General features: G+C 46.2%; 112 protein-coding genes and 1 tRNA gene (2 of these 113 cut by a window edge). 47 read left to right on the top strand and 66 right to left on the bottom strand.

Going from position 1 to position 115,343, the window contains the following annotated elements:
- Nucleotides 1-127, top strand: partial view of a YdcF family protein gene (locus H8S84_RS16325; protein WP_230407222.1) — the 3' end only. It extends 599 nt beyond the left edge of the window; only the last 127 of its 726 coding nucleotides appear in the window; the start codon falls outside the window, past its left edge; its stop codon occupies nt 125-127.
- A gap of 164 nt (nt 128-291) precedes the next feature.
- Here the strand turns inward: H8S84_RS16325 and H8S84_RS16320 are convergent, their stop codons facing one another.
- Entirely contained in the window at nt 292-1,656 is a 1,365-nt protein-coding gene (locus tag H8S84_RS16320) for an NAD-dependent succinate-semialdehyde dehydrogenase (protein WP_187068446.1), read from the bottom strand.
- A 253-nt stretch (nt 1,657-1,909) separates the two neighbouring features.
- Between H8S84_RS16320 and H8S84_RS16315 the strand changes: the two genes are divergently transcribed.
- The 5 genes from H8S84_RS16315 (at nt 1,910) to H8S84_RS16295 (ending at nt 5,220) form a co-directional block, all read left to right on the top strand.
- On the top strand, nt 1,910-2,245 hold the full coding sequence (locus tag H8S84_RS16315) for an arsenosugar biosynthesis-associated peroxidase-like protein (protein WP_187068445.1): 336 nt from the start codon (nt 1,910-1,912) through the stop codon (nt 2,243-2,245).
- A gap of 3 nt (nt 2,246-2,248) precedes the next feature.
- Complete coding sequence (gene arsS, locus H8S84_RS16310) at nt 2,249-3,316, top strand: arsenosugar biosynthesis radical SAM (seleno)protein ArsS (RefSeq protein ID WP_187068444.1); 1,068 nt, start codon at nt 2,249-2,251, stop codon at nt 3,314-3,316.
- Between the two features lie 8 nt (nt 3,317-3,324).
- Nucleotides 3,325-3,837 (top strand): rhodanese-like domain-containing protein, encoded by a 513-nt coding sequence (locus H8S84_RS16305; RefSeq protein WP_187068443.1) that lies wholly within the window; start codon nt 3,325-3,327, stop codon nt 3,835-3,837.
- Nucleotides 3,830-4,441 carry a TIGR04282 family arsenosugar biosynthesis glycosyltransferase gene (locus H8S84_RS16300; RefSeq protein ID WP_187068442.1) on the top strand — a complete coding sequence of 204 codons (612 nt, stop codon included), beginning with the start codon at nt 3,830-3,832 and terminating at the stop codon, nt 4,439-4,441. The genes H8S84_RS16305 and H8S84_RS16300 overlap by 8 nt, the downstream gene beginning before the upstream one ends.
- A gap of 203 nt (nt 4,442-4,644) precedes the next feature.
- On the top strand, nt 4,645-5,220 hold the full coding sequence (locus H8S84_RS16295) for a DUF3109 family protein (protein WP_187068441.1): 576 nt from the start codon (nt 4,645-4,647) through the stop codon (nt 5,218-5,220).
- A gap of 68 nt (nt 5,221-5,288) precedes the next feature.
- On the opposite strand, the gene H8S84_RS16290 is transcribed toward H8S84_RS16295, so the two are convergent.
- From H8S84_RS16290 to H8S84_RS16245, 10 genes are all read right to left on the bottom strand, one after another.
- Entirely contained in the window at nt 5,289-6,236 is a 948-nt protein-coding gene (locus H8S84_RS16290; protein WP_187068440.1) for a DUF6340 family protein, read from the bottom strand.
- 96 nt (nt 6,237-6,332) lie between these two features.
- Nucleotides 6,333-7,679, bottom strand: coding sequence for an acetyl-CoA carboxylase biotin carboxylase subunit (gene accC, locus H8S84_RS16285; RefSeq protein WP_187068439.1), 1,347 nt, complete (start codon nt 7,677-7,679; stop codon nt 6,333-6,335).
- 100 nt (nt 7,680-7,779) lie between these two features.
- Nucleotides 7,780-8,280 (bottom strand): acetyl-CoA carboxylase biotin carboxyl carrier protein, encoded by a 501-nt coding sequence (gene accB / locus H8S84_RS16280; RefSeq protein ID WP_187068438.1) that lies wholly within the window; start codon nt 8,278-8,280, stop codon nt 7,780-7,782.
- A 4-nt stretch (nt 8,281-8,284) separates the two neighbouring features.
- The gene (gene efp / locus H8S84_RS16275) at nt 8,285-8,848 is read right to left on the bottom strand and encodes an elongation factor P (protein ID WP_187068437.1); all 564 of its coding nucleotides are present in this window, start codon (nt 8,846-8,848) and stop codon (nt 8,285-8,287) included.
- A 461-nt stretch (nt 8,849-9,309) separates the two neighbouring features.
- Nucleotides 9,310-10,308, bottom strand: a complete 999-nt coding sequence (locus H8S84_RS16270) for a beta-ketoacyl-ACP synthase III (protein ID WP_187068436.1) — start codon at nt 10,306-10,308, stop codon at nt 9,310-9,312.
- A gap of 145 nt (nt 10,309-10,453) precedes the next feature.
- On the bottom strand, nt 10,454-11,395 hold the full coding sequence (gene plsX, locus H8S84_RS16265) for a phosphate acyltransferase PlsX (protein ID WP_187068435.1): 942 nt from the start codon (nt 11,393-11,395) through the stop codon (nt 10,454-10,456).
- Between the two features lie 53 nt (nt 11,396-11,448).
- Nucleotides 11,449-11,646 carry a 50S ribosomal protein L32 gene (rpmF, locus tag H8S84_RS16260; protein ID WP_187068434.1) on the bottom strand — a complete coding sequence of 66 codons (198 nt, stop codon included), beginning with the start codon at nt 11,644-11,646 and terminating at the stop codon, nt 11,449-11,451.
- Nucleotides 11,647-11,702: 56 nt separating this feature from the next.
- On the bottom strand, nt 11,703-12,251 hold the full coding sequence (locus H8S84_RS16255) for a YceD family protein (RefSeq protein WP_187068433.1): 549 nt from the start codon (nt 12,249-12,251) through the stop codon (nt 11,703-11,705).
- A gap of 66 nt (nt 12,252-12,317) precedes the next feature.
- Nucleotides 12,318-13,340, bottom strand: coding sequence for a 4-hydroxythreonine-4-phosphate dehydrogenase PdxA (gene pdxA, locus H8S84_RS16250; protein WP_187068432.1), 1,023 nt, complete (start codon nt 13,338-13,340; stop codon nt 12,318-12,320).
- A 7-nt stretch (nt 13,341-13,347) separates the two neighbouring features.
- Complete coding sequence (locus H8S84_RS16245; RefSeq protein WP_187068431.1) at nt 13,348-14,781, bottom strand: leucyl aminopeptidase family protein; 1,434 nt, start codon at nt 14,779-14,781, stop codon at nt 13,348-13,350.
- Nucleotides 14,782-14,940: 159 nt separating this feature from the next.
- Between H8S84_RS16245 and rsmA the strand changes: the two genes are divergently transcribed.
- From rsmA to H8S84_RS16215, 6 genes are all read left to right on the top strand, one after another.
- Nucleotides 14,941-15,726: a 16S rRNA (adenine(1518)-N(6)/adenine(1519)-N(6))-dimethyltransferase RsmA gene (gene rsmA / locus H8S84_RS16240; RefSeq protein ID WP_187068430.1), complete on the top strand. Its 786-nt coding sequence runs from the start codon at nt 14,941-14,943 to the stop codon at nt 15,724-15,726.
- Nucleotide 15,727: 1 nt separating this feature from the next.
- A complete protein-coding gene (mgtE, locus tag H8S84_RS16235; RefSeq protein WP_187068429.1) occupies nt 15,728-17,083 on the top strand; it encodes a magnesium transporter in 1,356 nt (451 codons plus the stop codon).
- Nucleotides 17,084-17,163: 80 nt separating this feature from the next.
- The gene (locus H8S84_RS16230) at nt 17,164-18,123 is read left to right on the top strand and encodes an NAD(P)-dependent oxidoreductase (RefSeq protein WP_317175448.1); all 960 of its coding nucleotides are present in this window, start codon (nt 17,164-17,166) and stop codon (nt 18,121-18,123) included.
- 58 nt (nt 18,124-18,181) lie between these two features.
- Entirely contained in the window at nt 18,182-18,613 is a 432-nt protein-coding gene (locus H8S84_RS16225) for a GNAT family N-acetyltransferase (RefSeq protein ID WP_187068428.1), read from the top strand.
- A 305-nt stretch (nt 18,614-18,918) separates the two neighbouring features.
- Nucleotides 18,919-19,392: a transcription elongation factor GreA gene (greA, locus tag H8S84_RS16220; RefSeq protein WP_187068427.1), complete on the top strand. Its 474-nt coding sequence runs from the start codon at nt 18,919-18,921 to the stop codon at nt 19,390-19,392.
- Nucleotides 19,393-19,395: 3 nt separating this feature from the next.
- Nucleotides 19,396-19,794 (top strand): HIT family protein, encoded by a 399-nt coding sequence (locus H8S84_RS16215; protein ID WP_187068426.1) that lies wholly within the window; start codon nt 19,396-19,398, stop codon nt 19,792-19,794.
- Between the two features lie 174 nt (nt 19,795-19,968).
- Here the strand turns inward: H8S84_RS16215 and H8S84_RS16210 are convergent, their stop codons facing one another.
- The 4 genes from H8S84_RS16210 to ruvC all read right to left on the bottom strand — a co-directional run bounded on the left by H8S84_RS16210 (nt 19,969) and on the right by ruvC (nt 23,458).
- Nucleotides 19,969-20,994 (bottom strand): MlaD family protein, encoded by a 1,026-nt coding sequence (locus H8S84_RS16210; protein WP_187068425.1) that lies wholly within the window; start codon nt 20,992-20,994, stop codon nt 19,969-19,971.
- Nucleotides 20,995-21,774, bottom strand: coding sequence for an ABC transporter ATP-binding protein (locus tag H8S84_RS16205; protein WP_187068424.1), 780 nt, complete (start codon nt 21,772-21,774; stop codon nt 20,995-20,997).
- A 5-nt stretch (nt 21,775-21,779) separates the two neighbouring features.
- Nucleotides 21,780-22,598 (bottom strand): MlaE family ABC transporter permease, encoded by an 819-nt coding sequence (locus H8S84_RS16200; RefSeq protein ID WP_187068423.1) that lies wholly within the window; start codon nt 22,596-22,598, stop codon nt 21,780-21,782.
- A gap of 287 nt (nt 22,599-22,885) precedes the next feature.
- A complete protein-coding gene (gene ruvC / locus H8S84_RS16195) occupies nt 22,886-23,458 on the bottom strand; it encodes a crossover junction endodeoxyribonuclease RuvC (protein ID WP_187068422.1) in 573 nt (190 codons plus the stop codon).
- A 25-nt stretch (nt 23,459-23,483) separates the two neighbouring features.
- On the opposite strand from ruvC, the gene H8S84_RS16190 reads away from it, so the two are divergent.
- From H8S84_RS16190 to H8S84_RS16145, 10 genes are all read left to right on the top strand, one after another.
- Complete coding sequence (locus tag H8S84_RS16190; protein ID WP_187068421.1) at nt 23,484-24,473, top strand: lysylphosphatidylglycerol synthase domain-containing protein; 990 nt, start codon at nt 23,484-23,486, stop codon at nt 24,471-24,473.
- Complete coding sequence (locus tag H8S84_RS16185) at nt 24,386-25,600, top strand: glycosyltransferase (RefSeq protein ID WP_230407221.1); 1,215 nt, start codon at nt 24,386-24,388, stop codon at nt 25,598-25,600. Before H8S84_RS16190 ends, H8S84_RS16185 begins: the two co-directional genes overlap by 88 nt.
- On the top strand, nt 25,600-25,857 hold the full coding sequence (locus H8S84_RS16180; protein WP_187068420.1) for a hypothetical protein: 258 nt from the start codon (nt 25,600-25,602) through the stop codon (nt 25,855-25,857). The genes H8S84_RS16185 and H8S84_RS16180 overlap by 1 nt, the downstream gene beginning before the upstream one ends.
- Nucleotides 25,858-25,909: 52 nt before the next feature.
- On the top strand, nt 25,910-26,212 hold the full coding sequence (locus tag H8S84_RS16175; protein WP_187068419.1) for a hypothetical protein: 303 nt from the start codon (nt 25,910-25,912) through the stop codon (nt 26,210-26,212).
- Entirely contained in the window at nt 26,205-27,428 is a 1,224-nt protein-coding gene (locus H8S84_RS16170) for a GAF domain-containing SpoIIE family protein phosphatase (protein WP_187068418.1), read from the top strand. Before H8S84_RS16175 ends, H8S84_RS16170 begins: the two co-directional genes overlap by 8 nt.
- A 97-nt stretch (nt 27,429-27,525) precedes the next feature.
- Complete coding sequence (locus tag H8S84_RS16165; protein WP_187068417.1) at nt 27,526-28,161, top strand: polysaccharide deacetylase family protein; 636 nt, start codon at nt 27,526-27,528, stop codon at nt 28,159-28,161.
- Nucleotides 28,158-29,249 (top strand): glycosyltransferase, encoded by a 1,092-nt coding sequence (locus H8S84_RS16160; RefSeq protein ID WP_187068416.1) that lies wholly within the window; start codon nt 28,158-28,160, stop codon nt 29,247-29,249. Before H8S84_RS16165 ends, H8S84_RS16160 begins: the two co-directional genes overlap by 4 nt.
- A gap of 170 nt (nt 29,250-29,419) precedes the next feature.
- A complete protein-coding gene (locus tag H8S84_RS16155) occupies nt 29,420-30,187 on the top strand; it encodes a TatD family hydrolase (RefSeq protein WP_187068415.1) in 768 nt (255 codons plus the stop codon).
- A gap of 2 nt (nt 30,188-30,189) precedes the next feature.
- The gene (locus H8S84_RS16150) at nt 30,190-31,257 is read left to right on the top strand and encodes an asparaginase (RefSeq protein WP_187068414.1); all 1,068 of its coding nucleotides are present in this window, start codon (nt 30,190-30,192) and stop codon (nt 31,255-31,257) included.
- Between the two features lie 69 nt (nt 31,258-31,326).
- Nucleotides 31,327-31,417 (top strand) — tRNA-Ser (locus H8S84_RS16145).
- A gap of 69 nt (nt 31,418-31,486) precedes the next feature.
- Here H8S84_RS16145 and H8S84_RS16140 read toward each other — a convergent pair.
- The 14 genes from H8S84_RS16140 to H8S84_RS16075 all read right to left on the bottom strand — a co-directional run bounded on the left by H8S84_RS16140 (nt 31,487) and on the right by H8S84_RS16075 (nt 44,700).
- On the bottom strand, nt 31,487-32,119 hold the full coding sequence (locus H8S84_RS16140; RefSeq protein ID WP_187068413.1) for a TlpA family protein disulfide reductase: 633 nt from the start codon (nt 32,117-32,119) through the stop codon (nt 31,487-31,489).
- A gap of 59 nt (nt 32,120-32,178) precedes the next feature.
- The gene (locus tag H8S84_RS16135) at nt 32,179-33,072 is read right to left on the bottom strand and encodes a DsrE family protein (RefSeq protein ID WP_187068412.1); all 894 of its coding nucleotides are present in this window, start codon (nt 33,070-33,072) and stop codon (nt 32,179-32,181) included.
- 144 nt (nt 33,073-33,216) lie between these two features.
- Nucleotides 33,217-33,579 (bottom strand): hypothetical protein, encoded by a 363-nt coding sequence (locus tag H8S84_RS16130; RefSeq protein ID WP_187068411.1) that lies wholly within the window; start codon nt 33,577-33,579, stop codon nt 33,217-33,219.
- A 96-nt stretch (nt 33,580-33,675) separates the two neighbouring features.
- On the bottom strand, nt 33,676-34,941 hold the full coding sequence (locus H8S84_RS16125) for an MFS transporter (RefSeq protein WP_187068410.1): 1,266 nt from the start codon (nt 34,939-34,941) through the stop codon (nt 33,676-33,678).
- Nucleotides 34,942-35,034: 93 nt separating this feature from the next.
- Nucleotides 35,035-35,448, bottom strand: coding sequence for a YeeE/YedE family protein (locus H8S84_RS16120; protein WP_187068409.1), 414 nt, complete (start codon nt 35,446-35,448; stop codon nt 35,035-35,037).
- 138 nt (nt 35,449-35,586) lie between these two features.
- On the bottom strand, nt 35,587-36,144 hold the full coding sequence (locus H8S84_RS16115; protein WP_187068408.1) for a YeeE/YedE family protein: 558 nt from the start codon (nt 36,142-36,144) through the stop codon (nt 35,587-35,589).
- A gap of 95 nt (nt 36,145-36,239) precedes the next feature.
- Complete coding sequence (locus H8S84_RS16110) at nt 36,240-36,566, bottom strand: rhodanese-like domain-containing protein (RefSeq protein ID WP_187068407.1); 327 nt, start codon at nt 36,564-36,566, stop codon at nt 36,240-36,242.
- A gap of 254 nt (nt 36,567-36,820) precedes the next feature.
- Nucleotides 36,821-38,233, bottom strand: a complete 1,413-nt coding sequence (locus H8S84_RS16105; protein WP_187068406.1) for an MBL fold metallo-hydrolase — start codon at nt 38,231-38,233, stop codon at nt 36,821-36,823.
- Between the two features lie 124 nt (nt 38,234-38,357).
- Nucleotides 38,358-39,221, bottom strand: coding sequence for a sulfite exporter TauE/SafE family protein (locus H8S84_RS16100; RefSeq protein ID WP_187068405.1), 864 nt, complete (start codon nt 39,219-39,221; stop codon nt 38,358-38,360).
- Nucleotides 39,222-39,385: 164 nt separating this feature from the next.
- Entirely contained in the window at nt 39,386-40,033 is a 648-nt protein-coding gene (locus tag H8S84_RS16095) for a Crp/Fnr family transcriptional regulator (protein WP_187068404.1), read from the bottom strand.
- 104 nt (nt 40,034-40,137) lie between these two features.
- Nucleotides 40,138-40,581 (bottom strand): hypothetical protein, encoded by a 444-nt coding sequence (locus tag H8S84_RS16090; RefSeq protein WP_187068403.1) that lies wholly within the window; start codon nt 40,579-40,581, stop codon nt 40,138-40,140.
- A 129-nt stretch (nt 40,582-40,710) separates the two neighbouring features.
- Nucleotides 40,711-42,060 carry an MBL fold metallo-hydrolase gene (locus H8S84_RS16085; RefSeq protein WP_187068402.1) on the bottom strand — a complete coding sequence of 450 codons (1,350 nt, stop codon included), beginning with the start codon at nt 42,058-42,060 and terminating at the stop codon, nt 40,711-40,713.
- A 345-nt stretch (nt 42,061-42,405) separates the two neighbouring features.
- The gene (locus tag H8S84_RS16080; protein WP_230407220.1) at nt 42,406-43,854 is read right to left on the bottom strand and encodes a porin; all 1,449 of its coding nucleotides are present in this window, start codon (nt 43,852-43,854) and stop codon (nt 42,406-42,408) included.
- A 6-nt stretch (nt 43,855-43,860) separates the two neighbouring features.
- Nucleotides 43,861-44,700: a universal stress protein gene (locus H8S84_RS16075; RefSeq protein ID WP_187068401.1), complete on the bottom strand. Its 840-nt coding sequence runs from the start codon at nt 44,698-44,700 to the stop codon at nt 43,861-43,863.
- 349 nt (nt 44,701-45,049) lie between these two features.
- On the opposite strand from H8S84_RS16075, the gene H8S84_RS16070 reads away from it, so the two are divergent.
- Nucleotides 45,050-47,185 (top strand): elongation factor G, encoded by a 2,136-nt coding sequence (locus H8S84_RS16070; protein WP_187068400.1) that lies wholly within the window; start codon nt 45,050-45,052, stop codon nt 47,183-47,185.
- Between the two features lie 204 nt (nt 47,186-47,389).
- On the opposite strand, the gene H8S84_RS16065 is transcribed toward H8S84_RS16070, so the two are convergent.
- Nucleotides 47,390-48,652, bottom strand: a complete 1,263-nt coding sequence (locus tag H8S84_RS16065; protein ID WP_187068399.1) for a Y-family DNA polymerase — start codon at nt 48,650-48,652, stop codon at nt 47,390-47,392.
- The gene (locus tag H8S84_RS16060; protein WP_187068398.1) at nt 48,649-49,125 is read right to left on the bottom strand and encodes a LexA family protein; all 477 of its coding nucleotides are present in this window, start codon (nt 49,123-49,125) and stop codon (nt 48,649-48,651) included. Before H8S84_RS16060 ends, H8S84_RS16065 begins: the two co-directional genes overlap by 4 nt.
- A gap of 271 nt (nt 49,126-49,396) precedes the next feature.
- Between H8S84_RS16060 and H8S84_RS16055 the strand changes: the two genes are divergently transcribed.
- The gene (locus H8S84_RS16055; protein ID WP_187068397.1) at nt 49,397-49,858 is read left to right on the top strand and encodes an STAS/SEC14 domain-containing protein; all 462 of its coding nucleotides are present in this window, start codon (nt 49,397-49,399) and stop codon (nt 49,856-49,858) included.
- A gap of 71 nt (nt 49,859-49,929) precedes the next feature.
- On the opposite strand, the gene H8S84_RS16050 is transcribed toward H8S84_RS16055, so the two are convergent.
- The 5 genes from H8S84_RS16050 to H8S84_RS16030 all read right to left on the bottom strand — a co-directional run bounded on the left by H8S84_RS16050 (nt 49,930) and on the right by H8S84_RS16030 (nt 54,861).
- Nucleotides 49,930-50,196 (bottom strand): hypothetical protein, encoded by a 267-nt coding sequence (locus H8S84_RS16050; RefSeq protein ID WP_187068396.1) that lies wholly within the window; start codon nt 50,194-50,196, stop codon nt 49,930-49,932.
- Nucleotides 50,197-50,430: 234 nt separating this feature from the next.
- Nucleotides 50,431-51,513: an ABC transporter permease gene (locus tag H8S84_RS16045; protein ID WP_187068395.1), complete on the bottom strand. Its 1,083-nt coding sequence runs from the start codon at nt 51,511-51,513 to the stop codon at nt 50,431-50,433.
- Nucleotides 51,510-52,886, bottom strand: a complete 1,377-nt coding sequence (locus H8S84_RS16040; RefSeq protein WP_187068394.1) for an ABC transporter permease — start codon at nt 52,884-52,886, stop codon at nt 51,510-51,512. Before H8S84_RS16040 ends, H8S84_RS16045 begins: the two co-directional genes overlap by 4 nt.
- Nucleotides 52,887-52,895: 9 nt before the next feature.
- Nucleotides 52,896-54,578, bottom strand: coding sequence for an ABC transporter substrate-binding protein (locus tag H8S84_RS16035; RefSeq protein ID WP_230407219.1), 1,683 nt, complete (start codon nt 54,576-54,578; stop codon nt 52,896-52,898).
- A 103-nt stretch (nt 54,579-54,681) separates the two neighbouring features.
- Nucleotides 54,682-54,861: a hypothetical protein gene (locus H8S84_RS16030; RefSeq protein ID WP_187068392.1), complete on the bottom strand. Its 180-nt coding sequence runs from the start codon at nt 54,859-54,861 to the stop codon at nt 54,682-54,684.
- 337 nt (nt 54,862-55,198) lie between these two features.
- Between H8S84_RS16030 and H8S84_RS16025 the strand changes: the two genes are divergently transcribed.
- Genes H8S84_RS16025 through H8S84_RS16015 form a run of 3 tightly spaced genes read left to right on the top strand, consistent with a single transcriptional unit; the run spans nt 55,199 to nt 59,568 of the window.
- Nucleotides 55,199-56,674 (top strand): hypothetical protein, encoded by a 1,476-nt coding sequence (locus H8S84_RS16025; RefSeq protein ID WP_187068391.1) that lies wholly within the window; start codon nt 55,199-55,201, stop codon nt 56,672-56,674.
- 26 nt (nt 56,675-56,700) lie between these two features.
- Nucleotides 56,701-58,185 (top strand): hypothetical protein, encoded by a 1,485-nt coding sequence (locus H8S84_RS16020; protein ID WP_187068390.1) that lies wholly within the window; start codon nt 56,701-56,703, stop codon nt 58,183-58,185.
- Nucleotides 58,186-58,239: 54 nt separating this feature from the next.
- Nucleotides 58,240-59,568, top strand: coding sequence for an MFS transporter (locus tag H8S84_RS16015; protein WP_187068389.1), 1,329 nt, complete (start codon nt 58,240-58,242; stop codon nt 59,566-59,568).
- A 266-nt stretch (nt 59,569-59,834) separates the two neighbouring features.
- Here H8S84_RS16015 and H8S84_RS16010 read toward each other — a convergent pair whose 3' ends face one another.
- Together H8S84_RS16010 and H8S84_RS16005 are read right to left on the bottom strand one after the other, a co-directional pair.
- Nucleotides 59,835-61,496, bottom strand: a complete 1,662-nt coding sequence (locus tag H8S84_RS16010) for an amidohydrolase (RefSeq protein WP_187068388.1) — start codon at nt 61,494-61,496, stop codon at nt 59,835-59,837.
- A 20-nt stretch (nt 61,497-61,516) separates the two neighbouring features.
- Complete coding sequence (locus H8S84_RS16005) at nt 61,517-62,290, bottom strand: AMP nucleosidase (RefSeq protein WP_187068387.1); 774 nt, start codon at nt 62,288-62,290, stop codon at nt 61,517-61,519.
- 88 nt (nt 62,291-62,378) lie between these two features.
- On the opposite strand from H8S84_RS16005, the gene H8S84_RS16000 reads away from it, so the two are divergent.
- Both H8S84_RS16000 and H8S84_RS15995 read left to right on the top strand, forming a co-directional pair.
- Nucleotides 62,379-62,825: a type I restriction enzyme HsdR N-terminal domain-containing protein gene (locus tag H8S84_RS16000; RefSeq protein WP_187068386.1), complete on the top strand. Its 447-nt coding sequence runs from the start codon at nt 62,379-62,381 to the stop codon at nt 62,823-62,825.
- 105 nt (nt 62,826-62,930) lie between these two features.
- On the top strand, nt 62,931-64,112 hold the full coding sequence (locus H8S84_RS15995; RefSeq protein ID WP_187068385.1) for a THUMP domain-containing class I SAM-dependent RNA methyltransferase: 1,182 nt from the start codon (nt 62,931-62,933) through the stop codon (nt 64,110-64,112).
- Nucleotides 64,113-64,174: 62 nt separating this feature from the next.
- Here the strand turns inward: H8S84_RS15995 and H8S84_RS15990 are convergent, their stop codons facing one another.
- The 11 genes from H8S84_RS15990 to H8S84_RS15940 form a co-directional block, all read right to left on the bottom strand.
- On the bottom strand, nt 64,175-64,984 hold the full coding sequence (locus H8S84_RS15990; RefSeq protein ID WP_187068384.1) for a DUF4349 domain-containing protein: 810 nt from the start codon (nt 64,982-64,984) through the stop codon (nt 64,175-64,177).
- 180 nt (nt 64,985-65,164) lie between these two features.
- A complete protein-coding gene (locus H8S84_RS15985; RefSeq protein ID WP_187068383.1) occupies nt 65,165-66,007 on the bottom strand; it encodes a 1,4-dihydroxy-2-naphthoyl-CoA synthase in 843 nt (280 codons plus the stop codon).
- A gap of 468 nt (nt 66,008-66,475) precedes the next feature.
- Nucleotides 66,476-66,859 carry a DUF3037 domain-containing protein gene (locus H8S84_RS15980; protein WP_187068382.1) on the bottom strand — a complete coding sequence of 128 codons (384 nt, stop codon included), beginning with the start codon at nt 66,857-66,859 and terminating at the stop codon, nt 66,476-66,478.
- The gene (locus tag H8S84_RS15975; RefSeq protein ID WP_187068381.1) at nt 66,849-67,637 is read right to left on the bottom strand and encodes a HipA family kinase; all 789 of its coding nucleotides are present in this window, start codon (nt 67,635-67,637) and stop codon (nt 66,849-66,851) included. Before H8S84_RS15975 ends, H8S84_RS15980 begins: the two co-directional genes overlap by 11 nt.
- 126 nt (nt 67,638-67,763) lie before the next feature.
- Nucleotides 67,764-68,105, bottom strand: a complete 342-nt coding sequence (locus H8S84_RS15970; protein ID WP_187068380.1) for a zinc ribbon domain-containing protein YjdM — start codon at nt 68,103-68,105, stop codon at nt 67,764-67,766.
- Nucleotides 68,106-68,270: 165 nt separating this feature from the next.
- Nucleotides 68,271-69,113, bottom strand: coding sequence for a toxin-antitoxin system YwqK family antitoxin (locus H8S84_RS15965; protein WP_187068379.1), 843 nt, complete (start codon nt 69,111-69,113; stop codon nt 68,271-68,273).
- 91 nt (nt 69,114-69,204) lie between these two features.
- Nucleotides 69,205-69,891 carry a hypothetical protein gene (locus H8S84_RS15960; RefSeq protein WP_187068378.1) on the bottom strand — a complete coding sequence of 229 codons (687 nt, stop codon included), beginning with the start codon at nt 69,889-69,891 and terminating at the stop codon, nt 69,205-69,207.
- Nucleotides 69,892-69,977: 86 nt separating this feature from the next.
- The gene (locus tag H8S84_RS15955; protein ID WP_187068377.1) at nt 69,978-70,463 is read right to left on the bottom strand and encodes a hypothetical protein; all 486 of its coding nucleotides are present in this window, start codon (nt 70,461-70,463) and stop codon (nt 69,978-69,980) included.
- 183 nt (nt 70,464-70,646) lie between these two features.
- Nucleotides 70,647-71,951, bottom strand: a complete 1,305-nt coding sequence (gene murA / locus H8S84_RS15950) for a UDP-N-acetylglucosamine 1-carboxyvinyltransferase (RefSeq protein WP_187068376.1) — start codon at nt 71,949-71,951, stop codon at nt 70,647-70,649.
- Between the two features lie 5 nt (nt 71,952-71,956).
- Nucleotides 71,957-72,628, bottom strand: a complete 672-nt coding sequence (locus H8S84_RS15945) for a DUF4290 domain-containing protein (protein WP_187068375.1) — start codon at nt 72,626-72,628, stop codon at nt 71,957-71,959.
- A 171-nt stretch (nt 72,629-72,799) separates the two neighbouring features.
- Complete coding sequence (locus H8S84_RS15940) at nt 72,800-75,049, bottom strand: ATP-dependent helicase (protein ID WP_187068374.1); 2,250 nt, start codon at nt 75,047-75,049, stop codon at nt 72,800-72,802.
- A gap of 294 nt (nt 75,050-75,343) precedes the next feature.
- Between H8S84_RS15940 and H8S84_RS15935 the strand changes: the two genes are divergently transcribed.
- The 3 genes from H8S84_RS15935 (at nt 75,344) to H8S84_RS15925 (ending at nt 79,142) form a co-directional block, all read left to right on the top strand.
- Entirely contained in the window at nt 75,344-77,044 is a 1,701-nt protein-coding gene (locus H8S84_RS15935) for an ankyrin repeat domain-containing protein (RefSeq protein WP_187068373.1), read from the top strand.
- A 480-nt stretch (nt 77,045-77,524) separates the two neighbouring features.
- The gene (locus tag H8S84_RS15930; protein ID WP_187068372.1) at nt 77,525-78,415 is read left to right on the top strand and encodes a hypothetical protein; all 891 of its coding nucleotides are present in this window, start codon (nt 77,525-77,527) and stop codon (nt 78,413-78,415) included.
- Between the two features lie 37 nt (nt 78,416-78,452).
- Nucleotides 78,453-79,142, top strand: coding sequence for a DUF2461 domain-containing protein (locus H8S84_RS15925; protein ID WP_187068371.1), 690 nt, complete (start codon nt 78,453-78,455; stop codon nt 79,140-79,142).
- A 49-nt stretch (nt 79,143-79,191) separates the two neighbouring features.
- Here H8S84_RS15925 and H8S84_RS15920 read toward each other — a convergent pair whose 3' ends face one another.
- Both H8S84_RS15920 and H8S84_RS15915 read right to left on the bottom strand, forming a co-directional pair.
- Complete coding sequence (locus H8S84_RS15920; protein WP_187068370.1) at nt 79,192-79,995, bottom strand: SDR family oxidoreductase; 804 nt, start codon at nt 79,993-79,995, stop codon at nt 79,192-79,194.
- Nucleotides 79,996-80,115: 120 nt separating this feature from the next.
- A complete protein-coding gene (locus H8S84_RS15915; protein WP_187068369.1) occupies nt 80,116-80,781 on the bottom strand; it encodes a hypothetical protein in 666 nt (221 codons plus the stop codon).
- A 258-nt stretch (nt 80,782-81,039) separates the two neighbouring features.
- Here H8S84_RS15915 and H8S84_RS15910 point away from each other — a divergent pair, with 258 nt between their 5' ends.
- Complete coding sequence (locus tag H8S84_RS15910; RefSeq protein ID WP_187068368.1) at nt 81,040-81,645, top strand: CIA30 family protein; 606 nt, start codon at nt 81,040-81,042, stop codon at nt 81,643-81,645.
- Nucleotides 81,646-81,749: 104 nt separating this feature from the next.
- Here H8S84_RS15910 and H8S84_RS15905 read toward each other — a convergent pair whose 3' ends face one another.
- The 5 genes from H8S84_RS15905 to H8S84_RS15885 all read right to left on the bottom strand — a co-directional run bounded on the left by H8S84_RS15905 (nt 81,750) and on the right by H8S84_RS15885 (nt 86,918).
- Nucleotides 81,750-82,352 carry a hypothetical protein gene (locus tag H8S84_RS15905; RefSeq protein WP_187068367.1) on the bottom strand — a complete coding sequence of 201 codons (603 nt, stop codon included), beginning with the start codon at nt 82,350-82,352 and terminating at the stop codon, nt 81,750-81,752.
- Nucleotides 82,353-82,443: 91 nt separating this feature from the next.
- The gene (locus tag H8S84_RS15900) at nt 82,444-83,169 is read right to left on the bottom strand and encodes a hypothetical protein (RefSeq protein WP_187068366.1); all 726 of its coding nucleotides are present in this window, start codon (nt 83,167-83,169) and stop codon (nt 82,444-82,446) included.
- 125 nt (nt 83,170-83,294) lie between these two features.
- Nucleotides 83,295-84,626: a polyprenol phosphomannose-dependent alpha 1,6 mannosyltransferase MptB gene (mptB, locus tag H8S84_RS15895; RefSeq protein WP_187068365.1), complete on the bottom strand. Its 1,332-nt coding sequence runs from the start codon at nt 84,624-84,626 to the stop codon at nt 83,295-83,297.
- Nucleotides 84,627-84,634: 8 nt separating this feature from the next.
- Nucleotides 84,635-86,113, bottom strand: coding sequence for a cellulose synthase family protein (locus tag H8S84_RS15890; protein WP_187068364.1), 1,479 nt, complete (start codon nt 86,111-86,113; stop codon nt 84,635-84,637).
- Between the two features lie 109 nt (nt 86,114-86,222).
- Nucleotides 86,223-86,918 carry a glycosyltransferase family 2 protein gene (locus H8S84_RS15885; RefSeq protein WP_187068363.1) on the bottom strand — a complete coding sequence of 232 codons (696 nt, stop codon included), beginning with the start codon at nt 86,916-86,918 and terminating at the stop codon, nt 86,223-86,225.
- A 157-nt stretch (nt 86,919-87,075) separates the two neighbouring features.
- On the opposite strand from H8S84_RS15885, the gene H8S84_RS15880 reads away from it, so the two are divergent.
- Entirely contained in the window at nt 87,076-87,558 is a 483-nt protein-coding gene (locus H8S84_RS15880; protein ID WP_187068362.1) for a peroxiredoxin, read from the top strand.
- A 49-nt stretch (nt 87,559-87,607) separates the two neighbouring features.
- Here the strand turns inward: H8S84_RS15880 and H8S84_RS15875 are convergent, their stop codons facing one another.
- The 6 genes from H8S84_RS15875 to H8S84_RS15850 form a co-directional block, all read right to left on the bottom strand.
- Entirely contained in the window at nt 87,608-88,201 is a 594-nt protein-coding gene (locus H8S84_RS15875; protein ID WP_187068361.1) for a hypothetical protein, read from the bottom strand.
- 58 nt (nt 88,202-88,259) lie between these two features.
- On the bottom strand, nt 88,260-89,207 hold the full coding sequence (locus tag H8S84_RS15870) for an alpha/beta fold hydrolase (RefSeq protein WP_187068360.1): 948 nt from the start codon (nt 89,205-89,207) through the stop codon (nt 88,260-88,262).
- Nucleotides 89,200-90,267: a patatin-like phospholipase family protein gene (locus tag H8S84_RS15865; RefSeq protein WP_187068359.1), complete on the bottom strand. Its 1,068-nt coding sequence runs from the start codon at nt 90,265-90,267 to the stop codon at nt 89,200-89,202. The genes H8S84_RS15870 and H8S84_RS15865 overlap by 8 nt, the downstream gene beginning before the upstream one ends.
- A gap of 140 nt (nt 90,268-90,407) precedes the next feature.
- Entirely contained in the window at nt 90,408-90,629 is a 222-nt protein-coding gene (locus H8S84_RS15860) for a hypothetical protein (RefSeq protein ID WP_187068358.1), read from the bottom strand.
- A 274-nt stretch (nt 90,630-90,903) separates the two neighbouring features.
- Nucleotides 90,904-94,545, bottom strand: a complete 3,642-nt coding sequence (locus H8S84_RS15855) for a T9SS-dependent M36 family metallopeptidase (protein ID WP_187068357.1) — start codon at nt 94,543-94,545, stop codon at nt 90,904-90,906.
- A gap of 578 nt (nt 94,546-95,123) precedes the next feature.
- Nucleotides 95,124-96,464 carry a neutral/alkaline non-lysosomal ceramidase N-terminal domain-containing protein gene (locus tag H8S84_RS15850; RefSeq protein WP_230407218.1) on the bottom strand — a complete coding sequence of 447 codons (1,341 nt, stop codon included), beginning with the start codon at nt 96,462-96,464 and terminating at the stop codon, nt 95,124-95,126.
- A 230-nt stretch (nt 96,465-96,694) separates the two neighbouring features.
- Here H8S84_RS15850 and H8S84_RS15845 point away from each other — a divergent pair, with 230 nt between their 5' ends.
- A complete protein-coding gene (locus tag H8S84_RS15845; RefSeq protein WP_187068355.1) occupies nt 96,695-98,950 on the top strand; it encodes a Tex family protein in 2,256 nt (751 codons plus the stop codon).
- A gap of 516 nt (nt 98,951-99,466) precedes the next feature.
- Nucleotides 99,467-100,048 carry a hypothetical protein gene (locus H8S84_RS15840; RefSeq protein WP_187068354.1) on the top strand — a complete coding sequence of 194 codons (582 nt, stop codon included), beginning with the start codon at nt 99,467-99,469 and terminating at the stop codon, nt 100,046-100,048.
- A gap of 12 nt (nt 100,049-100,060) precedes the next feature.
- Here H8S84_RS15840 and H8S84_RS15835 read toward each other — a convergent pair whose 3' ends face one another.
- Both H8S84_RS15835 and H8S84_RS15830 read right to left on the bottom strand, forming a co-directional pair.
- Entirely contained in the window at nt 100,061-100,498 is a 438-nt protein-coding gene (locus H8S84_RS15835) for a hypothetical protein (RefSeq protein WP_187068353.1), read from the bottom strand.
- 101 nt (nt 100,499-100,599) lie between these two features.
- Entirely contained in the window at nt 100,600-102,015 is a 1,416-nt protein-coding gene (locus H8S84_RS15830) for a sodium:solute symporter family protein (RefSeq protein WP_187068352.1), read from the bottom strand.
- 205 nt (nt 102,016-102,220) lie between these two features.
- Here H8S84_RS15830 and H8S84_RS15825 point away from each other — a divergent pair, with 205 nt between their 5' ends.
- The 8 genes from H8S84_RS15825 to H8S84_RS15790 all read left to right on the top strand — a co-directional run bounded on the left by H8S84_RS15825 (nt 102,221) and on the right by H8S84_RS15790 (nt 108,655).
- Nucleotides 102,221-103,138 (top strand): M48 family metalloprotease, encoded by a 918-nt coding sequence (locus H8S84_RS15825; RefSeq protein WP_187068351.1) that lies wholly within the window; start codon nt 102,221-102,223, stop codon nt 103,136-103,138.
- A 117-nt stretch (nt 103,139-103,255) separates the two neighbouring features.
- Nucleotides 103,256-103,966, top strand: a complete 711-nt coding sequence (locus H8S84_RS15820; protein WP_187068350.1) for a head GIN domain-containing protein — start codon at nt 103,256-103,258, stop codon at nt 103,964-103,966.
- 1 nt (nt 103,967) lies between these two features.
- Nucleotides 103,968-104,540, top strand: a complete 573-nt coding sequence (locus tag H8S84_RS15815; protein WP_187068349.1) for a hypothetical protein — start codon at nt 103,968-103,970, stop codon at nt 104,538-104,540.
- Between the two features lie 167 nt (nt 104,541-104,707).
- Nucleotides 104,708-104,926: a hypothetical protein gene (locus H8S84_RS15810; protein ID WP_187068348.1), complete on the top strand. Its 219-nt coding sequence runs from the start codon at nt 104,708-104,710 to the stop codon at nt 104,924-104,926.
- A gap of 54 nt (nt 104,927-104,980) precedes the next feature.
- Nucleotides 104,981-105,889, top strand: a complete 909-nt coding sequence (locus tag H8S84_RS15805) for a M20/M25/M40 family metallo-hydrolase (RefSeq protein ID WP_187068347.1) — start codon at nt 104,981-104,983, stop codon at nt 105,887-105,889.
- Between the two features lie 289 nt (nt 105,890-106,178).
- Nucleotides 106,179-106,949, top strand: a complete 771-nt coding sequence (locus H8S84_RS15800; RefSeq protein WP_230407217.1) for a porin family protein — start codon at nt 106,179-106,181, stop codon at nt 106,947-106,949.
- Between the two features lie 84 nt (nt 106,950-107,033).
- Complete coding sequence (locus tag H8S84_RS15795) at nt 107,034-108,056, top strand: SDR family NAD(P)-dependent oxidoreductase (RefSeq protein WP_187068346.1); 1,023 nt, start codon at nt 107,034-107,036, stop codon at nt 108,054-108,056.
- Nucleotides 108,057-108,130: 74 nt separating this feature from the next.
- Nucleotides 108,131-108,655 (top strand): NUDIX domain-containing protein, encoded by a 525-nt coding sequence (locus H8S84_RS15790; protein ID WP_187068345.1) that lies wholly within the window; start codon nt 108,131-108,133, stop codon nt 108,653-108,655.
- A 229-nt stretch (nt 108,656-108,884) separates the two neighbouring features.
- On the opposite strand, the gene H8S84_RS15785 is transcribed toward H8S84_RS15790, so the two are convergent.
- Both H8S84_RS15785 and H8S84_RS15780 read right to left on the bottom strand, forming a co-directional pair.
- Nucleotides 108,885-109,592: a hypothetical protein gene (locus tag H8S84_RS15785; protein WP_187068344.1), complete on the bottom strand. Its 708-nt coding sequence runs from the start codon at nt 109,590-109,592 to the stop codon at nt 108,885-108,887.
- 72 nt (nt 109,593-109,664) lie between these two features.
- Entirely contained in the window at nt 109,665-111,512 is a 1,848-nt protein-coding gene (locus H8S84_RS15780; protein ID WP_187068343.1) for a glycoside hydrolase family 3 protein, read from the bottom strand.
- Between the two features lie 197 nt (nt 111,513-111,709).
- Between H8S84_RS15780 and H8S84_RS15775 the strand changes: the two genes are divergently transcribed.
- The 3 genes from H8S84_RS15775 to H8S84_RS15765 all read left to right on the top strand — a co-directional run.
- Complete coding sequence (locus H8S84_RS15775; RefSeq protein WP_187068342.1) at nt 111,710-112,543, top strand: rhomboid family intramembrane serine protease; 834 nt, start codon at nt 111,710-111,712, stop codon at nt 112,541-112,543.
- On the top strand, nt 112,533-113,294 hold the full coding sequence (locus H8S84_RS15770) for a TVP38/TMEM64 family protein (RefSeq protein ID WP_187068341.1): 762 nt from the start codon (nt 112,533-112,535) through the stop codon (nt 113,292-113,294). Before H8S84_RS15775 ends, H8S84_RS15770 begins: the two co-directional genes overlap by 11 nt.
- Before the next feature lie 65 nt (nt 113,295-113,359).
- A protein-coding gene (locus H8S84_RS15765; RefSeq protein ID WP_187068340.1) for a S41 family peptidase crosses the window boundary here: on the top strand, nt 113,360-115,343 show its 5' portion. It continues 1,202 nt past the right edge of the window; the window shows 1,984 of its 3,186 coding nt (coding positions 1-1,984); the start codon lies at nt 113,360-113,362; its stop codon lies off the right edge, out of view.

Raw genomic sequence — 115,343 nt, 5'->3', positions numbered from 1 at the left:
TAGTACCGAGCGCCGCTTTACTCCTGATGAACTAATCATACCCAACCCAGCTGCTTTCAACGACTGGCACTTACTTATACATGAGGTAACAGGATTTCTTGTTTACAAACTGTTAAGTTACTGCTAAGGCAAAGCGATACTTGTTCAACTGTATTTAGGTTTTCAGAATAGCCTTTTGCTGTCATTAGGAACGCCGTGAGAAACTATACTTTCTCATTTCCTCAAAGTCTTTCAGATTTTTCACAGAGTTCGTAATTTCAATTGCTACTTTAAGCATAGATAGTTGCCTTTCTATGCCACCCAGATGCTTTTCTGGTTCACAAACTCCCGTATGCCCAAGTAGGATAACTCACGTCCATAACCTGACTTTTTGACGCCACCAAAAGGCATTTCTGGTGTAGAGGCTACTAATGCATTCACAAACATGGCACCGGTTTCTACTTTGCGTGCTACGCGCAACCCTTTTTCCTTGTCCTGAGTCCAGACGGCGCCTCCCAGACCGAAGCGGGAATCGTTAGCTACTTTGATTGCTTCTGCTTCATCCTTTACCACCATCACAGCTGCTACGGGTCCAAACATTTCTTCTTCGTAGGCAGGCATACCGGGCTTCACATTCTTCAGAATCATCGGCTTAAAGTAAGCATTATCTTTTCCGTCACGGCCGCCATCCAGCACTACTTCGGCACCTTTTTCTACAGAGGCTTTAACTTGTTTCTCCAAGTCTTCGGCAAGGTCTTTACGTGCCAGCGGGCCGTAGTCTGTTTCTTCAGTAAGCGGATCTCCGGTTTTAAGTGCAGCCATTTTCTCCTTCATCTTCTCTAGGAAAGCATCGGCTATACTTTCCACCACAATAAAGCGCTTAGCCGCAATACAACTTTGGCCCGTGTTCACCATTCTAGACTTTACAGCTACTTCAGCAGCTTTATCCAGGTCAGCGTCCTCCAATACAATAAAGGCATCACTTCCCCCTAACTCCAGCACTGTTTTCTTGATCTCACGGCCTGCAATTTCGGCTACCTGTGCGCCGGCCCCTTCGCTACCAGTAAGGGTAACAGCTTTCACAACCGGGTTTTCGATCACGGCCTCTACTTCTTTAGAGCCTATCAACAGCGTCTGGAATACGTTCTCTGGGAAACCAGATTTTCTTACAATTTCTTCAATTGCCAGGGCACACTGCGGTACATTAGAGGCATGCTTCAGGAGTCCTACGTTACCAGCCATCAGGGCAGGAGCCAGGAAGCGGTATGCCTGCCAAAAGGGGAAGTTCCAGGGCATAATGGCCAGCACCACACCCAGGGGCTCAAAGGCAATCATACTTTTAGATGCCTCTGTTTCGATGATCTCGTCTTTCAGGAAGTCTGCTGCATTATCAGCGTAGTAGCGGCATGCTTTGGCACATTTTTTTACCTCGGCTATGGCGTCTTTCAATGGCTTGCCCATCTCTAGGGTGATGATTTTGCCATACTTTTCTGCTTCCTGCTCCAGTATGTCTGCCTGCTTGTGCATGTATCGTGAGCGTTCTTCGAAGCTGGTTTCTCGCCAACTCCGGAATGCTTTCTCTGCTGCTTCTATTTTGGCGGAAACATCTTCTGGGCTATCAGGTTGAAACGTTTTTACAACCTCGCCGGTAGCGGGATTTATAGTTTGTATGGCCATAGTTTTGTTTGTGCTTGCGGATTAAATATACAGCTTTGAGCTTTAATGGTTGGCTGCAATGTTAAGTTGTTTTATACTTTACAAAACAGTTTTAGCGCAATCGAGTTATAATCTGTACCATAACCTGCAGCTGTGCATACAGTACCTTTATAGCTTTGGGCGCAAACACAATTTAATAAATCCAAAAGTTGAACATTTGCCGTATTTTAACCTTCTTACTATAAATTGTATATCTACCTTAAACACTTAGACCATGGAAAAGACATATTATAACCCTGCTGATCTATCAAAATTCGGAAGTATAACAGAGTGGCAACCTGAGTTGGGCCGCAAGTTCTTCGATTACTATGGAGAGGTGTTTAAGGATGGCGCCTTAACCGAGCGTGAGAAATCGCTTATCGCTTTAGCCGTTGCCCATGCTGTGCAGTGCCCTTACTGTATTGATGCCTACAGCACCGATTGCTTGCAAAAAGGAGCCGACGAAGCCCAGATGATGGAGGCCCTGCACGTAGCCGCTGCCATAAAAGGAGGTGCTGCTTTGGTGCACGGCGTGCAGATGATGAACAAGGTAAAAGAGGTAAGCATGTAGCCTATGGGTCTTTCCACGAAATCTTTAAAAGGCCAACACCACGAGCTGGCCGACTCTCTATATCAGTTAACTGTGCTGCAGCAGCCAACCAGCCACGGCGATCAGTTTCCTGCCTTTGCGGCGCGGCTAAAGGAGCACGACCTGTATCCGCTTACTCCCACGGGTACTACCATACTTCAGATTAACGTAGGCAAAATGTGCAACCAGACCTGCAAGCATTGCCACGTAGACGCCGGCCCTGACCGAAAGGAGATCATGACGCGGGACACGATGCAGCTTTGCCTGGATGCACTGCAGCATTCGCCACAAATAACTACAGTAGACCTAACTGGCGGCGCACCGGAAATGAATCCCGACTTCAGGTGGTTTGTGGAGGAGCTCTCGAAACTGGGGCGGCAGGTAATCGTGCGCTGCAACCTTACCATTATACTTGCGAACAAAAAGTACCACGACCTGCCGGAGTTTTTCCAAAAGCACAAGGTGCACGTGGTGTCGTCGTTGCCATACTTTATGGCCTCCCGTACCGATGCCCAACGTGGCGATGGCGTGTTTGAAAAGTCAATTAAAGCGCTGCAGATGCTGAATGCGGTGAGTTACGGAAAGAAGGGAAGCGGCCTGTTGCTCGACCTGGTGTATAATCCATCCGGTGCGTTCCTGCCAAGCGGACAGAAGGCGATGGAAGCCGAGTTTAAGCGCAGGCTGAAAAGCGGGTACGGCATTGAGTTCAACAACCTTTTCTGTATCACTAACCTGCCTATTAGTCGTTTCCTGGATTACCTGGTGCAGAGCGGCAACTACGAAGGCTATATGCAAAAGCTGGTAGAATCCTTCAATCCGGTAGCAGCTTCTGGTGTAATGTGCCGCAACACTATATCGGTTGGTTGGGATGGCTACCTTTACGACTGCGATTTTAACCAGATGCTGGACTTAAAAGTAGCGAACACTGCTCAGCAGCATATCCGGGATTTTGAAGTACAGGCCCTTGACAGTCGCCACATCATACTTAACCAGCATTGCTACGGTTGCACGGCCGGCGCCGGCTCCAGCTGTGGCGGTGAAACTGTAAAATAATTGCATATATGTCCAAAAAGCTGACTGTTCTTTTTGTGTTTGCATACTTGTTTCTGCTAAAGGCTTGCGGGCAAACAAGCGACAAAGCCTATTACACAATGCTGAAAGGGCTTTATCAAAATACGATTCCGCTTATTAAACCTGCTGCATTGCATCAGAAGCTAACACAGCAGCAGCAATTTATACTTCTGGATGCCCGTTCGAAGCAGGAGTTTGCCGTAAGTCACCTTCCAAAGGCCCAGTACATCGGATACGAAGACTTTGAGCAGGGGCAGTTGCAGGGTATACCAAAAGACGCTAATGTAGTAGTATACTGCACTGTTGGCTACCGAAGTGAAAAAATAGGAGAGAAGCTGAAGCAGGCAGGCTACAAAAACGTGTACAACTTGTATGGCGGTATTTTCGAATGGATAAATAGCGGCTATGCTGTACACGATGCCAAGGGTACCACACCAAAAGTACATGTATACTCGAGGAGCTGGGGAGTGTGGCTAAAAAAAGGAGAAAAGGTTTATGAGTAGCGATAAAAACTTACTGATGCTGTTTGTGCGAAACCCTGAGTTGGGGAAGGTGAAAACACGACTTGCAGCTTCTGTTGGTCCTGAGGAGGCATTAGCCATTTACATGCACCTGTTGCAGCACACCAAACAGGTTACTATAGATTTAGCTATGGATAAGGTGGTGTATTACTCCAATGAGGTAGATCAGCATGACCTGTGGCCGAACGATAAGTATAAAAAGCAGGTGCAACCAGCCGGTGATTTAGGCGAGAAAATGAAAGCTGCTTTTGAAGCTGCTTTTGCACAGGGGTATACTTCTGTCGTGATCATCGGCAGCGACTGCCATCAGCTTACGCCTGCCATTATTGATAAAGCCTTTGAGGCACTCAAAACACATGAGGTAGTTATCGGACCTGCGCTGGATGGCGGTTATTATCTACTGGGTATGAAGCAGCTGCACCCCGAGTTATTCCAGAATAAACGCTGGAGCACTGAGCACGTTTTCCCCGACACACTTTACGATATAGAGCGCCTGCACCTGTCGCACAAAGTGCTTCCGGAGCTTTCCGATATAGATCATGTAGAAGATCTGGATGAGGACTTCTGGGAAAAGATGGAAGGCTGAGTTTGCAGTACCGGATCCAGCAATACCCCTTTATCCCTGCCTTTTCTAAGGCGGAGAGTTTGTACTTACTGCTTCAACTCCTACTAAAGTAGAATCTTCTACCTGTATCATCATAAAAGGATCTTGTGGGTGGGAGGAGTACTCGACATCGCCTGAAATAAACTTATTTCTCCGTACCTTTGTCTCCCTAGTAAATAATACCCATGATAGTTCTTCAGAATACCGTCATCAGCGACGACATACGTGACCAGTTTTTTGTTTGTAACCTAGAGAAGTGCAAAGGTGCCTGCTGTGTAGAGGGTGATCTGGGTGCTCCACTAGAGGAGGATGAATTGGCCATACTGGAGGAGAGCTACGAGCATATCAAGCCATACATGACTGGTGCTGGTAAGCAAGCTGTAGAAGATCAGGGACTGTTTATCCAGGACTTTGAAGGTGATTATTCTACACCGACTATCGACAACAGAGAGTGCGCCTACGCTATCTACGACGAAAACAACACGTTGAAATGTGCGATTGAGCAGGCATACTACGATGGCAAGATCAGCTGGAAGAAACCTATTTCCTGTCATTTATACCCGATACGCATCACCAAGTATGATGGCTTTGAAGCCTTGAACTATGACCGCTGGGGGATTTGCAGCGCTGCCTGCAGTTTTGGTCAGGACCTGGGGGTAAGAGTGTACCAGTTTCTGAAAGAGCCGCTTATCAGAAAGTATGGCGAGGCCTGGTACAGCGAACTGGAGCAGTTGATGCAGGAAGAAGAACAGAAAGCATAAATAAGTATAAAAGCAAAGGCCCGGCTACAGTATAGCCGGGCCTTTGCTTTTATACTTAGTGTGATTTATTACTGATCCCCATACTTCCCCAGTTGTGGTAGAAGTATCAAAGCCAGTTTATTTCCTTTGTCTGCAGCTTGCTTAGCCCATTGCTTAGCTCCAATTATGTCTCCTTTTGCCTCATGTACAACAGCCAGATTATAGGCTGCTTTGGCTGCATTTTTTCGGCTTCCGCTTTCTGCAATTGGAGTAAGTATACTAATGGCCTCATCCCAGTTGCTTGCGGCCATATTATGTGCAGCTGGCATAAGATCTTTGCCAGAGTAATATAGGCGCTCAAAATTTATCTGCTTGGGATTTAAGCGTCTCCAGTAGTCTTGACCGGTATGCCATGCTAATTTGTTTACAACCGGACCAGCATTGCCCATAGACGGCCCAATAGCCAGCAAGCCACTTAGTACGCCTCTGGAATTATATAGCTCTGCCCGCGATAGGACAGCCTGATCCAGCACTGTGCCCGTACTGTCGTAAAGAGTCCAACTGGTGCGGGTGTGCAGCGTGTAATGGGCAGTTTTAGTTACTGTGCCATCCGAATCTTTCTCGCGTACAGTCTCCTGCTCAAAAAAGGCATCTAGGTTATCTAGCGTCAGGATGAGGTGGTGCGGGTACTGGCGATGTATACTTTGAACCTGTTCCTTCGTTAGTCGCTGGCCAGCAGCCTGTGCAGTGTAGTCGCCAGTTGTGTCGATTGCTGCCAGACTGAACGTTGGATCTTTAAGTATTGCCTCTGTCGCACCATAAAAAGCTTCGCTGGCCCCAAGCGCAAAAACGTCTACCTTCTTTTCCCGGTTAATAGAGAGCAGCTCAGGGTTGAACCTGTTAATAGCTACCACTTTCCATTGTTCGTTAGTAATGGGTACCTCTGGAGGAAGAGTAGTGTTTATAAATAGTACAGAGGTACAACTGTGCAGCATAAGAGCAGCACAGCAAAGCAGGAGCTTAATTACATTTTGCATACTATTAAGAGCATCAAAGTATAAAGGAGGTTGCAACAAGCCACAAAAAAAACCTCAGCTATTCATAGCTGAGGTTTTTATACTTATTACTAAATACTAGTCGAGACTACTGAAGTCGTAGTTGTCCAAGTAAGAAGTTGTGAAGTTTCCTTCCTTAAAGTTAGTGTCATCCATCATCTTCAGGTGGAAAGGTATGGTGGTCTTGATACCTTCAATCACAAACTCGCTTAGGGCACGCTTCATCTTTACCAGGGCCTCTTCTCTTGTCTGCGCGCTCACGATCAGCTTCGCAATCATGGAGTCGTAGTTTGGTGGGATAGTATATCCTGAGTAAACATGAGAGTCTACGCGCACACCGTGGCCACCTGGCACGTGCAGGTTAGTAATCTTTCCAGGAGAAGGACGGAAACCGTTCTTAGGGTCCTCGGCGTTAATACGGCACTCAATTGCGTGCATTTTTGGGTAATAGTTCTTACCAGTGATCTTCTCACCGGCAGCTACTTTTATCTGCTCTTTGATCAGGTCGTAATCAATTACTTCCTCTGTGATCGGGTGCTCTACCTGTATACGCGTGTTCATCTCCATAAAGTAGAAGTCACGGTTTTTGTCTACCAGGAATTCAATAGTACCTACGCCTTCGTAATTAATGGCTTTGGCACCAGCAATGGCAGCCTGTCCCATCTTCTCACGCAGTTCATCTGTTATGATCGGAGATGGCGTTTCCTCAATAAGCTTCTGGTGTCGGCGCTGAATAGAGCAGTCACGTTCAGATAAGTGGGCAACGTTGCCGTGCTGGTCACCGATCAATTGTATCTCGATGTGGCGCGGCTCTTCTACGAATTTTTCAAGATAAATACCGTCGTTACCGAAAGCAGCCTTAGATTCTGTACGAGCATCGTTCCATGCCTTCTCAAAATCCTCCTCACGCTTAATAATGCGCATACCACGGCCACCACCACCGGCAGTTGCCTTGATAATAACCGGATACTTTATTTTTTTAGCAAGCTTGATGCCTTCTTCCAGGTTTTTCAGAAGACCCTCGGATCCTGGAATGGTTGGAACGCCTGCTTTTTTCATCGTGTCTTTCGCAGAGGCTTTGTCACCCATCTGGTTGATCATCTCTGGAGAGGCACCGATAAACTTGATATTATTTTCAGCACAGATGCGCGAAAACTCCGCGTTCTCTGATAAGAAACCATAGCCAGGATGAATTGCGTCGGCATTGGTGATCTCGGCAGCTGCAATGATATTCGGAATGTTCAGGTATGACTGTGCACTTGGCGGCGGTCCGATACAAACTGCCTCGTCGGCAAAGCGCACATGTAGGCTTTCCTTGTCGGCAGTAGAGTATACCGCTACAGTTTTCACACCCATCTCCTTACAGGTACGGATGATGCGAAGGGCAATCTCTCCGCGGTTAGCAATGAGTATTTTCTTAAACATAATATTCAATTAGAAATTAGAAATTAGAAATTAAAAAAAGCCAGGAGAGGACGTGGAGCCTTTAAATCCCAGCTTATAATTTTTAATTTTTAATTTTTAATTATGATGGGTCTACCAGGAACAATGGCTGGTCGTACTCAACTGGCGAAGAATTGTCTACCAATACCTTCACAATTTTACCAGATACTTCAGACTCGATTTCATTGAAAAGTTTCATGGCCTCGATGATACAGATAACCTGTCCTTTTTTCACTTCGTCGCCAACATTTACAAAAACAGGAGACTCAGGGCTGGAAGAGCGGTAGAAAGTACCGATCATTGGAGCTTTGATAGCGATATACTTGCTGTCGTCGGAAGCAGCAGGTGCAGGCGCGGCAGCAGGAGCTGGAGCAGCAGCGGCTGGAGCCGGAGCTGCGGCCTGTTGTACTGGAGCAGCCTGGAAAGAAGGAGCAGCAGCCTGAGCAGGCTCGCTAACGTACTTCACTTTCTGATTAGCCTCACGCTGTACAGAGATCTTAAATTCTTCTGTCTCGATGTTTACTTTATTCAAGCCGGATTTGGCGATAAAGTCGATCAGGTCCTGGATTTCTTTAGCTTTCATGTGTTTATTTAACTCTTTCTGCGTATGAATAAGTACGAGTGTCTACTTTGATTTTTTCGTCCTGGCCAATGAAAAGCGGCACCTGAATGGTTGCTCCTGTCTCTACAATGGCTGGTTTAGATGCATTGGTTGCTGTATCGCCTTTGATGCCTGGCTCTGTGTATGTAATTGTCAGCTCCACAAAAGGAGGTATCTCGCATGTTAGCGGAGTCTCTGTTTCGGCGTGGAAAAGGATGGTTACTTCCTGGCCTTCTTTCATCAAATCAGCGAATGGCACCATAGCCTCGTTTAACGTTACCTGCTCAAAGGTGTTCATGTCCATAAAGTTATAGCCCATGTCGTCTTTGTAAATAAACTGGTGAGGGCGCTGCTCTACACGTGCTGTTGTGATCTTATGACCAGCAGAGAATGTATTGTCCAATACTTTACCCGTTCTGATGTTTCTCAGCTTGGTTCTTACAAACGCAGGGCCTTTTCCTGGCTTTACGTGCTGGAAGTCGATTACCTGGTAAAGGTCGTTGTTGTATTCAATCACAACGCCGTTTTTAATATCAGCTGTGGTTGCCATAGAATGTTCTGAATCGTGTTGTACTTGTTTGAAACGATAAAAGTATAGCGCAAAACTATGTATTGCAAACAAAGTTAGCTAATATGCCGCATTTGTCCCGAAAAAGGTACGAATTTAAGTTGCTTTTCTTCCATTTATTCAAGATGTTATGCACGCATAATACTTTGCCAGATCATTTAGCGCTGAAGTTTGCCGGCAATGTTTTACTCCTATTTAAGAAGCGAAACTCAGTTGTTGCAGTTCTTTAAAGGTATAACCAGATACATCTTTAAAGTTGTTATATAATCTTAAATCAATTAAAGCTCTGATACTAGCTATATTACAATTCAGGGTGCCTATGCTACTGCTATTATAAGAATTTAGTGCAGGAGCTATGGTTTGTTTAAGTAGCAGTGGGTTAAGTTATAGACACAATAAAAAAAGCGGCCATTGGCCGCTTTTACTTTGATGTATAGTTAGATCTACTTCGGATCGTAAGCCCACTTTAGGTAAATGGCGCCCCATGTAAAGCCACCTCCAAAAGCAGCCAGTACAATGTTATCGCCTTTCTTTAGCTGGCTTTCGTACTCCCACAAACAAAGAGGAATAGTGCCGCTGGTGGTGTTGCCATACTTGTGTATGTTCAACATCACTTTCTCGTTGCTTAAGCCCATACGATTAGCTGTGGCCTCGATAATGCGCTTGTTTGCCTGGTGCGGTACCAGCCAGGCCACATCGTCTCCTGTCAGGTTGTTGCGCTCCATTACTTCTGCAGATACATCAGCCATACCTTTAACAGCAAACTTAAACACCTGCTGACCTTCCTGGTAGGCATAATGCTCTCTTGCCAGCACCGTGTCAACTGTGGCAGGCTTACGGCTACCACCGGCTTTCATGTGCAGGAACTGTGCACCTGTACCGTCAGATTTTAGAACTTCATCCAAAACACCATAGCCCTCTGTGTTTGGTTCCAGCATAACAGCGCCGCCGCCGTCACCGAAAATAATGCAGGTAGCTCTGTCTGTATAATCTATGATAGAAGACATTTTATCGGCACCTACCACTACTACTTTCTTATAGCGGCCAGATTCTATAAACTTAGAGCCTGTTGCCACTGCATAAAGAAACCCTGAGCATGCTGCCTGCAGGTCGTAGCCAAAAGCGTTTACGGCACCTATCTCTGCTGTTATAAGGTTAGCCGTTGCCGGGAACACCATATCCGGTGTGGTTGTGGCACAGATAAGTAAATCAATCTCCTCAGGCTTAGTATTTGTTTTCTTAAGTAATTCTCTAACCGCAGGTACCGCTATATGTGATGTACCCAGCCCTTCGCCTTTCAAAATACGCCTCTCTTTGATACCCGTACGAGAAGTTATCCATTCGTCGTTGGTCTCAACCAGTGTCTCCAGCTCTTTGTTCGTTAGCACGTATTCTGGTACATAGCCACTTACACCTGTTATAGCGGCGGTAATTTTACTCATGGTAAATAATTATTTCGGTTAGAATTATGTAAGCGGGGCAAGTTACTAAAAAAAAATTGGCATAACCTGCCAGATTCTGTAAAAAGAATTCCCGGATCAGATTAAGCCAATTAGATATTACACTATTGCCCCGTTGGGCAACAGATTATACGCTATACTTTTTGTGGAATCGCTCCGACAGTTTAGATGACACCATCTTCTGCGCCTGCAGCACCATGTTGCAAATAGCCTTAGGGCTTGATACACCATGGCCGATTACAGCATTGCCGTTTATACCCAGAATAGGACTACCGCCTACCGCCTCGTAGTTAAACTTATCGAAGAACGGATCGTGCATATTCTTCTCATTCAGGATGTCGTAGATATTCTCCGCCATCTTCAGAATGATGTTGCCAGTATAGCCGTCACATACAATCACATCAGCCTTGTCGTTAAAAAGGTCGCGGCCTTCTATGTTACCGATAAAGTTGATGTTGGTGTTTGCTTTCAGGCGCTGGTGGGCAGCCTGCGTTACCACAGTGCCTTTGCCTTCTTCCTCGCCCAGGTTCATCAGACCTACTTTCGGGTTCGGGATCTCCAGCACATACTTAGCATAAATAGAGCCGATCTCACCGAACTGCTCCAGTACTTCGGGCTTGCAGTCAGCGTTGGCGCCAACGTCCAGCATAATACCGAAACCACCATTCAGTTTCGGAACCAGACCTCCAATAGAGGGCCTTAGTATACCTTCTACCGCTTTTACACTAAACATAGCACCTACCAGCATAGCACCGGTATTTCCTGCGCTGCAAAAAGCATCTGCTTTCTGCATTTTAAGCAGGCCGTACCCTACAGCTATACTAGAGTCGGTTTTCTGAGAAAGCGCCTTTGTAGGGTGCTCTCCCATTTCGATAACCTGGCTAGCATGAACAATGGTAATATTGTTCCCAGCGTAATTGTATTCGTTTAGAAGCGGCTGAATAACGTCTTCTTTGCCGATAAGCAAAATAACGTCATCTTTCTCCAGCTGCTCTGCGGCTAGTATAGCACCTTTAACGACAGCCTCTGGTGCATAGTCGCCGCCCATAGCGTCTAAGGCGATCCTCATGTATGATGGATGTTGTTAATTATACAGAACTAAAACTAAAGCAGGGTTAGTGCTTACTGCGCGTTCGCTGTATAATTTTTGATAGCCAGCTTGCCTTTGTGATACAGGTCGCCATCTACCACATAAGCGTGGTGGAAAAGGTGAGGCGTATCTGTAGTAGGGCAAGTTGCGATAGCTTTCTCAGAAAGTTTATAATGAGTTCTTCTCTTATCTCTTCTGGTCTTCGAAATCTTACGTTTAGGATGTGCCATTTTTTAGTTGAAAAATTTACTTACTAGTTTATACTTTTTATACTTCTAAAACTCTTTTAGTTAAGGTTTTTGAGGGCATCCCAGCGGGGATCAGTGTCCTCGTCATCGTCGTCCTCATCTTCGCTGTTGCTCTCGCTGCGCGAAGAGTAAATCAGGATATCCTCCTCACTTTCTTCATCTTCCTCGTCCATCTCCTCTAAAAACCGCGGATGCAGCTTTTTCATGGGTAGCGACAGGCTGATGTAATCATACAGGTGCTGCGCAATGTTAACCGACTGTGTGCCGCTTGTAATCTGCCACAGATCATCAGCCAACTCCATGTTCTCATCACCATACTTGATTCTGAAAACCTCCTGCACGTCTACCGGATAATCAAACTCATCCAGGCTTCTGTCGCAGGTAAGGCGCACATGCCCCTTTATGTCAATGTTAAAGGTAAGCAACGACTCTGTTTTGTCGAGCTCCACTTTAGCAAGCAGTTGTCCTCCTGAAATTATTTCCTTCCCAAAAAGGTCAAAGAAAGAATCATCCATCTCAAACTCATAGGTATGTACCTTGTTGCTGAGTTTGGCAATGCCGATTTCATAATCTTTTAGCTTTTTCACAACCGACTTTTTATTGCAAGACGCAAAATTAGGATATAAATCTGATAAAAAAAATACCTGCCGCTATTAAACAGCCGGCATTTGTTCTTCTTTACGCATTTTTACGATGTCGCAGGCAAGGAACAAGGCTTCCCGGAAAGAGGTTTCATTTGCAATGTGCTTAGCTGCAATATCATAGGCCGTGCCGTGGTCTGGTGAGGTGCGTACGATAGGTAAACCTGCCGTATAATTCACGCCACTCTCAAAGGCCAAAGTTTTAAAAGGAATAAGCCCCTGGTCATGGTACATGGCTAGTACGGCATCTACCTGCTTGTACTGCTGCATCCCAAAAAAGCCATCGGCAGGGAAGGGGCCGAACACCAGGTGCCCGCGCTCTTTCATCTGCATAATGGCCGGGCGTATGATCTCAATTTCCTCTGAGCCCAGTAATCCTTCTTCACCGGCATGCGGGTTTAGGCCCAAGACAGCAATGCGTGGCTTCAGAATTCCAAAGTCTTTTCGCAGCGACTCCAGCAGGATGGTTATTTTGCGGATAAGCAGCTCCGGCGTTAGTTTAGAGGCTACATCCCTTACAGGCATGTGGCCGGTAACAGTGGCTACTCTCAGATCTCCGCTCACCAAAAGCATCAGGCTTTCAGGTGCATCGAAGTAGGAGGTAAGAAATTCAGTGTGGCCCGGGAAGTTAAATTCATCAGCCTGTATGTTGTCTTTATTTATAGGTGCTGTAATAAGTCCGTCCAGCTTTCCGGCTTTCAGGTCGCGGCAGGCAGCCATCAAGGAATCCAGAGAGGCTTTGCCTGATTCTGGCGTAGGGGTGCCTGGAGTAATTTCTAGATCTCCATCCCAGCACGTAACTAGGTTTATCTTGCGTGGCACCAACACATCAGCAGAATTTACCGGCTGATAAAAGAAGTGCTCGGCGCTAAGCGCTTTACGAATTCTGTTCAGTACACCCGGCGCAGCATATATTACTGGTGTGCAATAATTAAGTACACGCTGGTCGCTAAAGGTTTTCACGATCACCTCTGGGCCAATGCCGTTTGTGTCGCCGATGCTGATGCCTAATCTTACTTTATACTTTGTATCCATTTTATACTTATCGTGCCTGGGAGCTTAGGTAATTGTAAACCAAACGTACGCCTGAGCCTGTGGCTAATTTGCCGCGGTACGAGTCTTCTGCGTGCAGGTAAGCTGTACCGGCAATGTCGAAATGCACCCAAGGGTAACTTGTAAATTCTTCTAAAAACTTACCGGCTGTTATGTGTCCTGCGTCTGCGCCACCTAAGTTTTTCAGGTCTGCAATCTCAGAATCAAGCTGCTTTCTGTACTCATCCCACAGCGGAAATTCTACCGTACGCTCATGCACAATGTCACCTGCTTTTTTGAGACCTGCCATTACTTCTTCACCGGCAGTACCCATTACCACCAAGCCTTCTTTTCCTACGGCACGCATGGCAGAACCAGTTAGGGTAGCCAAATCGATTACTAGTTCCGGATCATACTTTTTGGCAAAGCTCAAGGCATCGGCAAGTATAAGGCGGCCTTCGGCGTCTGTGTTCAGTACCTCTACCGTCATGCCATTGTGCATGGTAATTACATCACCTGGGGCAACGGCTCTGCCTCCCGGGCGGTTATCTGTGGCAGGTATCAGGCCAATAATGTGCAGCGGAAGCTTGTTTTTAGCAGCAGCATATAGCACACCCGTTACGGCAGCGGCACCGGCCATATCAGACTTCATGTAATCCATGGACTGCGGCGTTGGCTTTAAGCTAAGGCCACCGGTATCGTATACTACACCTTTGCCCACCAGCACGTATGGTTTGCTGTTTTTGGCGTTTTCAGGTTTCCACTCTAATATATTAAATGTAGCTGGTTCTTCGCTGCCCTGGTTCACTGCTAACAAGCCACCCATCTTCAGCGACTGAATTCTCAGCTCATCTAATATCTCAATGTCAAAGCCGCCCTCTTTTGCCAGTTCCTCCAGCTGCTCGCTAAACTGCATTGCTGACTGGTGACTGTGCGGTTCGTTCACCAGGTCGCGTACTTTGTATACTGCCTCGAGTACATTGGCCAATTCCTGCACCTGTTCAGCGTTCACAGTTTCGTCGGCAATGGTGATAGTTTGCAGGGTGCTTGCCTTAGGGTCTTTGGTTTTATACTTCAAGTGTTGGTAATTGCTCAGGTATAAACCCTCCGCCAAGTATAACCCTGCCTGTGAGTTGGTTTTATCTAATATGGCGATCTGCTCGGCCTTGTCAGTTTTTAATTGCTTTAACAAAGCATGGCCAGCCTGGCGAAGCGCTTCCTTTTTAAGTTCTTCGTTTTTAGCCTCTGGCAATACCAGCACGTATACGCGGTGTGAGTAGCGGTTCAGGTTAATGAATTTGGCATCCTGCTCTACCTGCTGCTGCACATAGTTTTGCTCTTCCGGCTGCAGTTCCTGCACCTGGCTTACCGCATCTTTGGCGATAATAATAGCCAGATCGGTATTTTTAGCGAAGCTTGTGTCGTATTTAAGTTGTGTTGGCATTTGTCGTTCGTATCTTTGGTGCTGCAATATAGTAAGTATAATACGTAATGCGAAAAGCCCGCCGCTGTGGCTTTGGCTGCTTCGCCAGTACAATGAAGGTATAACGAGATTGAGCCGAAAAGTATACTTTTTGATACTCAGTCTCCTAAATAGTATAACGTGGGTAACGTAAGACCTAAAAAGCACCTGGGCCAGCATTTTCTGGTAGACCAGAACATCGCCAGAAAAATTGTGGAGCAGCTTACCCTGCCAGGTGGCGTGAAGGATGTGTTGGAGATCGGCCCAGGCATGGGGGTGCTCACGCAGTACCTTATCCAGCACCAGGAGTACCGAACCACTGTTGTTGATATCGACAGAGAATCCATCGCTTACCTGCAGGAGCATTTTCCTACGTTGGGTGACCGTATCATCTCTGCCGATTTTCTGAAAACTGATCTGAGTAAGCTTTTCCCGGGTCCGTTTGCCATTATCGGTAACTTCCCTTATAACATCTCAAGCCAGATTTTCTTTAAAGTGTTGGAGCAGCGCGACGTGGTGCCGGAGGTAGTATGTATGATACAAAAAGAAGTGGCTGAGCGAATTGCCGCGCCTCCGGGATCTAAAACATATGGTATACTTAGTGTGCTACTGCAGGCTTTTTATACTATAGATTACAAGTTCACCGTAGGAGAGAAGGTATTCAATCCCCCGCCAAAGGTAAAGTCGGCAGTGATAAGCCTGGTGCGGAATGAGGTGGAGAAACTGGCTTGTAACGAGAAGCTGTTTTTTCAGGTAGTTAAATTAAGTTTCGGAACAAGACGTAAAACGCTGCGTAACTCACTCCGAAGTTATAACTTGCCGCCTGAAGCAACGGCCCAGCCTGTTTTCGACAAACGCGCCGAGCAGCTTTCGGTGCAGGATTTCGTACAATTGACCCAACTGATAGAGCAGAATATACAGCCATAGTATGCAGCAACTAGAGATTACACGTGATTTTATTGAGCAGGTAGAGCAGGCCATTGAACGTAAGGATAGTGAGTTTATCCTGAGTACGATGGGTGACATGCACCCGGCCGATATTACCACGGTGCTCTACGAACTGGATGCGAACGAGTCGAAGTATGTGATGGACCTGCTGCCACCGGAGATAGGGGCAGAGATCCTGAGCGACCTGGACTACGACATACGCGAAGATTTCTTAGATTACTTCACCAGCGCCGAGATTGCCCGTTACATCAACCTGATGCACTCAGACGATGCCGTGGATATCCTGAACGAGCAGTCGGTGCAGACGCGTGAGGAAGTCATTGCCCTGATCGAGAACGAGGAAAAGGCCAAAGACATCCTGGACCTGTTGCACTACGAAGAAGACTGTGCGGGTGGTTTGATGGCGAAAGAGCTTATTAAAGTAAACCTGAACTGGCGCGTAAGGCAATGTATAGAGGAGATTCGCCGGCAGGCTGAGGATGTGTCGCGCATTTATACGGTATACGTGGTGGATAACCGCGATATTCTGGTAGGGCGTGTGAGTGTGAAAGCGCTGCTGCTCTCCCGAGACGATAAGTTGGTAAAAGATATTTACAGCGAAGATGTGATCTCGATTGAGTCGTTCAGGGATGAGAATGAAGTAGTAACCGTGATGCAGAAATATGACCTGGAAGCCATACCTGTAGTTAACATACAAGGTAGACTGCTGGGCCGCATCACCATCGACGACGTAGTAGACGTAATGCAGGAGCAGGCCGAACTGAGCCGCCAGTTGATGACGGGTATTTCGGAGAACGTGGAGGAGGATGACAGTGTGTTCCGAATTTCGCGATCGCGTTTGCCCTGGCTGATCATTGGCATGGTGGGAGGTTTACTGGCTGCTCACTTTATGGGTTTCTTCGAAAATGACATTGCCATACTTCCGGCCTTAGCGCTGTTTGTACCGCTTATTACGGCAACGGGTGGTAACGTAGGCATACAGTCTTCTTCTATCATCATCCAAACCTTATCGTCTAACGCGGTGATGTTTGAGAACTTTGCCCAGCGTATCTTTAAAATGATTCTGGTAGCCTTGCTCAACGCGTTGATCATCTCGATACTGGTTTTCTGCTTTACCTACCTGTTCCGCAATGACTTTACCTTGTCGCTTGTGGTCTCGCTGGCGCTTTTCTCTGTGGTTATGCTGGCTTCGCTAATGGGTACGGTTACACCGATGGTACTCGATAAATTCGGAATAAACCCTGCCGTAGCTGCTGGTCCGTTTATTACCACCGCCAACGACCTGCTGGGCTTAACCATTTACTTCGGTGTGGCACACCTGCTCTATAGTTTGTAGAAAATCACGTTTTCTTGAGTAAAACCAACTGTAAGTATAAAGCCTTGCCTGTAACTTCTACTACTTAACTTCCATAACTCGTGACTCAGAACTCAGAACTCAGAACTCCTCAACCCCGTGTCCTGATCATAGATGAAATCCACCCAAGTGTATTTCCGATGCTGGAAAGTATAGGAGTAGAGGCTGATTACAGGCCTAAGATCGAGCCTGCGAAAGTATGTGAAGCGCTGGCAGGCTTTGATGGGCTGATCGTGCGCAGCAAAATGCGGATCACGGCGGATACTCTAAAGTATGCTGATAACCTGAAGTTTGTTGCACGGGCCGGAGCCGGCGTAGACAATATTGATGCTGATGCACTGCAGGAGCGTGGTATAGCTTTAATCGGAGCCAACGAAGGTAACAGGCAGGCAGTAGGTGAGTTCACGTTGGGGCTACTTATCTCGCTGATGCGCAACATCGTGCGTGGTGATATGGAGGTACGTAACAAAGTATGGCTGCGCGAAGAGAATAGGGGAGAGGAAATAAGCGGTAAAACCATTGGTATTATCGGCTACGGAAATATGGGCCAAAGCTTTGCCAAAGTGCTGAGCGGTTTTGGCTGCCGCATACTTGCCTACGACCGATACGCACCTGAAAAGATAACTTCACCGGCAGAGAACGTAACGCTGGAGGAGCTACAACTGGAGGCGGATATTGTGAGTCTGCACATCCCTTATATAAAAGATAACCTTGGCTTTGCTAATGAAGAGTTTTTTAGAGGATTTAAGAAAAAGATCTGGTTCCTGAACACTTCCCGTGGTGATGTGGTGAATCAGGAGGCCCTCGTAATTAATTTAAAAGAAGGAAGTATAAAAGGTGCTGCCCTGGATGTTCTGGAAAACGAAAAACTCGACACCTTAACCGAGCAGCAACTGCAAATCTTTAATTACCTGGCCCAAGCCAATAACGTTATACTTACCCCACACATCGCCGGCTGGACACACGAGTCATATGTAAAGATCAATGAGGTGCTGGTAGAGAAAATAAAGGAACTGCTCTAGCTCCTGATTAACATAATAAATCAACCATTTATTTCTGTTTTTACTCGTAAACTAAAGTATGAATGTTAGAATCAGGAAAGCAGAGCCGGATGAGTTGAGGTGGGTAAACGAACAGTACAGTAAAATTAAGTTCAGGCCATCGGTGTACGAGCAGGAGTTTATTGCTATTGCAGAAGTAGAGGGAGCGCGCGTGGGGGTAGGCCGGCTGGTAAGTATAGATGCAAACACGCTTGAACTGGGCGGTATGTATGTAGAGGATAAGTGCAGAGGCTTTGGGCTAGCTAAGAACCTGGTTAAGTTTCTGTTACACCATGCACAGCAAAAGATAGTTTACTGCCTTCCCTTCGCGCAGCTAGAGCGGTTTTATACAGGTTTCGGTTTTGAACCAGTGGCCGAAACAGGTGAGGTGCCCGAAAAAGTGCTACAGAAATGGGAATGGTGCCAGCAAACTTATCCGCAGCCAACCCTGCTGCTGCACATAAAAGCATAACGTGCTCTGAGGCAAAAAACGATGATTAAACATCGCTGCCATACATAAAAGATATACAAAACAGCTCTTGTTTCTTGTGTGCTAAAATTTGTATATTTGCCTAAGTCGAGGCCAAAGAGAGTTGCTCCTGGCCCTGTTATAGGTTAGAAGTTGACGCTTATGCTAAAACTTTGGCGGTTGCTGTAAATATAGCTGCCGCCACACTGGAAAAGAATTAAATAAATTTACATATTTGGCAAAAAGAACGGTTATGCATGCCATAACCGTTCTTTTTGCTTTTGTGTTTTAAACGTGAGAACATAACTATGAGCAAGATTTCTTATTACACAGCTGAAGGTTTGCAGAAACTAAAAGACGAACTGGCTGAGCTCAAGACCAAAGGCCGCTCTGAAGTAGCACGCCAATTAGCTGAGGCACGCGACAAAGGTGACCTGAGCGAGAATGCTGAATACGATGCTGCAAAAGACGCGCAGGGGCACCTGGAGTTGAAGATCGCCAAAATGGAGGAGATAGTAGGCAATGCCCGTCTGATAGACGAATCGCATCTGGATGCCAGTAAAGCACTTATACTATCTAAGGTTAAAATAAAGAACCTTAAGAACAATATGGTAGTAGACTATACTTTGGTGGCGGAAGAGGAAGCAGACCTGGCAGCAGGCAAGATTTCGGTTAAGTCGCCTATTGGTAAGGGCTTGCTTGGTAAATCTGTTGGCGATGTAGCCGAGATCACCATCCCTGCCGGCAAAATACAGTTCGAGATACTAGAAATTAGCCGATAAACTATGGAACCTTCGATTTTTACTAAGATTGTGAAAGGTGAGATTCCTGCTTATAAAATAGCAGAGAATGAACGTTTCCTTGCCTTTCTGGATGTTTTCCCGACAGCCAAAGGCCATACCTTAGTAATCCCGAAGGAGCAAATAGACTACATCTTCGATCTGGATGATGAACTGTACCTGGGGCTGATGGCTTTTGCAAAAGAAGTATCGAAGGCTATTAAAAAGGCAGTTCCTTGCAACAGGATAGGAGTGGCGGTTGTAGGCTTAGAGGTGCCGCATGCACATGTTCACCTTATCCCGATAAACAGCATGCAGGACATGAACTTTGCAAATAAAAAGGAGTTCAGCAAAGAAGAGATGGAAGAAGTGGCGGAAAAGATACGTACCGAGTACCACGTTTAGTTTCCGTATGGCAATACAAAAAGAGGCGGGGCAGATAATTTTATCTGCCCCGCCTCTTTTTTATACTTGCTGCTCAAAAATCCTTTTATGCAATCATAAATGGCATCACAACTAAATTATTAGATAGAAAGACGCAACGAATTGCGTCTCTACACATCACGAATAACTAAAAAACTACTGTCGGTTTATTGTATCCTGCTGTACTTTTTGCAGGTCCTTCTGCAGTTGCTCTTCTGCCTCCCGCTTAGCCTGTTTCCTGAAAAAGCCCCGAAGCAAGAAATTGCTTTGCAGCGCCTCCATGTTCTGGTCAAACTTTTGCGTGCTGGTTTCCAAGTTTTGCATGGTGCTCTTTAGCTGCCGCGCAAACTGCTCATCAGATAGCAATACACCCACCGCATTGTTCTGGTTGTTCAGTTTCTGGCTTGTCTCCTGCAGGTTCTCCATCATACTTGCTGCTGCATCAGTGGCCTGCTTCAGTTCTGCCATCGAAGCTTTAAGCCTGCTGTACACCACGGTGTCGGTGGCGATGCTGTTCGCCAAGCCGTCGGGGTTGTTAAGCTTTGTAGTGAACCTGGAGAGTTCGTTAGAAGCAGCTACTGTTCTTCTGGAAGTCTGCTGCAGGTTGGCCACCATCGCCCTGAAATTGTCGGCCATTATTGTGTCGGTAAGTATGGCTCCCACTGTGCCTTCGCCTTGCACTAGCCTCGAAGTAATTTGTTTGAAGTCGTTTGTGATTGCTACCAGGTTCTTGTTGTTCTTCTGCAGCGTCTCCATCAGGTCATCAGTGTTTAGCGGGTTAATCGCTTTTATCACATCGCCATCCTCAACGGGAGGGGCTGCCTGCGTGCCGCCGTCTATTACAATGTTCTTATTGCCGATAAAACTTTCGGAACTGATGCGGGCTACAGAGTTTTCGCGAATGTACTGCTGTGCTTTCTCCTCGATGTTCATGGTTACTTTCACCTGCGCATCGCCATATAAACTGATGGACTTGATTGTGCCGATCTTTACACCTGAGAACCAAACGTTGTTGCCAGACTTTAAACCAGCCACATCATCAAAAATAGCGATAACGGAAATAGTGCTGATCAGGCGTTTCTGCTGGCCAGCCAGGGTAAAGATACCTGCCACCAGGATTACAATAGCCAGGAACACAAATATGCCCACTATCACGGTACGTTTATTATCTGCAGAACTCATTTAGTCAATAAAGTTGTAGTTATAAAAAGCTTGTATGCGTTCATCGGGAGCTGCAAACACTTCCTCAAACGTTCCCTGCCGCTGAAAATGTCCGTCGAGCAGCATCACCACTCTGTCTCCTACGGCACGCGCGCAGGTAAGGTCGTGGGTAATAATGATGGAGGAGGTGTTGAACCTGCGCTGAACTTCATTTATCAGCTTGTTGATTTCTATACTTGTAATCGGGTCGAGGCCGGCTGTAGGCTCGTCGTAAAGCATAATGTCGGGCCTGAGTATCAGCGTACGGGCAATACCGATGCGTTTGCGCTGGCCACCCGATAATTCGGAGGGCATCTGGTTAAGCGCCTGTGATAAGCCCACAGCATCCAGCACCACGTCTATTAACTCATTACGCTCATTTACCGACATATCTTTGGCGTGGCGCTCCAACGGAAACTCCAGGTTCTCCTTTACAGTCATACTATCATAGAGAGCACTGTTCTGAAAAGAAAAACCTATTTTAAGCCGGAGCGCATCCAGTTCCTTTGAGGTAAGTTTACTCACTTCTCGGCCCAGCACATTCACCTGCCCCTCATCAGCCTGCAGTAAACCCGAGATTATCTTGATCAGTACAGATTTACCCGTGCCGGAGCGCCCCAGCACCACCAGGTTTTCACCTTTGTACAGGTCCAGGTTCACGCCTTTCAGTACCTCAAACTCGTCGAACGCTTTCTGGAGGCCTCTGATAAAAATTACTTTTTCGTTTCTATCTATTTTGGGATTTATTTCCTTCGCCCTCATACTTGCTAAAAAGCTCTAATTGCGTTTATAACCTGCATAATCAGCAGCTCTTCGATAAAAATAAGGAACATAGCCGTTACCACCGACGAGTTGGCCGCCTTACCCACACCCTCTGTGCCTTTAGAGGAGTTATAGCCTTTGTAGCACCCTACCATACCAATGGTAAACCCGAAAATCACTGATTTAACCGAAGAAGCGATAATATCTAAAAAGGTAATGGCCTCAAAAACCTGGTAAAAGAAGGTGGTAAGTGTTGTCAGTTCGTTTTGGTGCACATTTAGGTAGCCGCCAAGCAACGACACGAATGTAGTATACATGGTAAGCGCCGGAATCATAAGTGTTGAGGCCAGCACCCTGCTTACCACCAGAAACTTGAACGGGTTAGTAGCAGATACTTCCATGGCATCGATCTGCTCTGTTACGCGCATTGAGCCTAGTTCTGCCCCGATGTTAGAGCCAACCCTGCCTGCTGCAATAAGTGCCGTTACAAGTGGTCCCATTGCCCTTACAATAGCTACAGAAATAAGAGCTGGTAGCAATGCGGTAGCGCCAAAGCCAGCCAACGACGGGCGCGACTGGTTGGTGAATACAATACCAATAATAAAGCCTGTAAGCGAGATAAGGGGAAGTGAGCGAACGCCAATTTCGTAGCACTGCCTTATAATTTCACGAAACTCGTAAGGAGGAAAAAGAACTTCTTTAAAGAAACGCGCTATAAAACGGTATACGCTGGCTAGCTCCACAAATATCTTGTCGAGCCTACGGGTAGTAACATGTCTCCGTCGGGTACGGACGTTTCCCGACTTATCTTTGTCTAAATCCATTTATGCCGTTTAGAGCCGATCGTACTTTTATCTTAACAAGGACAACGACAAAAGTACTTTTTTTTGATACAAACTAGCGACGATTTTATAGCGCCTGCCTAAGCCTTACGAAAGAAAGGTACGATTTTTTGCAAAACAGCGAAATATTTTCAGCTCCGGATACTTGTTTGCTTAACTCAGGAATTCAGTGTTTTTTGAGTGATTCTATCAGAAGTAACACACAGTGAGTGTGTTATATAGAATGATGAGGATAGTTTAGGAATTAATTAGAAAACCAGCTCAAAAAATTATTTGCCGGAAACTCTTCCCGGGTTATCTGTAAGGAAAGCTTTCCAGGATTTAGCACCTTGTTTGGCATTGTTACCTTTCTGGTAGTGGTGGCAAAGGGCCACGCTCAGGGCATCGGTAGCATCAAACATTTTAGGGTCAGGCTGTATCTTCAGGATCTGCACCAGCATGCTGGCCACTTGCTCTTTGGATGCATTACCGTTACCCGTTACCGACTGCTTTACTTTTTTTGGCGCATACTCTACATAAGGGATATCGCGCGAAAGGGCAGCAGCGATAGCCACACCTTGGGCACGTCCCAACTTGAGCATACTTTGCACGTTCACACCAAAGAATGGCGACTCGATGGCCAGCTCGTCGGGCAGGTACTCGTCGATGAGCTGTATCATGCGGTCAAAAATTTTCTTTAACTTGATGGCGTGGTTGCTGTAGCTTTTCAGGTGAATAACGCCATACTGCACCACTTGTACTTTAGAACCAGTTACTTCTATCAGGCCGTAGCCCATAACCTGTGTGCCGGGGTCTATACCAAGTATAAGTTTATTAGGAGGAAGCGCAGAAGGGTAAACCATAAGGCTACAAAATTAAGACAATATCTTGAACATTAATCCAAATAGAAGGTTCCTTTTGCTTTCCGGTAAAATACTGGTGGTGGTGCTCACGCTCTTTTTGCTGCACCAGGCCATTTTTACCACTCCGGATACCTTCCTAAGCTGGAAACAAATCTTACATACAGCCCTCGATAGTTCACTCACAGGCCTGTTTATACTTGTAGCTATCCTTATACCTTTTAACTGGGGCTTTGAGGCGAAGAAATGGCAGCTGCTAGGCAATAAGCTGGAGCCTATGTCTTTTGCACGGGCCTACCGTGCCGTAATGGTAGGGCTTACGCTTGGCTTTATCACCCCTAACCGCCTCGGCGACTACGCCGGCCGGGTGCTGGAGCTTAAGAGCCAGCAACGCCTGGAGGCTATTGGCGCCATCTTTATCGGGCGTTACTGCCAGTTGGTGGCTACGGTGCTGGTGGGCTCGCTTGGCTTGCTTTACTTTATACTTCGGTTTTACTGGGGGCAGTTTCCGGGAGTGGCACTAAGTATACTATTCCTGCTGCTGGTGCTGTGCATTGCTATGCTGGTACTGCTGTATCATGCCAAAGCTATGGTAGCGGTAGTGGCTGCCATAAAGCCGCTACGCACGCTTGTGCACTATGTGGCTATAATGGGAGAATATACTTCTGCTGAGATCTCAAGACTGTTGCTGCTCTCACTGGGCCGGTACTTTGTGTTCCTGATTCAATTTATACTATTGCTTATACTTTTTGGTGTAAGGCTGAACCCGGTAGAGTATGTAAGCGGAGTGGCTGGTACCTTCTTCCTGAAGTCGGTGGTGCCTTCGGTTAGCCTGCTCTCCGACCTGGGAGTGCGGGAGCTCTCGGCTATGTACCTGTTCGGGTTGCTAGGGGAGGGGAGGCTGCATGTGCTTAGTGCCAGCCTAAGCCTTTGGCTGCTGAACATAGCGGTGCCAAGTGCAGTGGGTTTATACTTTGTGCTGCGCCTGCGCCTGGCCCGGAAAGGAGTACCCGCATGATCTGGCTTTTGTCTCTATCGTTACTTGCTTATGCCTGGGTGGTGCTGCGCCGGTTGGTGGCCTGGGTAAAAATGGCCGCCACAACTTTGCCTGATGGGTACATCCCCAAAACCACCATTTCAGTTATCATACCTGTGCGAAACGAGGCGGCTAACATCGTGGCTTTGCTGCAGGACCTGGAGGCGCAGCAATATCCAAAGGAGCTGTTTGAGGTGCTGGTGGTGGATGATCACTCTACCGATAGTACACTTCAACTGTTACATCAATACAATTTAGGTTCCACAATGAGTATGAGAGTGTTGGATCTTGGTGATGTGGCTGGAAAAAGTATGAAAAAGGAAGCCGTGAAGTATGGCGTGGAACAGGCAACGGGAGAACTACTGGTACTAACCGACGGCGATTGCCGTGTAGGGCCAGAGTGGCTGCAGCAGTATGCGCATACGTATGAGACGAAGCAGCCATACTTTATCAGCGGTCCGGTTTGCTTCCACAATACCCATACGACATTTGAGCGCATGCAGTTGGTGGAATTTGCCAGTTTAATCGGTATTGGAGGCGCTTCGCTGGCGTTAAACAAGCCAAATATGTGCAATGGAGCAAACCTGGCCTATCCCAAATTTATTTTTGAGAAGGTAGGAGGCTTTTCGGGTAACGACGGCATTGCCAGCGGCGACGATGAGTTTCTGCTGCACAAGGTGCAACAGCAGTTTCCGGGTAAAGCTGTGTTCCTTAAAAACAATAAAGCTTTAGTTTATACAGATGCGCGTAAAAGCCTGATCTCCTTTTTGTCGCAGCGGGTTAGGTGGGCCAGCAAGTGGCGGTCTTACCAAAGTATAAATGTACAGTTGGTGGCCCTCGTTGTGTTTCTTGTAAACTTTTTACTGTTCCTGTCTATCCCTTTTTTCCTGTTCGGGCATTTACCCCTGCTGGTTTTTGTGGCTGCATATATTGCCAAGTTTGCGATAGATTTTTTATTTTTAGAACGTATACTAAGCTTCCTTAACAAAAAAGAGTACGTGTGGCACATGCTGCCTTTACAACTGGTGTATGTACCTTACGTGGTGTTTACCGGTGTTGCAGGCTTGTTTGGCAGGTACCGGTGGAAAGGAAGAACAATCAGAAACTAATGAGCGATAACGAATTTGATATACTGGACGAGTTATACTTTGTAGCCTCCTATACAGACCTGAAAAGAACGCTGTCCTTAACTGACAATGAGATATGTGCGGCCCTGCAGTCGCTGATCAAAAGAGGCTATGTAAAGATTCTTTACCCTGACCAGGACACTGAGCATGAGTATAACGAGGCTACATTTGGGCAGCACTGCCATGATTACTTTTACCTTGCCACCAAGGCCGGTTTAGTTGTGCATAACTCTAACTGATGGCCACAAAAGCTCGAGCAATGGCGAAAAAAATCTGCAGAATTTAGTGCGGATGCAAAACATTTTTAGCCTTCCGTTGTTCAATAAACCTGGTTTGCCCATCGTTATAGCTACTATCGCGTTCGCTGCGGCTATTCAGGTGTTGTTTGATTTTCTGTGGTTCGGGAGGCAACTTCCGGCACAGACGTGGGGTATGAAGGCAAACAAGGGATTTCAGCTGATAGAGGCGAAGGCTGTACTTTTTTTACTACTTTTACCAAGTATAAGCATTAGTTTGCTGGTGCTGGCCTTTAGCCGTTTCGGTTACTGCCTGCACAGTGCTTACAATTCTAAAACACCGATTTCGAATGGCTGATATAACCGTACCGAGTATACAACAGGAACTTAACCTGAAGAAGCTGGAGTTGTCGGCCTTGCTCGAAATTACGCAGGCGATCAACGACAATCTTCCGGAGCCGGCCCTCTATAAAATTTACCGCTTTACCCTGCTCGCTCAGTTACAGATCAGCCGTTTGGTGTTGTTCGTGCACGACGAAAGCTGGGAGTGCAAAGTATGCTTTGGTACCGAACAGGACTTCACGAAGCACGAGATTCCCGAATCCATACTTGGCATTAAAGAAATCATGCGTACTTCTAAGCTGGATGTAGACAAAAAGTGGCGTGCTTTTGAGATAGTGATTCCGATTTTCCACAACGGTAAAGTGCTTGCCTTTGTAATGATCGGTAAAACGCAGCCCTACCACACCAACATGGAGGCGCTAAGCTTTGTGCAGACCGTCAGTAATATTATGCTGGTGGCCATAGAGAACCACAAAATGGCCCGCCAGCGACTAGCACAGGAGTCTATTCGCCGTGAGATAGAGATTGCCCGCGAGGTGCAGGCCATGCTGTTCCCGAAGTCGCTGCCAAACGACAAAGATGTGGCCATTTACGCCAGCTACATTCCGCATTCATCTATCGGGGGCGATTATTACGATTTCATTGAGATTGATTCGGATAACTTTGTTTTTTGCGTGGCCGACGTGTCGGGCAAGGGGGTGCCGGCATCGCTGCTGATGTCGAACTTCCAGGCTGGGCTCAGAACCATTTTGCGCCAGACCTCTGATCTGAATACAGTTGTGGCCGAGCTTAACAACCTGATCTACCGCAATGCGATCGCCGAAAAGTTTATCACCATGTTCCTGGCACTCTATAACCGCAAGACTAGGGAAATGTGCTACGTAAACGCCGGCCACAATGCCCCGATCCTGCTCTACGAAGACAATACACACCGCCTGCTGAACGAAGGCTGCACCATGCTGGGTGTATTTGATGTGCTGCCGTTTATGTCGGTTACGCGTATTACAGTGCCTCAGAATGCCGTGCTGCTGTGCTACACCGATGGCCTTACAGAAGTCTTTGACGAAGAAGAGGCAGAGTTTGGGGTAGAAGGGTGTATCAAGTTCCTGCAGCGGAATCGTTTCCTGAGTTCTAAAATGCTGCACCTGCAGCTGCTCCGCGAAATAAACCTCTACAACGAAGAAGCCGCTCTCAACGATGACATCACACTGCTGTCGTGCCGGTTTAAATAAGAAAAATTGCTGACTGCTGATTGTTAAAAAGAATAAATCGTAAGTATGCTATCTTTGCAGGTATAGCAATCAACAATCAACAACCTACAGTCCAGCTTTGATCCGCCTCTACAAAACCCCTGCTTTCTTAAAAAAACTGTGGCCAAACTATACCTGGCACAGAGAGGCTACGCAGGAGAAGCTGTTATACTTAACTTTTGACGATGGACCTGTGCCGGAGGCTACTCCGTGGGTGCTTGAACAACTGCAGAAGTATGGCGCTAAAGCTACTTTCTTTTGTGTGGGTGATAATGTGCGGAAATACCCAGAAATAGCCACTAACATCCAGCAACAGGGGCATGTGCTAGCCAACCATACTTTCAACCACTTGAATGGCTGGCGTGCTGAGCTGCAACCATACCTCGACAACGTGGAGCGCTGCCAACAGGAACTGGAAAAGTATACGCTGGATAACTCTAAACTTTTGTACAGGCCGCCCTATGGCCGCATCACCCAAAATCAGGCAAGGCAGCTACAGGGCAAGTATGAGATTATTATGTGGGATGTGCTCACTAACGACTACGATAATAGCCTGTCGCCGGAAAAGTGTCTGCGTAAGTCTATTCAAAGCACCCAAAACGGCAGCATCATCGTATTCCACGACAGTCTGAAAGCAAAACGAAATATGATGTACGCCCTGCCACATTACCTGGAGCATTTCACCGGGCTCGGCTACACCTTCGAGACCCTATGATCGTATCTGTCGTCTATTTTATACTTTTCTTTACCCTTTACATGGTGCTGCTGGTGCTGCTGCTGATCAACCGGAAGCACTACCCCTCCAGGCCTGAAAATCTGCCACACATAAGTATAATCATCGCTGCCCGTAACGAGGAGCACACCATTACCCGCTGCCTTACAGCCATCGAAAACCTGGATTACCCCAAAGACAAAGTGGAAGTGCTGATTGGCAACGACGCCAGCACCGACAGAACACTGGAGGTGATAGAGGCATTCATTAAAGGCAAACCCAACTATAAGTGCATTACAATTAATCAAAGTATAAATCAGCTAAAGGGCAAGCAGAATGTGCTGGCGCAGCTGTCTAAGCTGGCAACGAGTGATTACTTTTTTTACACTGATGCAGACATTGCCGTGCCGCCTACCTGGGTTAATGCCATGCTGGGTGCTTTAAAGGATAAAATAGGCGTTGTGACAGGTATAACTACCACCCAGGAGCATGGCCTCTTTGCTAAGCTGCAGGCGCAGGATTGGCTGTATGCGCTGGGGCTGATGCAGGTGGTATCGGACCTGAACCTGCCGGTAACCACTATGGGCAATAACATGCTGCTGCGTCGCGAGGCTTACAAAGAGGTGGGAGGATTTGAAAGTATAAAGTTCTCCATTACCGAAGACATTGCCATTTTTAACAGGATCTTGCAGAGGGGCTGGGGCTTTAGAAACGTGTACAGCAAAGAGGTTCTGGCCCTGTCTACGCCGGCTGCAGATTTTAATCAGTTTATGCACCAGCGCAAACGCTGGATGAAAGGCTCTATGCACCTACCGGTTTACATGGTTATCATTCTGGTGCTGCACTCAGCTTATTACCCGGTGTTGTTACCCTTTGGGCTTTATACTTCGGCTGGCGTGGTACTGTCTATCTTTATGGCTAAGTTTAGTTTGCAGAGTTTATACTTATATGTATGCCTGCGTCGCCTGCACCGCACAGCACCTTGGTGGCTATACTTTGCGTTCGAAATTTACCTGGTAGTAACCTCCATTGTGCTGCTGGTTTTTTACTACCTGCCGGGAAAGACAATCTGGAAAGGGAGAAAGTATTAGAGAATTACATTCTCTTAAGCAACACCACTTGACCATGGCGAAAATCCTGTGGATCTATTTTAACCTGATAAATCCTGGTTCAGACGATCAACAATTAAATAATTAACTTGCAGCAGTAAACTTTGTAGTACTACATTGGCCATGGCCCGATGTTAAACCATACTTGATACATGCATTTGATTGATTCGCACGCGCATATTTATGCCGAGCAGTTTAAAGACGACAGAGCCGAGGCAGTAAGAAGGGCAGGAGACGAAGGAGTAGGCAAAATCTACATGCCTAACATAGATCATACTTCCATAGATGTAATGTTGGAAACTGAGGCCCAATTTCCGGGGCAATGTATTCCTATGATGGGCCTGCATCCCACCTCTGTTGATAAAGATTTTGAGCGTCAGCTATACTTAGTCGAAGACTGGCTGAGCAAGCGGGAATTCGCGGCAGTAGGAGAGTGCGGCATAGACCTTTACTGGGACAAAACGTTTCTGCCACAGCAGCAGGAGGCGCTAAAAGTACAGGTGGAGCTGGCTAAAAAGTATAATTTGCCCATTGTGCTGCATACCCGCGACTCCTTTAACGAGACCTATGAAATAATTTCCGCTGCCCAGGACGGCTCTCTGAAAGGTATATTTCATTGCTTTTCAGGAACAGCAGAAGAGGCGGAGAAGGTAAAAGAGCTTGGTTTTCTGATGGGCATAGGCGGTGTGGCTACTTTCAAAAACGGAGGCTTGGACAAAGTTCTTCCGCATGTTAGCATAGAACAGCTGGTACTCGAAACCGATTGCCCGTACTTGGCGCCTGTGCCGCATCGTGGCAAACGCAACGAGCCGGTATACTTGACCCTGGTAGCAAAGCGAGTGGCCGAGTTGATGGGCAGAGACCTAGAAGAGGTAGCCGAGAAAACCACAACCAACGCGCTTAACCTGTTCAAACTATAGCCATGGAGGTAGTACAGGTACACATCGATACAGCAACTCCGCTGCACCCGGAGGCGTCTATCCTGATCATTTACACCGGCGGCACAGTAGGCATGGTGTACGACAAGGCGGAACATCACCTGGTGCCGTTTAACTTTTCGCAGATACTGGACCACGTGCCCGAGCTAAGCCAGTTTAGCTATATGCTCACAGTGATGAGCATGGAACCAGCCATCGACTCTTCTAACGTAACTATAGACGACTGGCTGATGCTGGCTCGTTTAATAGAAGAGAACTATGATAAGTATGATGGCTTTGTAGTGCTGCATGGTACTGATACCATGGCCTACAGTGCCTCAGCACTTAGCTACCTGCTCGAGAACCTGCAAAAACCGGTGATCTTTACTGGTGCACAGGTGCCAATTGGTCGCATTCGCACAGATGCCCGCGAAAACCTTATTACGGCGCTGCAGATAGCCGGTACAAAACAAAACGGCAAAAGCGTAGTGCCGGAGGTTTGCATCTACTTCCGTGACCTGTTGTTGCGTGGCAACCGGGCCAAAAAAGTTGAGAGTAGCCACTTCGATGCGTTCAAGTCAGATAACTACCCACCACTGGCCGAAACCGGTATTGATATAGAATACAGCTCCGATAATATCCTTCAACACCCAAGCCAAGGTTTGCGCGTGCATAAGCAGCTGAGTGATAAAGTAGCTATACTGAAGCTCTTCCCGGGGATAACACCACTTACGGTGAAAACAGTTTTACAGGCAGAGGGTCTGAAAGGCGTGGTGCTGGAAACGTTTGGCTCTGGTAATGCTCCATCTGCACCCTGGTTTCTGGAACTGGTACATCAGGCGTTGGATGCTGGTGTGCATATTTTAAACGTGTCTCAGTGCGATGAAGGACGTGTAATACAAGGGCAGTACGAGACCAGTACGCATTTGCTAACCATGGGCGTTATTGGCGGAGCAGACATTACTACGGAGGCAGCTATAACTAAGCTAATGTTTGTACTGGGGCAGGAGCTAAGCTACGAGGAAACAAGAATGCTGCTGTGCGAGAACCTGCGTGGTGAAATAACTTTATAGGAATCTGTAAGTATAAAGCAGGTGCGTTTGCAGATGTGCGTCATTTTACCCTATCTTTGCACCAGATAAAGAGAGCTGTCCGAGTGGTCGAAGGAGCACGCCTGGAAAGTGTGTATACCCCAAAAGGGTATCAAGGGTTCGAATCCCTTGCTCTCTGCCAAAATAAACAAAAAGGCCTCTGCAATGTGTAGAGGCCTTTTTGTTTGTAAAATTTAACTCTGGGTTACTTTTACTTCACCATATTTGTTAGAAAATCCCGCACTTCTTTGGTGTTATAATCGGCCATGCCTTCTTGCTTGGCTACTATCTTACCAGCCGGCGAGATAATAAAAGTAGTTGGAATGGCATTGGAATAAAACTCCTGCGGCAATTGGCTCGCCGGCATGTACACCGGGAAAGTATAGCCCTTCTTCTTGATGAATTTCTTTACCTTCTCCATGCCGCCTTCATCCACAGAAAGCATTACAAAAGCAATCTTCTCGGAGCCTACTTTGTCATACAGCTTTTGGATATTAGGCATTTCAGCGATACATGGCGGGCACCAGGTGGCCCAGATGTTCATAAATACCACTTTCCCTTTCAGGCTCTCAAAGCTTACCTGTTTGCCATCGAGGTCTACCATCTGGAAGCCTGCCCCGGCCATTTCTGTGTTGGCCACTGCTGCTGCGTCTATCACTGCATTGGCGTCCGGGTTTTGGAGGGTTTCCGGCACATCGGCGTTTTTGATACCAGTAGCCAGCAACAGGCGCTGTACTTGTCCTATAGCTTCTGTGTGCAGACCTGTTAGGTATAACACACCGAAAATAGCCAGCATAACTGCCCAGCCTGGTATGTTCTTTATCAAAAATTTATTCTTGTTCATGAGGTTTGTCTTTCTTTAAACGTAGCTAAGATAGCCTAAACTTTTCTGATGTTATGTGACTAAAGTTCCACAGTAATAAAACCTTGCTGCTTCAGGTCGAACATATAGGTTAACCCGTTTGGAGTTATCTCAATACCCTCTACCAGGGTGGCTGGATCAATATTAAACTTCTTTAGCGACATGCCACATAGCATGTACGTAACGCCGGCTGCTCTTCCTTTTTCTATTTCAGCGGCCATTGCTCCATCTTTTTTAAAAGCCTCTACAGACTTTCCGCAGGCCATTACTACAAAGGTTTCGCGGTTATACTTACTCTCTTTTGTAATAGTCTCTGCCGTATTTACAGCGGCTTTCAGGTGGTTAGGCTGGCTGATGAGTACAGCATACTTCTTTTTAGCGGCTTGTGTGGCTGTGTCCTGCTGTGATGTACTCTGTGCAACAGAAGTTGTAGATGCACAGGAACCAAGTAGCAATAGTCCTGTTACGAGTACGGCAGCATAGTTGCCCCGCTGGATTGTGGTTACGCTCTGTCTCATTCTTTTTTTCAGTTCCATTGCTTGGTCAAGGCCATAGTGCACGGCACCATTCACGATGAAGAAGATCAGCACGCCGGTAAGTGCGACGTTCTTGAACAATGGCCCGTAGTCTCCGCTTCCCACCTGTACTGTAAGTGTGATCGGGATTAGTATGGCCAGTAAGCCGGCAGCTGCCAGTTTGGTTTTATAACCCGCCAGCAGCATAAAGCCGCCAAGCAGCAAACCAATACCAGAAAGTATAATAAGTGTTTCGGCTGGTGCCATCCAGGTAGCCAGATGTGCGAATGGAGCATTTTCAAGCCTTGCGGCTGCACCGGCAGTTTTCACAAAGTGACTAATACCTGCTACAATGAAGATAAGGCTGGCCATAATGCGCAGCACCAGGAATGATATTTTTTGCTTCGGAGTAATTTCCATAAGATCCAGTTTTCTTAAAATAACATAATAAATAGGGTGTAGCTATACTTTTACCCAACACTAGTCAGGTAGTAGGCACAGCGCAAGGGCAACAAATCAGGAACAGAATTCTGTCCTTCTGTTGCAATAAAACAAAAGGTTATTTTAAGAGAACCGCGGTGGTTCGGGGTCGTGCTCCAGGTCAGGAGAGAGGTGTTTCCGGACGAGCGGAGTTTTAAAGGCGCGTTTAGCCTGTAAATAAATTAACGGCTCGGCCTGCAGCGCACTTACAAGGGCATACACCTGTTGATTACAGTCGGTGCCTAAGTTAGCTGCGTTATTTTGGTTTTCTGAATGCGTCTGGTGCTTCAGGCACTTTCTTGCACACGTTTTTTTTACAAAACGCTTGCTGTAGCTGCATGCTTTTTTGAGTTCAGCCTGCTGTGCAAAGCTGCGCAGGCTGCTGTTCTTCGGCAGTGCGAAGAGCAGTAACAGGATGCTCAGAAATAACAACAGGTAAGTTCTCATATAAGCTTATTGCAGCACGTAAGCATGTGCAGTATTCATTTCAACAGGGCTTAAGTATAAACCGTTCCGGCCTTCAGGTTTCATAAAAGTATAAAATCAGGATGCCTTTAACAACCCGGTATCACATTCCTTGCTATGCCAGAGTACTTTTTTGGTGCAGCACATCCTGTATTCAGATAATACGCCTGCAATTACTGTAAGTATGGCTGTTCCGAGTATAACCCATTGCAACCCAAATATATCACTGAACACACCAGCAGCTATTGCTCCGGCTACATAGCCGAAGTCGCGCCAGAACCGGAAGATGCCCAGGCTCTGCGGCCTTTGGCTTGGGTGCGTATTCTCGGCCACTACCGACAAAAAGTTAGGGTATACTAAAGCTGTACCTGCACCAAGTATAATAAGCGCCGTCACCAAAATTGGGTAGGAGCCGGCAAATAAAAGTAAGCCGATTGCCACGCCCTGTATCATCATACCCATACTTAGCAATTGCTTTTTGCAAAGCACATCGCCCAGCTTGCCTGTAACCAGTTGGCCCAGGCCCCATACAACAGGGTATATACCCGCTAAAAAGCCCGTTTCAGTTAAGCTATAGCCTTTTGTACTGAGCAGTACCGGTAACAGACCCCAAAGTATACCATCGTTCAGGTTATTTACAAAGCCGTTCAGCGTTACAGATCCTAAGTTAGGATGGCGCCAAGTTGTATCTTTCCAGGTGTTGGGCAACAGCGGGAGTGTAGTTTTAGCTGTTTCCGTTTGCACGTGTGCATGTGTATCGCGCACCAGGAACTGGGTAAGCAGTAAACCGATGATAGAGAAAGCAATACCCGGAACAAAAGCCATGGTTACATCTCCGGTAGCAGAGGCTATATAACCAGCTAGGAAAGCAACCAGGCCCACAGCCAGGTAACCGGCAAATTCATTTATACCCATGGCCAGACCGCGGTTCTTTTCGCCTACCAGGTCAATCTTCATGACTACCGTAGCCGACCAAGCCAGCCCCTGGTTTATACCCAGAAGTAAGTTAGCGATGATCACCCACCACCAGCTATTGGCGTACAGCAGCAGCCAGGGCACTGGCAGGGCAAACAGCCACCCGATCAGTAATAGTTGCCGGCGGGTATACTTTGTGGCCAGCTGGCCCATAGCCAGGTTTGCCGCAGACTTTGCCAGTCCAAATGCAACTATAAAAGAAAGAAGCGCCGTGTGCCCGTTAATGCCAAAAACTGTTTCAGCAAATTCCGGAATTACAGAACGCTCTAATCCTACCATCGAACCAACAAAGCCGTTTACAAGTACCAGCAGCCAGAACTGTCCTGCATTCTTCCTTAATCCAAGCTTTGTTTCGGGTAACTGTGTCATGATTTGTTTTCTAAACCTTTTTAACATGCCTGAAAGCCACAGCATAAATGCAGGTGGCTTTCAAAACATGCCCAACTTTTAGCCAATGTCTTTTTAATGGGGCAGCTTGTCGCGGAGCACGCCATACATGTAAGTACCAGCAATGGCGCCTCCGATGGCTACAAAAATTGCCCAGTAGCTGAAGCCAATGTTCACGAACATCGGTCCCGGGCAGGCACCTGTCAGGGCCCAGCCAAGCCCGAAGATAGTACCGCCTATTATATAACGCGGAACAGACATTTCTTTAGGCGTGAACACGATCGGGTTGCCCTGAAAATCGCGCAGTTTATACTTTTTGATCAGGTACACAGCGATCGCACCCAACACTACGGCTGTTCCGATGATGCCATACATATGGAACGACTGGAAGCGGAACATCTCCTGGATACGGAACCACGAAATGGCCTCCGACTTACTCATCACGATACCGAACAGAATGCCGGCTAATATAAATTTTAATCCTTTCACGGGTTGCTATAATTAATTAGTTACTAATGATTAATGAATAATTGTGAGTGAAGAATGAATAATGGATGGTGAGTAACTTTGAAATAGACCTAATTACAAGCACATAATTATTAATCATTCGTCATTATTAATTACTCATTAAAATATAAGTGGTAGCAGGATAAAGGTGGTGATCAGGCCTCCTATAAAGAAGCCGATAACGGCGATAAGCGAAGGCAGCTGCAGGTTGGATAGACCGCTGATGGCGTGGCCTGAGGTACAGCCTCCGGCGTAACGGGAGCCGAAACCGATGGCAAAGCCGCCTAGCAGCATCACCAGAAATCCTTTTACCGTGAAGATCGCCTCCAGGCTAAACAGCTCTTCCGGCTGCAGATCGTCTGGGCCGGAAATTTCCAGCGCTTGCAGGTCCTGTATCGTTGCCTGTGATAGTTGTAGTGGCATATCGCCGGCTAGAAACTCTGCCGAAATAAAACCACCTATTACCGCACCCACCAGGAACAGCAGGTTCCAGGTTTGGGAGCGCCAGTCAAAGTCAAAGAACTTAACGTTTTTGCCGGCACCGCAGGCTGTGCAGATCGTGCGCAGGTTCGACGAAAAGCCAAACGACTTCCCAAAGAACAGCAGCAGTACCATCACAAAGGCGATCACGGCGCCCGACGTATACCACGGCCATGGCTGGCTAATGAATTCTAACATCTCTTAGTAGTTTAGTTTAGGTTTATGGTGAAAAGCAGGGAGGGAGCCAGGTCGCAGGCTCCCTCATGTTTCCTGCCAGGGTGAATATACTTATACTATCTGGGCCAGGCACCAATTCCGCCTGCCAGGTTGTGTGCTTTAAAACCTTGCTCGGCCATCATATTGCAGGCAGAGCCGCTGCGGTTGCCACTGCGGCAGAACAAGAAGTACTCTTTGTCCTTGTCCATTGTCTTCAGCGCCTGCTGGAACTGTGCAGATGTCACGTCCAGGTTTTTAGCACCTTTAATGGAGCCTCCGGCAAACTCACCGGCTGTCCTTACGTCCAGCAACTCCGCTTTAGGAGTGTTCTGGTATTTGGTTCTGAATGTAGTTCCGTCCAGATCTTCGTAGTTCTTGGGAGCGGATTTAAATATATTGAACATGGCTTATACTAGTCTTTTAACTTTTACTGTGGTTCGATTACTATACAAAGGTCGGAATTTATAGGCCCTTTGTCTGTGACTTAGGTCACGTAGCAAACTTTTATACTTTAATTAAAGCTAACGATTTACCCATCCCTGCCCCTCCGAGGAGGGGAATTTATTGTATCTGTGATTCCCCTCTTGGGAGGGGCAGTGGTGGGTTTACTATTTCTGATATAATATCAAAGGTTTATGTACTTGACCTGAAACGATTACTATTTCAGTGTGCTTGGGCAAACGTAGGCCGTTTTAGGTACACTGGTCTCAGCAATGGCCTTAAAGCCGCCTTCCACGTTTACCACATTCTCAAAGCCTCTTGCCTTAAGTATAGATGCTGCGATCATAGAGCGGTAGCCGCCTGCACAGTGCAGGTACATTTCTTCTTCCTTAGGCAACTCTGCCAGGTGCTCGTTCAGGTAGTCCAGTGGTGTATTGTTGGCGGTTTCTACATGCTCTGCCTGGTATTCACCTGGTTTGCGTACATCCACCACCTTCATGGCTTTGTTCTGCTCATAGCGTTTGGCAAACTCTTCTGCAGATATCGAGCTGATCGTATCTACTTCTTTGTTTGCATTTCTCCAGCTCTGGAAGCCGCCCTTCAGGTAGCCGATGGCAATGTCGTACCCTACGCGTGCCAGCCTGGTAACAACTTCTTCTTCCCGGCCCGCGTCCGCCACAATCAGAATGGGCTGCTGAATATCTGGTATAAGTGCACCTACCCATGGGGCAAAGTTGCCGTCGATACCAATGTTCACAGCGTTCGGAATAAAGCCATGGGCAAACTCCTCTGGCTTTCGTGTATCCAGTACTAGTGCACCTGTCTCGTTGGCTGCAGCCTCAAATGCTTCCGGAGATAATTCCTGCAGCCCCTGTGCCATTACATCATCAATATTGGCATAGCCTTCCTTGTTCATTTTCACGTTCAGCGGGAAGTAACCCGGAGGAGGTAGTAAGCCTTCTGTTACTTCTTTCACGAACTCTTCTTTGCTCATATCGGCACGCAGGGCATAGTTATTCTTCTTCTGGTTACCCAGCAGGTCAGTCGTTTCTTTACTCATATTCTTGCCGCAGGCAGATCCGGCACCGTGTGCAGGGTACACGATCACATCATCCGGCAAAGTCATTATCTTATTGCGCAGCGAGTCGTAGAGGTGTTGTGCCAGTTGCTCTTCCGTAAGGTCTGATTTTACAGCCAGGTCAGGGCGGCCCACATCACCGATAAACAGCGTGTCGCCGGAGAAAATACTGTGCTCTTTGCCGTTCTCATCGATCAGCAAATACGTGGTAGATTCCATCGTATGGCCTGGGGTGTGCAGCACTTTAATAGTCACGTTTCCTAACTTCAGTTCCTCGCCGTCTGTTGATACATGTGCTTTAAACGCAGGCTGTGCATTTGGTCCGAAAATTATAGTTGCGCCAGTTGCTTTTGCCAGATCCACGTGGCCCGACACAAAGTCTGCGTGGAAGTGTGTTTCAAGTACATACTTGATCTTGGCGCCGTCTTTATCGGCTTTCTCGATGTAAGGTTTTACCTCGCGAAGCGGGTCGATGATAGCAGCCTCGCCGTTGCTTTCGATGTAGTAGGCGCCTTGTGCCAGGCAACCGGTATAAATCTGTTCTACTTTCATGGTAGTTGATTTTTAATGTTTTATACTTTTTGTTTCTGTTTAAATTGTCACCATTTATCCTGATGACACTACAAATTTCGGAATTATATAAGCCTGAGTCTGTGACTTATATCACGCTGATAACCTAAGCGAAAAATATTTCTTTTATGATGATATAGATACCCATCACGAGCACAAACCAGCCAAATGATGTCTTCAGTTTATCTGCGTGTATCTTAGTAGAGAGGAATGTGCCGATAAAGATGCCTGCAATAGATATTACAGAGAATATGCTAAGGAACATCCAGTCTATTTCGTAGTTGTAGATGTCGCCTATAAAGCCGAACAGCGACTTTACTGCAATGATCAGGAGCGAAGTGCCCACGGCCATTTTCATGTCGAGCTTACTGAAGAGTACCAGCGCCGGGATGATCAGGAAGCCACCACCTGCACCAACCAGGCCGGTTAGCGTGCCTACTATAAGGCCTTCCGCCAGGATGCCGCCGTAGTTGAATTTTGGCTTTGGATGCCTTTCTGCCGGATCAGTGTTTTCCACGTCAAGCTCCGTATCAATGTTCTCGTCAACGGGCTCTGAAGGATCAGCTGGTACCTCTTTCTTCTTCCTAATCATGCTGATAGAGGCAAACACCATCAGTCCGGCAAAGAGCAACATCAGCAACACTCCTTTGGTAACAACAAAATCACCCACAGTGAAGAGATTTTCCGGAATGGCCGGCACCAGGTAACGGCGCGTAATGTACACGGCCACTATAGATGGCAAGCCAAACACAACTGCAGTCTTCAGGCTTACCAGTCCTTTCTGGTAAAACTTATAAGAACCCACCAAACTGGTAAGGCCCACAATAAACAGCGAATAAGCCGTAGAAATGACCGGGCTAAGCCCGATAAGGTAAACAAGTACAGGTACTGTAAGTATGGAGCCGCCGCCGCCGATCAACCCAAGTGATAATCCAATTAACATAGCAGCGATATATCCGAGTATTTCCATCTGTTTTAATGTTTTAATTTTAACTGATACAAAGGTACAGTATGCTATAGTGGAGTACAGTGACTCTTGTCACAGAGGAAGGGTAAAGGAGTAGGAGAAGTAAGTTTAGCAGTATAGAAAAAAATAAGAGACGCAAAATCTGCGTCTCTTATACTTCTCTAAACTTAAACTATCTCCAGGTCGTGCACTTCGAGGTAGTTGCGGTGCAGGGTAATGGCCCCGGTCTGCTCTAATTTTTTCAAAAGTCTGGAAATCACTTCGCGGGAACTGTTGAGTTCGTCGGCAATTTGCTGGTGCGATAACCTTACTTCCTTGCCGCTTACTTTAACGTGGCGTTTCAGGTAGAAAAGCAGTCTCTCGTCGAGCCCTTTAAAAGCAATGCTATCCAAGGTTTGCAGCAGTTCTTCGAAGCGCTGTCGGTAAGAGGCGATTACAAAGTTATGCCAGCTTTTATACTTGCCCAGCCACATTTCCGACAAATGGGAAGGTACCAATAGCACCTCTACGTCTGTTACGGCTTTTGCCATGATCTGGCTTTTCTCGTTCCGGGCCGTACACATCATAGAAAGGGCGCAGGCGTTGCCGGGCTCTAGGTAATACATCAGAAACTCGTTGCCTTCGTCATCCTCACGATATACTTTAAGCAGACCGCTGAGCAGCAGAATAGTGGATTTTATGTACTGCCCTGTGCGCATCACTTCGTCGCCTGCCTCTATTGTTTTTAGGGTACTCTGTTTCAGCAACTCGTCCATTAACGGCTGCTCCAGTTGCGGAAACTGCTTCAGTATTTCTTCTTTGTCTAAAATTTCCATGTTTATAGTTCAGATGCGTTACGGCCCATACTTGAAATTGCGGTACCGGATAATCAGGTTTATATATTGGTAATAAAATGATAACAGGTATAGCTGGAATGGCTTTAATCCCTTACCACATTCAAAACACCAGCAGGCGTTGTTGCGCCCAATACCCGGTTAAAATCACCTCGCAAAGCTTTAAGTGACACCCGCTCTTCCTCTATCTCCTTTCTGGTCCTAAAACCAAGCTTCCGAAGTATGGGAAGGGGAGGGCACCAGCCCTGCAAGCCATGCTGCAGCAGAAATGAAGTTACGATACCTGGCAAAATAAACCAACGTTTGTCTTTCGTAGCGCCCAGTATTATACCACTTAGGGCCAAGGTAGAAGCGTTTACCTCCAGCACACGTTCAATATCCCATTCCTTCTCCAGTTCTTTAAGCCTTTGGTCAATAGTATCGGGTCCATCATATCCATAGCGCTCAATGTTTTCTAACGTTTGTCTGTCAATTTTTTGGTTGGCAGTGTCTGTGGAGCTTTCTCTTACGCGGCCTTCGTACTTATTCATAGTTTGTTTCTTTTGGTTTAGCTTTATACTATACGATTTGGAATTAGCAGTGATGCGGCCAGGGCTGCTTACAAATCAATAGCCGGTGCATTGCTATATTGCACCGGCTATACTTTATTATTGATGAAATTATTTCTGACCGTTCTTGAAGTCGTTAACAGCTTCGCTCAGGTCGAGTACTGTGGTATCAGGCAGGGCCGCCTCCACAATGCTGCTGCCAGCCGCAGAACGGTAGCCACCCGCGCAGTGCACCACCACTGGCTTGTCGGATGGTATTTCTTTTGCCCTTTCGCGCAGTTCTGGCAACGGAATATTAATGGCTTTCTCGAAGAACTTGCCACCTTTTACCTCAGATGTGTTTCGGATGTCGACAATAGTATAATCCTCCTGGTGTTGCTTAAACTCCTCAACATCTATCTGAGGTGTTTTCTCATCTGCCGCCGCATCCATCACAAATGCACCTTTCATCAACAGTTCGTAACCGATCTTCGACGCCTTGTCTATTAGGTCCTTCAGCTCCTCTTCACTCTCCGCCACCAGATAGTAGCTTTCGTTTGGGCTAACTATACTTCCCAGCCAGGTTTCGAACTTACCCCCATTCTGTATGTTGATAGCGCCTTTGTAGTGGCCTTTTTTAAATGTTTTTTCGCTGCGGGCATCCACTACCACGGTACCGTCTTCCTGTTTATAGTTCTTCTCCAGTTTTTTTACACCTGTTATACTTTTTTTATAGTCTGGTGCACCCTGTTTGTTAAGTCCTACGTCGTAGCCGAAGTACTTAGGTATAAACGGCTGGTCTTCTGTCAGGATCTTCACAAAATCATCCTCGCTCATTTGCTGCAGGGCGTAGTTGCTCCTTTTCTCAGCGCCGATGGTGCTGCTGTTGGCTTCGCTCAAGCCTTTTCCGCAAAGGGTACCGGCACCGTGCGCTGGGTAAACAGTTACATCGTCGTCTAGTTTCATCAGCTTTTCGCGTGTGCTGTGATACATCTGGCGCGCCAGCTCCTCACGTTTGGCAGTAATGTTACCTGCACTCTCACGCAGGTCCGGACGGCCTACATCCCCAATGAAAAGCGTATCGCCTGTAAATACAGCCTTGTCTTTGCCTTCGTGCTCCAGCACAATGCTGATACCATCCGGCGAGTGACCCGGAGTATGCACAGACTTAAGTTTTACCTCACCGATCTGCAGTTCAGCGCCTTCGTCGAAAGCCTGGTGCGGGTAATCAGCGCCTACCATACTGTGGGCGTAGATTGTTGCGCCTGTTTCCTCGTGTATCTCCAGATGGGAGCTTACAAAGTCGGCGTGCGGGTGCGTTTCGATCACTCCTACAATTTTGGCATTGTTTTCCTCAGCATAGTCATAGTATGGCTGTGGGTTTCGTGCTGGGTCTATAAGTATGATCTCCCCAATTTGCTCGCTTAAAATAGCGTATGAATAATGGGCTAATCCCTTGTCTTCAAACTGTTTTATCTTCATGATTCAGGTTATTAGGTTTTAGTTGTGTTTTACTTTACAGGCTGCTTTCTTGTTCACAACCAGTTTTTTAAAACCGGAAGTATACTTATCAAAAAGCTTCCTGATCTGTGTTTACAAAGGTAATCTGACTTATATGCTTATACTGTGACGTTTGTCACACAAGCCATATGTCTACACGATACCTTTTAATATCAGGTTCCGGTACATCCGGAGTAGGTATGTTCTTCCAGTTTAAACAGCTCAGGTAGAAAGGGTTATACGTTTAGTTTTGTGCTAAAGCAATATAAAATGTGATGATATATGTCAGTAATTGGGTAAGTCAGACCTAAACCGGAGGAAGTAGACTTAAAAAGTAAGCTGTGTTACAAAGTTTATATTATGGAAGTTGGTGTTGTAATACATGTCCTTCAAAGGCATATCTGAGCCTGGCGATACTCTTCCGATGTACAGCAATCTGAAACTAAGGCCGTTTAGTACCGGGTTGGCTGGTTTATAGTTTAAGTCTGCCACCCATCCCAGATATGAAGTTGCGCCATACTTGTTGTAGCGATAGTCTTGTGCACCAGGTAGCCACGCTTTGGCAACAGCTGCCTCTGACGAGAACCTGCCAGACCACTGCTTTCTCACTTTGGCCACTACCATATCAGACTTTCCTGTTCCTTCCATTCGGCCCCTCGAAAGCGTTGCAAAAAACTGCTCACGGCCCCATTCTCTAGGGAAAAGAAAGCGCCCTTCTCCGGCTGTGTGCAGGTAGTTTAGAGACAGGTGCCAGTTTACAGGCTCGTAAGCCAGCATGCCGCCCGCCAACCACTGCTGCTGGTCCGGGAAGTATGCCAGTTTTGTTTCTGGATTTCCGCCGTTGCCCACCCGAAACTGGTACAGCCCTTCCACACCAACTTTAACCCGGGGCGCCACTTCCAGCACGGCATGGCCATAGCTGTTGTTGGAAACGTTTTCGATCCAGTAGTTCCAGAAGTCTGTGCTTAGGCGTGTACTTTGCTTAAACTGTAAACCTGCTACGGCTACCCCCCTGGTTTGTGTGTGGTGTGGGTACCCCGATGGATCACCGTTTGCATCAATACCCAGTGAGAAAATGCCAATGGCCTCGCCTGCCTTAAACCACTCCACTGTACTTCTGGGCGAAAAATGATCGAACCAGGCTAACGTGAGTATACCCTTTTGCTGTAGGGGTACCTGTACCTGTATACCCTGAAACGAATAAGGTTTCATGCGGGTGTCCTGCGGGTTCATAAGGGGAGAGGTAAAACTGAAACGGCCAGCTTTTGCCTTCAACCAATCAGAGCTGTACTCCAAGTATAACTCATCCAGCCGGTCCAGATCTGCTTTGTTTTCCGGGTCTTCAATATCAAACAGCTCCAGCTCCAGTTTGGGGTGTTTTTCAGAAATGGGGTCCCGTTCGTTAATGTTGGAAGAAAACAGGTTATAGGTAAACAGTCCTGCAAAACCCATCCGGAAACCATGAAATGTAGCGGTTTTATAAGCTATTTCAGCGCCAATCGCGTTGGCATAGTTATCGGAAAGGGAACGGTGGTTCCAGGTAGCCATAAAGTAGTTGCGCACATGGCCTTCTACTTCTCCTTTTGTGAATAACTCTTTTACAGTTGTTACTTTTACTGTATCGGCACTGGCTTCTGTACTGTGCTGTATATTGGTATGATGATCCTGACCGGTAGCCTCGCCACTCCATAGCAGAGCTGTAAGCGAAACTGCCAGTACAAATGTACTACGCATGTTGAGGTAAAAATTGTGGGCAGCCAGAGCCGCCCGATTCATGATCTTTTAGTTTAAATGGTAGGTCAGCAGCGGTCGTATGCAATGGTTAACCAGCGTCTCGGCTATACTTCCGTAGAAGATGTGGCTAAAGCCTTTGCGGGCATGCGTGCCAATCACGACCAGGTCCATCTCTGTTTCCTGGTTAAAGTTTCTCACACCTGCCGGCACTTTGTAATCGCGGCGGAGGTACAGTTCATAATTTTGCAGCTGTAGTTCATTGGCAAACTTTTCCATACTTTCCAGTATCCGCTGCTCCTTAAGCTTGTCTTCTTTCTCAACGATCTGCAGCAGATGCAACTTGGCCCCGAAAAGTTGCTGCAGTGTTTTGATGGTAGATATACTTTGCGCCGGTTGTTTTTCAGCCTCAAAGTCTGCCACCCAAAGTATGTTATGTACATCTGTAATGGATGCATGCTGATGAACCGTAATTACAGGTACATGTGTATGCCGCACCACATGCTGTGCCTCTGATCCGGATATTTTCTCGTACCATCCGTCTGCACCCTCAGTACCCATAATCACCAGATCTGGCTGGTTTTGGTCTGCATATTTGGCAAGCGAGGTGGTGAGGCCGCCGTACAGTATTTCGGTGGTAAAAGTAAAGTCTACGTGTTTTCTGAGTTCTGCGAATGCTTGAGTTGCCTTCTGCTCCTGTGCCTTTATCTCTTCTTTGTCTATGGTTTCTGAAGACTCGCTGGTACCTGCCCAGTCTGCGGCGTTTACCTGGATTACATGTACCAGTTGTGTGTCGATGGGTGTTTTATCCATCAGGAATCCCAGGAGTTCTATTGCTTTAAAAGATACCGGTGTAAAGTCTACGGGTACCATTACGTTTAGCTTTTTCATTTTTTTAACCTTAGTGTTGGTCTGTTTATAGTTGGTGATCTGTTTGTGGTGTAAAGATGACCAACCCCAATCTCCGGTTCAGTAACTTTTGTTACACAAGGTATTTTCTGTTTTTAAGGAAGCCTATACATGTATGCCTGTAACAGCGGTTGTCTTTAGCAAAGTATAATACTGTAAAATATTAGGACTTTAGTCATTTTTTGGATAACCTTTTCACTCTACTTTTCGCATAACTAATAATTCTACTAACTATTCCAACGTGTTGGCTCTTAATGCTATACCATTGGCTTATTCCTGTCTTTAACATACATTGATAAATAGATAAGCTAACCATCAGAATTCTGCCCATATGAGAACGTATGACGAAAAGCACATTAAAAACGTGGTGCTGATTGGCCCCGCGAAAAGCGGCAAGACCACACTTGCCGAAACTATGCTGTATGAAGCCGGCATTGTGCACCGGCGAGGTACGGTAGAGGAGAACAACACCGTGTCGGACTACCACGAAGTAGAGCATGACCGGGGAAGTTCTGTTTATGCCACCTCGCTGCACACAGAGTGGCGCGACTACAAGATCAACATCATCGATACGCCTGGTTTAGATGATTTCATCGGTGAGGTGATTACTTCTATCAGGGTATGCGATACGGCTGTACTTTTGCTGAATGCGCAGAACGGGATAGAGGTAGGTACAGAATTGCTCTGGAACTACGTGGATAAGTATAACAAGCCCACTATTCTGGCCGTGAACCAGCTGGATTCTGACAGAGCTAGTTTTAACCGTACTATAGAAGAGGCAAAATCATACTTTGGCTCAGCAGTTACCGTCATGCAGTACCCGCTTAACACGGGGTCAGGCTTTGATAGTATTATAGACCTGCTGAAGATGGTGATGTATAAGTTTCCGGAGGAAGGTGGCAAGCCGGAAAAATTACCGATACCTGACAGTGAAAGAGAAAGAGCTGATGCGCTGCATAATGAGTTGGTAGAAAAAGCGGCAGAGAACGACGAGGGGCTGATGGAGCAGTATTTTGAAAAAGGCACACTGGACGAAGACGAAATGCGGCAGGGCCTGAAAATAGGCATGATGAAGCACGAGGTGTTCCCGGTATTCTGCCTGTCGGCTAAAAAGGACATGGGCTCCGGTCGTATGATGGGCTTTATCGACAACGTGGCACCTTCTGCCATCGAAATGCCAGCCGAGGAAACTGAGGATGGTGAGGCTGTACCCTGCGATCCTAATGGGCCAACCAGGCTGTTCTTCTTTAAAACACTAGTAGAACCTGGCTTGGGAAGGTTGTCCTTCTTTAAGGTGCTGTCTGGAGAGGTGTCGGTGGGTATGGAGCTGGTAAATGAGAGAACTTCCACCGTAGAGCGCATCAGCCAGTTGTTTATAGCTGACGGTAAAAAGCGAAATGCAGTAGAAAATTTGAAAGCGGGTGACATCGGCTGCACCTTAAAGCTTAAGAATACATACACCAACCATACTTTAAACGGAAAGGGAGCAGTTGGCAACATCAGGCCTATAGACTTCCCGGATCCGAAGCTGCGTGTGGCGATCTCGGCTGTTAACAAGCAGGACGACGAAAAGCTTAGCGAGGTGCTGAATGAGATTCACATCGAAGACCCGACAGTAAGTATAGAATATAACCAGGAACTGAAGCAGCTTATACTTTCTACCCAAGGCGAGCTGCACCTGGCCGTAACGAAATGGCGCCTGGAGAACATCTATAAGCTACAGGCAGAATTCCAGAAGGTGAAGATCCCGTACCGCGAAACCATACAGGGCGCTGCCAATGCGACTTATCGCCATAAAAAGCAGTCGGGTGGTGCAGGGCAGTTTGGCGAGGTGTCTATGAAAGTAGAGGCCTATTACGAAGGCATGCCGCCTTTAAGCGAGCACCCAGTGCGCGACTCCGAAACAGTGGACCTGCCTTGGGGTGGTAAGCTGGTGTTTAACAACTGTATTGTGGGTGGTGTGATTGATGCCCGCTTCCTGCCGTCTATCATGAAAGGTGTGATGGAAAAAATGGCGCAGGGGCCGCTTACCGGTTCTTATGTGCGTGATGTGCGGGTTAGCGTGTTCGACGGTAAAATGCACCCTGTAGATAGCAACGATATCTCCTTTAAAATTGCCGGTATGATGGCCTTCAGAGAAGCCTTTTTGCAGGCCGGACCTCAGTTGCTGGAGCCTGTGTTTGAGGTAGAGGTTCTGGTGCCGTCAGAGCTGATGGGTGATGTGATGACGGAGCTGCAGATAAAGCGAGGCGTGATCATGAACATGGAAATGGAAGGCGACAACCAGGTGATAAAGGCACGCGTTCCATTAGCCGAACTGGATAAGCTGCAAACCTCGCTGCGAAGTCTTAGCCAGGGCCGTGCCATTGTGCGCAGCCACTTCTCCGACTATGCCCCTGTTTCTACGGATCTGCAGAAGCGTGTGAGCGAAGAGTACAGCAAAGCAGAGTTGGCAGAAGCCCATTGATATTTAACTCAAGTTGCAATAAACCCACCCCTAACCCCTCCTCGGAGGGGTTAGGGGTGGGTTTATACTTGCCTGGCATTTTAGAATTCGCAACTTAGGCTTAGTAAGTATTATCACAAGTTTATAGTTGAACAGCGCCTGCTGAGGTGTTTGTGTAAAACACTGTGGCAGGCACTGTTTTTAAGCTGCTGCTTACGTGTTAGCTTACAGCCTTGCCACAGGCACATCACTTAATTTGGTAGTGTAGCACGGCGAGATGTACTCTCGTTTCAGCAGCCACTCTGCTTTACTTGAGCCTTGTGCTGCCGATTTTACCATAGCTTGCCCATACTTCTTGTTCAGGCCATCGAGTGCATGCATCAGGTCGCGGTGCTTGCCGGTGTCAGCCCCATCAAATAAACCTAACTGCATCGTATTTTCAGGTACCAAACCCGACACAATCACACCACACTTTTTGTAAATGTACCCTTCTACATAAATGCTTTTAAGCACTATGCTGGCATAATGGATCAGGTGCAGATCGCTGTTAATGGGAGTGGGTACCTGTATGGTTCTGGAATTGTAGTACTGCTTTGTGTTGGCAAAAGTGTTGGTAGTGATGAACACCGTAATGGCACTGGCGCAGCTGCCTTGCTGCCTTAGCTTGTATGCACATTTGGCTGCATACAGGGCAGTTGCCTCCTCCAGACCGCACAACGATTTAACAGGGGTGCCAAAGCTACGGGAGGTGCAGATGTTCTTTTTGGGAGGGTCTACTTCCTCTAACTGCAGGCAAGGCTCGCCGCGCAGTTCCTTTACCAGCCTTAGGCCTACAATAGTCAGGTTCTTCTTTACCCAGCTGTCGTTTTGTTGAGTTAAGTCGTATGCTGTGTTGATGTTATGATGCTTTAAAAGTCTGGCATTTTGCTTGCCAATGCCCCATATATCCTCTACTTCTGTTCTTTCCAGAGCAGCTTTTACATGCTCCGGCTCCTGTAGCACCAGCACGCCATTAGCCTTACTACTTTTCTTGGCCAGCCGGTTAGCAATCTTAGCCAGTGTTTTTGTTTTAGCTACGCCAACTCCCACGGGTATGCCCGTCCAGTTAAGCACGGTGTTCTTTATCTCCCAGGCATAGGTTTGCAGGTCTTTGCCGAAGAAGTGTCCCAGGTCCAGAAACGACTCGTCTATGCTGTATACTTCGAGGTTAGGAGTAAATTCTGCCAGTGTTTTCATTACCCGGTTGCTCATGTCGCCATACAATGTATAGTTGCTACTAAACACCTCTATGCCATGCTGCTTTACCTGCTCTTTGATCATAAAGTGCGGTTCACCCATTTTTATCCCCAGCGCCTTCGACTCTGCAGAGCGGGCAATTACGCAGCCATCGTTGTTACTAAGCACTACTACCGGTTTGTTTCTGATGGCAGGGTTAAAAACGCGTTCGCAGGAGGCGTAAAAGTTGTTGCAATCTACTAAAGCGATCATGGCAGGCTAGGTAGGCAGTTATGGATAGAATAAGATACCACTCCCCAGAAAGTAAAGTCCATACCCTCGGTTAGCTCTATTTTCTGGTAACTGGGGTTGGCCGGCTCCAGGTATACTTTGTCTTTTTCCTTTCGGTAGGTTTTAATGGTAAACCCACCGTTAAGCCAGCAAACAATGGGATAGCCGTTCTTCACTTTTATCGATTTATCTACTATCAGCAGGTCGGTATCCCGGATGCTGGCTTCCTGCATAGACTCTCCGCTGGCTTTTATAAAGTAAGTAGAAGATGGGTTTCGGATAAGGTGCCTGTTCAGGTTAATTGTTTCCTCAATGTAGTCTGCAGCAGGGGAGGGGAAGCCACATGCCACTTTATCTCCAAATAAAGCAAACTCTGTTGCATCCTGCATATCAGGAAAATAGGCTTTCCCGAAAACAGTGCCATTGATATTCCGCATTACAGTCTCCAGTATCATGTGCTAAATTTGTTAGTATAACAAGTGCAATATAAATCATTTTATATATTTAATGCTAATATATTTAGTAAACATATACTGTTATTGCCGCGATTTGTTTGATGATAATATGGAGTGCTGCAGCATTTAGAGGGAGGAAGAGGAACTGCATTTGCCACAAAAGCTTTAAAAGAAGCTGATTTCTCCGTTAATGCACTTTTATTTTGTGTAAACAGACCACAGTAGCCTGCTTTAAATCCGTATGAACTAACTTGTTATGTTATAACAGTATATGCAACTTATAAAAGAAGAGCAGCTTTATACTTATAGATACCTGGAGGCCTTAAGCCTGTTAGAAGTTGTGTGGCATGGTTCTGTCTCTGCCTCAGAGTTACAGGAGAGCCTGCAAGAAGTAGCTGCCATACTTAAGGAAAAAGAAATCAACTACTTTTTAGTGGATGAGAGACTCTCAAGAGCAGCCAAAGCAACTGATGAAACCTGGATCAGGGCATTTTATATGCCCCTGCTAGGTAGCACAAGTATAAAAAGATTTGCCCGCCTGGCATGCCCCACCGATATTCAGCAACATATAGTTAGTGGTATCATCAGTGCCATTAACCAGGAGCATCAGTATCGGTTCGGAATGAAAACATTTAGAGACAAGGAGGATGCTATGGAGTGGTTGTTTACGACGGAACCCTTAAAAGAGCAAATGCCCTACAGGGGGGACTGCAGGGCATTCAGCTTAATCTAAACACAAACAACCAACAAATTAAAATTAACTAACCAATAATATTATAGGGTATTAGTACTCAAAATTTAAAGTTAGTAACGCACGAAAGGCATGTTGCTAATAGAGTGATAGTTATCGCTCATGCCTACAAAATAATCACCAATAAAGATTCCGGCTCCGTTACTGATAGCCTTTGTTCCTGCATTGTAAGTAATGACACCGCCATCAATTGTAGAAAAATCAAAGACTTCTTCTTCCTGCAGATTTGTTTTCTTAGCCGGTGAGGACAGGTTAAGACAAGCTTTGCTGTAGCGCTTGTCTGTCCCACGCTTGGGTAAAGGGTTTACAGTACAGTTCATGTGTCGATGGGTTTGGGGTTCTTATTCGATACAATAATAACAGGTAGATACGTTAGTAAACAGGAAATTTAACCTTGCAAAGTAACATTGCATTTGTGCGGTATGCTGCATGATAATGCCGTAATCAGGAAATAAAACGCATGCTAAACTGCTCATAACACAGTTTTAGAGAGAGAAGCAGTGAAATAAGGAAGTAGTAAACCGGGGATGAAAAGTGATAAAAAGTAACATGCACTAGAGTTGTTTTCTTTCTTCAAAGTAATTTAAAAGATGAAAACTAACTGTCTGTAAAGCCCAAACAGTAGTGGCAAGTGCAGCACCAGGAAAAACTACCAGCCACCACGCAGACGTATTGGTACGGATACCAGCAATAGTTCTGCCCCAACTCACAAAAGTACCCGGAACACCTATCCCTAAGAAAGATAATGTGGATTCTAAGGCCAAAAGGTCCGCTACGCCAAAAGTAAACGTTACAATAATAGGGCCCAGCATGTTAGGCATAGCATGTTTGGTGAGTAGGTGCAACGGGGTAACGCCAAGACTTTGTGCAGCTTCGAAATATGGTAATTGCTTTATCTTTAACATTTCTGCCCTTGCCAGACGGGCACTGGAGGGCCAGAAGGTGGCAGCAAAAATTACAGAAAGTAACAGCACCGATGGCTGCATGAAAGAAGCCAGCGCAAGTATAAGCAGCAGCCTGGGTATACTTGTAAAAGCCTCGGTCAAGCGAAGCACTATGTAGTCCAGTGGCAAACTGGAAGTTACTGCAGCAACGTGCCATTTTTTTAAGAGAGGTAACAGCAGCCTGTATAAAAACAGAAGTAGGAATAAGAGCAGCAGCAAACTAAACCAAGTATACTTTAGAGGCAGAGCTGTCTTCGCAAGACTATACGGCACATATACACCATAATAAAAGAAAACAAACAGCGCCAGCAATGTTACAGGTAAGGCAGCCCGACTTATTTTAAGGCCGTTATTCCCCAAATAACCTGCGCTCATACCAAGTAGCAGCCCCAACCCTGTAGCGAATAGCATTACTTGCACACTGATGAGCAGCGCAGAACGTGCACCATAAAGTGTGTTGGATAACACGTCACGGCCCAGAGCATCTGTTCCCAGCCAGTGCAAGCCATCGGTTCCGCTGGTAAAAGGGCCTGCAAACGTATACTGTAGATCCAGTTCATTTGGGCCATAGGCCATTGGAAGTATAGGCAACACAAGTATAAATACCAGCAACAGTAATAGGTAAAGTATAGCTATTTTAAAAGCTGATTTTTGCTGGCTGAGCTGTCTGATGTCGTTTAACAACTGTATCATGAGGCAGCATGCTTAATGCGTGGATCGGCAATACTGTAGCAAACATCGGCCAGTAAGTATAAAACTACCCGGAAAGCTGCCACCACCAGTACAACAGCAACTATGATAGGATAATCTCTTGCTAAAACGGCATCTACTAACAAACGCCCCACTCCTGGAATGGCAAATATAGTTTCTACTACCACAGCCCCTGCCACAAGAGCTGGCAATGCATCTGAAACTACGGTAATGGTAGGTAGTAGCGTGTTGCGCAGCAGTTGTTTCCGGATAACCTGGCGTTCAGAAAAGCCTTTTGCCCTGGCAGTTCTGGCGTACTCCTTCTTGCTTTCTTCAGAAAAGGATCGGTAAATAAGGTTGGTTAAGTATGGGATGTTGCCAAGTATAAGGCAGATAGCTGGCAGCGCCATGTACTGCGAAACTACTGTAAGCTGCTCTACCCATGAACCGCCAGACATCCTGTGGTACCCCAAACCGAATACCGGGAACAGTTGCAAAAAGGACGGTGTAGCCAAAAGTATGAGCAGGAGCAAAGCCAGCAGGAACAGCGGAATGCTATCGATGATAAAAAGTGCGGGAAGCAACAGCTTGCGAAGCTTTATACTTTGAGGCATTACAAGCAGCATCCCCAGTTCAAAAGAGACAATAAAGGCAACAAGTATACTGATTAGTATTAACCACCAGGTGTTTGCCACAGCCTCGTAAAGTATAGAACTAACAGGCCGATTGTCGCGGAAAGAAGTACCGAGGTCGCCTTGCAACACATTAACAAACCAGGTATGGTACTGATTTTGGGTGCCATGCCAGCGTAAGGAGGGGAGCAGGTAAGCATAAGCCTGTTGTTTCTGCGTTAAGCCAGCGGCCTTAGCCTTGAGCTCTGATACAAGCGGGGCAGGTATACGTACCGGCAAAGCGGCCAACGTTTGTTTTATACTTGCTGGTTCGGTAGCCTGATATAGTCTGTCAATATATAATTGTAAGCCTTCATACTGCGCTGCAGATGGTGCCAGTTCCAGTTCTTTTATACTTTGATAATATGCATTTACGGCTTCAGGATTGCCGTATTGCCAGTAAAGCTGCTTCAGGAAAGTTCTGTGATGTGCTGGATAAACCAGGTGCAGTGTATCTGGCTCCGGGCTTGCCTGCACCGAAAAGTAAAAAAGCGGAAGGTTTTGCCCGGTACGCTCCAGGTAACTCAAGTAAGCCTGCTCTCTGCTTCCTGTGCTACTTTTGCTGTAGAATCCGCCGCTATCCTGTAAGATTTGCTCTTCACCGGGTACTCCTGTTAAGAGCCTGCTGAGTAAAAATACAAGCGTTACCAGCAGCCAGAGCGCAGGCAAAGACAGCAGGAAACGCTTAAGGGTATACTGCAGCATGGGGTGCCGTTAGTTTTTCAGGGTAAACGCGCTAACATCATAATTAGGAGAGAGTCCTGATATTTTGGCGTTGTCGAAGCGTTTGTTGATGGCTATTCTTTCTTTCTGATAGTATAATGGAATAAATGCGGCATCGTCGTGCAGCATGGTCTGGAGTTGCTTTAGACGCTGTGCTTTCTTTTCCGGTGTATCGGCGGTATTAATGGCGTCTAACAATTTATCGCTTTGCTCATTGCCGAACCCAGTATAATTAGGCCCACCCAACTCGCCTGCAGACGTGCTCAGCAATCCCTGAAAGTTAAACACAAACGGATTGCCTGAAAGAGAGCGGAAAAACATATCAAATTCATGCGCCTTAGATTTCTGGCTAAGCAGGTTGGCTTCCATAGCCTGTACGGTAACAGGAATGCCAGCTTTGGAAGCAGTTTGCTGAAAGATAAGGGCTGCATTTTCGAAATTGCTATTGCCAGCCCTGTAAATTACATCGATGGTAAGTTTCGTTCTTTTGCCGTTGATGGTCTTGTACCAACCGTCCTGTTCCTGTTTCCAGCCTGCAGCGTTCAACAGTGCTTTGGCCTCCGATAGATTGTAGCTTCTTGGTTTGAGGTTGGTGTTGTAATACTCGTTGATAGAGGGAGGGATGATACTTGCAGTTGGAGTAGCATAGTTCTGCTGTGATGCCTTGATCATACCGCTTACATCGAGCAAATGAGCAATAGCCTGCCTTGTGCGTTTATCCGAGAACTTAGGTAAGCGGCTGTTTATACCTGCATAAGTACATTCGTAGGCATCAGGGGTATGAAGCGTAAAATCGTTCTTAAAGTTTTTGTCAGATTTTAGGTGATCGAATTCAGCAGCAGAGATGTTGTCCAACACATCTAGCTGTTTGTTTTTTAAGGCAAGTAAAGCTGTGGTGTTATCCGGGATAACATGAAAGCTTATAACATCAGGATGTGCCGTTAAGTGAGCCTGGTCTAAATTATTACCCCACCAGTTCTGCTTTCGCTTTAGCACAATGTGCTGGTTAGGCAAATAAGCATCAAGAAGGTAACCGCCGCTACCCTGTAAAAAGGCTTTGCCGCTCTTAAAGTTTATAGCGTTAAACTCCTGAGCAAAAGCCTTCAGGTTCTCATTGTTCTCAAGCTCGGAAAGATCGTCGCTTAGCTCCGCCACCTGTATCGATTTAAGTAGCCCTTGCGGATCGAACAGGTACGATGGAAGTATAAAGAAATCTCCGGTCAGGAGCTCCATTTCTGGAGCATACCCGTCGCAGACGAAAGTAAACTTTCTGGGGTTAGTTTTATCGAGCCTTATGTCACGAATAAACTCGACCTGAGGCTTAACACGCTCATTGTTCACTAAAGGTGCCTTTAGTACCTTTAGTGTAAAGGCAATGTCGTCTGCTGTTACAGGAGACCCGTCAGACCAGGCGGCTTCATCTCTTATCTCATAAGTAAACAGCGTTAGTGAGTCCTGCCTAACCATTTCGGGCATGGCAGTTACTAACGCTGGCTTCAGCTTATCTTCTTCTAAATCAACTACTAAAAGGCTTTGAAACAGCAGGTTTATAATCTGCAGTGACTCAGCATCAGCATAATTAACTGGGCTGATGGTTTCCGGTTCTAATGGAAATCTAACTTTTACTTCGTTCAGCTCCTGTTGCGGTTGGCTGCAGAAGCAAAGAAAAAGCAAAAGAATAGGTAAAAGTAAGCTGGCTTTCCTCATTTAAATATTGATCCTTAACGGTACTATTTAACTGAGGACAAGATAGAGAAAATTTACTATAGATGGTAAATCACTGACCTACCCACTGTCCTGTACCTCCAAATGTTCCTAATGCAGGATCTGTAGAAGTTTTTGGCTTATCCTTCTCTTTTGTCTCAGTTGAAGGTGTTGTAGAAGTTTGTGGTGCAGGCTGAGCAGGAGCTGTACCAGTCGCTAGGGTGATGATTATTGCAATGATAGTAGATAACATAATTTTTCAGGTTTTTAAGTTATGGTATTGCAAATATGTATTACATAAATGTTATTTTAAATGAAAGTTTTATTTGAAAAGTAACTTGATATTTATTGATATATCTCTGCATTTTATTATATTGTCAACTCTTAATATTTGATAAAGTTATATGGCTTTATATTTTTGATAGATCAAAGAGTCGCAAAAGTAACATAGCTTAATGGTAAGGTGAACCGTAAATCTACTCACTTACTTTCTGAAATTTTATGAAGAAAGCACATAAAAGGTAACTTTAGTTTTGAATACATCTTGTTGCTGCATAACCTTAATAATTAGCTCTACTATACTGTAGCCCATGAATGAACTGATATCACTTTCAAGAATGGTAACATTCTGTAACAGCCCTTCCAGCTCCTTACCTGATAAAGATTTAAAAGGTAAAGAGGGCTTTTTCGTGGAGAAGCTGCTGCACAAAAGCTATGATACAGATGAAGAGGCGGCTTTTGAACTCTACAATTCCAACCCTAACGATGTTAGGTACAAGATGCTAAAACACAGGATAAAAAAGAAATTTTATAATAACCTGTTTCTAGTAAATTATCAGAAGCTAAAAGTAAAGCCTTTTATACAAGGTGAGCAGGAATGTTACATGTTACTGCACCATGCCAATCTCTTTTTAAAGCAGGCAGACTATAAGTTAGCAGAGCTGAATGCGAAAAAGGTGCTAAACATTGCCACTGAGTTCGACTTTACCAATTTTAAAATTGCAGCCTTAGAAATTCTGCTGTTCTGTAACTCTGAACTGGGAGCTTACAAAAGCTTTACAGCCAACAAGCGACAATTGGATACTTTAATGCTGAAAAAAGCATATGAAAGTGAGGCTGTGAACCTATTTTTACTTATCCGAATCAGGTTAAATAAATCAGTAAAGTCGAGGAGAGAGTACTTACCCCAGCTTGAAAAAGATCTTGATAAACTGGAAATGCTTTGGAAGAGCAGCCGGACTTTTGATGCGTTTAGCGCCTACTACAAAGCACATATTTGGTATAATGAGTTGATAGGCGACTTCGCAAAAATAGTTGAGCTAACGGTGTTATCGGAAAAGTTACTTGAGAGCGGAGAGGTTTGCGCCCAAAGATTCGATGCAAGCTACAATAAATATGTGCTGGTTTACGCGCACTTAAAGGCAGCTAAGTATGATAAAGGACTTGTCTACGCCGAGAAGTTCTTGGAAGAGTTCAGTCAGAACTCTCATAACTGGTTTGCATACTTGGAAAATTATTTCTTGTTGGCAATACATTCCAAGAAATATGAATTGGCAGGAACGTTGTTGCATAAAGTGTTCAGTAATACATTTTATGCAAAGTTATCTGCCGCTGCCAAAGAACGCTGGCAGCTTTATCAGGCTTACTTATCTATTGTTGATGATAGCTCAAAACAAAATCATATTACTAACCCATACTTACTCTCACTGCCAGAATACAGTAAAGACAAACAGGGATTCAATGTAGCCATACTTATACTTCAGTTCTTTTACTTCCTTAAACGAAAGGATATAGAAGCTCTTTTGTACCGCATCGAGAGCCTAAAGAAATATATTCATACCCACCTGAAAGATACGTTTAGTCTTAGAAGTAAGCTATTCTTAAAGTTGCTTATACTAGCTGTAACAGAAGATTTTGAGGCAGACAGTATTCGGAAGAAAGGTAGAAAGCACATGGAGAAATTAATCGACTCTCCAACACCGGGAGATGCTTACGCAGAAATTGAAATTGTTCCTTATGAGCATTTGTGGGAGTTGATCCTGGAAGTGCTACAGCAGAGGTATTAATTTTGTGCATACGGCTTTAGTAAAATATGCAAGATTTAAAGAGATTAGTCAGGATTATTGCAGATGAAGGCTCTAAGGTTCTTCCTGTAGTTGATCCTACTGACTATACTAGCCTTGAGGGAAGGCTGTACCAGTTTATAAGAAATCACGACGAACTAACAGATGAGGAAGTATGCCTGCACCTATATGGCGAAAAAAGACTGACACCCAGCTATAGGATGCTCAAGTCAAGGCTGCGTAAAAAGCTGCTGAATAGTATTGCTTTTATAGAGCTATCAGAAAAGCACACAAGAATCGGACATGTTAAATATATAGAGGCATCCTTTCTGATTCATCAAGCTAATAAATTATTTTGGTTGGGCGAACCGTTACTGGCCGAGAAAATTGCCGATCAAAGTATCGCCATTGCCCAAAAAATAGAGCTATACGATGTTTTATTTAAAGCCTACGAAATAAAGCAACAAGCAGAGCTTGCAATAAGTAATAGAAGCAAGTTTGAATACAGTTCTAGAATGCTGCAACATTACGCACGGATGCATGCGTTTGAATGTGAAGCGATTATTGTTTTTAACAAGTTAAAGTTCGAAGTAAGCACTGGCGTAAGCAACACAAGAAAACAAGGTGCTGATTATAAAGAATTGTTGCTTAAGTTAAAGGATATCTGGCAAACAACAGGCTCATCCAGGATCCACAGTTTTTACCATATAGCACACATTGGTTATTGTGAAGTACTAGGTGATTATGAAAATATACTTATTGCGATCAAAGAGGCTGAGGATTTGCTGGTAAGCGGCAGTATTAATAAAGTATGGTTTAACGAAAATTTTAATAATTATATTAAAGTATACTCCTGTTTAAGGCTGGGTAAACTGGAAGAAGGCTTGCAGTACTCAAGCTTGTGCTTAGATAAGTTAAAGGAGGGTACACCAAACTGGTTTGCCTTCTTAGAAAATTATTTGCTCTTATCGCTACACAAGAATGATCATAACTTAACAAGACAGCTGTGTGCATTAGCTGTTGAGAAAGGAGTGCTTAAGAGCTCTATATTCAGCTCTAAAGAAAAGTGGACACTCTATCTTAGATATGTAAAACTGTTGTTGCCACAGGAACAAATTGTGGAGGCTGCCATCCCTGATTTAGGAAAGTACGAAATATCTCTGCTCTCCAAAGACAAAGAGGGGTTTAATCTTCCATTACTGATTGTAGAGTACCTGGAAATGATGCCTAAACTTGATGCGGAGGACATGGAACTGTACGCATCACGATTTAGGAAATACTCCTCCAAGTATCTTAAAGGTGAAGTATGGGATAGGGCAAGGCTATTTTTAAAGCTTTTAATCCTAAGCATGAAGGAAGAAGGAGAGAGGCTGGAAAAGAAAGCAACACCTTTGCTGCAAAAACTCAAGAGCACGCCACCGCCTCGTGATCCAGTTGCTGAAGTAGAAATCATTCCGTATGAGCACTTGTGGGAGTTAGTGTTGGAGCGGCTACAACAACGGGTAAATAAATAAGGTTATGCGCTCAGAGCAAGGTGTTGGTATCAATTTTTTTCTTATTTTTCTACTATGGAAAAGAACAACCCCACCGTTACTCGTGCCTGGTGCTTTTATGATTGGGCCAACTCAGTTTACTCGCTGGTAATCACTTCTACTATCTTCCCGATCTACTACAGCGCAGTTGCTAAAAATGCGGATGGCAGTTCGATGGTTAACTTCTTTGGTTTTAGCCTGGAAAGCTCGGTTCTTTTCTCTTATGCCATATCGGGAGCGTTCCTAATTATTGCAGCCATGAGCCCGCTTTTAACTGCCATCGCGGATTACAGCGGGCGCAAAAAGCTGTTTATGCAGCTGTTCTGCTACTTGGGCTCACTTTCCTGTGCCGGCTTATACTTCTTCACCCGCGAAACCTTTACCATCTCAGTTATACTTTTTGTGCTGGCTTCTATCGGGTTTAGTGGTAGTATAGTTTTCTACAATTCATATTTACCTGAGATTGCCACCGAAGATCAATATGACAGGCTTAGTGCCAAGGGCTTTTCGATGGGGTACATTGGTAGTGTGCTGCTGCTGATATTTAACCTGGCCATGATCATGAAACCCGAAATCTTTGGTATTGCACCAGAAAATACATCGTTGCCCCCACGGATTGCCTTCCTGACGACAGGTATTTGGTGGTTTGCCTTTGCACAGTACACCTTCTATCACCTTCCGGGTAATGTGTACCACCGCAGGCCGCAGGGCAGCTGGATACTCAACGGGTTTAAGGAGCTGCAGAAAGTACTGGCCCAGGTAAAAGAGCTACCAATGTTAAAGCGTTACCTGCTGGCTTACTTCTTCTTTAACATGGGTGTGCAGACGGTTATGTATGTTGCTACGATATTTGGCATTGAAGTGCTTAACCTGCCAGACGAAGCACTGATCATTACCATCCTCATCATACAGCTGGTGGCTATCGCCGGAGCATATGGCTTTGCTATACTATCCGGTAAGTATGGCAACATCAAGGCACTTATTGTGGCTGTTATCATCTGGATAGGCATTTGTATCGGCGCATACTTTATCCGGGGGCAGTTCGATTTTTATGTACTGGCTGCTATTGTTGGCTCTGTGATGGGAGGTATCCAGTCTCTGTCGCGTTCTACGTATTCAAAGCTTATTCCTTCCACCACACAAGATCATGCCTCATACTTCAGTTTTTATGATGTAACTGAAAAGGTATCCATTGTATTAGGTACGTTGGCTTACGGTGCCATTGCACAGATAACAGGCTCTATGCGCAACAGCATACTTGCTTTGATTGTGTTCTTCGGCTTAGGTTTGATTTTCCTGTTTATGGTAAAGGGAAAGAAGTCGTTGGAGCCGCTGGAGGAAGTCAAGGAGCCTGCTAAGGTATAAAGTTTAGTTTGCCCTCTCATACTTAATCATCCCCCTATACCCTTCAAAGGGGGACATGCTCAGTATGAGTACTTTAAACTGTAGGTGTCTTGCTTCCTGACTTCCTACGAAGCAGAAAGTTTAGACTTCCGATAGCAGAAAAATGTCCCCCTTTGAAGGGGCTAGGGGGATGACAATCCTACAGAAGTATAAGTTTGCATAAAAAAATCCCGCTGAAGTATAACCTCCAGCGGGATTTCTGTTTATAACATTAAGGTTCTTAAAGCTTACTTCTTATAAACCTTTTTGCCGTTAACATAAGTATAAAGTACCTGTATGCCACGCATCTCCTCAGGCTTTACTTTCATCATGTCTTTGTCAACAAGTATAAAATCGGCGAACTTGCCTGGCTCTATACTGCCTTTCTCATTCTCTTCGAAGTTAGACTTGGCAGCCCAGATTGTCATGCCTCTAAGCGCATCTTCACGGCTAAGGGCATTCTCCATCTGGAAACCTGTTGCCGGCCAGTTTTTAGCATCCTGACGCGCCACTGCTGCATGGAAAGTATAAAACGGGTTGATATCTTCTACCGGGAAGTCAGAGCCTAGCGGAATATAGCCGTTCTGCTGCATCAGCTCTTTAAAAGGGTAGGCGTGCTTAATGCGCTCTTTACCCAGTCTGTCGCCGGCCCAGTACATATCCGATGTGGCGTGCGTTGGCTGTACCGACGGTATAATGCTAAACTTGCCGAACTTGTTCATGTCATCCGGATTCACGATTTGTGCGTGCTCAATTCTCCAGCGCTTGTCGTTCTTTTCACCCAGCACCTCGCCGTAAATGTCAAGCAGTAAGCGGTTCGCAGAGTCACCAATGGCATGGGTATTCATCTGGAATCCATGCTCGTTCAGGAGCTTGGCTATATCGCGGAACTCTTGCTCCGTTGCCAGTAAAAAGCCATAATGATTATGCTTGTCAGCGTACGGTTTCAGCAGGTTAGCACCCCTGGAGCCTAATGCACCATCAGAATATACTTTGAAGGAGCGAACATTAAGCCTATCGGTTTTATAAGGACCATTCTTAAAATAGTAGTCCTGGTTTTGCTTCGTAGGGTTCATCATAGCGTAAACCCGCGTCTGGAACTCGCCTTTTTTGTGCATGTCATCCATCAGGTCTACTGTGGATTTATCCAAACCGGCATCCGCAATAGAGGTAAGTCCTACGGCAAAGGTATTGGCCTCAGCATTCTTCAGGGCCATACGCTTTTCGGCATCAGTTGGCTCCGGAATTTTAGCAGACACCAGGTCAATAGCATTGTCGATCAGGATACCAGTCATTTTACCGTTCTCCACCTCAACAAGGCCGCCTACCATCTTCGTTTTCGGGGTGATGCCAGCCAGATCCAGCGCCTTTTGGTTTACTAAGGCAGCATGGCCATCTACGCGGGTAAGTATGATCGGAACATCCGGGAACAGCTGATCCAGCGTATCTTTCGTCGGAAATTCCTTTACAGCCCAATCGTTCTGGTCCCAGCCACGGCCTGTAATCCAGGCAGTGTTCGGGTATTGCTGGCGCTGCTCTGTTACCTTCTGCACTACCTCCTTAAATGATTCTGTACCCACCAGGTCAGCTGACTGCAAACCCAGACCGTAGCGGTAGAAGTGTGCGTGTGCATCAATCAGACCAGGATATACAGCTTTGCCCTGCGCATCCAGTTCTTCAGTGGCTTTATACTTGCTCCTGATCTCTTCTGATGTGCCAACGGCTAAGATCTTTCCGTCTTTCACGGCAAAGGCCTCGGCAGTATCAAAATTGCTGTTTACAGTATAAACTGTACCGTTATAAACGATCAGGTCGGCTGTCTCTGAGCCTGTCTGGCTGCTGGTACAGCCGGTTAGTAAGGCGCCACCAAGCAGAAGCGTAGCAGCAAAAGTGCGTAAGGACTTAGTCATAAGGGTTGGTTAGTTGGCTTTTATTCGAAGCGCATGTGCTTTACAGAGTCACCGGTGTTGATCAGCTCCACCAAAGAGTCGATGCCAATGCTCAGGTGCTTCTCTACATAATTTGTGGTTACTAATTTATCGCTTTCAGATGTTTTCACACCTTCCGGTATCATTGGGTTATCAGACACCAGCAGCAGTGCACCATGCGGGATTTCGTTAATGAAACCAACTACAAAGATGGTGGCTGTTTCCATATCGATGCCCATAGCGCGGATCTGGCGCAGGTATTCTTTAAAGTCTTCGTCGTGCTCCCAAACGCGGCGGTTTGTTGTATAAACTGTGCCGGTCCAGTAGTCCATCTCGTGCTTCTTGATCATAGAAGAAACAGCACGCTGTAAACGGAACGACGGAAGGGCCGGAATTTCTGGTGGCAAATAGTCATCAGAAGTACCCTCGCCGCGGATAGCCGCGATCGGAAGTATAAGGTCGCCGATCTGAGTCTTTCTTTTCAGGCCACCGCATTTGCCCAGGAACAAAGCAGCTTTAGGCTTTACGGCTGATAGCAAATCCATTACGGTTGCAGCCATGGCGCTACCCATACCAAAGTTGATGATCGTGATGTTATTGGCTGTAGCTGTTTGCATGGGTTTGTCCAGGCCACGTATTTCTACACCGAAACGGTCAGCGAACATCCTTACATAGTTGATAAAGTTAGTAAGCAGAATGTACTCACCAAACTCATCGAGTGGCACGCCGGTGTACCGGGGCAACCAGTCGTTTACTATTTCTTCTTTGGTCTTCATAATGTCAAAGTAAATAAATTGATATAAAAAATCCGCCTTGGCAGGGTAGCTACTAGGGCGGAGCATCAGAAAATGGCTAAATTGCGCTATGGAAGCTCTCAATCTGCCACCATTCGATTACAAAATTACAAAATCTGGAGCGAATTACCTGATATTTGATGCCCTTCGCCGAAAAAACGTGGTACTAACGCCGGAGGAGTGGGTAAGGCAGCATTTTGTGCATTACCTAACGGGTGCATTAGGCTATCCCAAAAGCCTGATCAGTATAGAGCGGGGTACCAGCTACAACACCCTCCAAAAACGAACCGACCTTTGCGTGTACAGCAACGAAGGCAAGCCGCATCTGCTCGTAGAGTGCAAGGCTGCATACGTACCCATTACGCAGGATGTTGTAAAACAGGTGTCGGTGTATAACCAAACGCTTCAGGCAAAGTATGTTGTAATTACCAACGGGCTGCAGCACTACTGCTGGCAGGTTGACTTTGAAACCCGAAGGTTTGAGCCGCTACAGGAGATACCGACTTTCCAGCCTTAAAGCATTTATCCTGAGCAGCCACCCGTGCCGAAGCAGATATTTATGCATAACTGCGGATTCGTGATTCCTTTAGGCTATTTTTGCACTCAGATTTAAGTATAAAGTATGGCAAAGCAGAAACAGAGCGAAAATTTTAACATAATTGTAACTACCCTGGCAGGTTTAGAAGAGGTGCTGGCAGCAGAGCTCGCCGACCTGGACATGGAGTATATAAAAGTGGGAAACCGCGCTGTAACCTGCTCCGGCAATTTGCGCCAGCTTTACGAAGCCAACCTTTGGTGCCGCACTGCCATCCGCATACTGAAGCCTATCAAAAACTTTAAAGCCCGCAACGAGAAAGATCTGTATGAGCAGGTGCAAAAGTTAAACTGGACTGATATTTTTGACTTGGACCAGACTTTTGCCATAGATGCCGTTGTGAGCCATTCCACATTTGAGCATTCGTTGTTTGTAGCCCAGTTAACCAAAGATGCCATTGTAGACCAGTTTCGTAAGAAAACCGGCGAACGACCATCTGTTGACAGGATCAGACCTGACCTGCGCATAAACCTGCACATGCACGAGAACATGGTAACGCTGTCGCTGGACTCGTCCGGGGATTCGCTTCACCGCCGTGGTTACCGCCTGCAAACCAACGTGGCGCCGCTAAACGAGGTATTGGCAGCCGGTATTATTGCACTTTCTGGCTGGGACAAAAAGTCTACTTTTATCGATCCGATGTGCGGCTCGGGTACTTTCCTGATTGAAGCTGCGATGATGGCCCAGAACATTGCACCCGGCTTGTTTCGCCGCGACCCGTTTGGGTTTGAGAAGTGGAAAGACTACAATGAGCAGTTGTTTGAAATGGTGTGGAACACAGCCGAAGCCAAAGAAAGAAAAACACCTCAGGCAGAAATTATTGGCTACGACATTGACCCGGATTACATCGAGGCTGCCCGCACTAACATTGCGAATGCAGGTTTACAGGATGTGATCAAGATTGAGGAAGCTGATTTCTTTAAAACCGAAGCATCTGCTGAACAGGGTGTGCTTGTTATGAACCCACCTTATAACGAGCGTATCCAATCTGACGATATAAATTTGCTGTACAAGAACATTGGCGACACGCTGAAGCAGAATTACCAGGGTTTTGATGCCTTTGTATTTACCGGTAACTTGGACGCCGCCAAAAGTATAGGCCTGCGCACCTCCCGACGCATACCACTTTACAACGGCCCGATAGATTGCCGCCTGCTAAAGTATGAGTTGTACCAGGGCTCACGCAGGAGTGGAGGAGAAGAGCAATAGCCAGCTTAACTGCCCCACCCGCTATTTGTCTAAGCATGAGAGGGTTGGGGTAAGAATCATGCTTAAGCTAAGCCTCTCTTTTTGCGCTTCTGCCAGCGCAGTCCAAGTATAAAAAGGGCTGCAACTATCAGGATTGGCCATAAGTATAAAACACCTACAATTAAGCCTTTAAACAAGTGCCAGCCACTGCTGAAGGCTGAAACGGCACGGGTAGAGAAACTTGTTCTGTCGGTGTAAGAGGCTGGCACCAACTGGTACATCGTTAGGTTTATGGTGCTAAAACTAGTCTGCTGCTGCAAGGCCTTTAGCTGCGCCTGCACCGCCTCAAGTTCTTCCTGCACCTTCCTCAGCTCAACTTCAATAGCCAGTACATCCTCTACTTTGGTAGCCTGTTTCATAAGCTCCAGGTAACGCTGCTGCGCCGTTTGTTTTGCTTTGATGCGCGCCTCCACATCCACATATTGCATGGTCACATCATCGGCTGTAATCGCTTTATCATCCAGAAAAATGCTTTCGGCCTGTATGTCTTTTACCAAGGCAAACAAATTCTCCGGTACAACTTTAATAGTAAAAGTAGACTCTATACTTTCGTTGCCGTTGTAGCTGCGGCTGTTCGTAATGGTGGCATTATACTTTTTTACCAGTGCCTCAATCCTGTTGCTGCTCTCATCGAGGTCCTGCACCTGGAGCCGCAGGTTTGCCTGACGGATGATTTTGCGATCGGAGAGAAGGGGAGTGGCATCAGCGGGAGTTGTAATAAGTGCTTGTTTCTCTGCCATAGAGGCTTCCATTTCTTCGGTATCCATCCCGGATTCGCAGGCAGTCACAATCAGCAGCAACAAGCCAAGTATAAAGTATGAAGTAAAGCGCATAGAATCAGAGGTTTGTTTTAAGTTGATACAGAAATCTAAAACAGGTAACCTCCAAATAAGGAAGCACCTTTCGCTTACACTCATGTAATCTGTTTAATGTAAGGTATATGTTAGATGGCCTTAAAATGCAAAAGCCTGCTACATTGCTGCAGCAGGCTTTTGCTATACTTTATACTTTGATTAAGATATCCATGGAATATTGCTGAAGTCGGGCTTACGCTTCTCCAGGAATGCGTTTCTGCCTTCTTTCGCTTCTTCGGTCATATAGGCTAAACGAGTTGCTTCACCGGCAAATACCTGCTGCCCCACCATACCATCGTCGGTCAGGTTAAAGGCAAACTTTAGCATTTTGATGGAGGTAGGCGATTTAGCCAAAATTTCCTGTGCCCACTGATAAGCTGTGTCTTCTAACTCATCGTGTGGGATAACAGCGTTCACCATACCCATGTCGTAAGCCTCTTGTGCCGAGTAGTTTCTGCCCAGGAAGAAGATCTCACGGGCACGTTTCTGGCCTACCATCTTTGCCAGGTAAGCAGAGCCATAACCCCCATCAAAGCTGGTTACGTCAGCATCAGTTTGTTTAAAGATCGCATGCTCTTTGCTGGCCAGTGTAAGATCACATACTACGTGCAAACTGTGGCCGCCACCTACTGCCCAGCCCGGTACCACCGCAATTACCACCTTCGGCATAAAGCGGATCAGGCGCTGTACTTCCAGTATATTCAAACGTGGAGTACCAGACTCATCCACATAGCCCTGAAAACCACGTGCGTTCTGGTCGCCGCCGCTGCAGAATGAATAAACGCCATCTTTCGTTGACGGGCCTTCTGCCGAAAACAAAACTACACCAATTGAGTGATCCTCACGGGCATCCAGAAACGCATCAAACAGTTCAAATACTGTCTTAGGCCTGAAAGCATTGCGCACATTTGGTCGGTTAAAAGCGATACGGGCTACGCCGCCGGCTTTTTTATAGGTTATATCCTCGTATTCCTTTGCGGTTTTCCAGTCTATTTTGCTCATAACTTTATATTTGATGCAATTTAGCCTTTTCTGTGCTTTGGCTCAAATGGATTTTAGATTAAGGGTGCAGAGGTACTATACAGCTTTGTCAGAATCAGGATTTTGAGATGTATAGTTCTGCAGTACCAAGTCCAACCACCCCTTTATCCCCTCCTTGTCCAAGGCGGGGAATTCTGCCTATACTGAGGTATGAGTATCAACACTGTAGCAATAGCCTAACCCCCTTTCACTAAAATCTCTCGTAACAAGCCTAGGGTGTACAACTTTCAGAGTGACATAAAAAGGAATAGCTTTAACTATTGTGATGACAGTTGAAGCAGTAATAACAGACTCCCCGCCTTGGATAAGGGGGGCGATCTGGCGTTGCAGAAAAGCAAGTCTGGATACTGGTGCGCACTTGACGTCAACAGCTGGATGCAGGCACCAGTAGATAACTGTTCCCTCTCCTGATAGGAGAGGGTTAGGCTACTACAGTACCAACTGGTTGTGCAAGTGCTGCAGCATCTCCTCTGCATTAGTACACAACCCTGGATGTACAGCCGAGGTTTGCACCACAGTGCTGCGTGCAGCAGTTAGCCACCTGAAGCGCTCTGCGATGGAAAGTTGCCCAATAGGCCCACCTTCGGAGCGGCCTTTGCAGATACGTTCGAATGCCTGCAGTCTTTCTTTCAGTTCCTCCATATCCAAATCTTTGCAGAAAGCCTTCAGCCGGTCTTCATTTAGATCGAAAATTGTATGTAGAAAGCCTAGGCCACGGCAATAAAGTATAACACCTACATTCACAAACTCCTCACGCTCTACCCGCGGCACTACCCTGATAACAGCATACTCAAATAAGTGCTTATCTTGCATCCTGAGCTCCTTTCACAAATATTTCTGAGTTTGCGATTCTGTTATTTAGGAATGTGGCGTACGCCTGCCGGTGTTCTTCTGCGCTTGCAAACGGTGACTCGACACCGGTAAGCCACGCATCCGGAATCAAGGAAACTAGTGCCTGAATGCGCTCTGGGGTAAGTATAGCAGAGAACTCATCGTTTACGGTTTCCAGCTCTTTTGCTTTTGGCAGCAATACGTGGTCTTTTATCTGTGCGAAGGGGCGTTTTGCTTGGTCTTCCCAATTGCTCCAGTTATGGTGGAAGTATAAAGAGGCGCCGTGATCAATCAGCCACAATTCTTTCTTCCACATCAGCATGTTGGTGTTGCGGCAGGTGCGGTCTACGTTCATGATCAGGCCATCGAGCCATACTATTTGTGAGGCAAGTGTAGCGTCTAATTCATTTACCAGCGCATCAAATGTAATAGCACCGGAAAGGTAATGCAGCGCCAGGTTCAGTCCTTCGCTGGCACGTAGCAGATCCTGTATTTCTTCGTCGGGTTCGGTACGGCCGAAGGCTTCGTCTAAGTTTACAAACACGATTTCAGGCACCCTGAAGCCAAGTAAGCGGGCAACCTCACCGGAGATAAGCTCCGCAATCAAAGCTTTTACTCCCTGACCTGCACCTCTGAATTTTAGCACATACAGAAACTCATCGTTGGCTTCTACAATGGCTGGCAACGACCCGCCTTCGCGCAGCGGCGTTACATATCGGGTTACATCAACGGTTCTAAGTTCAGGAGGAGTATACTTCATAAGGAGGTAATACGGAATTTATACCTTAGTGCTAATGATTTGCAATGCACGTGCAACAACGCACCAAAATAGCTATTCGGTTCGATTTAACGCTGTTGTTGCAGACTGTTCTACGCTAATGATGCACTATGCCTTTCTTACAAACTCAGACTTGAGCGCCATGGAGCCAAAGCCGTCAATTTTGCAATCGATGTTGTGGTCTCCGTCTGTTAAGCGTATGTTTTTTACTTTTGTGCCGGCCTTTACTGGTTTTGGAGCACCTTTTACAGGCAAATCTTTGATGACAACTACAGAATCCCCATCCTGAAGCTGATTTCCGTTGGCATCTACTACTTTTAATCCTGCGTCTTCTTCAACCTCGCTTGGGTTCCACTCATTTCCGCACTCGGGACAAGCGTAAGTTTCTTCACCCGTTGCATAACCATAAGGTGAGTTGCACTTAGGGCATTGTTTCATTTCTTCAGACATGGGGCAAATTTATTAATTCTTTTCGATTGAGTGGAATGCACTCGTGCAGCCGATAGGCGAGGCGTAGCCAAGCATAAAGGTTGAACTTTGTTGGCATATGTTAATTTTCTGTATCAAGTCCATTAATAATTCATTAGGCTCATTGAAGGGAAAGGCTAAAAATAGCTACAACACATAATACTCTTTCGTGAAGTAGATATGAACCTCCCTCTTTAACCATTCAGGCTGCTCTTCCTTAGAATCGTTTACGACATAGTTCACCACCCTACCCCTAACTCTGTGCCTGCCTCTTCGCTTTGGCTCAATAAGTACAATAGCAAAATTGTTCTTGCCTTTAACAGTATCTCGAATAGAGTTCTTGCCAAGTCGGTATTCTTCATTAAAGTTGCCGATGTGCACCTCCATTTTCCCTTTACTACCCATCAGCGGTGTTTCCAGCTTGACCAGTAACCTGTACGATTCACCAAGCTTGACCGTGTTTGCGCTGCTCTTCAGCGTGATGTATACGCTGCTGTCAGCATCGATCCGTCCCTTCTCATCAAATACAATGTACTGGTTCTGATGCTCCTGATCCCCTTGTGAGAAATATTCGTGTCTCTGTACTAAGTTACCTTCTCTATCGTAGAAATCCACCCAGCCATTCTTGCGCCCACGCTTGAAAGGAACAGACTGCTCTAACACACCGCTCTCATGAAAATACTTGGCGGTGTCGATCATTACCCCTCTATTGAAAGTGACATTGGATTTGGGGTTGCCGTTTTCGTAGTAGACTGCTGTTTTCCCTTCCCTCTTGCCGTTAACGAAGTAGCTTACTCCTTTAACTTTTCCGCTTGGATAGTATTCCACTTGCTTACCGTGGGCCATCCCATCTTTATATTGGCCTTCCACCTCTACTTGCCCATTAGGATAGTGCCAGACCATCTTCTCTGTATTGTCGCACCCAACAAAGCACAGTCCAACAATTACAAAGGCTATAAGCTTAAAAATACTTCTCTCTGATTCTGTCACTCGTAAGTCTTAACTGTATTTAAGTAATTAGATTACTTGCCAACGTCTCTGCTATGGTGCGTTCATGCACTATAGGATTTGTTGAACTATGTTATTTTGTCCAGTAAGATGTTTTTACAGTATCCGTATAGGTTCTATCAAACTTACCTTTTCGAAAAGCATACTTGATAGTTGTACTGTCCTTTTCTACAAGATAATTAGGATTTCCTTCTTCTGAATCATCTTCATCTGTTATGCTTTCTTGTACCGAGACAAATTCAAGTTTACTATTACTTCGTAAAGTTGAATATCTATAATCTTTAGCACCTGGATAATAACCAAGTTCTGCAACAGGTGTGATAGACATTAACTTATCATGTATGTCGAAAACAAATAAGAACACCTTATTAACTGCAAAGTCCAGTTCTTCTCGCTGAGAAATTAACAGAAACTTATAATCTAAAGGAGTCTCTATTTGTCCCCAATAATAGTGACTGATGTTGGTTCCTTCAGAGAAGTCAGCCGAATAGCGTTTGTTTTCGAAAAGACTATTATTCTTTATAAACTGCTCATAGAAGGAATCACTAACAGGTAGTAGAGTAGAATCATTTTGCTCTTCATCAGCTATGAAAATTCTGATTGAGTCACCGCTGATCTTCTTAATTCTGCTACTATCTTCCATAAAGCTAAATGACGATGTAGTGGCTTCCACAGAGTCAGTTTGCTTTTTAGTTTCTTCTTTAACATCAGGATTACAAGCTACACATGCTAGGAAAACTAATAGAAAAAGATACTTCATATATGTGTTAATTAAGTTCAACGTGTTCGTGCTATATTTTGGGTGAGGCGTAGCCGAAGCCTAAATTATGCACCTTGTTAGGTGGTTTAATTTTTCAGTTGCTCTTGGTGCTTGCTAAAGTTTTCCATCCATTCAGGCAGTTCATCATGCAGGTCTTCCCACTTCTTAGTTATAGTAAGCTCTTCTGTTACACCATGCAAAGTCTTTGGAGTTAGTTTTATTTGAAGCTCTCCAAAATCGAACTGGTCAAATGAAACAAGGTGGCTAAACAGTAATCCTGTCGTTGTGTCCGCTATTAGCTGCTTAATCTTCTCTTTTACTTCATCATCAAGGTTGGTAAAAGCTGCTCTAAATGCTTTGTCTTTCTTACTTGCAGCGTTCTCTCGTGTAAATGGTTTTTCACGTTCTGGATTGCTGACCAAGTCAAAAGCGTTATCTAACCAGTAATCAAGGTTGCTTATCAAGCTGACACCTAACAACGCTCTTGCTAACTTTTGTTTTTCTTCTTCTGATTCAGGAATCTCGATGTTGCCGAACTTATCGACTACATACTTTTCAATAAGTTCTTTCATGATTCATTATACCACCTAACTACTGAATAGTAGGAGTACCTACTCCTACTATCTGCACTATGTATGGAGCATTAAACCACATCCACACAATATATCCTTAAATATATACTTTTAAATATAACCAAAACAAAAAGAGCACCCTCTACAGGTGCTCTTTCTTATCATCAAGTATTAACTTATACTTTAAATTCTTCTGATCTGTGCGCCGATGGCATTTAAGCGGCCATCGATGTTTTGGTAACCACGGTCAATCTGCTCAATGTTGTCGATAATGCTGGTTCCTTCGGCAGACAGGGCTGCAATTAGCAGGGCCACACCGGCACGAATGTCAGGAGATGACATGCGAATACCGCGCAATGGCATCTGGTTGTCTAAGCCAATAACGGTGGCACGGTGCGGGTCGCAAAGTATGATTTGAGCACCCATGTCTATCAGTTTATCAACAAAAAACAAGCGACTCTCGAACATTTTCTGGTGTACCAGCACAGTACCCTTTGCCTGTGTGGACACTACCAGCGCCACACTTAATAAGTCAGGTGTTAAACCTGGCCAGGTGTGGTCAGCAATGTTTAATATACTTCCGTCAATATAAGTTTCTACTTCGTAGTGGTCCTGGGAAGGGATATAGATGTCATCGCCACGGAACTCCATTTTAATGCCCAGGCTACGGAAAGTGTCTGGTATCAGGCCAAGCTCAGCAATCTGGCAGTCTTTGATCGTGATCTCAGAACCTGTCATGGCAGCAAGGCCGATGAAAGAGCCGATCTCGATCATATCGGGCAGCATGCGGTGCTCTGTGCCACCCAACTTCTCTACACCCTCTATAACAAGTAGGTTAGAGCCTACGCCACTTATTTTGGCACCCATGCGGTTTAGCATACGGCACAGCTGCTGCACGTAAGGCTCGCAGGCAGCATTGTAAATGGTAGTAGTACCTTCGGCAAGTACGGCAGCCATTAAAATGTTGGCAGTACCTGTTACAGAAGCTTCATCTAGCAGCATGTAAGCACCTTTAAGGCCGTCAGCGTGCACGCCGTAGAAACTTTCATCAGAGCTATACTCAAATTTAGCACCCAGTTTTTCGAAACCGATAAAGTGTGTGTCTAGTCGGCGGCGGCCAATTTTATCGCCACCTGGTTTAGGCATTTTGGCTTTTCCGAAGCGGGCTAGCATCGGGCCTACAATCATAACCGAACCACGAATGGCACGACCCTGCTCCACAAATAACTCTGTGTCCAGGTAATCCAGGTTTACATTGTCAGCCTGGAAAGTATAAGTATCCAGTGCGTTGCGGGTAACTGTTACGCCAAGACCCTGCAAAAGCTCGATCAGCTTATTTACGTCGCGGATGTCCGGAACATTAGAAATAACAACAGGCTCTGCGGTAAGTAAAACTGCGCAAAGTATCTGAAGTGCCTCGTTTTTAGCACCCTGTGGGTAGATATCGCCTTTAAGTTTGGTGCCGCCCTTTACTTCGAATGAAGCCATTTATACTATTTGTTTCTTTGATTAGAAGAAGATCTCTGGTTTTTTCTGCCACGGTTATCGCCACGGCCCTGCTGCTGGCTGCGCTGCTGGTTGTCCTGCTGCTTACCGCCGCCGCTACCTACATTAGACTCGAACAGGTTGTTACTCTCGATGTAGCGTAGGTCCATGTTCAGCTTGCCTTTAGACAACTGGCGAATATCGTTCAGGATGATATCATCGGTAATGCTGTCTTTGTTGTACGACTTGTACAGCGTTTTCATAAGTTTACCGATTGAGATGATAGCAGCTTCACGCTCTTTCTCGTCTTCCAGTTCTGTCGCTTTTTGTATCAGCAGCTCTACGTTTGTACCATAGTGCTTAAAAACCGGCGTTTGTGTGGCATAATCCATCGGCTGTGGCTTATCGTTCAGATACTCCATCGCGCTCAGGTGGTAAGGAGCATCCACATCCAGAGTAGAGCCAGACATTACAAAAAGGTGGTTCCAGAGCTTTTGCTGGTAGTCCTGCGTGTCGCGTAGCTGTGGGTTTAGCTTAGCCATCAGGTTTATAAGTAACTGCGAAAGGCGCGTGCGTTCCGTGCGGTCTTCTACCTTAGAAATGTAGTTTACCAGGTCCTGCACATTGCGGCCGTACTCGCGCAGCAAAAGGTCTTGTTTAAATGAGGTACTCGCTTCCATTATATTTTTTGAATGAGTTCAAAATTAGAAATTAGAAATTAGAAATTACGTAAGTCTGAAGTTTATCGACGAACAAGTTTTAAATTAGATAAAAAGTTCTTCTTCAGTATACCTGTACTTTAGCATGGTGTGTTCTAATTTCTGATTTTTAATTCATAATTTCTAATTAATCTATTCGTGTATGCGCAGCTTGGCAAAGCTTAGCAGTAAAGTTTTCTCGCCTACTTCGTCAAAGTTGATGATGGCTTTCACGCTGTTGCCCTGGGTATCCATTTTGGTTACTACGCCGAAACCGAATTTCGGATGCTCTACTTTCATGCCTGCTGCCAGTTTGGAGGTATCGCTTGGCTTGAAGTCGGCTGGCGCTGTATACCCAGTGGCTGCCTGCTTGCGCTGCGGCGGAGCTATCAGGCTGCTGATGCTGCTCTTGCGCTCAAGCACTCTGTCAAAAATATTGCCTCCACCTGATCCAGAGTCGCCATACTTAAAGTTAAGGTATTTAGGATCAATTTCATCCAGGAAGCGGCTCTTCTCGCACGCTCTCAGGTTGCCCCACTGGTAGCGGCTGGTGGCGTAGGTTAAGTATAACTTCTTCTCGGCACGTGTAATGGCTACGTAAAACAGACGGCGTTCCTCTTCCAGGTCGGCACGGGAGTTCAGCATCATCTGGCTCGGGAAGAGGTTCTCTTCCATACCCACGATAAACACATTCTTAAACTCCAGTCCTTTGGCCGAGTGGATGGTCATCAGGGTAACAAATTCCCCGTCCTCATCAGCTTTGGTATCGGCATCGGTTATTAGGGCAATGTCCTGCAGGAAAGCGTCCAAGCTTTTGTCTTCCTTCTCTGGATCATCTACATACTCTTTGATACCGTTCAGGAGCTCCTGTATGTTTTCGTAACGGGCAAGCCCCTCCACAGTTTTATCCTGGTACAGGTCGTCTACTATTCCGGAGTGCTTGGCTACATGCTTGGCAACCTCAAAGGCATCTACGTTCTCTGCAATGCGTGCAAAATCGCGGATCATAATTGAGAAGTTCTCAATAGCCGTGCCTACACGGTTGCCCAAAAACTGACCTGCGTTCTGTACCACTTCCCATACGCTATGGTTAGTTTCGGTAGCTGTTACAAATATCTTCTGCTCGGTAGTCTCACCGATGCCGCGCTTCGGGTAATTGATCACACGGCGTAGCGCCTGCTCGTCGTTCGGGTTCACCGTCAGACGCAGGTAAGCAATCAGGTCCTTTATCTCTTTACGCTGATAAAACGACAGACCACCAATGATTTTATACTTGATGTTCATGCGTCGCAGGGCTTCTTCCATAGCCCTGGACTGCGCATTGGTACGGTAAAGTATAGCAAAGTCGTCGTAGGAGAGGTGGTTGTTCATCTTCTCCTCGAAAATAGTAGTAGCCACCAGCTTGCCTTCTTCGTTATCTGAATTGGCTTTTATAACTTCGATCAGCGGACCCTGTTCGTTATCGGTAAAAACATCTTTGCGCAGCTGTGCCGTGTTGTTTTTGATAACCGAGTTGGCAGCGTTTACAATGTTTTTTGTAGAGCGGTAGTTCTGCTCCAACTTAAACACCTGCAGCTCCGGGTAGTCGCGCTCAAAGTTGAGAATGTTCTGGATATCGGCACCACGGAAGGCATAGATAGACTGCGCATCGTCGCCTACTACTACAATATTACGGTTCTGGGCAGCCAGCTTACGCGTGATCAGGTACTGCGAGTAATTCGTATCCTGATACTCGTCCACCATCACAAACTTAAAGATGTTCTGGTACTTGTTCAGCGCGTCCGGGTGATCTTTAAAGAGCACGTTGGTGTTAAACAGCAGGTCGTCAAAATCCATAGCGCCGGCTTTAAAGCAACGGTTCTGATAGGTTTCGTAGATCTTGCCGATCTTAGGGCGCATGGCAGCCTCGTCGTCGGCTTGTATTACCGCGTCGTTCAGGTACTGCTTTACCGATATAAGCTTGTTTTTTGCTGCGGAAATACGACCCAGCACCACGTTCGGCTTATACAGCTTATCGTCCAGGTTCATCTCCTTCACAATATTGCGAATGAGTGTCTTGGAGTCGTCGGTGTCGTAAATAGTGAAGCTTTTTGGGTAGCCAATTTTCTCGGCCTCGGCGCGAAGTATGCGCGAGAACACCGAGTGGAACGTGCCCATCCAAATATTTTTAGCCTCGTTACCGATTACCTTCTCGATACGGTGGCGCATTTCTTTGGCCGCCTTGTTTGTAAAGGTAAGGGCAAGTATGTTAAACGGATCTATCCCCAGGCTTATCAGGTGTGCGATCCGGTATGTTAAAACCCGTGTTTTTCCAGAGCCTGCACCCGCTATAATCATGGCCGGTCCTTCGGTGTGAAGCACTGCCGCGCGTTGCGACTCATTCAATAAACTAATGTAATCCATTTCTTCTCTTCCGCGTGCGTCTTAAAATCTATGCAAGTTACAAATACTAATCCTTTTAAAGAACCGGCGCCTGATATTTGGCACGGCTCGTGCTGTAAGTGGTTTAGAAAGATGCTATAAGATGAACAGGAAGTTGATCTAAAGCGTTTAACTGTTGGGCGCAAACAGTACAATTTTCTTGTTTTAGCCCGATTTTTGAATTAAACACCAGATAACTGTAGTTTTGCAGTTGATTTAGATATAAAATAATCAGATTTGATACACAGCAACTATAAGATGTTAGCCAGAAAAGCTATGAATTTGTTACTAGCGGTGTTGTTTATACTTACCGGCAACATGGCTATGGCTCAATCCAAAGCAACACAAAAAAACACCCCGGCTAAAGGTAAAACAACTACTACAACAGTAGTAACTAAAAAGCCGGCAGCTACAACAGCCGGCGCATCAAAAACAGCTTCAGCAAAACCAGCCACCTCTCCGGCTGTACAAAAGCAAGGCGGAACCGCTGTAACAACCACTAAATCTGCTGCACCGGCTCTGGTAGTTAAAAAGGTTTGGCGCACCGCTGCCATGGATTCTGCAATGGCTTACTATACCACATTGCGTTTTCAGGAGGCTTACAGCAAGTTTAAAGCGGCCGTAAATCAGGGAGATAATGATGCCTTGTACTTTATCGGGCGCATGCACCAGTACCGCGAGCTAAAGTATGATTCGGTGCAGATCGATACGCTGGAGCAGATACAGAATGCCGAAAAATACTTCTCGGCCAAAAAAGACTCTGCCAAATTTTACTACCAGAGAGCTGTAGACGAAGGCAGCCTGCTGGGGCACCTTGGCCTGGCCGAGCAAACCATACTTAGGTCCTTAGAAGATAAGCAGCGTTTTATCCAGCACATGCGTACTGCCGCCATTGTTATCCGTGAGAAGGCGGTGGAAGGCGACGCCTTTGCTAACCGAATTCTTGGTAGCATGTACTATACCGGCTTCGGAGAGATGAAGGACTATAGCCTGGCATTTAATTACCTGAACCGTGCTGCCAATGCTAATGATGTGGTGGCTTATACTTCGCTGGCTAACCTTTACCTGAATGGAGAGGGTGTGAAGAAGGACCTGGACAAAGCAGCTTATTGGCTAAAAAGAGGCGTTACAGCTAATGAGCGTGAGGCTTTTTACACGCTGGCGCTGCTGCACGAAGAAGGCACATTGGGTGAAGTGAACATAGACGAGGCCCGTACATTGTATCGCAGAGCCATTGAAAAGGGCAGTGTGAGTGCATATGAGCAGTTGATGTATATTAACCAGACGCCTGACCAAAAAGTGGTAATTGCTTCTGTGAATCGTGATCCGGATATGCTGAAACGTGCTTTAGCAGCCGGAGGAGATCCCAATACACAGGCAGTGCCAGACGATTTTGAAGCGGTGCTCGACGGCCGTACAGCTCTGATGCACACCGTTTACATACCAATGTTGCTCGAGGATTACGGTGTTATTTATGAGCCTGAAGTTCGCCTTAAAATGGTAAGCTTGCTGTTGGAGAAAGGTGCTGACATTAATGCGCAAGATAGTGTTGGTAAAACTGCTTTGCACTATGTTGTGAGTAGTTCCAGGATTCGTTCGGAGTTGTATGAGCAGGAGCAGGCCGATCTGCTGGATACTTTATTAGCTAAGGGTGCCAACCCAAACATTAAAGACAAGGAAGGTAACACGGCTTTAGCGCAGGCGCTGAAAGCTACCATCGGTCAGCACATTGGTATCATGGAGCTGGAAAAGCTGTTAAAGGCCGGAGCTGATCCTAATATCCAGAACAGCGAATCGAAGACTCCGCTGATGCTGGCCTGCGAGATGAACGCCAACTTTGAAATTATACTTGCTTTGCTTCAGTCCGGTGCTGATGCCAAGATAAAAGACAGTGCAGGTAAGGCTGCCATCGATTATACCAAACATGAGAATGTACAGAATATACTGATGGCTGCCGGCTCGCCAGAGAAGCAGTAGCAATCGTTAAGTATAATTATACTTGTAATCCCTCTCCTGAACAGGAGAGGGATTTTTTATGATACCCATTTTCGCATAGCGTTGGCAACCAGCGGGTGCCGGCTAGTGCATAAGAGTCTCCAGACTTAATTGTAGAAAATGTTTCCAACCACCCCCAACCCCTCCTTATCTAAGGCGGGGAATTTTACCTACTGCTTTACATGTCACTATAATAGCACTCGCTTTACCTTTCTCTTTTTATAATTACATAAAACTCTGTTTTTGAGAGATTAAGTAGTGCTACAGTGCTTAGACTTTTACTGGCGTAATGCCCGAACTCCCCGCCTTAGATAAGGAGGGGTTGGGGGTGGTTGGACCAGGTGCTGCAAATAACCCTACAAATTAAACATACAGTTGTCTCATCAAAAGTTGAACAAAAGGTGCGGTTTTTGCTTTTAAGCTGTAGACATTCGTAGATTCGTATAAAAATTCCGATACCTTATGCCCCGACATACTTTGCTTGCCGGACTTCTTTGGATGAGTATAGCTGCTGGTTTTAGCAGCTGCACCAGCCAGGGAGCAAACACGACTTCCTCTGTTACCCCAACAAAAGATTATAGTATACTTCAGCAATATTTTAACCCTAACTGGGCCACAGACACCCTTTGGGACGATGGCCTGGCCGAAGTGGCTGTGTATGATGCCGAACGAGTGATCTATGACAAAAAGCGCAGCTTCGAATTTGCCCTGATCACGGTGAAGGAGGACTTTAACCGCACCCACAATGTTAAAACCGACGACTATTCCCGCCAGGATCTTTTCCCGGTGATGAAGGTGAACGAGTTTGCCCGTATCGAGACAGATAATTACCCCTACCATTACCTTACCTCTGTATTTGTGCACCGCAGCCAACCCTGGGCTTTGCATAAACTTACTACCAGCTCGCAGGAGTGGTGCGGCACCACTTTTAAAAGTATAACCGACGAGGGCACTGTTTTCCAGCAGGAGTATAACTCATACTTCGATGGGCAGGGAAGTGGAAGCCGGGAGTTACCTAAAACCATACTTGCAGAAGACCAACTGCCGTATACGTTGCGTGCGCTGCGCTTCTCTGATGAGCTTAGTTTTAAAGCCAATGTGCTGGAGTTACAGCAAACAAACCAGGCAAAAGAGCCGAAGATTTACAAAGCCAATATCCGCACTGTAAAGGCTGCGGTAAACGGACAGCCGGCTTGGGAAGTGCAGGTACAATTAGACGAAAACAAACAGAACACGTACTACTTTGCTGCACAATACCCAAACCAGCTGATTCGCCAGCGAACCTGGGATGGCCGAAACCTTGAGCTGAAAAAGCTTAGCCGTTATGCCTATTGGGAACGACCAAAAGCATAACAGTCTATACTTTATTCTAACAAAAAATAACTTTGCTATGTCTGCCACTATAGATAAAAGTACGCTTGCGTTTTTAGCGGATCTTACCCAAAATAATAACCGCGAATGGTTTAACGAGAACAAAAAACGTTACGAAGCGGCGCGCAAGGATTACACAGTTTTCCTGGACGAGATGCTGGAGGAGATGACCGCTTTTGAGCCTGTGGCATACAACCAGAAAGGCAAAGACCTGCTTTTTCGTATCTACCGCGACGTTCGTTTTTCTAACGATAAGCGCCCTTACAAAGACCACTTCGGAGCTTATGTGACAGAAGGCGGACGCAAATCTATATACCCTGGCTATTACCTGCACCTGGCTGGCAATAACAACACCTTCGTAGCCGGCGGACTCTGGATGCCACCTTCCGATTACCTGAAAGCTGTACGGCAAGAGATAGATTACAACCTCGACGAATTTAAAAGTATAGTAGAAGAAGAGGACTTTAAGAAGCGTTTTGGAAGTATAAGCGGTGAACAGCTTAAAACCACTCCTAAAGGTTATGAAAAGGAGAATCCGGCTATCGAGTACCTCCGCTTTAAGAGCTGGAACGCTATGATGCCGATCAATGATGAAACGGTGCTGAGTAGCAATTTTATGGAGGTCGTGCTGGATGCGATGCGTGCCCTTAAACCACTCAATGATTTCCTGATGCACCCGTTAAAGGACCTGGAGCAGGAGCAGGAGTAAGACTTGAGGTTGCGGAGAAGTTAAGTCCTTTCAAATGCACTGGCTATACTTACTGCTTACGGCCTTTAAAGTGCTCCATGGTTTTGTAAATGCCGAGTACTCCACCCACAAACCAATCAAACAACCTAACAGGCATTATACCCTGGCTAAACCGGACAAAGTGTATGCTCCAGGGCATACCCAGGAAGATGCGGTTCTGCTCTATCGCCCTGATCACTTTGCGCGCTACTTTCTCCGGCTTTAGGATCGGAATAACGGAACGTACTCCATCGAACATGCCAGTATTAATATAGTATGGCATTACGGTGGTTACACCGACGTTCTTCTTCAGTTGCTGCATCTCAATGCGGAGGCTGTCAGACCACCCGATAACGGACCATTTGCTGGCCACGTACACCGACATTTTAGGGTTGGAGATCAGACCACCGGACGAAGCAATGTTGCAGATGTGGCCGGAGTTTTGTGCCAGCATGCCCGGTAAAAATTCCAGGGTTACATACATGGGTGCGTCGGCGTTAATATCCATGGTTTTGCCGATGTCTTGGTACGTATGCTCATGGAAATATTTGCCCACCACGATGCCGGCATTGTTTATCAGCACATCCACAATACCATGCTGCTGTTTTACCATAGCGGCTGTTGCTCTTATCTGCTCCGGCAACGACACATCTACCTGGTATGCTGCTACTTTGCCATAGCCCGACAAATCTGCCATTGTCTGCTCGATATTATGAGGATTGATGTCCCAGATGATAAGTTTTGCACCTTTCTGAAGCACCAGTTGCCCCATCAGTTTCCCGATGCCAGAAGCACCTCCAGTAATCAGAACCGTTTTATCCTTTAGGCTTTTCATGGTATAGAAGGTAAGAGATCAAGTTTAGGTTATTGGTGGAAAAGATTATAGATTGACGGTTAGTACAAGCTGCGAACGAAGTGTAGCTGAGTATGAAACCTGTGTAGGGTTTGCAGATGGCTATTCCTTATTTAGCTGATAATCGGTGTCTATTACAATTCTTTTCAACCTGTCACTTTCGAAGTTCAGATGCACCCAAACTCCAGTAAGAACTGTTTCAATTTGGACGTTTTTGTAGTCTCTGATATTAGTAGGCTCTCCTTTACTAAAAAGAATTTCTTTTACTTCGTCTCTAGTCAGGCCAACTTTTAGACCATTTGTCATTTCTAGTGTAGGGTCCGTGATTTTGGCAGAAACAATTGCCATATCGTTGTTTCCCGATTCTTCATCCCAAGTAGTGTGAAGAAACTTAACGAACCCGTTGTTCATTTTGAGTCTGTACAGAGTAACGTGTCCTGTCGGCGAACTATTGGAAAGAGAGATTTCTTCTTCGATACTAAACCTGTCTGTATAATGGCTTTTTAACTCTTCTGGTGTAGTGAATTTTCCGTAAGGCCACCAGAAGTACCAATTATGGCTCAATAATTTAAAAGTGTCAGCTGATGGCTTTAATATCTCGAAACTGTATGTTGTATCGGATTCGAAAAGGTGCACATCCTGAATAGCATCTTCTACCTCGGTATGCTCGATATCAATGGGCACAGATTCACTAATTGCCTGCTGAGTGCAAGAGTAGAAGACAAAAGTAAGTAGAGAACCGAATAAATAGAATTTGATATATTTCATGATTATGTTTGCTGCTAACGGATGGTATATGGTTGGTTGCGTGTTTAAATAACTATTTAGCAAACAAATACTTGCTAGAGAAAACTTAGAAGGAATTTTCCAGATATGCAGTTGCCAGAGCAATTAACTATACACGGTGTTATGCCTCACTGTTTAATTTTTGTTATCAAATGTTGTAAAATAAGAGTGCCCAGTATTTAACTAACTAGAATGATAATTGAAGTTAAACAATTAGTTAGTTTCTGAAGTTATAGTCATATGAGAATTTTAATATTTGCTTTAGTCTTGCTTGCTTCTTGCATGTCCCAAAAAGACATAACTCTTAATACTTCTGAAACAAATCAAAATAACGAGAAAAATAATATGAGCAGCGAAACCATTTACAGTTTTATCAAACAAGGCAAGGGCAAATGGCGTGTTCAGGACGACGTTGTTATGGGAGGGCGTTCAGAAAGCCAGCTTAAAATGACGGAGGACGGCAGAGCACAATTTTCCGGCCGCATATCTCTTGAAAATAACGGTGGTTTTTGCTCGATTCATCTAACTTCTGAAGAGGACCCCTACGTGATTGCTGAAAATTACACGGCATTTGTAATCGTTTTGAAAGGGGATGGAAAGGATTATAACTTTCGTGTTAGAACGCCCAATGGGCGTCACTCTTACGGGTTTACTTTTTCTACTGAAGGAGGCACTGAATGGGAAAGAATCGTTGTTCCATTTGAGTTGATGGAGGCTACCTACCATGGTGAACCAGTGGACGTGCCTAATTATCAAGGTGAAAACGTAGTCGAAATGCAATTGCTGATTGGTAATAAAAAAGAAGAAACTTTTAAAATTCTTATAGAATCTATTGGTGTCAAGTAACCAAACGTTCCATTACCGCTCTTTACTCAATTGATTTCCAGTGAGGCATAACGGTTGTACGTAAGACGAGCGAGAGCGTAGCCGAGCATAAAGGCTGAACTTTGTTACCTTACTTTGTTTTTTACTAAGCTATTGCTACCTAGGTGAGTTATCAAGAATTGTTCTATAACGTTAGCTGAGCTCGAGCTAAGGTTCAGTGAATCTTGCTTTAGAACTTTGTCTTGAAAATCGATTAATGTTATGTTGTCATTCTCTATTTCGACTAACTTCAAAACATTCTTATCTATTCTTTCTTCCACACCTGATAGGAACAGCCTATTTGCTTTTAGTTTCATCATTCCTTGCGGCAATTCTAAAATTCCCATTACAATCAACAAAATACCTATTCCAATTCCAGCCAAAGGATATAAACCCATTGAAGGTATCAAAGTATAGCAGCCTACTGAAAGAAGAATAATAAATGAGCCTATTCCGATTTGAGAATATTTTCCGATGTCATCATTTAAAGTGGTATATCTTATTTCACTTTTCTTGTAGCCTGCTCTATACAAGATGTTTTCTGCTACGCCTATAAAAATTGACCCAAGCCAAAGTATAATAATAGCATTCGTTACATAAGGAAATCTGTCCGTTCCTATTGAAAAAACAAAGGCAATAAGTAATGCTGCCTCTAAGAAACTTTTAAGCTTATTTCTATATTTCTTCATGCTTAAAATGAAAGGTAACGTCTTGTGTATACCCTGTGTGAGGCCTTCAGCCGAAACATAAGGTATAAACCTTGTTGTGTGAGGCCCTTTTTTATTCTGTTATTATTTGTTCCTGCTGGCCAAACTCAAAACACTCAAGAGCTTCAGATTTAAGAATCTTTTTTGATACTTCTTCGCCACAGCCAAGAAGCAGAAAGCCCTGGTCTTCTGGATGGCAAAAGCACCATTCTTTGTTCTCTGCAAAGAAGTAGCTTGGAAAATCTTGGTTCTGCTCAACGTAAACTGTTATAAGTTCTGACAACTCGCCGAAAAAAAGCCAATCCACAACTTCTTCATTTTCATGTAAACCTTTCCCATCCAGCACGTCACCAAAAAAGAAGGTCGTAGTTGCTGCACCGATAATGCTGATGATTTCATTGAGAGTTTTAATATCTTCTTCAAGTAAGCTTCCTAGATTAGGCGGCCACTGCTTACCAATGTTCCAAATACTTTGTGTGTCTATGTGCTTATTGTAAGGGATATTCAGTTCTTTGGATAATTCTTTGTAGGAAGTTCTTTCCAATCTATCTTTAGCTGGATGCCCATTGATTATTCCATACTTACTCCAAAACTCTACCCTTCTATTTAGGTCTTCAACTGATTTGGCATTGTAAGAGTATTCTTTAATTGGCATCTTCCTATCAATGCAAACAGGCATTAGTACTTTGATGTAGCTGTCAAAGCTTGGGGGCAGTAAATTACTTACCTTTCCAAAGCCATCCTGGTCAACACCTTTGCTAATCCAATCAACTATACTAAAATCAAATACTCTTTTCATTATTGGAGTTACACACAACTAGTAGCTAAACGTAACAACCTGTGCTTTTACCCCATATTCCTGTGGCTAAACGTACTGTTTGTTATGTTAAATATACTTAATCCTATATAAGAAGCAAAGCCAATTTATGCCTTCAGATTAGGGTGCTTTCTGCGTTGGCGGTACATATATAACTCCACCAGTACCCATAAAAAAACGATAGCGTACTCCAGTGTTACCAGGGCCAGGTCTTCGCGGTAAGGTATGTGCTGGTAAGTGGCATAAGTAAGTATAGCCAGTGCAGACCACACAACAGCATACCTGAACTGGCTGACAATAGTAAGTGCGAGCACAGTGCTGATGTACCAGGGATGCACGGTAGTAGCCAAAACCAGATAAATGGTAAGCGCCACTGCCATGTAGCCGGTAAGCCTGCGGATAGAGCCAAGCTTTTTAACAGAGGCCAGGGCAAGTATACTTATGAGCGTAACAAAGGAAAGTACTGGCCCGATCAGGTTAATCTGGTTATAGCCGGTAAATTGTATGCCCAGCCAGCGCAGCAGGTAGTAAATACTGGCGTTAAACTCGAACCGCTGAAAGTAAAGGTCTATGCTCTGCCAGATGTTTTGCAGCAGTTGCAGATTTACAAGCGGGTAAAAGAGTGCTGCCAGCGTAGCGGTCATCGCAGCAACAAAAAGGAGAAATCTATACACGCCAAGCTTCCGGAGAACGAAGGGCAGGAACATGAGCGGGATAAGTTTGGTGCCAATGGCCAGAGCAAATACAAAGCCCGAAATGAGCATACGTTGGTAAAACAGCTGGTGCAGGGCCAACAGCAGGAAAAAGATCATCAGCGCCTCGAAATGCAGGTTGCCGACGAGTTCTATAATAACTAATGGGTTTAAGGCGTATAGTAACAGGTGCTTTTCGGGCAGGGCCATTTTTCGGAGCAGGCGCAACAGCAGCAGTATACTCCCAATCTCAGCAAGTATAAGTATAAACCGCATTACTAGCACACTGCCTATTATACTATCCGGAGCCAGTTTAACCGAAAGCCAGAACACCCCCTGTGCCACCGGCGGGTACACACTAAAGTACTGCTGCGAGTTTAGCTGCTCGTAAAGCTGCGCTGTAATGCCAGCCACCTGTGGCGCGTCAGGCGATACAAAATAGGAGGGGAGGTGAGCGTAGGGGTTAAGCCCGGCAGCCAGTAATCGCCCGTCCCACACAAACCTGAAATAATCATCGGAAAGGGCAGGCGCTGCAAAAAGAAAAACCAGCCTGAAAAGTATGGCGGCGGAAATGCCATGCCAGATGTTTAGCTTACGGTTTGCTATGTATAAATATGCTGCAAAGGCAAAGGCATACAGCAGCAACAGCTGTGTAAAGGCAGTGCGCGGGGTGGCATAGGCAAGTATAAAATACGCCACAGCCGACAAGGCCATCAAAGTATAAGCTGCAATTCTGCTTTTGGTCATGCTGTATCTTATGTGCGCCTGCTATGCAACAAAGAATAGAAGAAAACGGCCCCAAACCCGATCACCAGCATCACATGGAAAGGCAGCAAACCGTAGTCACCAAGCCTGAAGGCAAGCCAGATTCCCGCTGCAAAGTATAAAGCAAGTATACCTTCCATCACCGTTAGTGCACTTATACTTTGCATAAAGTAGGCTTGTTTCTTCCAGGTGCCTTGGGTGTGCCGCAGGTTATACTTTGGAGTACGGATAAATGGTGATTTTTTGCCTAAAAGTCCTTCTGCTACCGCCATGCTGTTGTGCAGCGAAAGCCCCATCGAAACGCACAGGAACAGGAAGAAATCAGGGACAAATCGCCTGGTGGTTTTCCAGGCCTGGTAGCTTTGCTGGTACAGGGCTGTCCAGTAGAACGCCACCAGGGCCAGCAAACTGAGCAGCAACACAGAGCCTAACTTAAAAAGTGTAGCCAGCTGCGGGTTGTTGTCTTTAATGAAAAGTATAGGCACACTTAGCAGCGCCGTTACAAGCACACAGATAAACACCAGGCTGTTGAGCAGATGAAACGTAGCATGCAGTTTAGTTGGCAGCGGCACCTGCGATTGCAGTACGCGCACTAAATGCTTACGGGCAGTTTCGGCAGCTCCTTTGGTCCAGCGGAACTGCTGAGATTTTACCGCACCCATGGCGGCAGGCAACTCGGCGGGGGCTTCTACTTCTTCCAGAAAAATAAACTGCCAGCCTTTTACTTGTGCCCGGTAACTCAAATCCAGGTCCTCGGTAAGCGTGTCGGCCTGCCAGCCACCGGCATCCAGAATGCAGGCTTTGCGCCACACGCCGGCGGTGCCATTAAAGTTGATGAAATGTCCGCCGCTGTAGCGCCCTCCCTGCTCCACGGTAAAGTGCGCGTTCAAGCCAAAAGCCTGCAGTTTGGTAAGCAATGAGTAGTTTTCGTTTAAGTGTCCCCAACGGGTTTGCACCACCCCGATCTTGTCTTCTGTAAACCTAGCGACGGTACGCTTCAGAAAATCCGGAGCCGGTAGAAAGTCTGCATCAAAAATGGCTATAAACTCGCCAGTGGCTGTCTGTAAACCATACTGTAAGGCTCCTGCTTTAAAACCTTCCCGGGTGGATCTGCGGATATGCTGTATTTTTAAATTAGGGTACTGCTTTAGTTTTTCCTGTACAATGGAGGTAGTGTCGTCGGTAGAGTCGTCAAGGATCTGGATCTGCAACTGCTCGTGCGGATAATCAAACGCGGCCACGGCCTCTATCAAACGCTCTACCACATAGCGTTCGTTGTAAAGCGGCAGTTGTACTGTAACTTTTGGCCATACTTGTAAGGCGGAATTTATACTTTGAGAGCTGTTTCTTCGCCGTTTCTTGTTCAGCCAGTAAAGTATCGTCAGGTGCAGTTGGGCCATGCTGTAGCAAAAGATAAAAGCCAGGCACAAGCCGTATACTGCTATTATCGATGCTTCTAGTATGTTCATATGTATGTCTTTGCGCCCTTTACTTTATACTTTACTTTGCGGCCCTTGCGATGGCTTTGAGCGTTAAGAACGCACGTGGATCCGCCAGATACAGCAGGGTTATCATTCCTCAAAACCGTACCTTAAATATCGTTAATATAATCTTATATCCTGCCATTACAGTGCCTTTTACCGTGCCGGATACCTTTGAGAAGCCGATGCGCTTGCGATAGGTAACGGGCACCTCTGTGTAGCGAACTTTATACTTTGCGGCTTTGGCCTGCATTTCTACTGTCCAGCCATAGGTGCAGTCGCGCATGTCCAGGTTAAGGAGCGTTTGCAGCTTTATAGCCCTGAACGGGCCCAGGTCGGTAAAACGGGCCCCGTAAAACCATCTAAGCAGGGTAGTGGCCAGCCAGTTACCAAATATCTGTTGCGGCATCATGGCGCCTGCTTCCCGCTGGCCCAGCGCCCTCGATCCAATCACCATATCAGCAAGCCCCTCCAGAATAGGCTGCACCACTTTGGTTATTTCCTCAGGATAATCAGAATAATCTCCATCCAAAAAAACGATGATGTCTGGTCGTGTTGCCTGTGGTTTGGCTGCGGCAAAGGCAATCCCTTTTAGGCAGGCGTTTCCGTAGCCCGGCCTTGGCTCGTGCAGCACGGTAGCACCAGCGGCGGCGGCTGTGGCGGCAGTGGCATCGGTAGAGTTGTTGTTTACCACGATCACGTCGGCAACAAAATCTTTGGGGATATCCTGTACTACTTTGGCAATGGACTTTTCTTCGTTGTAGGCTGGTATGATAACGTTTATAAGCGGCATGTAACGTGCAAGGGTGTGTGCAAAGATGTCTAAAATCTTTTTCTGATGCTAAAAGAGGTGTTTTTCTTTGTAGGGGTAACTAATTTAAAACTAACTTGCAGGCGAACTTTTTGTTGCAGGATTGGTTATAGATACTGGTGAATCGTGAAATTGAATTATGAGTAGAGAAGCAATAAAAGTTGGCGACAAAGCACCTGACTTTGAATTGATTCGTCAGGATGGTGGTTTTTTTCGGCTGAAGGATCTGAAAGGAGAGAAGAACGTGGTGCTATACTTTTACCCGAAAGACAGCACCCCTGGCTGTACTAAGCAAGCTTGCGAGTTCAGAGATCAGTACGAGGTCTTTAAGGAGCAGGGCGCAGAAGTGGTTGGCATTAGCTCAGACAGCGTAGACTCACATAAGCGCTTTGAGCGTGTGCACCACCTGCCTTTTATACTTTTGAGTGATAAAGGCGGACAGGTGCGCAGCTTATACGGTGTGCCGAAAAAATTAGGTATTTTGCCTGGGCGTGTAACTTACGTTATTGATAAAGAGGGTGTTGTACAGTATGTTTTTAACTCCATGACTAAGCCTCTAGAACACGTAAAAACAGCTATAGAGGTACTGGAAAACCTTAATAAAGAACATCAACACGCATAAGAGATAGTAAAAACAAAAAAGGCGACTTATACTTAAGTCGCCTTTTTTGTTAGTGCTTTAGCTGCAATAGCTTACCGCCATAAAACTCGACCCTGATAAAGCCGTGCTCCTTGTTGAAGTAGATTTTCTTTACCTTTCCTTTGTTGTCGGTATCATTGCCGGGAACATCTTGCTCAAACACATCTTCATACACTACGCCGTCGATAGTGATAGATGGGTATGTGGGGTTTTGCTCCTGAATTTCGTAGGTGCCCAGGTTCTCAACTAATAATTTTACCTGCAGTTCGTTTGGTTTTCTGAGAATGTACGTTGCAAGGCCAGGCATTTTTCGTGTAATATCCTGAATAACCGCACTTGCCTGTGTGTTTATTTGCTCTATGCATTTGTCGTCGTACGAGTAGCCATCACCTGGAATTTGTGTCGAGTGTAGCTGCGTGCGGATGAACTTAAAATCCTCATTCTTCTCATTTACAAATCTGATTGTGTCTGGTTTGGCATCAGCTGGCAATGGCTGGATATAAGCTAACCAAGTTTTATCTTCTTCTGTAATAGGTGTAATCGTAGCTGTTTCGCAGGATTCGCAGGAGGTAAACAGTGCAGCGCCTAAAAGTAGCGTCAGGCTTGCTTTTAAAGTAGTTCTCATGAAGGGTGGTAAGTAAAAGTATAGGTTATGTGGTTTCTTTAAAATATAAATAATGATCTTAACCTGCTGACCCTGATTCGGGCTTAAACGTTGCAAGCTGTTTATTTTTTTCAAACCACTCCAGCACTGTTAAAAAATGATCGCGCTGCGCATCGTGGTGGGTGAGGATGTCAATGTGGCCATAGTCATGCATGTTGCCGTTTCTCCTGCTAAGTAATTTAAATTCACAGTTGTGGCAGCCTGTCTCCTGCATGAGGTGCTGTACATCCACGGGGTGGCCCAGTACATCATCTTGGGCGCCGGTTAAGTATAAAGTTGGAGGCAGAGTTATACTTTTCAGGGCGGCAGCGTAGTCAAAGCCGTCGTGCCAGTCCAGCCACTTTTGCTGCACTACCCACTCGTGGGTTTGGCGGTGCGTAAGGCGTGTTTCGCTGTCAGAACCAATGCGCATGTGCCGGGCAGGCAACCATCCCATTCCGGCAATTACCACTTTAGAGGTCCAGTTCCAGACCACATCCACCATCAGGAATTTTTTGAGGCTACTGATGCTAATGCGTCTTTTGCTGGCAAAGAAGGACATTGCCTGTACCTGCACCGGCTCAGTAGGGCGTGCCAGGTATGCCAGCATCAATACACCACCCCAAGAGTGGGCTCCCCAGTACTGTGGTACATCGCCTTTCAGCTCTTTTATCTTCCGGATAATAGCCGGGAAATCTTCCTGTAATGTATGGCTCAGGCCAAAATCAGAGAAACGCGAAATAGAAGGTGTGCTCTTGCCTCTGCCACGTAAATCGGCTACAAAAACATCGTAGCCATGCCTGGCAAGAAAGGGCGCAAAGCCTTTACCTGATTTCGTATAAAAGATTTTGCCGTTTTCGATGGAGCCATGCACCAGGAGTACTGGCGGCCCCTGGTGTTGCCGGCTTATGCGCCGCAGGTGTAGCTTATCGCTAGCTGTAACCGGTATAAAAAGCGACTCCTGCTGTACATCATTGTTTTTACTCATGCTTTGCTGCCTGGGCTCTGTTTAAGAAAGCCTGCACTCCTTTACGGCCACTTGCCAGCAGGGTGCTTTTTTCTACTTCGCTTAACTTGCGAACCCGCGGACTAAAACCAGCTGTGCTAATTGATACTGTTCTATCCCAGTCGTGGGCCGTGAGGTTCTGTCGGTTCAGGCTCTCTTTTATGATCGTGTAAAAGGCACCCATGTAATCACTGAACTTGCTGATGTTGTAAGGGGCAAGACCAGCCTGCTGCTCATCGTAGGCAATCTGTTCGTCGCGGTCCAGCCTGAGGCCGAGTGTCTGTGGGTTATGAAAGACGCCATGTGTATCATAATTTTTAGCGGAAGGTGAGGCATTGTCCAGGTATTTAGGATCGTCGAATAACGTAAGCGGGAAATTTGCGAGTATACCTCCGTCTACTATAATATCTAACTGCTGGCCTTTATGCGGTTTTGTTACCACATTGCCATCCTGGTCCAGCAATACCGCACGGTAGTACAACGGAATGGACATAGAAGCACGAACTGCATGTTTTACCTGCATGTTTGGAAAGGTTTCATAAGAAAAGACCATCATACACTGGTCCGTCAGATTAGTACCAGTTACATACAGGTCTCTGGCCTTGTTTTGTAGTGCCAGTTCGTGCAGTTCTGCAAAAGTTATATCTGCATTGCCTGTTTTGCCCTCCAGTTGTTTGCCAAGCCACTCTGTAAACTTATCGCCACGGTACCAGCCGTACTGTTTAAACAACCTATTGGTGCCCCCAAAAAAGATAAAGCGACCATCGTTAAACTGCTGCATTGGTGTTTTAAAGGTGATGGAAGTGATCTCCTCAGGAGTATAACCAACCGATAGCAGAGCAGCCTGAATGGCCCCTGCCGAAGTACCCGCTACTCTTTTTATGTGCGGTAAAATACCTAAAGAATCCAGCTCACTTAAAGCTCCCCCATAAGCAATGCCGCGTATGCCGCCTCCTTCTAGCGACAGGTTGGTGTAAACAGGTTGCTGTGCAAGCGCCTTTATACTTAGCAGCAGGCAAAGGCTTAGAAAGAGATTCTTCATGGTCAGGAGTATTAAATCCTTCAAATATAAGCACTTTAAGCTATTTGCCACAGCTTTATACTTAGCTACAGTATAGGCAAAAAAACAGCTGACAGCACAAAATGCTGCCAGCTGCTATTTAAAACTAGAAAATTATCACACTAACTCCGGACGGGAATAGGTTGCGGTTTTAGCTTTGGTCTAAATACCAGCCATGCCAACGACCCGAATATAGTACCGGAGAAGAAGGTAAAGGCTACAATCAGCCAGCCATTCACTCCGCGCTGTTCGGCATCGAAGTAGATGAAGGCAAGTATAGAGACCAATAACAGCAAGTATAAACCCACCACGGTAAACAAAATTATATTTGGTAAAAACTCCATGAGTGTCTGTTTAAATTGCACAAAGTCACCTAATGTAAAGGCAACTACTACTTATATTAAACTGGCTAAAGGCATGGAATGTTATGGACTAAAACAAGAATGTAATTGCAATGTAAGGTGTTAAGCAAGTATAAAATTGTATAGGGCAGCCAGAGTGTGCTATTGAAGTTTTGGACTGTTCTTGCTAACTAATATAGTGCTGGCTGTTTTACTGCAAAAACAAAGACCACCTCTCATCGGAAAGGTGGCCTTTGCAAGTAAGAAACCCTCTGGCTTATTTCTTAATAACTAGTTTATGGGTTTCAGTAGTGCCTCCGGCTGTAATGCTGAAGTAGTAAATGCCATTCGGAAGCTTGTCGAGTGCAATGCCTGCACCTGAGGTGGCTTCTTCTGCGTTCAGCTTTTTCTGCATCACCTGCTGGCCCAGCATGTTCACCACGTTCACCTCAACGACTCCGGTTATACCTTTTGCCAGTTTTAGTGTTACCTTCTGCTGCGCCGGGTTCGGGTACAGCATAGTTTTGTTCATATCTGCAGCTACAGCTAGTGAAGTTCCTGAAACGCTGATGCTGTTTGACTTTAGTACCAGTGTTTCTACGGTAGCAGTTTTGTCGCCGCCCCACTTAGAGGTTACTGTAGCTGTGTTGGTGATCGTAACCGGGTTGCTCACAATGTCCACGTTGTCTACATACCAGCCTGTGGCACCTGTCAGCACATCAGAGCCCATTCTAAAGCGGATCAACACTTTCTGACCTTTGTAACTGCTTAGGTCTGCTATGGTTTGGATGTAACCGTTGCTGCCGCCGGTAAAGGCAGGGCCAACAATGGTAGAGGCATTTGCCAGTGGAATCTCTCCGTTGTAGCCGTTCTGTATCATTTTGCTGCCCAGATTGGTCCAGGTAAGGCCGTTGTTCGTGCTGATTTCTACTACGCCTCCGTCGAAACCGCCTTCTGTAGCATAGCTATGCCAGAAACGTAGCAACGCGTTCTCGCCAAGTGTAACCGGAGTAGAAATTCTCAGGTATTGGTCGCTAAAGGCATCCGGGTCTACAGCAAACCAGGAGGTTTTGCCACTGAACGGATTTTTAGTGCTCAACTGCCAATCGCTCAGGCCCACCCCATGGGATGTGCTCCACTTGCTGCCACCGTTCTCCATATCATCGTGGAAGTATACCGTGGTGCCGTCTCCTTTATTAACCGTTACCTTGAACGATTTTGTAACCGTCTCACCTTGGGCCATTTTGATTGGCTTGAAGGAAACCACGCCGTTCGTTACTTTAGGAGCGTCTGTAGTAGACTCGTTCACGAAGGTTGTGCTGGCAGGAACAGGGCTTGAAATAGAGACACCGTTCATGCTGCTGGCAGTGTTGTTCGTAACCGTTATGTTATAAGTCAGCAGCTGTCCGTCGATTACCGGCGAAGGGTTAGCCGCTAAGTTGATGGCGAACTGTGGTGCGCATGAAGGTGGCATATCAAATGCTTCCACACCATCGGTCAAGTCGTTGTTGCTGCCTTGTTTGGCACTGTAGCCTAAACCACGCTTGGCAAATGCTCTCCAGATATAGCACTGGTTGGCGCCGCCGTTGTTAATTCTGTCAGCTGCAAGTATGGCATCACGCGCATCAATAAAGCCAGGGCTGCATGGCTGTAGTTTCAGGCCGTCGATTACTAACTGCAGCGCAATGTTATTACCGCCTTTGCCGTTGTAAATATCCGGATCGTAGCCATACTCATCAACCAGGTTCCAGGTCATATCCCACAGCATGGTAGCCCAGATAAAACCTACACCGTGTGGTACTGAGATCTCAGGGTTTGATATCATGCCGTAGGTGTAAGGATTGACACCCATATCGGTGCTGTATGGTGCCGGACGAATACCACCTCCGTCAGTTGATTCAGAAAGGACATAAGTGCCAATGCCGCGGCGCTGCGGACCAGTGTCGCCAGGCTTCATTGTCATGAATAAAGCAAAGAAATCACTCCAGCCTTCGCCGCCCTGCTCTGCTCCGGATAAGCACTGCGTACTTGGGCCGCCGGTTAAGCGGGTAGAGATGCCGTGGCCATACTCATGTGCTATAATGCCGTTGTCCAGGTCGCCGTCGCGTAGAGGAGGCACACCGCCTTCGCGGCGTACAGCACCGGTTAAGCCTTCTGCCAATGCAACTTTTAACTTGTCGCCATCTGCTTTGCTGATCATGATAGCAGGTATAAGCACGGCAGCACCTGTTTCATCACCACCCATCGAGGCCGCAGGTCCATCAACGTTGTTGACAACAATAACAGCTGTAGCACCGGATGCCTGTGCATTGAGTGCTTTCTCAATAAAAGAGCAATCTCCACGGTCTATTAAAGCTATATTTCCTGAAATTTCGGCTTGATTGGCAAATGGCACTGGAGTTGAGCCCGCAGGAAGGGCAACAGTGCCACTGCAACCGTTATTCGGATTTGCCAGCACTATTTTACCACTAACACCAGTTTCGTCAATGTCTGGGCCAAAGGCAGCCTGCACACCAGAATAAGAACCAGCTACAGAAGACGGAGCCGAAATGTGCAGCAGGTTAGCCGGAAGCGATGAGGTCCAGAGGTACATTTGCATACGGCCCGGTACACCGTCCTGTAGCGTCAGGAAGTTTGCGTTGTTAGTGCCGCCACCGTCCTGGGCTTCAGCCATTACGCCATCCAGTCCCTGGCCAACGCCACTAAAGTTCTTCTGCTGAAAGTTGCCGCTCTCTTCGTCAAAGCCATATTGGAAGAATACGTCGTGCATCAGGTTATTCCAATAAAACAGGTTAGTAGTGGCTGCCTGCACATAAGTAGTTGGTTCCTGTGCCAGGTCTAGCGGGAAGTCGAAGTTCAAATTGAGGCCACCATCCGGACTGATACCTGCGTTGGCGCCGGCTCTGTCTTCGTAGGCATGCACGTTGTTACCTTTAGTTATAGTATAAGTCAGAGCGCCGTCGTTGTGCCAGCCTAGTGGTGAGGCAGCTGCATTTTCTTTACCGGTAACAAGTGTTCTGTCTCCGTGGCTTGGTGTCTCGAATGGTGCGTCGTAAATGCGGTAAGTGCCGCTGGAGGCAATGTTTGTGGCAGCTGTGGCTGCTACACTTCGTGGCGCAATGGCCAGTGTCATAAAATCCTGCTGCAGCTGTTTTTTCTCTGCTGCTGTAAAGGCCTTCGCTTTAGCTGCAGATGCCTTTCTGGAGTAGTGAGTTTTATTCTCCGGTGCATCTGTTACTGTTGGTACACCCCAGTTATCATGCACTACCAGGTCTTCTTTCTTTAGCAGCTTGCCATCTGCAGCGTCTATCCGCATATTCCAGTAGCTCTGGGCGTCTTTCTGGTAGATATCTACTTCCCATGCAAGGCGAACGCTTCCGTCTGGCATGGGCTGGTAAATTAGTTTAGCTGGAATAGGAGAGAGGGAGATGCCACCGTCGCTTAGTACTACTGCTTTAGCGGCAGCAGGTAGCTTATCGGTAGGCTTTTTACGCTCTTTCACTACAAGCGGGTCCTTCACCTGCAGTTTCAGGTGTGCTGCTGCAGCTTTTGCTGCCTGCTCTGGCGCTATGCCTGGCGCGTTGCCTTTAATGGCAGCTCTAAGGTTAGGAATAAACCGGTTGCCCATGTTTATTATGTTGCCTTCACGGTCTATGTTTATGTTGATGTTAGCGTCTGCTACTTCAATGCCGTTGTGGCGCTGTCGGAGGTAAATGTGTGTTATGCCGTTCTGTTTACTGGTGTATTGATCTGTTATAACGTAGTCTGAAATGTCTGCAGGAGTCAGTTTATATTCGGCTCTTGTCTGTTCTATGTGCCGCAGCGCAGTAGAGAGTGCCGATTGCGCATAGGCCGTTCCGGACAGGAGTAGGAACATGGCGGCTAATGCCAGCCAATTGTACTTAGCTTTTCCTTTCATAAGCTGTCAGTTAAAATTTAGATGTGTTACATATGTGTTAAATAATAGATTTTAGTACCAGGGTTTGCGTGGTCTTATGGTAGTTTTCTAAGAGGTTTGTGCGTGCGGTTGTGGCAGATGCCTTGTAAATGTGTAATACTAAGTTACTTCTCGCATGGCTTTTCTAAAGTTGATAATGCCATGATTACGATGAATTTAGCTGTCTGGATTTTGTGACTACAACCTATGTTAAACTGTTATAGGATTATTTAAAGCATGTTTTTGAGCTTTAGAGTAGTTTTGTTCAATGCTTTAAAATATGAGGAGAGAGCCAGGCACGCGAATAGAAGTTTCTATCAGTAATGATCAGGAAAAGCTTTAAAAAGATGACATATATCATCTTTTTTGGGAGGATGTGCAAAATTAAGGGCAAGTAAAATTTATAACTATATTTATACAGTATTTAACTAAAGGTAAAATATCATCAGCTACTATCAGATATGCCGGTTCAATAAATAATTGCACTGAAAATTATACTTTTCAGATTGAAAAAAATATCTGAAAACCAGAATAGCTAACATAGCAGCTTTTAAAGAATCTTATTTAGATAGCAAAATAAGGAGGAGATGTGTTAAGTAGCTGCCTGCAGTAGGTCCGTAAAAGTTCATGGCACGTGCTTCATACTTCTTTAAGCTGTAATGCTCGTCTGGAATGATGTAACCAAGGTAGCTGCCATTAAAACCAGTTACTACTACTGCCTTATTTTCCTGAGCTGCTTTAGCTTGTAGCTTAGGCATAAACTCACCAGAATAGTCTGCCGGTACGCCCAGTAAAACAGTATTGCCAAGCTGCAGTCGATTAATATAAGCATCATATCTGCCAAAGAAAGTATAAAACAAACCGGGGGCAAATCGTTTATGCTCCCCAAGGCGCCAGTGCGGCTCCGGCAAGTATAAGGGAATGCGGTTATGCTGTAGCTTAAAAGTATAGGCTGTTTCTGTTTTAGCTGCAGCAGAAAGTATAGCAGCGGCTAATCCTTTACCAACCGCTTCAGTGCTCTCAAAGCTGTCGCCGTGGGAGTACACGCTGGAGTGGCTGCCTACTGCACCCGCCGAAAATGCTGCAAAATCGACCTCCTGCTCTAACTGGTGCACCAGCACATTGGGATAGTCGCCGGAAAGTATGGGTTCCATGGATGGAAGTATAGTAGGATGTGCCGAGAAGGTGCAAAGTATGGCCTGCTCCCCGGTTCTCTTTTCAAACTTCAGGAAACGGATGGTGGTGTCTCTGTTTGTCTCTGAATTGGTCAGGCGGTTCATGACAAAGGCTGCTCCGTTTGCTGTACCAAAGCCAACTTTTGCGATCTGCAGATCTGCCTGAGCCATTTTTATACTTTGGATGATATACCTGGCTGTTTGCCTGACTACCTGTTGTTTATACTTGCCAGCCATGATTCTGCCTGCCAGCTTTTTGCCCCAGCCTCCAAAACTGCTGTGCGTATGAGTAGCCGCTAAGTATACCTGCTCCGGCTTGATACCAGCTTTCTTATATTCCTGCTCCAGTACTTCGGCAACACTCATGGGTGCAATCAGCATATCCAACGAAACAAAATAGGCTTGGCTGCTGCCATTGTCAAACGCAAAAGTTCGTACCCACACCGAGTCGTGCACAGTAGTATATTTCATGCCACACCTTTTTCCGTAACCAGCCAGCGGAGTACCAACAGGGGGAGTGATGTTTACCTTAGCCCAACCTGCTTTTAAAGTATCACCAAGCTGATTAGCAGCAGGTAAGGCATTTAAGTTGGCCACCGTTTTATGATAATAGTCGGTTTGGGTGTAAGGTGTATTATCCAGCTCTTGCACCACGCAACTCTGGCAGAGCAACAGCAGGGCAAGCAGTGGCCACAGTAGACGAATATGGAAAGTATACTTTCTCAACCTTACCAAGTTAAGGAAACAGATGCAAAAAGCATGGTGGCGGATAATACGTGAATCTTGTTTCAGATTAGGGCAATATACCTTAAATTTGACGTTCAGGTATTTCAAAATCATACTTACAACACATGTACACAGAGGCGAAGGAAACTGCTGAGACTTATACTATATCATATTTTACCCCTGCCAACTTACCTCTGGTTTAACACCTGACTATTGTCTTACATCAATATATGGAACTTAATTTAGAACACCTTTTAAAAATTGCTTCGGAGCTATCTGTTACCATTAAACAGATCGAGGCTACCGTTACGTTGCTGGATGAAGGGGCTACAGTGCCTTTCATTTCCCGTTACCGAAAAGAGGCTACCGGCTCCCTGGACGAAGTACAGATTGCGGCTATCCGCGACAGAATTGAGCAGTTGCGTGAGCTGGACAAACGTCGCGAAAGTATACTTAAGTCCATCCGTGACCAGGAGAAGCTGACGCCGGAGTTGGAGGCGCAGATCATGGCTGCCGAAACCATGGCCGTGCTGGAGGATATTTACCTGCCTTACAAGCCTAAGCGTCGCACCAAAGCTACTATTGCCCGCGAAAAAGGGCTGGAGCCACTGGCAGAGTGTATTTTTGCCCAGGAAAACTTTGATGTTGAGGCCGAAGCTGCCAATTATATCTCTGAAGAAAAAGAGGTAAAAGACACTGCTGAAGCCCTTGCTGGTGCCCGCGATATTATGGCGGAGTGGATGAACGAAAATGCTGAGGCACGTGCTGCCATGCGCCAGATATTTGAGAAGCAAGGCGTGTTCAAGAGCCGCGTGATGATGGGCAAAGAAGAGGAAGGCCAGAAGTTCAAGGATTATTTTGACTGGGAGGAGCCAATCGAGAAAGCGCCATCGCACCGTATACTTGCCATGCGCCGCGGCGAAACCGAAATGGTACTGATGCTAACGGCACAGCCTGACGAGGAAGCTGCGCTGGCGAAGCTGGAGAACATGTTTGTGCAGGGCAACAACGCTGCTTCGGAGCAGGTAAAGTTGGCTGCCAAAGATTGCTACAAACGCCTACTAAAGCTAAGCATGGAAACTGAGGTACGCCTGAGCTCTAAGAAACGCGCTGATGAAGAAGCTATCCGAGTGTTTGCTGATAACCTACGCCAGTTGCTGCTTTCGTCGCCACTTGGCCAGAAAACAGTTTTGGCCCTGGACCCAGGATTCAGAACAGGTGTAAAATCGGTGGTGCTGGATAAACAAGGCAAGCTGCTGCACAACGAAACTATTTACCCACATACTGGTCAGCACAAAGAGCAGGAGGCAGCACAGGCGGTACGCTACATGGTTACCCGTTTCGAGGTAGAGGCCATTGCCATTGGTAACGGTACGGCTAGCCGTGAAACAGAAGCCTTTGTAAAGAGCCTGAAACTTCCAGCTTCGGTGATGGTGGTGATGGTAAACGAAAGCGGTGCTTCCATCTATTCAGCATCTGATGTTGCCCGTGAGGAGTTTCCGGACCAGGACGTGACGGTGCGCGGCGCTGTTTCTATTGGACGCCGCCTGATGGACCCGCTGGCAGAACTGGTAAAGATAGACCCGAAAAGTATAGGTGTTGGCCAGTACCAGCACGATGTAGACCAGTCTGCCTTAAAGCACTCGCTGGATGATGTGGTAATGAGCTGCGTGAATGCTGTGGGAGTGGAAGTGAACACCGCTAGTAAGCAGTTATTGACCTATGTTTCCGGTTTAGGACCTGCTTTGGCGCAAAATATTGTAGAGTACCGTAACCAGAACGGACCTTTCCGTACGCGTACCGAACTGAAGAAAGTACCTCGCTTAGGCGATAAGGCTTTTGAGCAGGCGGCTGGTTTCTTAAGAATCCGTGATGCAAAGAACCCGTTGGATGCCTCTGCCGTGCACCCGGAAAGCTACCCGATCGTGGAGCAGATGGCGAAAGACCTGGGTGTGACCGTGGGAGACCTGATCAAGAACGATGAATTGCGCAAAAAGATCAACCTGAAAAGTTACGTGACTGAGACTGTTGGCTTACCAACGCTGCAGGATATTGTTAGTGAATTGGCCAAACCTGGCCGCGACCCGCGTGAGAGCTTTGAGGCGTTCAGCTTTACAGAAGGCGTAAATGAGATAAAAGACCTGCGCGCAGGCATGAAGCTGCCAGGTATCGTGACAAATGTAGCAGCTTTCGGTGCCTTTGTAGATATCGGCGTGCACCAGGATGGTCTTGTACACGTAAGCCACCTGTCCGATCGCTTTGTAAGTAACCCGCATGATATTGTGAAGGTAGGGCAGAAGGTAGAGGTAACGGTGCTGGAAGTGGAAGAGAGCCGTAAGCGTATCTCGCTAAGTATGAAAGTGGACCCTGCGGCAGCCAAGCCGGCTGGGGGCGGTAACCGCAGCAAAGGTGGCAACAAGCGCGAAGAAGAGCCAATGGATGACTTCCAGGCAAAGCTTGCTAAACTGAAAGGTATGTTCAAATAACAGCCATATTTACACACTACAGTAGAAGGCGCCCTGATTCTTTTAGAGTCAAGGCGCCTTTTTTGTGGCTTAGCACTTGGTAGGAAGGAGGCTGATTTTACGTATTTGAGGCAGTACTTCTGAGGATAAAATTATTATTCTAATAAAAAATTAGCAGGGGATATGTTTGAGTTATAATTAATATTATATATTTGCTATATAAATGATTTAGTATGAAAACCCGCTTATTTATTTTGGCATTGGTAGCTATTGTTATGGCTTTTACCACAATGATTTAGTATATTGGAAAAGCAATGCACCTGAAACGGTGTATTTGTGAGCAAACAAAAGAGTTTAGTAAGTTTAGTTGAAGTTGAAAGCGGCGACTGCTGAGGCAGTTCGCCGCTTTTTCTTTTGCTGCCAGGCTCTAGCTGCGCATTTAACCTATAGTAAGTTTATTCAGTGTTATTTAGCTGTGCAGCATGTATACTTTGGTGTACATTTTGCTACATACTTTGCGTTAAAGATTAAAACACGATGATGCAAAAGAACATAGCTATACTGCTGCTTTTGACGCTGCTGTTCTCTTTTGGCTGTAAACAGGCCAGCGATCTAAAAGCTTTTACGGAAGCAAAGTATAATTTGCAGGAGATGCAGGACCTTAAGCTGAACGGAATTGACGTAATGCAAAAGCGTAATCCCTCTGATTTCACTACCCGCGAAGGTGACAGTATTTTAGCGTCTATTACCGATAACACGTTGCAGGCTTCCACTACCCTCTATTTGCAGGTGCAAATGCTGGAGCCGGAAGTTGCACGTGAGATGACCATAACTAAATTGAAGTGGCAGTTGCTAGTTGACGGCGAGGCCACACTAGCCGGTCAGATCGATGAGCCACTGGAGTTACAGAACGGCTTGAACGAGCTTCCGATCAGTACGGTGGTGCAGATGACAGAAAAAGAAGGGATGCGGAACTACGAAGGGCTTTCCAAATTAATGACGTTGCTTAGCCAGAAAAAGGACCTCCGCCAGAACCTGACGCTGCAGATAAAGCCAACTGTTCAGACGCCCATCGGTGCGATTGAGGTGCCGGAGTATATCACTGTTTCTGATTCTTAATACCAGCCTGTGTTAAAAGTCCAGGTGGGTGCCTTCTTTAAGCCAGTTGCGTGCATTGGTCTCTTTTTCAAAAAACTGGATTTCGATCGGGGATATCCTGCTCAGTTTATCGAACAGGTTTATTAAGTTGATCCTGGTGAAGATGCTTTGCGGTTCCAGTATGGCAATCTGTTGTAACGTTAGCTCTTGTGCAATCTTTGGTACTACTTCATTAATCGTCCACTCCTGGTCATCTGTGCTAATGGAGCAGCCATTGCTGCAATTGATAAGCCAGTACCCGATCATTTCTTTTTCCGATTGATGCAGCAATGCCGAAACCGCTTTTCTGTACAAATCGGATGTGACGTACCCGTTAAACTCAAGAACAGCTAGTGGTAAGGCAGGCTCTTTAAATATACTTAGTTGATGTGATTCAAGTATCGCTATTTGCTCTTCCGGTCGATCAGGCATGCTGATTGGGTTGGCGTTTTAGATCGCTTCTTTTATTGTATATGTTAAATATAGTAAAAAGTTTTTGAATTTTTGCATTTTGGGAGGTGCAGTGAGAGGAGCTATACTTTAATAAGGTGTTGCCTTACCTCCAAAAATTTACCGCTACACTTCTTGTTACCGGCAACATAACCTGCTAACAGCCCGACTATACTTCCTGCCAAACCATAGAGCATAGGGTTTATCTCCGTTTGAAGGTAAAGTGCGAACAACCATACACCCATGCCCATAAGCATAGACACAATGGCAGCGGCGGCATTTGCTTTTTTCCAGAACATGCCTGCCACAAGCGGAACAAAAAGGCTAACCAGGCTCAGGGCAGATGATTCGCTGACCAACTCATAGATGTTCTGCCGCATCATGGCCATACTTAGGGAGATGCCGGCAACAATTAAAACGCTCAGGCGCGACATGCGCAACATTTTCTTATCATCGGTAAACCTTAACAGCGGCTTGATCAAGTTTTCGCTTAGGATTGAGGCCGGTGCCAGAATTCCTCCGCTGGCCGTGCTGATGATAGCTGAGATCAGAGCTCCAAAGAAAAGCGCTTTGATGGCAAATGAATCAGAACGAAGTATAAGCCCCGGTACCAACAACTGGGCATCAGCTGCCTGTAACTCAGGGTGCAGGTATTTGGCATAGAGCGCCAACAGTAAGGGTATAAAGGCAATTGTTAAGTATAGAACGCCTGCCCCAATAGAAGAAGCCACAGCTACACCAGCCGATCGTGCAGACATTACCCGTTGGAAAACATCCTGCTGTGGAATAGAGCCCAGGCCAATCGTGATCCAGAGTGCAAAGTAGTTGAGCCAGGAGGTGGTGCTGCGCTCCCGGGGTGTAAACGCAAAAAAGTTGTCTGGCAGATCGGCTGTAACTACAGTAAGCGGTACCTTCTGCATTATCTCGTATACAATGAACAGCAGGCCACCGATGATCATGGTTGTCTGTATAAAGTCTGTTACCGATACCGACCACATGCCCCCCATGTAAGTATAAGCTACCACCAGCAGGCTGCCGCAAACAATACCTGTTTGGGTAGAGATGCCCAGCACCTGGTTCAGAACAATGCCTACGGCCACCATCTGGGCAGCGATCCAGCCAAAGTAGGAGATAACCATAAAAAAGGCCGCGATCAACTCTGTAACTTTGTTATAGCGGATGCGGTAGTAGTCGCCAATGGTGAGCAGGTTCATGTTGTACAGGCGCCTGGCAAAGAAGATACCTACCAGTACCAGGCACAGGGCAGCACCAAAAGGATCTTCTATAACTCCCAGCAAACCGTGCTGCGCAAACTCCGATGAGGCTCCCAACAAAGTCTCGGACCCGAACCAGGTGGCAAATACCACAGCTGTAGACATATAAAAAGGGAGGCTGCGGCCAGCCAGCAGAAAATCAATCGTGTTTTTTACCCGCCTGGATGCCCAATAGCCCACAGCAACAGTAAGTAACAGGTACAGCAGAACAAAAAGTATAAGCATGGTGCCAATCGTTGAAGCTCTAAAATTAATAAAGCCGCTGAATTAACCTCACACACACAACTAAAGTATGGCTGATCGAAGAGATGGTAAAATGTTTATCCTGAAAGTATGCACAGCAGTGGTTTTTGGCAAAGAAGTTGCTTTTATACCATCAGCCGCCATTTTTACGTTTTAGTGATACGGCTTTAGAATAAGAATTCCTGCTATGATATACTTTAAAAAATTAACTGTTGCATTGGGGCTTGTACTTGCTTCTGTGCTCGGAGCCGAGGCTACCGCAGCTACAGTTGCCGCCCCTGATTTAGCTGTTGCGCCTGCCGCTGCGGGTACCCGTGATATTGTGCAGGAGATTATCAACGTAATTGGTTTAAAGCCACGTTTCGAGCTGATGCCAGCTGACATTGATAACGCGGCGGCTGTCGTGTACAACGGCAAGCGCTACATATTATATAACGAACGCTTCCTGGATGCCATTAACAATGCCGTGCACACCGACTGGGGTGGTGTAAGTATAATTGCCCATGAGATCGGCCACCACCTGAACGGCCATACATTGACCAGGAGCGGAAGCAACCCCGGCGATGAGCTGGAGGCGGATGAGTTTTCGGGTTTTGTGCTGCGCAAGATGGGAGCCAGCCTGGCCGAGGCGCAGGCAGCCATTAACCTGCTGTCAGATGAAAGAACGTCAAGAACACATCCTGGCCGCAATTACAGGTTAGAGGCTATCAGCAAAGGCTGGAGAAGTGCCAATGAGCAGCTGATCGCCAGCGCGAAATCGCCGCAGCCAGACCAGCGTGCAATAGCCAGAACACAACCTACACAGCGCCAGTTACAGCAAATACAGGGGGAGCAGCGCACGTCGCAAAATTCATCCCTCGACAGCCGCTATGTTCTATCGCGTGTCCATTTCTCGAAGGCACCCAGAGAAGAGTTTTATATAACTACTAAACTGCAACTGGTGCATGTAACCGACAACGGCATTAAAATAATTGGTAAACTGGCTAAAACGAATAACCCGGAGTTTCCTTACTACTTTGAGAGTGATGTGCTGCAGCCGGTGTATGTAACCGAACGGGGTGTTCTGGTAAACAGGCAGGGCCATAAAGTTGGTTACCTGGCCTAAGTAAAAGTAACAAGACAAAAGCCGCAGCAGCTACACCTGTTGCGGCTTTTGTTTTAGTATCAATAGCATTTTAGCTATATTGCTGTACAATCGATGCTAACTTTAAACCGCAAGCCTATGAAATTCCTTAAAACTCCTCTTGTTATTTTAGCTGCCCTTAGCCTTAGCGCCTGCGATGAAGGCGGATTTTGTATGGAGGGAGAAGGCGATGTTGAAAGCCGCACCCTGGACCTGGGAAGGATAGAAGGAATAGAAGTACAAGGCAATACAAGAGTTTTTGTTCGCAAGGGAGACAGGCAGCATGTGGAGGTTAAGGGGCAGCAGAATGTGTTGGATGAGTTGGAGACAAATGTTGACGGAGAAGTATGGGAAATCGGCTTTAACCGCTGTATGCGCAATCATGAAACCGTGGAAGTATACTTAACAGTGCCTGAGCTTAACCTGGCTAAAGTAAGCGGATCGGGTTACATAGAGTTACAGGACCGCTTTAGAACAAGAGAGTTTGATGTTGCAGTTTCCGGCTCCGGTGATATAAAAGGCAGAGTAGATACAGAAATACTGACTTCTCGCATCAGCGGATCAGGTATGATTGAGCTTGCAGGCGCTGCCAAAGAGCAGGATGTGCATATTTCCGGCTCTGGAAGGCATTATGCTTACGATATGAGATCCAGGAGGGCAGATATTAATATCTCTGGCTCCGGAAAAGCGCAGGTTCATGCCACGGATCAACTGGATGCCAATATTAGCGGAAGTGGCCGCGTATTTTACAAAGGAAACCCAGACACCAATCTGGATGTTTCAGGGTCTGGAAAAGTGACAAAAGAATAAAATGATTATAAAGTATAGAAATTACCTGCTGGTGCTGCTGCTTTTGCTGGCCGGCACCGCCTGCAAAACCAAAGATGATTTTGAGGCATTTAAAGAAGCGGAATACGCCCTTAAAAGTGTAGACGAGGTAAGGGTAAACGGCATTAACCTGCTGGAGAAAAAACGGGTAGAGGACTTCTCGTTTAGCGACGCTGCTGTACTGTTCTCGGCCTTCTCGGAAAACAAGCTAAATGCCACTTCTACCTTAAACCTGAATGTGGAGCTGGGGGAGGAGCACAAAGACAGAACCATGACCGTTACACAGCTGAAATGGCAGATGCTGGTGAATGATGAAAAGACACTGAGCGGCGTAATTAATGAGGCGATACAGCTGAGAAACGGCTTGAATACGATTACTATTAGTTCGCCGCTGGCTTTTATCCAGGAGAACGGCAGCTCTAACCTGAACAGCCTGCTGCGCATCGCTACCATGCTAAACCAGGACAAAGGCAAGGTGCAGGTGCAGATAAAGCCAACAGTACAGACATCCGTAGGGCCTATAGAGCTCCCCGCGTACATCAATATCATAAAATAAAAGAAAGGCCAGGCATCAACGTCTGGCCTTTTTGCTGGTTATAAGTTGCATATTCTATAGATTATTATTTTAGAGGAAACTTTTGCATCTTTCTAACGTAGTGGCACGTTCCTTGCATTTGATGGGTTATAAGATTGAACAATTTTTTAAATCCAGATAAGATGACTATGCCAAAGGGATACGATCTGTTTTTAAGCAGTGACAAAGAAGTAAAAGCAAGCGCAGTAGAAACAGTAATGCGCAGCAGCGGATGGGTACCAAGAGTAGAGGCGCCATCCTACAAAGACAACACAGACCAAGACGCTGAGCGCCAGCCGGCAAAAGCTGAGAAAAAAGCGAAAACAACAAATCGCCAGAAAAGCTGGGTGCCCTGGCCTAAAGCATAAGGTAGTTTGGCTGGCATTGCTGCTTGTGCTATCTTCATGGTTTCTAATGATCATATGAAAAAGATATTTCTGCTGGCATGCCTGGCCACTCTTCCGCTTTTCGGGAATGCCCAAAAGCTTCCGCTCGATAAAAAGCAGTTGCTACAAGATATTGAGTTGCTCGCTGCAGATTCGATGCAAGGCCGATTGAGCGGCACAGAGGGTAGCCAGATGGCGCAGCAGTATATCCTGAAGCGATTTCAGGAGATCGGGCTGAAACCATTTAACGGCAGCTATAAGCAGCATTTTAGAATCGAAAATAAGAGATTGACGGTTGAGCAGGCTACGAATCTTGTAGGCTATATTCCGGGTAAATCAGACAAAGTTATTGTAGTAAGTGCGCACTACGACCATGTGGGCGTGCGCAATGGCGAGATTTACAATGGCACCGACGATAACGCCTCAGGAGTAGGGGCGCTGTTGGCAGCTGCCGCATACTTTAAGAAAAACCCTCCTAAGCACACTCTTATATTTGCCGCTTTTGATGGGGAAGAACTGGGCTTGCAGGGAGCTAATGCCTTTCTGGAAAAGCCGCCAGTTGACCTTGAACAGATAATCCTGAACGTGAACATGGATATGCTGAGCATCAACAACAAGGGCGAATTATACGCCAGCGGCTCACATCACTACCCGCAGTTGTTACCGTCTCTGCAGAAGGTGGCTGCAAGGCCAAAGGCAAAACTCCTCATCGGCCACGACAAACCGGAACAGGGCCCCAACGACTGGACCACTCAATCAGACCATTTTCAGTTTCACAAGCGGAAAATTCCATACATATACTTTGGTGTGGAAGACCACCCGCATTACCACAAACCAACCGACGACTTTGTTAATGTAAATCCGGAGTTTTATGCAGAGGCCGCTGCCCTTGTTATCGACTTCGTGAAGGTGGTAGATAAGGATTTGCCATCTTCTAAAAAGTAGCGGGAAACCTCAATTTCATGTATTGCAAATGAGCATTGTACTAATGTTTGTTCAATATCCTGAATAAGTATAAAATCATTATTTACTGGATAATTCTAATATTAGTATATAAAGATGCTTTATTGGTTATCTTTTTATTAGATTAATCGTAGAGAAAACAAAAGCGGCAAGTGCTGTTGGTATTTTATTACCTCTTGTTTAAGTGCATCATTGCTAAGTTATTAGTAAAAGTATATTACAAGAAAGTGCTTCCCTATAGCGTTGTTTTAACTAATCTATCTTTTAGTGTATGAGCAGAAGCCTTACCTGTTTCATTATACTTATTATTCTTCTACCGTTGGTGCCGTTTGGCATACAGGCGCAAAGCAGCTTTATCGAACGGGTGGGTAGAAGCAAATTGCCTGAGCGCGGACTGGTAATTGTAGCAGGCGGCGGCATTGCAGCCGTTAAAAGCGACATTTGCGGTAGCCCTGGCTGTAACAACTTTGGGCCTAACGCAAGCGTTGGCGCCTGGTATAAGATATCCCCTTATGTTAGTCTGGCGGGCGGCATCGATTATGTACGGTTGGGTGCTGAGGAAAAAGATCCACGACGCCCGCTTAACATTGCTTTCCAGACCGAAGTAATAGAAGTGACTGGTACCTTTGTGCTAAACCTGTTGGATAGCTATGCCGGTTCCGGAAAGTATAGATCGTCTCGCAAGCGTTTTGTTGTACCTTATATCAGGGGCGGCGGTGGCTTTATATACTATACAGCTACGTCTTTCCCTGCAGAAGCCAATCGCCTGGAAGATTCCCAGACAACTTATGACCCTGAGCGAAACTACCCGGCTATTGCGGCTGTGATTCCGTTTGGCGGGGGGCTGCGCTTCCGTTTCTCCGACGAGATTGCCGTGGCCGGTGAGATGATATACCACATTACCAGCACCGATTATCTTGATAACGTAGGCCCGAGGCTTGCTAACCCAGGCACCGATCATTATGGCGTGGCAGCCATCAAGATTATGTACACACCGGTCATTAAAAACAAGATCTTCAGCCGAAGCGCCCAGAACAATTAACCTGTCTTTTCAGCATAGCTTAACTCCCTTTTGTTTGTAGCCGTAGAGGTAAAGCGATATCATTAACCAAACTATCGCTCTACTATGAAAGCAAACGATAAAAATAAACTCTGGTGGCTGGCTGCCGGAGCAGGTGCCCTGCTTGTGGCACGCAGCGTTTACCGCAACTTAACCGCATACGACTTTTCCGGAAAAATTGTGCTGATAACGGGCGGCTCCCGTGGGTTTGGCCTGGTAATGGCGCGACAACTGGCAAGTGAGGGTGCCCGACTGGTGCTTTGTGCCCGCGATGAAACGGAGCTTGAAAACGCACGCATGGAGCTGGCTGGAAAAGGTGCCGACGTGCTGGTTCAGAAATGTGACGTAACCGTAGAGCAACAGGTAAATGACATGATCACCAACGTGCTCAATGAGTACGGACCTATCGATGTGCTGATCAACAATGCAGGCATTATAAGTGCTGGCCCGGTTGCCGAAATGACCTTGCAAGAGTTTGAGGAAGCCATGAATACCCATTTCTGGGGACCGCTTTATACTACGCTGGCTGTGCTGCCAAGTATGAAAGCAAGGCAGGAGGGGCGTATACTCAACATTGCCTCTATCGGTGGTAAGATAAGTGTGCCGCACCTGGTGCCCTATAGTGCAAGTAAATTTGCTTTGGTAGGCCTGTCGGAAGGGCTGCGGGCCGAGCTTAAAAAGTATAACATTACGGTTACTACTGCCAACCCAGGCCTGATGCGGACAGGCAGCCCACGCCATGCCATTGTAAAAGGGCACCACAAAGAAGAGTATGCTTTGTTTAAAATAATGGACTCAAGTCCGCTTACTTCTATTAGCGCCGAGGAGTCGGCGAAGCAGGTATTGGATGCACTGAGATATGGCGAGGCAGAAGTTACCACCACATTGCCAGCCAAATTCGGGGAGTTGCTGCACGGGATATCGCCGGGCCTGATGAGCAGCATTTTTGAAATAGTAAACCGCGTGTTACCTGGAGAGGGCGGTATAGGCAAGAAAAGAACAAAAGGCTATGAAAGTGAGTCTGATCTGTCTTTCTCTAAATTTACCGAGAGCACTGATGAGGCGGCTGTTCGAAACAACGAAGTTTAAACATCTTAAAACTATACGTATACTTTATACCTTTGCCTGAGCCATACTAACCCGTGGCTTCAGATTGAATTCTTATGAAAATAAAAAACAGAGAAACGGCTTACGATGGCTACTTCAAGATCTATAAATTAACAGTGGAGCAGGAGGGGCAGACCTTTACCCGCGAACAATTTTACAGGGGAGATGCTGTAGCTGCACTTATTTACGACACCCAAAAGCAGGAATACATCCTGGCAAAGCAGTTCAGGGTTGGCCCTGAGGAGGAATTGATAGAGGTAGTGGCCGGTATGATTGATAAAGGAGAAACACCTGAGCAAAGTATAGCCCGCGAGATTGAAGAGGAAACCGGCTACCATGTAGATAAACTGGAGCACCTGCATACTTTTTACTCTTCGCCGGGGGGTACTACCGAGAAAGTGGTTTTATACTTTGCAGAGGTATCTAACCAGCACACACAGGGCGGCGGCAACGACCACGAAAACGAGCACATCGAACTGGTGCACCTTACAGCCAGTGAGTTAAGCCAGCTGCAAACGCCAGATGCCAAAACGATTATTGCCCAGCAGTGGGTAAGGCTGAAGAAACAGGTGAAAGTATAAATGCTTTCTTGTAGGGTAAGATCGTGAGTAAACTCAACACCTGAATGTCATTTCGAGCATCGCGTGAAATCTTATTAGAATTAGTCTAAAAGAATTCTTTATAGATCTCTCACGCTGTTAGAGATGACAGTCTAGGTCTTATATTGAGGGCACTGGGCTGCGACTCTTGCGAAACAAACAAGCTTACAAAGTATAAAAGCAGGTTAGAGCCTGCTTTTATACTTTGTACTTAGTTATCTGTGCTCCTGACGGCGCTTTGGGTATCAGCAGAACCTTCTAAAGCCAGGTACTCAGCTTGCAGGGCTCGTATCTTGATGTTGTCTCCTGTAGAGATCTGCCCTTCCACTTGACCGCGGCGTTCGTTTAGCCTTGCATACACATGGTCAACATAGTCCCAGTCATCCTGAGACCAGTTGCGACGTTGTGCTCTTACAGTGCCCATAAAGGTTAGGTAAGCCTCCCGGATGTTGCCTGCGCTTATACTTTTAATATCCTTGTACTCGCGTAGCAACTGGTCCTGGAACCTCTCTAGTTTGGCGGTTTCTAAAGGCTGCTGCTGCCGGCGCTCTTGCCGCGCCTCCCAGCGTTCATACCTGCTTCTTAAATCCTTGTATTCTTCCTGTGATTTTTCAGAAAGGCTGTCGAAGTTCTGTTCCAGCTGCGCGTTGCGCTGGCGAAGTTCTTCTCTTACTTTAGGCCAGTTCCTACGGATGGCGGTGTCACCCTTCTCCGATTGCTTGTTCAGCCAGCCTCTGAACTCCTCCAGCTGCTCTTCGGCTGTTTTGCCAGACTTTACCACCATGGCTGTGTCTTCTTCGGCAGTGTCTACGGTTACAACCTCTGTGTCTTCTATATCGCGGCGCCCTTCACAACTGTAAAGGAGGCAAATTAGGCAGAGCGAGCTGATATAAGTTGCTAAATGCTTTATGGTGTTCATAGTTTTATACTTTCGGAACATGTTTGTTTATTCTGCTCTTCTTACGGAAACAAGTCTGGTAAGATACTTTGCTTAAGGTGCAGCGATGAGTGGCACTCCTTTGCTGATCCCGTCGCCGTAGGCAAAGTGGCCGTTTACCGTTACAGGCAATTTACCACGTGCGGGTATTCTGCCAAACAACAACTTAGCAGCAGCTTCCTGGGCGTGGTAGTGCGGTTGGTAAGCCATAACCAGTGCACGGCTTTTCTCGATTCCCGGAAACTGGTCAAGGGTATAGGCGTTATCAAACAGTGTGATAATTGCTTTGTTAGATTTAGCCAGTTTTGTTACCAGCGCGGTTGCCTGTTTGGAATACCCCAGTTTACTGCTCGGCCTGATGCTAGGTCCGTACAAGGCTACGATCACGATATCATACTTTTCGAGCTTTTTAGAAAGTGCTGCGGCTTCTTTTTTGTTTGCTTTGCGCGAAATAACAAAATCTGTGGTATTGATCTCTTCTTGTATCAACCTTTGGTAAGCGCTTGGGTTTTTGAGTCCAAAACCCACTGTGGCAACTTTAGCTCTCCTTTTAAGGCGCAGCGGCAACGCTCTCTTTTCATTTTTAAGCAAGGTTATGGCAGCCTCCGCTAAGGCACGGTTTGTACTGTCGGCTACGCTCGGGTTAAGGTCTTCGTACAGGTTGTTCAGGTCAATTGGTTTATACTTGTCCAGGCCGAGCCATTGCTTAGCTTTCAGCACCCGCTTACACTTCCGGTCAAGTTCCTGCTGGCTCAGTTCACCGTTTGCTACTGCTTGCTTTATCGCTTTAATAGCCTTGGGTACATTGGCCAAACGTTCCAATATGTCGTTGCCTGCAATAAGGGCTTTGGCTTCAGCCTCACCGGTCTCAAAGTATTTGGTAACTCCTTTCATTACCATGGCATCTGTAAACACAAGCCCCTTAAACTCCAGGTCGTTTTTAAGCAAGCCTTTTACAATAGGAGGCGAAAGCGTTGAAGGCAGGTTTTGTGTAGCATCCAGCTGAGGTATATGCATGTGGGCCACCATAATACCGCCTACGCCATGCTTGATCAGCTCCTGGAACGGGTAAAGCTCTACAGAGTCGAGGCGCTCCCTGGAGAAGGGAATAATAGGCAGGTCGTGGTGAGAGTCTACATCGGTGTCGCCGTGGCCGGGAAAGTGCTTGGCTACAGCAATAATGCCGTTATCTTGCATGCCCCGCATAAAAGCCAGGCTTTTGGCGGTAACATCCAGCTTATCTTCGCCGAAGGCCCTGTAGCTGATGATCGGGTTCTTGGGGTTATTGTTGATATCGGCAACAGGTGAGAAGTTGATGTGCATACCCAGGCGCTTAAACTCTTCCGCCACCTGGGCTCCCATACTATAGATCAGTCCGTTGTCAGCCACAGCGCCCAGCATCTGCTGGAAGGGGTAGTGCACTGTACTATCGAGGCGCATGCCCACACCGGTCTCGGCATCCATAGAAATAAAGAGCGGCACTTTGGAGGCAGCCTGGTATTTGTTTGTGAGCTTGGCCTGCTGCATTGGCCCACCTTGAAAGTAGATTAGTCCGCCGACTTTATATTGTTTGATTAACCGCATTACATCCGCCTCATACTTTGCACCTTTATCAGAAAAGGCCTCTATAATGATGAGTTGGGCAATGCGTTCGTCTGGTGTTAGTGCGTTAAATACAGAGTCAACCCAGAAACTGTCTTTTTCCTCGAGCGCCTCTACCAACGATGCTGCTCTCACGTATGGTGTTCGTTCTGGCACATAATCGGCAGTAGGTTCACCAATAGATTTCTGTTGCGTGTCTGCACCCTCACAAGATAATAGGAGTAAAAGCAGCACGGCTAGAACCATGTGCCCAACCCATCGTAGCACCGCAGGGGCAGGTATGTGATGTAAATAGAACATAATCTTATAAAAAACTGCCTGAGCAGCTTTTATGGTATAAGTAAGATACTTACTGATTTTCTAGTGGGCAGGTTTTAGTTGCTGTAAGTATACAATACGAGAATCAGGGCTTAATAAGCTAAATTTTTAAAGCGCCGTCTATACTTTTAGGCTATATTGTAGTTGGCGTAACTACACCACCACAAGTGCATAATCAAATGGAACATACCCTGGCAGGCAGAGACCACTACATAGCTGACAATAATAGTAACGCGCACTTTGCTTACAGCTTTTTGCCGGGCATGCTGTTTGTGGCGCTGTTGTGCCTTATTAGTTTATTAAGCTACCTTACTGGTGCCGATCTTGGGTGGCTGGGAATAAAGCCGCGCAGTTTCTTCGGGTTGATTGGTATTGTAACCAGTCCGCTTATACACGGCGACCTGCTTCACCTGCTCTCTAACTCATTTCCGCTGGTGCTGCTATCAGGATTTATACTTTTTCTGCACCGCAAAGTGGCAGTTCGGGTAATTGTGCTGGTGTACGTTCTCAGTGGCATCCTGACATGGTTAATTGGCAGACCTTCTTTTCATATCGGGGCCAGCGGAGTGGTGTATGGCCTGGCTGGTTTTCTGCTGTTCAATGGCTTCCTGAGGCACAACCGTAGCGCCATGGCGGTATCTATGGCGATTCTTTTCCTGTACAGCGGCTTGTTTTACGGTTTACTGCCCACAGAAGAACGCATATCGTGGGAGGGGCATATTGCAGGCTTCGTAGCTGGCCTGGTGGCTGCGCTGGTGTATGGCGAGGGCGCGATGGGCAAAAAGCCTGCGCCCACCTACATAGAACCAAACGTGGTGCAACGCCATGTAAGCAACACTATGGGGGCGAACTATAGACACATGCACATCAATTATAAGGTACTGGAGCCGGAAAAAGATAAAAGCCACTTTTATACTTTAAATACCACTACCGGAAATGCTATGGCTCCAACCAATGCTGCTCTTGTTTCGTCTATTAGAAGGCGAACAGAAAGAGCAACGCATGAAAGGTAGAGAAACAGATAGAGTAGAAGAAAACGTTACCCGCAAACATAGCTACGACCAGACGCTGAAAGATGAAACTGGCTCGCAGAAAGAAAGCAAGTGGCCCCTTTATATCACACTTATACTTATAGGTGGGCTAGTGGCTGCCTATTTTCTGTTTCCCGGTTTTCAGAAAGAGGTAGATAATGCCTGGACCATACTTACCAGCGGCGATAAGCAGCGCATATCGGATTGGGTAAGTCAGTTTGGGGCTTGGGGACCTTTCTTTATTATACTTGCCATGATTGCGCAAATGTTTCTGCTAGTTATAAATGTTGTGGCACTGATGCTGGTTGCAATAATTGCTTATGGGTCTTTTTGGGGTACTTTAATTGCTGTGACAGCCGTGGCAGTAGCCTCTACGCTTGGCTATGTTATTGGGCGTTGGGTAGGGCAGGCTGGCGTAAGCAAACTGATAGGCCATAAAACTGAGCGCAAGGTTATGGAGTTTGTAGGTCATTATGGTCTGTGGGCAGTTGTTATTGCACGTATTTCTCCTTTTCTCTCTAACGACGCTATTAGCTTTGTGGCAGGACTGGCAAAAATGAGTTATTTCCGGTTTATAGGCGCTACCCTGGCCGGCATTGTGCCGCTGGCTATTTTGCTGGCTTGGTTAGGTGAGAATAACGAGCGCCTCAAAACCGGTTTAATATGGGTATCTGCTGTAAGTATAGCTGCTTTTATCGGGTACATCATCTACGACAAATACTTTAAAAAGTAAGCACGGGCCGAGTTGTATTTTACTGTAGGATTGCTTTATTTACTAGGATAAACGCAAACCTACTTATGAACAGAAAATACCTACTCTCGCTTTTACTAGGCTTTGGCAGCACCGTAGCCTTAGCCCAGCAGCAGGAAGTATACTTTGCCACCAACCCAAGTATAAGCCCCGATGCAAAAAACATTGTTTTTAGCTACGAAGGCGACCTTTGGCAGGTATCCAGCAACGGGGGCAATGCCATGCGCCTTACAGGTATGGCCGGCAACGAAACCCGCCCACGCATTTCTCCGGATGGCAAATGGATAGCCTTTACCTCTTCGCAGTATGGCAACCAGGATGTGTTCGTGATGCCTATTGGAGGAGGGGAAATAAAGCAGCTGACTTTTCATGAGTCCTCAGACGAAGTAGATTCCTGGAGCTGGGACTCTAAGACTATCTATTTCACATCAGACCGCTATAACCGCTATTCTGCCTATAAGATAGATTTGAGTGGAGGCACGCCACAACGCATGTTTCAGCATTACTTCCATACTGTGCACAACGTGGCAGAGCACCCAAGTAGCGGCGAGATCTTCTTCGATGAAAGCTGGGAGAGCAAGAACTTTACGCATCGAAAAGGCTACAAAGGCGCCTATAACCCTGATGTGCAGTCTTACAACAACAAAACCAAAGAGTATAAGCGCTATACCGATTACGATGGTAAAGACCTGTGGGTAAGTATAGACAAGCAGGGTAGTTTATACTTTGCTTCGGATGAGGCCAATGGAGAGTATAACCTTTATACTTTTAAAGACGGAAAGAAGACCCAGCTCACCAGCTTCGAAACGTCAATTAAAACGCCATCGGTAAGTGCCAACGGCGAGAAAGTAGTTTTTGAGAAGGATTACCAGGTTTACGTGTACGACAAAGCTACTGGCAAATCAAACAAAGTACAGATAACCGCTCTACAGAACAGCACCCTCGAAAAAGAGAAAGATTACACAGTTGCTGGCAACATCACCAATTTTGATGTGTCGCCAGATAACAAGAAAATGGCCTTTGTGTCGAGGGGAAAACTGTTTGTGTCGGATGTAAAAGGCAAATTTGTGCGTGAGATACCAACTCGTGCCTCTGAAAGAGTAGGGGAGGTAATGTGGATGGCCGATAACAAGCGCCTGGTATACACTCAGACCAACAACGGTTACTTTAACCTATTTGTGATTGCTGCAGATGGCAGTTCTAAGGAGGTGCAGCTGACAAACGAACTACAGAATAACCGCAATGTTGTGTTCAGCAAAGACAAGAGCCAGGGCGTGTACTATAGCGGCAGCAAGCACCTGAAGCACATCGACCTGAAAACGCTGAAGACCAAAACGCTGGTAGAGGACGAGATATGGGCGTTATATAACTCCGATCCTAGCTTCTCGCCAGACGGGCAGTATGTGCTGTTTACAGCTTACCGCAATTTTGAGGAAGACATTTTCATACACCAGCTGGCCAACAGCAAAACCTTTAACCTGACCAATTCCGGAGTAACTGAAACAGCGCCTTACTGGTCGCCGGACGGAAACTACATTTATTTCGCCTCTGACCGTACCAACCCAAGCTACCCTTATGGCATGAAGGACCCGGACCTGTACCGTATCGCGCTGAACAAGCTTGAGAAACCGTACCGTTCAGACAAGTATAACGAGTTATTTAAAGAAGCCCCTGTAGCAGCTGCCGAAGCAAAAGATGATAAATCTAAAAAAGGCAAGAAGACAGAGAAAGAGGTTAAGCCGGCTCCGGCTAAGCAACTAATTACCCTCGACCTGACAGATCTGCAAAACCGTTGGGAGCGTGTAGCTGAGGGCTTTGGGTTCCAGGGTAACCCGAAGGTGCTTCAGAAAGATGATAAAACTACGGTGCTTTTTACTTCCAACCACGGCGACGGCAAGGCCAACATCTGGAAGCATACCACCAGCCCTTTTGAGGAGCCAAAGACAGAAAAAGTAGCCGGGGCAGATGCAGGCTCTATTAGCCTGGTTACGGCTGATAACACACATTACCTGCTGCTGAAAGGCAACGTCC

The organism is Pontibacter cellulosilyticus (assembly GCF_014306105.1).
In the GTDB taxonomy this organism is placed as follows: Bacteria; Bacteroidota; Bacteroidia; order Cytophagales; family Hymenobacteraceae; genus Pontibacter; species Pontibacter cellulosilyticus.
The sequence above is the reverse complement of the archived record's forward strand: the minus strand, read 5'-3'. Positions and strand labels throughout refer to the sequence as shown.

Coding starts and splice junctions, on each gene's coding strand:
- H8S84_RS16320 (WP_187068446.1), bottom strand. CDS start 1,656: ATGGCCATACAAACTATAAATCCCGCTACCGGCGAGGTTGTAAAAACG.
- H8S84_RS16315 (WP_187068445.1), top strand. CDS start 1,910: ATGGAAAAGACATATTATAACCCTGCTGATCTATCAAAATTCGGAAGT.
- arsS (WP_187068444.1), top strand. CDS start 2,249: ATGGGTCTTTCCACGAAATCTTTAAAAGGCCAACACCACGAGCTGGCC.
- H8S84_RS16305 (WP_187068443.1), top strand. CDS start 3,325: ATGTCCAAAAAGCTGACTGTTCTTTTTGTGTTTGCATACTTGTTTCTG.
- H8S84_RS16300 (WP_187068442.1), top strand. CDS start 3,830: ATGAGTAGCGATAAAAACTTACTGATGCTGTTTGTGCGAAACCCTGAG.
- H8S84_RS16295 (WP_187068441.1), top strand. CDS start 4,645: ATGATAGTTCTTCAGAATACCGTCATCAGCGACGACATACGTGACCAG.
- H8S84_RS16290 (WP_187068440.1), bottom strand. CDS start 6,236: ATGCAAAATGTAATTAAGCTCCTGCTTTGCTGTGCTGCTCTTATGCTG.
- accC (WP_187068439.1), bottom strand. CDS start 7,679: ATGTTTAAGAAAATACTCATTGCTAACCGCGGAGAGATTGCCCTTCGC.
- accB (WP_187068438.1), bottom strand. CDS start 8,280: ATGAAAGCTAAAGAAATCCAGGACCTGATCGACTTTATCGCCAAATCC.
- efp (WP_187068437.1), bottom strand. CDS start 8,848: ATGGCAACCACAGCTGATATTAAAAACGGCGTTGTGATTGAATACAAC.
- H8S84_RS16270 (WP_187068436.1), bottom strand. CDS start 10,308: ATGAGTAAAATTACCGCCGCTATAACAGGTGTAAGTGGCTATGTACCA.
- plsX (WP_187068435.1), bottom strand. CDS start 11,395: ATGAGGATCGCCTTAGACGCTATGGGCGGCGACTATGCACCAGAGGCT.
- rpmF (WP_187068434.1), bottom strand. CDS start 11,646: ATGGCACATCCTAAACGTAAGATTTCGAAGACCAGAAGAGATAAGAGA.
- pdxA (WP_187068432.1), bottom strand. CDS start 13,340: ATGGATACAAAGTATAAAGTAAGATTAGGCATCAGCATCGGCGACACA.
- H8S84_RS16245 (WP_187068431.1), bottom strand. CDS start 14,781: ATGCCAACACAACTTAAATACGACACAAGCTTCGCTAAAAATACCGAT.
- mgtE (WP_187068429.1), top strand. CDS start 15,728: ATGCAGCAACTAGAGATTACACGTGATTTTATTGAGCAGGTAGAGCAG.
- H8S84_RS16225 (WP_187068428.1), top strand. CDS start 18,182: ATGAATGTTAGAATCAGGAAAGCAGAGCCGGATGAGTTGAGGTGGGTA.
- greA (WP_187068427.1), top strand. CDS start 18,919: ATGAGCAAGATTTCTTATTACACAGCTGAAGGTTTGCAGAAACTAAAA.
- H8S84_RS16215 (WP_187068426.1), top strand. CDS start 19,396: ATGGAACCTTCGATTTTTACTAAGATTGTGAAAGGTGAGATTCCTGCT.
- H8S84_RS16210 (WP_187068425.1), bottom strand. CDS start 20,994: ATGAGTTCTGCAGATAATAAACGTACCGTGATAGTGGGCATATTTGTG.
- H8S84_RS16205 (WP_187068424.1), bottom strand. CDS start 21,774: ATGAGGGCGAAGGAAATAAATCCCAAAATAGATAGAAACGAAAAAGTA.
- H8S84_RS16200 (WP_187068423.1), bottom strand. CDS start 22,598: ATGGATTTAGACAAAGATAAGTCGGGAAACGTCCGTACCCGACGGAGA.
- ruvC (WP_187068422.1), bottom strand. CDS start 23,458: ATGGTTTACCCTTCTGCGCTTCCTCCTAATAAACTTATACTTGGTATA.
- H8S84_RS16180 (WP_187068420.1), top strand. CDS start 25,600: ATGAGCGATAACGAATTTGATATACTGGACGAGTTATACTTTGTAGCC.
- H8S84_RS16175 (WP_187068419.1), top strand. CDS start 25,910: ATGCAAAACATTTTTAGCCTTCCGTTGTTCAATAAACCTGGTTTGCCC.
- H8S84_RS16170 (WP_187068418.1), top strand. CDS start 26,205: ATGGCTGATATAACCGTACCGAGTATACAACAGGAACTTAACCTGAAG.
- H8S84_RS16160 (WP_187068416.1), top strand. CDS start 28,158: ATGATCGTATCTGTCGTCTATTTTATACTTTTCTTTACCCTTTACATG.
- H8S84_RS16155 (WP_187068415.1), top strand. CDS start 29,420: ATGCATTTGATTGATTCGCACGCGCATATTTATGCCGAGCAGTTTAAA.
- H8S84_RS16150 (WP_187068414.1), top strand. CDS start 30,190: ATGGAGGTAGTACAGGTACACATCGATACAGCAACTCCGCTGCACCCG.
- H8S84_RS16140 (WP_187068413.1), bottom strand. CDS start 32,119: ATGAACAAGAATAAATTTTTGATAAAGAACATACCAGGCTGGGCAGTT.
- H8S84_RS16135 (WP_187068412.1), bottom strand. CDS start 33,072: ATGGAAATTACTCCGAAGCAAAAAATATCATTCCTGGTGCTGCGCATT.
- H8S84_RS16130 (WP_187068411.1), bottom strand. CDS start 33,579: ATGAGAACTTACCTGTTGTTATTTCTGAGCATCCTGTTACTGCTCTTC.
- H8S84_RS16125 (WP_187068410.1), bottom strand. CDS start 34,941: ATGACACAGTTACCCGAAACAAAGCTTGGATTAAGGAAGAATGCAGGA.
- H8S84_RS16115 (WP_187068408.1), bottom strand. CDS start 36,144: ATGTTAGAATTCATTAGCCAGCCATGGCCGTGGTATACGTCGGGCGCC.
- H8S84_RS16110 (WP_187068407.1), bottom strand. CDS start 36,566: ATGTTCAATATATTTAAATCCGCTCCCAAGAACTACGAAGATCTGGAC.
- H8S84_RS16105 (WP_187068406.1), bottom strand. CDS start 38,233: ATGAAAGTAGAACAGATTTATACCGGTTGCCTGGCACAAGGCGCCTAC.
- H8S84_RS16100 (WP_187068405.1), bottom strand. CDS start 39,221: ATGGAAATACTCGGATATATCGCTGCTATGTTAATTGGATTATCACTT.
- H8S84_RS16095 (WP_187068404.1), bottom strand. CDS start 40,033: ATGGAAATTTTAGACAAAGAAGAAATACTGAAGCAGTTTCCGCAACTG.
- H8S84_RS16090 (WP_187068403.1), bottom strand. CDS start 40,581: ATGAATAAGTACGAAGGCCGCGTAAGAGAAAGCTCCACAGACACTGCC.
- H8S84_RS16085 (WP_187068402.1), bottom strand. CDS start 42,060: ATGAAGATAAAACAGTTTGAAGACAAGGGATTAGCCCATTATTCATAC.
- H8S84_RS16080 (WP_230407220.1), bottom strand. CDS start 43,854: ATGAATCGGGCGGCTCTGGCTGCCCACAATTTTTACCTCAACATGCGT.
- H8S84_RS16075 (WP_187068401.1), bottom strand. CDS start 44,700: ATGAAAAAGCTAAACGTAATGGTACCCGTAGACTTTACACCGGTATCT.
- H8S84_RS16070 (WP_187068400.1), top strand. CDS start 45,050: ATGAGAACGTATGACGAAAAGCACATTAAAAACGTGGTGCTGATTGGC.
- H8S84_RS16065 (WP_187068399.1), bottom strand. CDS start 48,652: ATGATCGCTTTAGTAGATTGCAACAACTTTTACGCCTCCTGCGAACGC.
- H8S84_RS16060 (WP_187068398.1), bottom strand. CDS start 49,125: ATGATACTGGAGACTGTAATGCGGAATATCAATGGCACTGTTTTCGGG.
- H8S84_RS16055 (WP_187068397.1), top strand. CDS start 49,397: ATGCAACTTATAAAAGAAGAGCAGCTTTATACTTATAGATACCTGGAG.
- H8S84_RS16050 (WP_187068396.1), bottom strand. CDS start 50,196: ATGAACTGTACTGTAAACCCTTTACCCAAGCGTGGGACAGACAAGCGC.
- H8S84_RS16045 (WP_187068395.1), bottom strand. CDS start 51,513: ATGATACAGTTGTTAAACGACATCAGACAGCTCAGCCAGCAAAAATCA.
- H8S84_RS16040 (WP_187068394.1), bottom strand. CDS start 52,886: ATGCTGCAGTATACCCTTAAGCGTTTCCTGCTGTCTTTGCCTGCGCTC.
- H8S84_RS16030 (WP_187068392.1), bottom strand. CDS start 54,861: ATGTTATCTACTATCATTGCAATAATCATCACCCTAGCGACTGGTACA.
- H8S84_RS16025 (WP_187068391.1), top strand. CDS start 55,199: ATGAATGAACTGATATCACTTTCAAGAATGGTAACATTCTGTAACAGC.
- H8S84_RS16020 (WP_187068390.1), top strand. CDS start 56,701: ATGCAAGATTTAAAGAGATTAGTCAGGATTATTGCAGATGAAGGCTCT.
- H8S84_RS16015 (WP_187068389.1), top strand. CDS start 58,240: ATGGAAAAGAACAACCCCACCGTTACTCGTGCCTGGTGCTTTTATGAT.
- H8S84_RS16010 (WP_187068388.1), bottom strand. CDS start 61,496: ATGACTAAGTCCTTACGCACTTTTGCTGCTACGCTTCTGCTTGGTGGC.
- H8S84_RS16005 (WP_187068387.1), bottom strand. CDS start 62,290: ATGAAGACCAAAGAAGAAATAGTAAACGACTGGTTGCCCCGGTACACC.
- H8S84_RS16000 (WP_187068386.1), top strand. CDS start 62,379: ATGGAAGCTCTCAATCTGCCACCATTCGATTACAAAATTACAAAATCT.
- H8S84_RS15995 (WP_187068385.1), top strand. CDS start 62,931: ATGGCAAAGCAGAAACAGAGCGAAAATTTTAACATAATTGTAACTACC.
- H8S84_RS15990 (WP_187068384.1), bottom strand. CDS start 64,984: ATGCGCTTTACTTCATACTTTATACTTGGCTTGTTGCTGCTGATTGTG.
- H8S84_RS15985 (WP_187068383.1), bottom strand. CDS start 66,007: ATGAGCAAAATAGACTGGAAAACCGCAAAGGAATACGAGGATATAACC.
- H8S84_RS15980 (WP_187068382.1), bottom strand. CDS start 66,859: ATGCAAGATAAGCACTTATTTGAGTATGCTGTTATCAGGGTAGTGCCG.
- H8S84_RS15975 (WP_187068381.1), bottom strand. CDS start 67,637: ATGAAGTATACTCCTCCTGAACTTAGAACCGTTGATGTAACCCGATAT.
- H8S84_RS15970 (WP_187068380.1), bottom strand. CDS start 68,105: ATGTCTGAAGAAATGAAACAATGCCCTAAGTGCAACTCACCTTATGGT.
- H8S84_RS15960 (WP_187068378.1), bottom strand. CDS start 69,891: ATGAAGTATCTTTTTCTATTAGTTTTCCTAGCATGTGTAGCTTGTAAT.
- H8S84_RS15955 (WP_187068377.1), bottom strand. CDS start 70,463: ATGAAAGAACTTATTGAAAAGTATGTAGTCGATAAGTTCGGCAACATC.
- murA (WP_187068376.1), bottom strand. CDS start 71,951: ATGGCTTCATTCGAAGTAAAGGGCGGCACCAAACTTAAAGGCGATATC.
- H8S84_RS15945 (WP_187068375.1), bottom strand. CDS start 72,628: ATGGAAGCGAGTACCTCATTTAAACAAGACCTTTTGCTGCGCGAGTAC.
- H8S84_RS15940 (WP_187068374.1), bottom strand. CDS start 75,049: ATGGATTACATTAGTTTATTGAATGAGTCGCAACGCGCGGCAGTGCTT.
- H8S84_RS15935 (WP_187068373.1), top strand. CDS start 75,344: ATGAATTTGTTACTAGCGGTGTTGTTTATACTTACCGGCAACATGGCT.
- H8S84_RS15930 (WP_187068372.1), top strand. CDS start 77,525: ATGCCCCGACATACTTTGCTTGCCGGACTTCTTTGGATGAGTATAGCT.
- H8S84_RS15925 (WP_187068371.1), top strand. CDS start 78,453: ATGTCTGCCACTATAGATAAAAGTACGCTTGCGTTTTTAGCGGATCTT.
- H8S84_RS15920 (WP_187068370.1), bottom strand. CDS start 79,995: ATGAAAAGCCTAAAGGATAAAACGGTTCTGATTACTGGAGGTGCTTCT.
- H8S84_RS15915 (WP_187068369.1), bottom strand. CDS start 80,781: ATGAAATATATCAAATTCTATTTATTCGGTTCTCTACTTACTTTTGTC.
- H8S84_RS15910 (WP_187068368.1), top strand. CDS start 81,040: ATGAGAATTTTAATATTTGCTTTAGTCTTGCTTGCTTCTTGCATGTCC.
- H8S84_RS15905 (WP_187068367.1), bottom strand. CDS start 82,352: ATGAAGAAATATAGAAATAAGCTTAAAAGTTTCTTAGAGGCAGCATTA.
- H8S84_RS15900 (WP_187068366.1), bottom strand. CDS start 83,169: ATGAAAAGAGTATTTGATTTTAGTATAGTTGATTGGATTAGCAAAGGT.
- mptB (WP_187068365.1), bottom strand. CDS start 84,626: ATGACCAAAAGCAGAATTGCAGCTTATACTTTGATGGCCTTGTCGGCT.
- H8S84_RS15890 (WP_187068364.1), bottom strand. CDS start 86,113: ATGAACATACTAGAAGCATCGATAATAGCAGTATACGGCTTGTGCCTG.
- H8S84_RS15885 (WP_187068363.1), bottom strand. CDS start 86,918: ATGCCGCTTATAAACGTTATCATACCAGCCTACAACGAAGAAAAGTCC.
- H8S84_RS15880 (WP_187068362.1), top strand. CDS start 87,076: ATGAGTAGAGAAGCAATAAAAGTTGGCGACAAAGCACCTGACTTTGAA.
- H8S84_RS15875 (WP_187068361.1), bottom strand. CDS start 88,201: ATGAGAACTACTTTAAAAGCAAGCCTGACGCTACTTTTAGGCGCTGCA.
- H8S84_RS15870 (WP_187068360.1), bottom strand. CDS start 89,207: ATGAGTAAAAACAATGATGTACAGCAGGAGTCGCTTTTTATACCGGTT.
- H8S84_RS15865 (WP_187068359.1), bottom strand. CDS start 90,267: ATGAAGAATCTCTTTCTAAGCCTTTGCCTGCTGCTAAGTATAAAGGCG.
- H8S84_RS15860 (WP_187068358.1), bottom strand. CDS start 90,629: ATGGAGTTTTTACCAAATATAATTTTGTTTACCGTGGTGGGTTTATAC.
- H8S84_RS15855 (WP_187068357.1), bottom strand. CDS start 94,545: ATGAAAGGAAAAGCTAAGTACAATTGGCTGGCATTAGCCGCCATGTTC.
- H8S84_RS15845 (WP_187068355.1), top strand. CDS start 96,695: ATGGAACTTAATTTAGAACACCTTTTAAAAATTGCTTCGGAGCTATCT.
- H8S84_RS15840 (WP_187068354.1), top strand. CDS start 99,467: ATGATGCAAAAGAACATAGCTATACTGCTGCTTTTGACGCTGCTGTTC.
- H8S84_RS15835 (WP_187068353.1), bottom strand. CDS start 100,498: ATGCCTGATCGACCGGAAGAGCAAATAGCGATACTTGAATCACATCAA.
- H8S84_RS15830 (WP_187068352.1), bottom strand. CDS start 102,015: ATGCTTATACTTTTTGTTCTGCTGTACCTGTTACTTACTGTTGCTGTG.
- H8S84_RS15825 (WP_187068351.1), top strand. CDS start 102,221: ATGATATACTTTAAAAAATTAACTGTTGCATTGGGGCTTGTACTTGCT.
- H8S84_RS15820 (WP_187068350.1), top strand. CDS start 103,256: ATGAAATTCCTTAAAACTCCTCTTGTTATTTTAGCTGCCCTTAGCCTT.
- H8S84_RS15815 (WP_187068349.1), top strand. CDS start 103,968: ATGATTATAAAGTATAGAAATTACCTGCTGGTGCTGCTGCTTTTGCTG.
- H8S84_RS15810 (WP_187068348.1), top strand. CDS start 104,708: ATGCCAAAGGGATACGATCTGTTTTTAAGCAGTGACAAAGAAGTAAAA.
- H8S84_RS15805 (WP_187068347.1), top strand. CDS start 104,981: ATGAAAAAGATATTTCTGCTGGCATGCCTGGCCACTCTTCCGCTTTTC.
- H8S84_RS15800 (WP_230407217.1), top strand. CDS start 106,179: ATGAGCAGAAGCCTTACCTGTTTCATTATACTTATTATTCTTCTACCG.
- H8S84_RS15795 (WP_187068346.1), top strand. CDS start 107,034: ATGAAAGCAAACGATAAAAATAAACTCTGGTGGCTGGCTGCCGGAGCA.
- H8S84_RS15790 (WP_187068345.1), top strand. CDS start 108,131: ATGAAAATAAAAAACAGAGAAACGGCTTACGATGGCTACTTCAAGATC.
- H8S84_RS15785 (WP_187068344.1), bottom strand. CDS start 109,592: ATGAACACCATAAAGCATTTAGCAACTTATATCAGCTCGCTCTGCCTA.
- H8S84_RS15780 (WP_187068343.1), bottom strand. CDS start 111,512: ATGTTCTATTTACATCACATACCTGCCCCTGCGGTGCTACGATGGGTT.
- H8S84_RS15775 (WP_187068342.1), top strand. CDS start 111,710: ATGGAACATACCCTGGCAGGCAGAGACCACTACATAGCTGACAATAAT.
- H8S84_RS15770 (WP_187068341.1), top strand. CDS start 112,533: ATGAAAGGTAGAGAAACAGATAGAGTAGAAGAAAACGTTACCCGCAAA.